Here is a 115343-nt window from a genome sequence, read left to right as displayed (position 1 = left end):
TCTTGGCTCAAGTCACCCCACTGCACCATGCTTGATCCTCACTGGATCGATCCATGGAGTCGAGCGTATTGGTAGCCAAATCATCTTGGCGTTCATTAGAAGCCTGCTAAAACGTCGACAATGGGACAGCCAGTTGAATGATACACTCAATAAAATTCGTATCCTCACCGTGCCCGTAGTGAATCCCTGGGGCGTCGCACTAAAAACGCGCTCCAATCATCGTGGTGTGGATCTAATGCGCAATGCTCCTATCAATGCCAGTAACCCTCGCTACCAACTGTATGCAGGTCAAAGCATTAGCCCAAAGCTGCCTTGGTATCGAGGGAACAGTGCCAAAATGGAGCAAGAGCTAATCGCCGTTTCAAGCAGCATTCTAAAGACCACACAGTCCGCGTCATCAACTATAGTGCTCGATTTACATAGTGGCTTTGGAACCCGAGATCGATTGTGGTTTCCATTTGCCCACCACAACCGTCCGCCAGAAACACTGCATCAGTTCTATTTAATTTACTCACAGTTTCGCAAAAGCTTCCCGCATTACGAGCTGTATCAGTTTGAACCTCAATGGCACCAATACACTACGCATGGCGACTTTTGGGACTGGATGTACTTACGCCACTATCAACAATCGACTTCGCCGTTCGTCCCACTCACATTAGAGCTGGGGTCTTGGCTCTGGGTTAAAAAGAACCCAATGCAATTGCTGAGCTTTAGCCAATTATTTCATCCCACTAAGCCACACCGAATTAAGCGCGTACAAAGAAGACACAGCACACTTCTAAGCTATTTAATGCAAGTTTTGTATAATGAGTTGTTAACACAGGTAAATGACAATGACCGTCTGATGCTGACGAAAAAGGCAAAAAAATTATGGTACCCATCGTATTAGTGAGAGGTTTACTACGTGAAGCAGGCCACTGGCATTTAATGGTGGATGCATTAAAGCGCCTTGACGACGAGCTACTCATCGTAACGCCTAATGTACCGGGAAATGGCTGTTTACATCAACAGACAAGCCCAATGAAAATAGAGCAGATGCTTGACCCTTTGCTTGAGCAACTACCCAAACAGTTCGAACGCTATCACGTTGTCGCCATATCCATGGGATCCATGTTGGCTTCTCATTGGGCGCATTTAGATAGCGATAAGGTTGCCAGTTTAACACTCATCAATCCAAGCTTTGCCCGATACAGTCCAATCCATGAACGCTTTAATCTCCGAGCTATTCCAAAACTGTTGAGCGCAAGGCTTCGCGGTCGAGATACCTTTGAAAAAGCGATTCTAGATGTCACCTTTCCTGATCATGTCACAAACCCAAGTATTTTGGCCTACCACCTCGCTCTAAACAGCAAGCACCCGGTTCGTTTTAGCAATGCTCTGCGTCAGTTGATAGCGGCAGCTAAGTTTGTCGGTCCTAATCAACCTCCATCCTGTCCTACTCAGGTTATTACCAGTAAGCATGATAAGTTAGTGCGTAGCCGAGCCGGGCAAGCTGTTGCCAGTAATTGGAATGTCCACCATCGTTCATTTTATAGTGATGCTCATGATCTACCGGCCGATTCACCCAACGAACTTGCCGACTATTTGTATCAATGGCTAAAAAAATTGAAACTCTAATGGAACTTGTGGCGCAAAAAGGCAACTAAATTCTCATTGAATCGCTACTATGCATTAAATGTTGAACGACTACCGGATCACGATGATTAAAACCCCAGTTACTTTCGCTCTAGCTGCAAGTTTACTTTTAACTTTGTCTGGCTGCGCCACTCATAACGAGTTCGCTTCGGAAGCAGATCTTCACTACCACAACCAGCAAGCGCGTGATTTTTGCAAACAGCTTAATGACGGAGCGGAGTATTATCAGTGCTTTGATCGATACATATTAAAAGCATCGTCAGTCACCGTACACAAATTGAATACCACCCAGCGCTCACTGCAACGAGCGATAGAAACCCGTTCGAGTTAATACTTAGAGCCACGTTAGACCACAGGCTCCTCCATCAGCAGTTTCACGCCCAGTCCAATCAAGACAACGCCGGTAGTCGCCTCCATCCATTGCGTAAATTTCGAACTCTTTAGCAGAGATTTAGCCGAATTTAACATCCCAGACAACCCGCACTGCCAAAGCATAGCAATAACAAAATGGATCGTCGCCATTAACATCGATTGTGCGAATGGAGAAAATTCTGGGTTAATAAATTGTGGGAGAAAGGCGAGATAAAACACGGCGGTTTTAGGGTTTAGCACATTAGATAGGAAACCTTCACGGAGAGAACGTTTACCAGAGACTTTGTTCACTACCGATTGTTCGACGGCCATAGACGTTCCGTGTCTAAATGAACGCAAACTAGAAAGCCCTAGCCAAATCAGGTAGGCCGCACCGATTGCTTTAACCACTGAAAACAGCTCTGCAGATTGAGTTAAAACAACCGAAATGCCGAGTGCAGAAAACGTCGCATGGACAAACAGTCCTAGGCAAATCCCTAAGCTCGTAACGGCGCCATCTTGGAAACCACCACGTGTTGTGTTTCGAATCACTAACGCAGTGTCTAGTCCTGGAGTCAATGTGAGGATAGTGATAGCGACAATAAACGCTTCGAAGTTTTGAATGTGCATAGTTAATAACTGTGTTCTAGGACAATTACCTGATTCTGCTTCAACTCGCCGCAAAAAGCGAATGTCTTTTAAGCATTATATAGCATTAACCTTTTCGCAACTCATTGTTAATGTTAACGTATAGCCCTCGTTCATACGATAGGTCACAGACATGGAATACTACAATAAACTGGTTGAACACTATAAAACGATTGCTAATTTTGGCCACCTTTCGGCTATTTGTGGTTGGGATGCCGCGGCGATGATGCCCTCTGGTGGTAACCAAGCTCGTTCGGAAGCGATGGCTCAGCTGTCGTTGCACATCCACCAGCTATCCACTGCTCCACAGCTTGGCGAATGGTTTGATAGAGTTGAATCCGACTCCCTTGATGCAATGCAAAAGGCCAGCCTTTCTGAAATGAAACGACAGTGGCGTTTAACGACAGTAGTCCCTGAAGATCTTGTCAAAGCTAAATCACTAGCGGGCTCTAAGTGTGAGCATGCGTGGCGCACTCAGCGCGGCGAGAATGACTGGAGCGGCTTTTGTTCAAACTTCGAAGAGGTTGTGAACCTGTCTCAACAAGAAGCGCAAATTCGCGCTGAACAAGCCGGCCTAACACCTTATGATGCAATGCTCGACATCTATGAGCCTGGAGTGAACTCTGCTCAGCTCGATGCATTATTTGGCGACCTCATCTCATGGTTGCCAGATCTGACCCAACAAGTCATTGAAAAGCAAAAGTCTGAGTCAGTTTATACCACACAAGAAAGTTACTCGACCGCTCAGCAGAACGCACTCGGCTTAGAGATAATGAAGCTGCTGAACTTTGATTTTGAGCACGGCCGCCTTGATATCAGTTCACACCCATTCTGCGGCGGGGTACCGCAAGACGTGCGCATAACTACCAGATATGATGAGTCTGATTTTGTTCAATCTTTAATGGGTATTGTCCACGAAACAGGTCATGCTCGATATGAACAAGGCCTACCAACCGCCTACGCAGGCTTACCCGTTGGTGAAGCGCGCTCAATGGGTATTCATGAATCCCAATCGCTGTTTTTTGAAATGCAGTTAGGTCGTAGCGACGGTTTTATTCACCATCTATCGCCTTTGGCACAGAAGCATTTCGCTTCCAATGACGCTAAGGTGTTTGAACCAAGTAACCTGCAAAAAATCTACACTCGAGTTCAACCGGGCTACATCCGCGTCGACGCCGATGAGCTAACCTACCCTGCTCACGTTATCCTACGCTATGAGATTGAACGTGATCTTATGAACGGTAAGATATCATACAAAGATATCCCAGAACTGTGGGATCAAAAAATGCAGCAGTACCTTAGTTTATCGACCAAAGGCAACTTCAAAGATGGCTGCATGCAAGACATTCACTGGACAGATGGCGCCTTCGGTTACTTCCCGTCCTACACGCTTGGCGCTATGTATGCGGCTCAGTTTATGGCAGCAATGAAGCAAACCGTTAATGTCGATGAAGCGATTAAGAGCGGTGACCTAAACCCAATTTTCACTTGGTTAAGTGACAATATTTGGTCAAAAGGTAGTTCACTATCAACAGAAGAGCTCGTGAAGCAAGCAACAGGTGAAACGCTGAATGCAGCGCACTTCCAATCACATTTGAGAAGCCGTTATCTGTAATGCCACATACAACAAAGGCGACATTACTGTCGCCTTTGTACACCTTAACCACGTTTAGTAACGCTTAGAAAATATGAAGCGTTGCGTTGATGGTGAAGCTGTCTAGATCTTTATCGTTTGAGAACGACGTTTTAATGCCGTTGAAACGCTGCCAGCTTGCGCCCACAGAAAGCATATCTGTTACGAAGTATTCTGCACCTACACCGTACATGAAGTCTGTACCGCTATCACTGCCATTAAGGTTGCCTTTGTAATCCGCGTTGTAGTAGTGGAAACCACCTTTTGCGTATAGCTGGATTGGGCCGATATCAATACTCGGCTTAAGTGCCGCATACCATGAGCCAAGCTCAGCATAGCCTGAGCTACCGTTGCTTGCAGTCATGTCGTAGTTACCGTGCTTCCAGTAACCACCTTCAACACCGATGATAGGTAGGATACCAGTACCCACATGGAAACCCATTGGCGTGTCGCTGTTTCCATTGTAGTCTGCACGACCTGCAGAAACACCACCATACAACCAAGCATCTGCAAACGCAGACGTTGAGGCACCAACAAGCGCAAGCGCTAAAAGTGTCTTTTTCATTTGTAACCTTCTTGTTTAATAGAATGCGGCGAATCCAATCAAAGCCACCGCGGAGCTTTATATATCACACACTATATCTCTTGAGAAACTCATCCGTTTTAATTTTTGGTAAAACCTGACGGTTTCTCAGAGACATAGATCAAAATTCTTGAAGCTAACCCAGTAAATATCGGTCAACAGGCGTCAATAGCGTTCAACACCCGTTTATCCGACACTGGGTATGGCGTACCAAGTTGCTGAGCGAAATAACTGACACGCAGCTCTTCGAGCATCCAACGGATCTCTTTGACGTTTTCCGGTATTTTCATGCCTTTCGGGATCTTGTTAAGCAGCTCTTTGTAATCCTGTGTTACTGATTCCACTTTTAGCATGTGCATGCGGTCTCGGTTTGGATCGATCGGTAGCTTTTCCATGCGTTTTTCAATGGCTTTAAGGTAGCGAAGAATATCTGGCAGACGTTTCCAGCCACACTCCGTTGCAAAGCCTTTGAAGATCAAACCCTCAACCTGAGCTTTAATGTCGGAAAGTGCGAAGGCCATTGTCAAGTCAACGCGGCCCTTAAGCTTTTTGTTGATAGTAAACGCCGTGGTAAGAATGGTTTCAACCTGCTTGGCAATATCAACTACCGTGTCACCTAATTCGCCTCTTACGTGCTCTTTTAACTGCTCGAACTTGTCAGCATCCCAGACAAGACCACCCTGTCCTTCAATGAGCTTGTCTATACCGCACGCTATACAGTCATCAATTAAGTCTAACACTTTACCGTAAGGGTTAAAATACAAACCCAGCTTAGATTTGTTCGGTAAGTTGGTGTGCAAGTATTTAATCGGAGAAGGTACGTTAAGCAGCAGAAGTCGACGCTGACCTTCTATCATGACCTGCTCTTGTTCTACCTCGGTCTCAAACAGCTTAATCTCAACGCTGTCTTTGTTATCCACCAGCGCTGGGTATGCTTTGACATCAAAACCACCACGTTTCTGAGAATACACTTTTGGTAGTTCACCAAAACTCCACGTGTGCAGGCCTTGCTGCTCAATATCATCATCAGCCACTTTAGACAGTGTGGCTTGGACTTTATCTTTCAAGCTTTCTTTCAGCTCATAAAGATTCCGATTCTCTTTCAGCTTACGATTGCGATGATCCACTGCGCGGAATGTAATGCGCAGGTGTTCAGGTAACTGGTCAAGTTTCCAATCATCACGAAGCACTTCAACACCCGTCATTCGACGTAGCTCTTTTTCCAGCGAATCGAGTAGCGGAGCTTCCATCGGCGTAGCGCGTGCTAGGAAGGCATCGGCATAGTTTGGTGCCGGTACAAAGTTCTTACGCAGCGTTTTTGGTAGCGCTTTGATAAGACTTACTATCAATTCATGACGCAAACCTGGGATCTGCCAATCAAAACCATCTTGGTCAATCTGGTTCAAAATTGGAAGTGGGATATGTACGGTCACACCATCGTTATCTTCGCCCGGCTCAAACTGATAGCTTAACTTCAGTTTGAAACCACCTTGGTGCCAGAAGTTCGGATAATCTAAGTCCGTAACGTGGCTAGCATCGCCCTTAAACAGCATCTCTTTTTCAAAATTAAGGAGCTCTTTGTTTTGCTGACTTGCTTTCTTCCACCAAGTATCAAAGTGTTTACCGGACACGACCTCCGTTCCAACACGCTGATCGTAGAATTCAAACAGTTCATCATCATCGACCAAGATGTCGCGGCGACGTGATTTGTGCTCTAATTCTTCGACTTCTTGGAGCAGTTTTCGATTTTGCTTAAAGAATGCGTGCTTGGTTTCCCAATCGCCTTCTACTAAGGCACTGCGAACAAACAACTCACGACTAATTACTGGATCGATGGCACCGTAGCTGACTAAGCGTTTAGGAACAATCGGTACCCCATAAAGCATCACTTTTTCGTGTGCCATGACCGCAGCACGTTTTTTCGACCAATGTGGCTCACTGTAACTACGCTTGATTAGATGCTTAGCGACCGGCTCAATCCATTCTGGTTGGATCTTGGCAATAATACGACCCCAAAGCTTGGACGTTTCCACCAGCTCTGCCGACATGATCCATTTCGGTTGCTTCTTAAACAAACCAGAAGCAGGGAAAATATGGAAACGAGCGTTACGTGCACCTTGATACTCGTTTTTCTCTTGGTCTTTGACACCAATATGCGATAACAATCCAACAAGAAGTGCACTGTGAACAGCTTGGTAGTTGCCTGGCTCTTGATTGAGCTTGGCATCCATTTCACGCATTGCTTGATGAATTTGGAAATAAACGTCCTGCCATTCACGAACGCGCAAGTAGTTCAGAAAATCCTGTTTACATTGCTTGCGGAACTGGTTTCCAGACAGCGTTTTTTGCTGCTTTTGGATGTAATCCCATACATTCACAAACGTTAAGAAGTCAGACTCCTTGTCGAAAAAACGGCGATGCTTGTCATCAGAAGATTGCTGTTTATCGCTTGGACGTTCGCGTGGGTCTTGAATAGATAGCGCCGATGCAATCACCATCACTTCTTTCAAACAACCAAGACGCGGTGCTTCAATCACCATACGAGCAAGTCGTGGGTCAATGGGTAGGCGCGCTAGCTGACGACCAATTGCTGTCAGGCGTTTTTTGGGATCTTTGGCTTTATCGTTAATAGCACCTAGCTCTTCAAGAAGACGCACACCGTCTTGGATGTTGCGTTTATCTGGTGCTTCAACGAATGGGAACGCTTCAATATCGCCAAGACCTAACGCCGTCATTTGAAGGATAACCGATGCCAAGTTGGTTCGTAGGATTTCTGGATCAGTAAACTCTGGACGCGATTCAAAGTCTTCCTCAGAGTACAAACGAATACAGATGCCTTCTTCAACACGACCACAACGACCTTTACGCTGGTTCGCACTCGCTTGCGACACTGGCTCAATCGGTAGACGCTGAACCTTAGTACGATAGCTATAGCGACTGATACGCGCAGTACCCGGGTCAATAACGTATTTGATGCCAGGTACGGTCAATGACGTTTCAGCGACGTTAGTGGCGAGAACAATACGACGACCCGCATGAGGCTGGAAGATTTTATTTTGCTCACCGGCCGATAGGCGCGCATACAAAGGCACGATTTCGGTATCACGAAGATTACGTTTACTCAGCGCATCCGCAGTATCACGAATTTCACGTTCACCGTTCATGAAGATTAGGATATCACCCAGCCCTTCATCACACAGTTCATCAACCGCTTCAAAAATACCCTCTAGCTGATCACGATCGGTATCGTCATCGCCACGCAATGGACGGTAGCGGGTATCCACTGGATAGGTTCGACCCGACACTTCGATAATTGGTGCGTTGTTAAAGTGCTTTGAAAAGCGCTCTGGGTCGATGGTCGCAGAAGTGATGATTACCTTCAGATCGGGACGCTTTGGCAGTAATTCACGCAAGTAACCAAGAATAAAATCAATGTTTAGACTGCGCTCGTGCGCTTCATCGATAATGATGGTGTCGTATTGATTTAAGAAACGGTCGTGCTGGATCTCAGCCAGTAAGATACCGTCTGTCATCAACTTAATTTGGGTGTTGTCAGAAATCTGATCGTTGAATCGTACTTTATAACCAACAAACTCACCCAAAGAGGTTTCCATCTCTTCGGCTATACGGTTCGCTACCGAGCGTGCAGCAAGGCGCCTTGGCTGCGTATGGCCAATTAGGCCAAATTTGCCGCGCCCAAGCTCTGAGCAGATTTTTGGCAGCTGAGTTGTCTTACCTGACCCCGTTTCACCAGCAACGATAACCACTTGGTTTTCTTCAATTGCTTTGGCAATGTCGTCTTTCTTTTGACTGACCGGAAGTAACTCGGGGTACTCGATGTGTTTTGATTGATTGGCGCGCTGCTCACCTTCCATCATCGATTTTGCGATATCTACGGCGATTTCATCGAATACGGCGGCTTGAGCCTCAGGCTTCTTAATTTTTGCTGCGCCAGCAATACGTTTACTCAGGCGAAAACGGTCGCGGATCATGCAGTCTTTTAATGCTTTTTTCAGTGACTGAGCGTTGTTCGCTTGAGCCTTGGCTGGCTGATTTGATTGTTGTGAGGAAGTCAAAACATTCCCTGCTATTTTTCTTATTTAAAACTGGCGCGATTGTAGCACAGCTACCAACCTTGGGTTAACTGACGCGCCAACAAAAAAGCTCCGCTTTCGCGGAGCTTTAGTAACAGTTTTTGATTTAGTATCAAGGTTCAGTTTAGCAACAATATTCAGCTTAGAAGTGATATTGCAGGTAAACCGTGCTGTAGTTACTACCGCCTTTGATACGACCAAACTGAGAAGACGCTTCAAAGATAGCACTGCGGTGGTGTAGAGAATAACCTAACCACAAATCTTCAAGCTCTGGCTTACGAATTAAAGAACCAATGCTGAGATCGTAAGAGATATCGATGTAGTTCATTAAATGACTCGCACGCTTCTCTTTCTTATCCATCTCTTGCTGCTCGATATAAGTAATGTTGTCGATGTACGACAGACCGTTACCCACACCTAAGCGCATTTTAATTGGCCACTCAATCGTGTAGTACGCCTTAATCAGAGTGACAAACTCTGTTGCACCGTTCTGCACTTCTGAGCTCCAGTGATGTGCGATACCTGGGCTTAGATAAATGTCCAGTGGTAAACCAAACAACTCGTCTGTCAAAGGATGACCATAGAACACCGATGATACTTGGTTGTTATAAGGGTCACGCTTGCCATTAAAGGTCAGGATGTCACCCATGTCTGATGGCGACGCCCAACCATGAGCAACTCGAACATAAGGCTTAGTGCTGATGTCGCGGCTTACTTGTTTCGCTTTAGAGGTACTCTTTTTCTTCTCATTGAAGAAGCCAACACCTACGAACACTTCACCTTCAAAGCGCTCTTTGATGACTGATGAGTGATACGCTTGGTTGTCCAACATACGAATGTTAGTAGAGCCCAACAAGTACAAGTTTGATGTAACGTGATAACGAGCATCCACACCCATAGCGTAATCCACGCCACCGCCTAGGTTATCAACCGTGTCGCGGTAAGTACCGTAGTATTGCGTATTAAAATCCGCATCTTTAAAACGCAGTGTTACGTTAGGACGAACTTCTAAGTCGCCATAATCTAACAAACCTTGAAGTCTAAAGTTGGCGTGAAAGCGATCTTCTCCATCCGTCATCAACTCAGCATCATAGTGCCAAACTGGATCAAAGTTATAACGCATTTGCAAACCGTAGTCTGCTGTGTCACCACCCACTGCGTTTTGTTCATCTGCGGGTATGTCGATATGTCGCATACGTGTGATCGCATTGAACTCTAATTGTTTATCATCCGTTTTATAGAGGTGGGCACCTGCCATGGTACCGTCAAGAAAGACATAGTCGTTCTTAAAGAACATCATCGGAATAAAGGTGCTAACAGTGGTGTCGCCTCCTTTTGTATCAAAAGGAACGTTGGCTGTACGCCACATTGCTGCAATACCCCACTCCGCTTCTTGCGCTTGCGATTCGGCTTGAACAACAGGGGATGTGATCAATGCTGCCGTAATCGCTAACGCGAGATTTTTCTTAATCATGTCTTGCAGTTTCTCCAACTGGAATAGTTATCAATCAGTAAATCGAATTCAGGGTACGTATATTGGCTAACTAATCACTCAGTATGTCTGGCTACGTTGTAAAGTCTATGCCAGTTTTTTTACTACTGGGCCTACCAACGCTATCTCTAAAGTGAAGAGTTGTTATATTATGTTGTTATTACACTTAATGTGTCACTAAACTGTGATTATTGAATATAGACCAATAAATAACCAACAGTTATCAAAGGCATAGTTTCCACTATTTAGACCTATCGTGAAAGTAGAAAAATTAAAAAAAATCCTCAATGATTTGCCAAAAGACCAAAATATTCAAATTGTCACCGGAGAGAAGTGGCTTCCTGAGCAATTGGTCAGTACTGAGCTCGATAACAATCTGTTATTTCTAGAGTTTGATAACGCCCCTGATGAAGGGGAACAAGCGATTGAAGCGCGTGGGTTTGTTGAGCACGAAGTGGAATTGCTTCGCCAGCGTCTCGGTCAAATCGTTGAACAAAGTGACGACCCGTCTCAATTATTAGACGCACTCACAGGATTTTTTGTTGTCGGGCACGAAGCGACAAGCGCGGAGTTCATTGAAATGCTAGAGCAGATGGAACCGAATGACGAAACCCTCGCTCATAGCGCCTGATGACATTATTGAAAAGGTGATTAGATCTGTATGACGACACTGCCCTCTCTATTAGCCGGTCCGGTTCTACGCCGCACTAACCGAAAAGAATTTACACTATGGTTTGCAACCTCGGTCGAACCAAGTTCACTTAGGCTTAATCTATGGGCGGAACAATGTCGTTCATATCCGTTTCCTAAATCGCAATGTGTACGGCTCAGTCCGAAACTATGGTTGGTCAACTTTACTATCCAGCACCTACTGCCAACCCAAGACCATATCGGCTACGATATTGTAGAAGCTGAAACCGGGATTTCTGTTCTACCAGAAGATATTCGCTACGCGGAACATCCTCATATCAAGGTACAGCTCACCGATACTGCTGACCATATCTTGCATGGCTCGTGTCGAAACCCGCACCATCCAAGCGCTGATAGCTTAGTGATGCTCGACGATCGAGTTAGCTGCGCCATCGCAAAAAAACAAGACACGGACACACCGGATTTACTGCTACTCACTGGTGATCAAATATACGCTGACCATATTGCAGGCCCCACCCTAGCAAGTATTCAGAAAGTCATAGAGCTATTAGCACTCCCTAACGAGCTATTCGAGCAAAGTTCGCTTGCGGATAGCAGTGCGCTTCACAGTGGCGAAATTGGGCTGTATGACCGCGATAGACTGCTTCCACGCTACCAAGATTCAACAAGCCGCCTTAAAAAATTCCTAAATCAGCAGCAGGCCGCTATCTTCAGCTCGCGTGATTGCGAAAACCACCTGATCAGTTTTTCAGAGTTCATTGCGATGTATCTTCTCAATTGGTCTCCCGAACTGTGGAAAGCGATAGACTTTGACACTCTAGAGCCTGAAGTTATCGCCGATGAACACATGGAGACATGGACGAAGGAGAAAGAAACCCTTCGAGATTTTGTGCAAGGCTTACCTAAAGTACGACGATTGCTCGCGCACATTCCGACCTACATGATTTTTGACGATCATGATGTGACAGATGACTGGAACTTGACGGTGGGATGGGAAAAAGCGGCTTATGAACACCCGTTTTCCAAGCAAATCATAGGTAACGCGCTGTTTAGTTACCTACTCTGTCAGGCATGGGGAAATAATCCAAAACAGATGGAAGCGGACTGGAGCGGTGAACTCGACGCTTTTTTCTCTGAAGCGACAAGCGGCAACTCGAATACATCGTGTCTTAACCAAGTTCAGCACAAAGAGCTTATTACCACACTGCTGCGCTATGAAAAGTGGCACTACACGTTGGATTCTCACCCAAAAGTTGTGGTACTTGATACCAGAACCCGCCGCTGGCGCTCAGAATCGAAAATGAATAAGCCATCCGGTCTAATGGACTGGGAGGCAATGGTGGAGTTTCAGCAAGAGCTACTAGGACTGGACTCCGTTGTCGTGGTGTCCCCTGCACCTATGTTTGGGGTTAAGTTCATAGAAACATTGCAAGCCGTGGCGACGAAGCTCGGTAACCCACTTATCATCGATGCAGAGAACTGGATGGCGCACCCAGGAAGCGCTAATACATTGCTATCAATTTTTACTCACAGCAAAACACCTGAGAACTTCGTCATTCTCTCCGGCGATGTTCACTACTCGTTCGTCTATGACGTGAAGCTGCGATTCAAACAGAGTGATTCGCATATCTATCAAATCACCTGCAGTGGCATAAAAAACGAGTTTCCAGAGCCTTTGCTCACTGTATGCGATTGGCTCGATAAGTGGCTGTACACACCTCGCTCACCACTCAACTGGTTTACCAAACGTAAACGCCTTAAAGTGTTTAAGCGAAAACCACAACCGAGCGAGCACAATCGATTAGTCAATCGAAGTGGTATCGGCCTGGTTAAACTCGACCCTTTTGGCAAGCCCGCTCACATTTCCGTGCTCCACGGTGACGGCAGTCAAACAGAGTTTCCTGAAACTTATTCTGAGGACTAAACTCTAAATACTTATCACTTTGCTTATGATCCAACTTGTGATCCATAGTTGCGGTCACCATGTAGTTACTGAAGTGACTACACTCATTTAGTGAATTGAAGTCATTATCGTCATTCAGCCAATAATTAGGTACGCCTATGTTTAATGCCATCACCTCTCTTTTCAAACAGCTTATCGAAGGAGACGATCTGTCTAAAACGCACGGTGTCAGCCCAAACTTAGCCATTGCATCACTGCTTTGTGAAGTGTCAAAAGCAGATTACCAAGTCGATGAAGAGGAAGAAGCCGCTAAACGTCAGCTAGTGGTTCGTTTACTTGGAATAGAAGACAGCGAAGCTGAGGGGCTTCTCACACAAGCGACCGAGCAGACACAAAACTCGGCGTCGCTTTATGATTTTACGTCTAGCTTGCGCGAACTTGGCCAGGAAAAACGCTTCGAGCTTATCAAAGCGATGTGGGAAGTGGCCAACGCCGATGGGGTTATCGACCCGTTAGAAGATGCCGTAATCCGAAAGGTCGCTGAGCTTCTCTATGTTGACCACAGTGAGTTCATTAGAGCCAAAATACAAGTGGTCGACAAGTAACCAATAAAACTGAAACCCACAACAAAAAGCCCCAAGATGAAGCATCTTTGGGGCTAAAAATCTGGGATCTATAGGTTAGACTTTACAGCAGCTTACAGCATAGTGAGAGCAAGTTTCGCCAAGTTGTATGCATCAACAAAACCTGAGTGCTGTCGCCCTTCCCACTCAATCCCCTTCTGCTCTTGTGCAGCTTTGTGGCCGATACGTTTGTCCTTCAAGCGATTTTGAATACGGTACAACGTGGCTAGATTGACGAACTCATTAAAAGGCATGTCTATACCTTTAGACTCACATTCAAGCCTCAAGATTTCGTCATCACGCCCCCAAGAAGCGTAAATCTTATTGGTTCCACCGAAGTTCTTCACCATCGATTTGATCACGGATTCCAACGGTCGACCTTGTTTCTCTACTTTGCGCGGTGTAATACCCGTCAGTTCAGTACAAAATAGTGAAACTTCATCCTGCTCTGGCTTTACATAATACTGAGCTCGCTTAACGACCTCTTGTTTGACCAGATCGATCTCCGCTAAACCCACTTCAATGATTTCACCGGTTGTGCCAACGCCATCGACGTTCCAGCAGCACATTTCAAGATCAAAGCAAACGACTCGGTTGTAATTCATAGCGACACAGTAAACAGTTATTAACACGGCGAAATTGTAGCGTATTCAAATCAAAAGCTCGACCATCGATCTACTGATTGCTCTTTATTCAAGCAACATTCGCTCTATTTCGTCCGTTGGCCTTACTAATGTACAACTGCTCATCCGCACGATTGATAAGCTGCTCTATTGTCTCACCACGATATACTGCCGCGCCTACACTCAGCGAACATCTGAAATTGGAGTCAATAGCATCCCAACTCAAGGTTGCGATTTCCGTACACATTCGAGTCAGATAGTGATGCAGTGTCCCGTAGTCAATACATCGACTTATTAGGGCAAACTCATCCCCACCAAGACGGAAAAGCATGTCATCAGGGTACATCTGCTCTTTAATGTAAACCGCCACCTGCATTAAGATTTCATCACCGACCACATGGCCATATTGATCGTTGATACGTTTGAAATTATCGACATCAATAATCACCAGGGAAAAAGGCTTGTGACAAGATATATGATATTCAGTCAATCGGTTAAATGCCCGGCGATTGTAGACTTCGGTAAGCGGATCTCGCTCAACTAAATATTGTAGATCTTTCGTTCGACGATTCACGATAATGGTGAGCCTACGCTGTTCACGGAGCATAAGGTATACGACATACGAAAGGAGAACTGAAATGAGCAGCCCGCCAGTGCCAACGAAGAACAAAATTAGCTTGTCGGTTTTCGAAATCGCAGCGTCGTGTTTAAATTGAATTTTCCACTGTCTGTCGTAAAGATCGATAACAATGTCTTTTGTTGGAGTATCCAGTAAACGCCACTGCTCGTTCTGATACAAGATTGGGTCATCTTCTGCATCAAAACCTAGGTCAACCACGCGCACGCCAATATCTTTGCCAATAGAGGTTCTAGCCACGATCTGCTTGAAATAAGCAGTAATACGGATAACCCCAATGACAACACCTCGAAGCGAATCTGTGCCAGCTTCAAATACCGGTACGTAAACCAGCATGCCTTGTTTTGGAATCGAACGATCAAAGCCATCTTGCAACAAGCGAATTTTATCTGAGAGGCTTGGCTCGCCAGTCACCCGAGTATTGCGAATCACTCTTCGAACTCTTTCACGAGATGAGTAGTAGCCCAAAGCTCGTAAATTACCTTCGTTCACTGGATAAATATCACTCGCGACGAACATCGGCTCATCATCAGTGAGGATGTAGCCCTCAACGCGAGGTTTATCTTTAGGTACCGTGTAAATTTGATAGCTCGGAAAGCGCTCTCTTACTCGCGCAGTATGAGTATCATATTGCTCGGGATAGACTTTTTTCATCCACTGCATAGCAATCAAGCTTTGCGAACCATCGACCAAAGGTGCGGCAAAACTAGCAAAGTTATCCCATGCCGAAGGCTGGGTCGCGTGATAAAAACTCGCCCCCGCGCCGATAAAACTAATATCAAGCATCACCAGTTCTTTGATGTTTTCCGCTTGATTATCAGTTAAGAACTCAAAGTTTGACTCGGCAAGCTGTTGTTGCCCTCGATACACGATGTGAGTGATAAATATTGTAAGAATTAACCCTATTATTAAAACCAGTGCCGCATAGCGTTTAACGCCACGGTCTTCTTTCTTTAAGCCTGCAACCATTTTTTGTCCTGACTGACTAATTATTGTCAGTTTTCTCATTTATGATACTTATATCCAACTGACGTATCATATGTATTGCTACTTTATTATTTTAGTGATAGCCCAAACGATTCTACACACCCATCGATTTCCAAGAAGTTGATGCGTTGATTTATAAAACACAGATCACTATATTTCAGAAAAACATCATTATCTGCTGATTTAACGTCCAAAAAACTCACTTTGTAATGACAAATCTGTGAAAGCGTCGCGCTAAGAGCCTTGATTATGCTAGACTTCGCCCCAAAATTAATGACTAACGACTGACACATAGAGAACCCCCTATGAACTTCGATCTAAATGCTATTCCACAGACCTTCGATATGCTGCACGCAGGCCTCGCTGCCTCAAGCGTTTTACTACTCGCGATCGCCGTTTCTCGTAAGAGCAAAGTTGTCGAGAAAGTAGTAGAAAAACCAGTTGAGAAGATTGTCGAAGTTGAAAAGCCAGTAGAAAAAATCGTAGAAGTTGAAAAAGTAGTTGAAGTAGAAAAAGTAGTTGAGAAGGTTGTAGAAGTTGAGTCGAAGCTAGCAACAGCCTCTACCGATTCTGCAATGCAATTGCTATCACTCATGCAGCAAGAAGCGCGCATGGTCGACTTCCTACAAGAAGATCTCACATCATTCTCAGACGAAGAAGTTGGCGCTGCTGCACGTGTTGTTCACTCAGGCGGTAAAAAAGTCATCACTGAATACTTTGAGCTTTCTCCTATCCGTAACGAAGAAGAAGAGACCCGTATTTCAATTGAAGAAGGCTTTGACTCACAAGCTGTTCGCCTAACAGGTAATGTAACTGGCAACGCGCCATTTAACGGTACTCTTGTTCATAAAGGCTGGAAAGCAGATAAAGTGACCCTTCCAAAACTGTCTGAGAACTACAACGCATCAATCATCGCACCGGCAGAGGTAGAGCTATAATGGAGCCTTCAGTGCACACTCACGATCAACAGCAAACTCAAGATCAACAGATTGCTAAATACAGTGTGGGTATCGACCTTGGTACCACCCACTGTGTTATGTCGTTTATCGACACTCAAAATGAAGACGCGCAAGTTGAAGTCGTGTCTATTCCACAATTGACGGCACCAGGTACCGTAGAGTCATACAAACAACTTGGCTCTTTTTTGTATCAGCCACACGAACATGAAATGGGCCAAGGCTCTCGCACTCTTCCTTGGACGAGTGAACCGAAAGCGCTAGTTGGTGCTGTGGCTCGTAACCTAGGCTCAAAGACACCCATTCGCCTAGTGGCAAGTGCTAAGTCTTGGCTATGCCACGGCGGCGTTAACCGTCGTGACAGCTTCCTACCACAAGGCAGCCCAGAAGAGGTCAGCAAAGTCTCCCCGCTTCGCGCAACTGAACTGTACCTTGAGCACTTAAAAGATGCTTGGAACCACATGCACCCAGAGCATAGCCTGGAGCAACAGGATGTGACCATCACGGTACCGGCCTCTTTTGACCCAGCTGCACGCGACCTTACTGCAGAAGCAGCACGCAACGTCGGTCTTGCCCATCTGACTCTATTGGAAGAGCCGCAGGCAGCACTTTACAGCTGGATTGACAACAGTGATGACAAATGGCGCGACGAAGTTAACGTCGGTGACGTTGTTCTAGTGGTCGATGTGGGCGGTGGTACGACCGACCTTTCATTGGTTGCAGTAACAGAACAAGATGGCAATCTTAATCTTGAGCGTGTAGCTGTTGGTGAGCATATTCTGCTTGGCGGCGATAACATGGATCTTGCCCTTGCCTACCGTTTAAAGATGAAACTCGCTCAAGATGGCAAAGAGCTTCAGCCTTGGCAAGTTCAGGCGATGACTCACGCTTGTCGTGACGCCAAAGAAGCGCTACTTAACGATGCTGGGCTTCAATCGGTGCCAATCGTCGTTCCAAGCCGTGGTTCAAAACTGCTGGGAGCAACGCTAAAAACTGAACTCACCCAGCAAGAAGTTCAACAAACATTGGTTGACGGCTTCTTCCCACAAGTGGCGGTCAATGAGCACCCAGTCCAACGTGCTCGCGGCGCTCTAACTCAAATGGGTCTGCCTTACGCGCAAGACGCTGCAATTACACGTCACATCGCCGCGTTTTTGAGCCGTCAAAGCAGCGCAGCAGACAACGCATTTGCTGGCATGCCGGGTATGGAAGTACCTGCCGAGTTTATTAAGCCGACAGCACTACTATTTAACGGTGGTGTACTCAAATCGAAGCTACTTTCTGATCGACTGTTCAACACAATCAATGCTTGGTTAGAAACAGCGAACGCTGACAAAGCAAAAATGCTTTCTGGCCTTGACCTTGATCTTGCTGTTGCCAGCGGCGCTGCTTATTACGGCAGTGTACGTCGCGGTCAAGGTGTACGTATTCGAGGCGGCATCGCCTCTAGCTACTACATCGGAATTGAAAGTGCGATGCCAGCTATTCCAGGCATGGCGCCACCAATGGAAGCACTATGTGTTGCTCCATTTGGTATGGAAGAAGGCAGCAGTGTTCAGGTTCCAAGCCAAGAGTTTGGTCTCGTTATCGGTCAGCCAGTGCACTTCCAATTCTTTGGTTCGACTACGCGCCGTGAAGACGAAGCAGGTGTTCACCTAGATTACTGGAAACCGGAAGAGCTAGAAGAGCTTCCAGAAATTCAAGTAACACTGCCAGTTTCTGAAGGCCGTAGCATCGGAGACGTTGTGCCAGTTACCCTATCATCACGCGTCACAGAACTTGGTACACTTTACCTAGAGGCTATTGCTTCTGACAACGGTCAAAAGTGGCATGTAGAGTTCGACGTTCGCGAAGACGTGTAATCGCAAAACTAAACGGCACCTCTGGTGCCGTTTTTTATCTCCAGTATCTGCGCTATTAGCTTTATAAGTATTCTAAATGGAGCGTGTTATGGCATCCGCACAATATTTGGTCGGCATTGATTTAGGTACAACCAACACGGTTGTCGCATTCTGTGAAATTCAGGACGACCTCTCAAACTCCCCTGTTGAACTGTTCGAAATTGACCAATTAGTTGGCCCTGGCGAAGTGGTTCGTAAACCTCTTCTACCCTCTTTTCGCTATCATCCAGCCAAGCAGCAAGTTTCTGAGGCTGACTTAACCCTCCCGTGGGAGCATCAACCTGTTGTAGGCGATATCCGTAACATTATCGTTGGTGAGTGGGCTCGTGAGCTCGGCGCTAAAGTCGAAGGCCGGCAAGTCTCCAGTGCAAAAAGTTGGCTATCACACACAGCCGTAGACCGAGAAGATGACATTCTTCCTTGGGCTGGAGCTCAAGATGTAGAAAAAGTGTCGCCAGTCATTGCCAGCGCAAGCTATCTCAATCATATCCGTCAAGCTTGGAACCACAGACACCATTACAACAAGTTAGAAGACCAAGATGTTGTCATTACAGTTCCCGCTTCTTTTGATGAAACAGCTCGTAAACTGACGCTGCAAGCGGCGAAGCTTGCTGGTTTACCAAAGGTTCATCTACTCGAAGAGCCACAAGCCGTATGTTACGACTGGTACGCACGCCATAAAGAAAGTGCATCGCAAGAGCTTGCTCAAGTGCCTCTTATACTCGTATGTGATGTGGGTGGTGGTACCACTGACCTTAGCCTTATTGAAGCTAAACACCATGACGATGAGTTAGAGCTTAACCGAATTGGTGTTGGTGAACATCTAATGCTGGGCGGCGACAACTTGGATTTAGCACTCGCCCACATGGCTGAACAGCGGTTCAATGAGTCGAAAAAACTCAATGCAGCAAGCCTCACTAAACTGATTCAACAGACTCGCAAAGCCAAAGAGGCATTGCTTTCTTCTAATGCACCCGCAGAAATGAAGATCACCATGCTCGGCAGTGGCTCGCGTCTAATTGGCGGAACCAAGAGCGTGGCACTCAGTCAACAAGAGGTTCATCAGATCGCTCTTGAGGGCTTTTTCCCTAAAACAGATTTTGGTACGCGACCAGACAAGAAACGCAGCGCCGTGGTTGAGTTTGGCCTACCGTATGTAGCCGACCCTGCTGTTAGTAAGCATGTTTCTGAGTTTCTTCACCTTCACCAAGAAGTGGCGAAAGAGGCGCTTGGAACCGATGCAGAACCCGCAATCCCGGTCGGTTTGCTGCTGAACGGTGGTGTTTTCAACAGTAACTTAGTCACTCGCCGACTCGTTGATATTGTCGAAAACTGGAAAGGTGCGCCAATATCACTACTTTCCAACCCTCACCCGGATTGGTCTGTCGCACTAGGTGCTGTAGCGTTCGCTAAGGCGAGACGCGGCGCGCAACTTAAAATTGGTGGTGGTAGTGCCCGCTCCTATTTCTTGCACCTCCAAGAAAAAAATAAGCTTGGTCAAGCGCTGTGTCTATTGGCGAAAGGAACCGATGAAGGACAAGAGATCCGTCTAACAGGTCGACGTTTTGCGCTTACGCTTGGCGAGCCAGTAAGGTTCAATTTACTAACCTCTACGCATGATGTGTTCGGTGAGCAGCAGAAAGTACAGAATGGTCTGATGGTCAATATCGATCCGGATCAATTTACACCGTTGCCGCCCTACATCAATACGTTACAGGGTAGCGAATCAGAACTCCAGGCGAATCAAAAAGAGCGTGTTGAAGTGCAGTTAGCGTGTCAGCTCACTGAAGTCGGTACATTAAAAGTCGAATGTGTCAGCTCAGAAGATGAACAGCAGCGATGGGAACTTGAATTTGAAGTGCGTAATCAGCAAGGTGCTCAGGAGACGGTTAAGGCTCACCCTGGATTAGATTCGAGTAAAGAATTGGTGTCTCGCTTATACAGTGGCAACAAAAACAGTGCAGACAGCAAAGAAATAAAACTCTTGTCTAAAACGCTGGAGAAAAACCTAGGTAAGAAAGACGAATGGGACTTTCATACCCTTCGCTCTTTGGTCGACAGCTTCTCTCTTGGTAGAAAACGTCGCCGTCGCTCTGAACAACACGAGAAAAACTGGTTGCGTCTGACTGGTTTTTGTATGCGTCCGGGCTTTGGAGATGCAACAGACTCTTGGCGTATGGAACAGATTTGGGGTTTGTACCAACAAGGTATTCAATTTCAGAACGCACAAGGCTGGAGTGATTGGTGGACATTTTGGCGACGTGTCTCAGGTGGCCTGAATGAAGAGCAGCAAGAAGTGATTCTAGGTGACATTGCCAAATACCTGCATCCTAGCGCAATGAAAAATGCAAAGACCTTCCAAGGTGCAAAAGACAAGGGCTACGAAGCCATGGTAAGGCTTTCCGCCAGTCTGGAAAACCTGTATGTCGACGATAAGGTGCTCCTAGCGAACTGGTACCTGAGTAAAGCTATCAACCAATCTCAATTCGAGCAAGCTCACTGGTGGGCATTGGGTCGCCTTGCTTCTCGCACGCCCCTGTACGGCAGCCAGCACAATGTGATTCCTCGCGAGCAAATCGAACAATGGCTACCTAAGTTACTAGAGCAAAACTGGCTCAAAGAGCCGATGGTTGCCTTTGCTTGTGTACTTATGTGTCGAAAAACCGGCGATCGCTCGTTGGATATATCTGATGACTACCGAGAGCAAGTGTCAAACAAGCTGAAATCTTCCAAGGCGCCATCTAGCTGGCTTGAGTTAGTTTCAGAGGTCAAAGCATTATCTGAAGCAGACTCTAAAAAGCTGTTTGGTGATGCGCTACCTGCTGGACTTCATTTACTTAAAGAGTAGCGAAATATGTATTTCGGCTTTTGCTTTAGGAATAACTGATATTCCAAGTAAAATACGAGACTTGGGTGTACATTGCCCGCCGAAAACATTTATAAAACAGGCGGGCTAATAATGAAAAAAATCGTCGTTGAGTTTCAACCTTTAGGGATTGGCGATTGGGTACAAGTGAAAGTCACCGCGGAAGTGGCTAGAGTGCTTGCCAAAGAGTACACCGAATACGGTTGGCCCGTGAGGGTTTATAGCTACCTCTACAGTGGAAACAATAACGGGCTCAAATGAGCTCGTTTTTTTATTTTTTACAACACCTTACGTATTTTATTAGTCTATCCTTTAGGTGATAAGCGTTGTTAGCCACACCAACGTTCACGCTTCATTTGTACAAGGATAGGCAATGAAACCACCTGCAATCACCACTTTTCTGCTCACTTCACTGATTTCGTCAGCTACCGTTGCGGACAGCTTTGGCGCAAATAAAAAAAGTAAAAGCGACGATGAATGGCAGTTCTTGCTTGTATTCCCCATGATTTGGACGCCGAGTATCTCTGGTACAGTGGGTGATACAGATGGTCGCACTAATATCGATATTCCGTTCTCTAATATTGTCAGTAACCTAAACTTTGGCATCATGGGCGATTTCTACGCACAAAAAAACCGATGGCTTTTTGGGTTTCGTACCAACTACCTCCATATCAAAAGTGACACTAGCGCCACTTACACGCCCAAATTGCCAATCTTTCCAGAGATAAATGCCAACGTTGACGTGGATGCCACAATGTCACTCAATGACTTCTTTGGTGGCTATGAGGTAACGAATGGATTAGTACTGCTCACTGGAGTTCGCCATACTTACAGTAGTTTTAATGTTGGAATCAACATCAACGGCTCCCCTATTACACCTATTGAATCTGCAGAGCATCAGTTTGATTGGCTGGTTGGGCTCAAGTACGCGCATTATTTCAATCAAGACTGGGGATTAAGCCTGACCGTAGATACCAATATCGCCGGTGACAATGACGTAAATCGAGGTCTGAATTTAGCTGGGATTTACCGGCTTAGCGAACTTAATAATATTTGGTTTGGTTACCGGTATTTAAACCTTAAAACTGAATCTGGCCCCACTACGGTCGATGTAACGCAGCAAGGGCCAATGTTAGGCTGGGCATTTAGCTTTTAAGCGTCCTCAGTTTCATCTGCAAACTTGTCGCTAGATCAACATGAAGCCACAGCTCTTGTATGTCTTGAACACGGAAATAAACAATCATAGGGCTCCTAAGTGTTATCTTATGACGACGATGTCACAAGCCAAACTATCATTCTTGGAGCTCTATGATTTACCTATCTGTGCCACCGAATCAAAAGACGTGTATGTTTCCAATTAAAACTGATATTTAAGGCCTGTTGATTCGAGCAAGTTGTAGATCTCTCTCTGACTTTCTGACGTTCTACCTTTAGTCCCTCCGGCTTCACGAAGTTTATTCCTCATCGAAATCCATTCTTCACTCCCCCAAAGTAATGAGTCCTGCTTAAGTAGTTCAAACTGTTGATTTAAGTCTGCAATGATCTCCTCCCCAGATAGGAAAAAACCGACTTCGTTGTTGTAGAGCAAGGAGCGGAAATCAAGATTAGTTGTGCCAACAAAAGCGTTGTCGTCAATGATGAGAAACTTCGCATGCAACTTACCGTAGAACTGGTCGCCACCCAGCAACACTGAGTCTGGCTTACCCAATTGATAGAACTTGATTCGTGGATGATTGATGGTTTTCTTCCACGCTTTAGAGTTTAAATACGCGCGGTTTAGCTCATTTTTTTCGAGGTCATCATCCAACCATTTCTGTTTCAAAGCATCATCAGTCATTATCATCGATGGCACAGTATGCATGTCGATTACAGCCTGCGTGAAGAAGTTATCACTGGTTAGCACTGAGTTAGTAATGATTTCAATCTTGCGCTCCGGGTCTTGTTCCAACCATGTAAGAGTAGTGTTGAGATCTTTATCCAAGACTCCTTCGTCTTTTAATAGATCAGATTGAAGGAAAAGATAAGGAGAGACGACACGAATGGTCTTGAGGTTACTGTTGCTGTATGCGGTTTTCGCCAGAATGCCGCTAATCGAGTTAGCGTTGGCGCTTTTGTTTGTGCTGTAACGGGATACGACATCTTCAGCGTTGAGGTTATCAAGCTCGTGCGCAAACTTTGTATCGGTATCTCGATAGCCTTGATTCACATAGCTATTAATATCTGCGTACACATGGCTAAATTCCGAATTGGCTTTAAGTTGCTCCAGTGCGCTAAGCAGCAATCCGCGATCACGATTATAACTCGCCCACGTATTGAGTTTTTTGTTTCCCGGCTTGGTAAACAGCACTGTAAAGTAATACTCACTGAGCAGAGTCGGAGATTGCTCTGGGTTCGCATCGAGTTTTGGTCTGACTAAGATTTCAATATCCCGAAATGCACTGAAGTCTTTTTCACCATCACTATCGATGCCGTAGTAATGAAGTGACATATTACGGCCACCCGTTATCAAGTAAGCATGCTCATTGTAGAATCCATCGACGATAAACAGTTTATCGTGTGAACGTCGATTCCAACGGGACTCCCCGTCTGTCAATGCGTTGAAGACCACTGCTTGCACACGCGCTTTTTGTGTTGTCGCTTCGCCCTGTCTATCTTTGACGTACCCAGCACTCTCCTCACACTGCATTAGCCCTTTCAAGTTGCCATTGTTTGGGCTGTATGAACCGAGACTATCCACCATAATACGAATATCAACCCCACGCTCTACCGCTCGACACAATGCTCCTAGCGTTGCTTTACCAGCCAAATCATCGGCAAAGATGTAGTACGTCATATCTATGGTGTGTTTGGCATTTTCGATGAGAAATATCTTTGCTGCTAAACTCGTGATCGCATCTTGCTGTTCCGTTCCTATTACTTTCACATTGGCCTTTTGAACTGGAAGCAGCGTTTCTGAGGCAAGTTTGAGGTAATCTTTATCGAGCTCATCCGCCCCTCGCCAGCGTCGAGACTCCATAAAATCAGACGTCCATTCATCATTCGAGGTAACAGGAGAGTGAGCGTTGGATGCACAGCCCCCCAGTAAAATTAGAGAAGCTAAAACTGAGATCCCTTTCCACATATTGGTTCCTAACTACGTAACGACTTAATTAAAGAGCGGCCTAGCGCAAAGCTATCTTCCGCACAGAACTAAATTCTGCACAGAGCTGTAATCAGCACAAATCGATAGTCATCATTGAGCTATAGAATGTGCTTGCCGCCAAATACGATTCGATATCAAAGGTGACGCCTATTTACTTCGACGCCATCATTTGCCCTTCAAACTTAAGAACTTTCCATTGACGAGTCTCGATAAAAAACGCCGCCACAACCATGTACACCGCCACCAATGCAAGCAGCCCTAGACGTATCCACATCTTTTCATCTATCACACCTGAGCTCATCAATGTGGTGCCAATTAGCACCAACGCAGTATTGAGTGCAGTGGCGTAGATAGGTGCCTTGGCTGATTCAGTGTACATTTTCTGCCCCATAAAAATCGCCAACAAAGCAATGAATAACGTGTAAAAGCCAATGTTTGGTACCAAGGCAAGAAAGCCAAACACAATGATGGCTATTACCCCACCAATGGCATTGCTAATCAAAAGAAACATACTTAACTTCAGCGACTTTTCGCCAGTAATCATCAGCGACAACAAGGCGATAAATATCATTGACAGCAAGGCTTCGGAAATCTGGAATACAAAAAAGACGCATACCACGGGAAAGGCAATAATCAGGGCGCGCACCGCCGAAAACCAACGAAACGAATCTGACAATTCAATCGCGTTATGGCTTTGATACGCCTCTTCGCACTCAGGGAGGTAGACATGCATAAGTGCAAAAATACCGACTGATATCGCACCAGATAAGCTCAGGCCTACGGCCAAGAAGATGGTTGTTCCAGTGCTTTGAATAGCCATAAATGGCAACATTAACGTCGACATCAGTAAAATGGTCGCAAACAAGTTCCATTTCGGATTAAGGAACAGGTAGTAACCCACCAGCATCAAAGCAGCGACACTGAGCAACATCGGGATTGGATACTGTGCAAACCCAACACTCAGCGCCACACCGATGGCTACTGTAACGATCATGGCTAGCAGAAGCTCATAGACAATATCAATATGCAGCACACGTTTTTCAAACAAAAATTTTGCCGTGAAAATCGGCGCAACAAAGGCTAGAGGCCAATCTATCCACGCTGCCAAAAACGTCGCTAAAGCGACGCCAATTGTGAAGCGCAAGATACGATTTTGAGTAGCATCAGAGAGCCCAGAAGTGACACCGCTATGAGCCTCATTAATCGAACTATCTGACATAAGACATCCAACTTACTAGACGGATCCAAGCTTTACCTAATAGATTAAAGATCCCGTTGTCACTGGTATACACGACTACATCGGCTTGCCCACCGATTCTTAACAAACCCGTTGTATCTGTGGTATCAAACTCGATACTCACTGGCAGCATTTGAGTTTGTCTCAACCAGCCGGTCTGATTGTTGGCTTGTGCCAATTTACCTGCTTGATTGCTTTGCCCCCAATCAACACCCCAATCGACGCTGGAAACACGTCCCTTCACTACCTTACCCGGCGCAAAATCCAAGGCGATTTCCACCTCGTTCCCTGGTTGGATATTACCTAGGCTGTTCTCTCGAAAGTACGCTTCAATCCAGATACTATCAGTAGAAACAAACGTCATGATAGGTTGACCCGCACTGGCATAAAAACCCTCAGAAAGGCTAAAGTTTGATACCCCGCCATTGGTCGGTGCGCGTACGACAGTGCGCTCTAGATCGAGCTGCGCTTTTTCTAACGCTAATAGCGCGGCTTTGATTTGGCTATTTTCTTCACCTTCAGCGCCGAGTTGGCGATTAGCACGCTCTAAATCAGCTTGAGCATTCGCGACGTTAGCTCTCGCAGTCGCGAGATTTGCACGTGCTTTATCCGCTTCAGAATCTGACACCACACCTTTCTCTGCTAGCCCCAACACTCGCCTAGTTTGCAACTCAACATTATCACGTTCAACGACTGCACTGGTGAGCCTCGCCTGAGCCGAGGCAATACTCGCGGTCTGTGCACCGACATTCTGCCCTGCAATTTCCAGATCTTGCTCAGCTTTCTTAACCGCAATCTCATAATCCACTGGATTAAGAGACACCAAGATATCGCCCTCAGAGACCAATTGATTTGGTCTTACTTGAATATCAATAACTTGACCTGACACTTGGGGTTTTACTGGCACGACATAACCTTGAACTCGGGCGTTGTCGGTTGAAGGGACAATTCTGTCAGAAATGATACTCACACCAAGGCTAACCGCTATAGCGATGATGAGGCCATTAGTCACCTTTTTGACTTTGTTTTGTTTAGCGTTCGCTTGCTGACTATCCAACTCTTTTTGCTCAGCATTATCCGTGGATGAGATAGCCGGTTCGCTTTTATCACTCATTATGTCGCCCTTGTTACAATTCTTCGACTTTAGTTTATTTAGGTATAGACTAAGTAAGCGGGGATTGAAAATTAATTACGTTATAAATTAGTACATTAGAGTCATCAATCATGCATTCAGCTTTCATTCTCAATCATTGATAATGTTAACGGGCACGATATCTAAAAGTTGCCATTTCACGCCAAGTGGCTAAGCTAAAAACAACGCTTTTCAAGAGTCAGAATCATGCCTACACCCCAAGAGCCCGCCAATCGACTGATCAAATCAAGTTATGCTCGTATTTTGGTCGAATTATTTCGTGAATACGGTGAAGATCCACACCAAGCGATCCGCGACTCAGGACTGCCACCCGATCTGTTTGATTTAGACCAAGAGTTTTTGCCCCAAGAGCCTGTAAAAAGGCTGTTATATTTACTCGGCAATCAACTTGGAATGACCAATTTTGGTGACCTAGTAAGAACCGCCATCAAGCAAAAGTCACTACCAAAGCTGTTAGGGCAATTCTCTGAGTGCAGTACAGTGAGAGACGCCTTGGAGCTCTCACGCGATGTATTTGCTTATGACGCCACCAACGTTAGCGTTGGACTTGAAACCGTGCACGGAAGAACCTGGTATTGGTGTAAGCGGGAGAATGATGGCAGTGACCCGTTTATTTGGTCTGAAGTCTGGGCTGTGTTGTATGCGATTGAGCTCGTGCGAGCGCTAACCAAGAGTCAATGGACGCCAAAACAGCTTAAAATCCAGATTGATGAAATCGAGCTTTACCAAGCGATCATTGGCAAATCGACTCAATACATCGTCAGTAATGATCGTATCGAGTGGCTAATCGAAGAGGAGATTTTAAATCAGCAGCCTAACATCACGGCCAAAGATACCGAAACCCAAGCGCCACTTGTCACCTGGCATGCCAACTTTACAGACCAAGTTTTTACCGCACTATTACCCTATGTACGTGAACATAACTTAACACTCGAAAACGCGTCCAAGCTCCTTAAGCTGTCCCCACGAACATTGCAAAGGCGCCTCAAAGAAGAGCGCACCAACTTTCGTCATATCAAAGATAACTTAGTTTTCACCGTTGCCGTCGACATGATGGGTGAGGAGCTGTCTCTTACTCATATTGCCAGTCAACTGGGATTCTCTGATATTTCCCATTTCTCGCGCTCGTTTAAACGCATTAGTGGACTAACGCCCAAGCTTTACCAGAAAACAATACTGAACCTAAACCACAATCATCGGGCTCAGTAGGCAAATAAGGCAATCCATTACCAACTGTTACACAACACGAATAAAAACTATAATTTGTACATGTACATAGTCGACTTATGCTGGTAGCGTGTCGGCGATATTGAGTAATGAGTTTTAGAGGTTGTCACTGTGCGTATACTTGCTTGGTTTTTCGCTATTGTTTCCGTGAGTGCTTATGCCAATGATTGGAGCTGGCAAGACCTAGCTCAGGAGATTGACGCACCAAGCTACAGTAATCATTTTAAAGACTACGACATCAGAGCACGCTACGATTTGATGATGATTGTTGACTATCAAAATAGTCATGATGATGAAAAGCTAGCGCGCGAAAATGATTATCGCCAAGCCCTGCTTCGCTTTGCTGAGAAAGACGTCAACATCCTTGAGCTGATTGAGGAACAAAAGCAAATAGACGAGGATCATTCAGACTGGAACATGAAAGTAAACAATGATCTGATTGGCAAACAAGGACGACTCCCAGGCTTTATCGTTCCACTGGAATTCGACAACTTAACAGTCACTGAATTTATCCTGGTTCCCACTGCCGGAGCCTGTATCCACACCCCGCCCCCACCAGCGAATCAAATGGTCGTAGTTAGCTTTCCGCAAGGCGTACAATTCAGAGGTTTATATACCCCAGTTTGGGTGGAAGGAACGCTGGCTCAACAAACTAACTCGTCTAATATTGAGCTGTCAGACGGCGCCACGGATGTGACCACCGCCTATACAATGGAAGCTCAGTCAGTAGAAGTGTACGAGTAGAAACCTAAGCGAACTTATTCGCTCTCTGTTTCAACCGTTCTTGGACGCTGACCAAGACGATAAATCTTTTCAGCGCGAGTACCGAAAAACCAAAAGCTTGCTGCGAGTACGGCAAAAAACAATGCTTTATGCGTGCCTTCCCAAAAGTACTCAACGAATCGTGTATACAGGTTAATAAACACGAAAATTAAACCAAAGCCGCGATTTAGCTCATCGTCAAACTTGATACCGTGATAAAGCGCCGCAAGCGAAGCGATGAGCAACAACACCGACCAATGGATGAGCGAAAACTGGCTCACATCCCCCCACTCTGCGAAATCGGCGTAATTGCCAAAAATGGAGACAACCCATAGCGACAGGAAGAACAAAAACAATCCATACGCACGAGTCGTAAAGGAAAAGTCTTCAAACTGTGGCCACTTACGCTGAGTTGCCATTCCCAGCGCAACCAAAATTGCACTAAACAATACAAACCGCAAAGGCAGTGTCATACCAAGAAAATAACCAGACTCATCCCACTGGTAGGTTTCAATGCCAAACCAAATGCTCAAACTGAGCAAGGCACACGCCCACACCAACAACGATGGTATCCAAAATCCAAGTAGCCCATAAACAATGGATGCAAGTAAGATCAGTTTCGTTAAGCTATTGGTTTCGATGACTTGACCAATAAAATAGATAGAAATAGCGGTGCTGATGATACCCAATACGAATAGTGCTTCATTACTGAATGTTTTATCTGGAGCGCTCGACTTTCTTCTTACACCGTAGAGATAAAAACCCGCAGCCACGACGGCAAAAAATCCACTTTTCGCGATATCCGGCGCGCTAAAGATTTGTTCGATAAATTCAATTAACCACTTGTCGAGCAGTACTGACAAAACTGAGAGTACGATACATAAAATGGCGACCCAGAATGAGTACTTAGCAATCATTGACCAGTCAATACTCGCCACTTCGTAACTGCCTTTGAGTTTGCTGCGATCTTCGTCAGTGATCACACCCTCTTCGTACCATTGGTCAATCGCACTGCTTACCACGCGACTTTCTCTTTTTGACAGCTTCATCGCTCTATTCTTCCGTTCAGTTGCTTGAGGTTAACCCTCAAAAATTTGTCGCCACACTATACAAATAGCTCAGACTTCGCAAACAAAACAGCGTCCCCGGATATCAGGACTTTGTCAGTTTTTAGTAACCCATAGAGAACGCCCGTCCGCGCTGAGGCTTGCAGCGCAGTCAAACTTGTCTTGTTTAGCCTTTCGCCCCAATAAGGCATGAGACCAGCGTGAATCGATCCTGTCACCGGATCTTCGTCCCCTCCATTTGCTGGCCAAAAATATCGGGAAACAAAATCATAGTGATCATCATCACTTAGCGCTGTTGCGACCACATCGAAAGGCGCCAAGCGCTTTAACTGTTCATTATCTGTTTCCAAATCGAGCACATCACTGGCTTGGTCGTACACAGCAAAATAGGCTTGCTCACTTCGTAAAATATGTTTGGGTTTTATAGAAAGACCGTCTAGGAGAGGCGTTGGAATTTCTGCTACCGGGTATGGAGCGTAATTGGGAAAAGTCATTTCGATTTTTCCCTGCTCACCTTTTGATACGACTAAGTCACCGACCTTTTCCGTAGAAAACGTGATTTTGCCTGTTAGTTTGAATTGCTCAAACAGCACATATGCCGATGCCAACGTCGCGTGACCACAAAAATCGATTTCCATCATGGGGGAAAACCAGCGGATGAAGTAGTGGTTGGTACCAAGGTGTTTTAAGAAGGCTGTTTCGGACAAGTTATTCTCGATTGCGACGTTTTGCATCCAAGTTTCATTCTGGTAATCATCAACGACGATGACAGCGGCACTATTGCCTTTAAATGGAACTTGGGTAAACGCATCAACAATCCATTGCTCAGTCATTGGTATCCTTCCCTTACTTTGCTGATCCCCGCTCAACTAGCTCGATTGGTGTAGGCAATCCGCTTGCGGTAGATTCGATAAACTAGAGCAAGTAGTATACAAACAATAGCAGGTACAACAAGCGCCAAAAATTCCAAGCTCTTGAAAAGTAAAGCACCAACAATGCCGCCAAGGATAAAGCCAAGCAAAATTGTCACAAACAGCTTCGCTTTACGCTTATCGAATGTCTCTCCTCGCAACGTAGAGCCAATCATAATCCCAAGATCAGTGACAATCCCAGTCACGTGCGTTGTACGAACAACCGCACCGCTAAATGTCGTTGCGAGCGCATTCTGCAGGCCACACGCCGCCGATGCAAAATAGCTACCGGTTTGCGAGCCACTAAGCAAAAAGTATGTCGCAGTGAATAAAAATAGGCTCTCGATACAAAGTAGCCATTCGTACTGTCGACCAAGCTTAAGTGATACGTTCGAAATGAATAGCCCAGAAATGGCCGACCCAACAAGAAAACTCACAACAATGGCCGACAAGTGCCCTGCCGCTGACCAATCATTGATTAGCTGAGTTCCAAGTAGCGTTGCCGTCCCTGATAGGTGTGAAATAGCTTGGTGTTGAAATCCCAGTAGACCGATAGCGTTTACGGTTCCCGCAAGCAACGCTAGAACAAAAGCTCCAGATTCAATCCAACGTGGTAGTTTAGAGATCACCTGAGTACCTCACGACAACAAAATAGGTTAACGACAAAATAGACTAGCGACGATTAAATCGAAGCGTGCATCATAGTCCTATCGAGCGGGTTTTCTTTGATTTGAAGCACATAATATGTTGCGGACCGGCTTCTCCCCCTAAATAGAGGTCTCCAGTGTCATCAAAACCGACTTTTTGATACAACTGGTAAGCGGCGGTGTTTTTGCAATTGACGGTCAGATACAAATCACAGGGCGCGATGTTAAGCCAAGAATGAAATTGTCCGGTAATGAGGTTCAGAGAAGCTTTGGCAAGCCCAAGTCCTTGATAGCGTTTATCGATAAAGTAGGCTCTTAGCCCTATCGCGCCGCTAGGTGCATCGCTCATAGTGCTTGCATAGCCTTGATCGAGTAAAAAGAATCCTACCGCTATGTCATTGGAATAAATGACCCATTGGGTCTCTAATGGCTTAGTGAGACTTTTATGAACAATTTCCGACGTGATACCCACAAATGGGAGTTGGCTGTCTTCTACCGAAAGAGTGACTAACTCCTCGGTAACTGGAACGTCTATTTTTCTAATCGTTAACGTCATAAAACCAATCCATGTTCATTCCAATCAAACTCCATTTGTTTCGCCGTTTTTAACGCCACCTCTCGGCCCTTTAGCTTTTCAACCAACCTTAGGCTCATATCGATGCCCGCAGATATCCCCCCAGAGGTCACTATGCTGCCAACATCCACCCAAAGTACTCCAGACTTAACCGTCAAATTCGGAAACTTCGCTTTTAAATCATCTTGGTCTTCCCAATGAGTAGTGACCGCTTGATTGGTAATAACCCCAGCTTTGGCTAACAAAAAAGCACCGGTACACACCGAAGCGACGAAATCCGCCTGTTGCGAAACTTTGGCAATCCAGTCCATAGATTTGTCATTATTCATCTCTGGTTCGTGAATACCGCCGGGAATAATGACAACGTCAAGTTTTGGATGACTTAGAATCGAGTGATCAGACTGAACGTTAAATCCGCCGCGCGCACTTACCGTACCGTGGTTATGTGATAGCAAACTGACGCTCCACTTGTCTTCATCAGACAAAAAGCGGTTTGCCGTAGAAAACACCTCAAACGGACCTGCGAAATCCAATACCTCGACGTCCCTATAGATATAAATCCCAATGTTCATGGCACCCGCCCTTTGTTAATACTCTGTTACCCACATTATTCAGATCTAACAAAAATATCAACTTCTGCGCGCACACTATTGTTTGCTGAACAAAGTGTTTGCTGAACAAAGTGTTAACTAGAGTTGAAGTCACGCTTTACGACAAACGCTTATACATCACATAACTATCAACATAACCAAGGCGACCATGGTTATAAGCTCTAGGTATCGTACCTATGATCTCGAAACCTAACCTCTTCCAAAGCTCTACCGCAATCTTATTGGACGATACAACACTGTTAAACTGCATCGCTTCAAACCCTAGCTCAATTGCAACTTGCTGAGAGTGCTCACACATTTGCCTTGCTATACCTTTACCTCGAGCATTTTCTGAAACCATGTAACCACAGTTGCAAATATGACGACTTGGTCCAGCAGCATTTGGCTTGATATAGTAGGAGCCCAATATCTCACCTTCAACAACATAGACAAAGGTCTTTAAAGGTACCTCGCACCATATTTCACGTGACTGCTCTAGCGTCATATGTGGTTCGAACGCGTAGGTTTCTTGAGCGGCGATGATTTGTGAAAAGGTAGGCCAAAATGCGTCAAAATCCTCTTTCGTCATTTCACGTAACATAGACTCTTCCTTGTCTCTAATATAAATCGGTTCAAACGCGCTCGAGATGATTCAACGGCGACCAACCCATTGCATCTTTGTCGCTGGACTTTGCACACCAAATCCAACCGTTGAGTTCAAATTCAGCAACAAGTAATTCACCCACAGATAAGCGATGCTCAATAGCCTGGTAGTCTTTCTGAACGGTTGCAATATCACTCTCTATGATGAGAATTTGCTTAGGAACCCAGCCCTTTTTGTCTTCGCCACGACAAAATATCCAATTCGGCCAATCACCGTGAGCGTCAGACTCTTCGATTACCTTGAGCTGCTCTCCTTTTGTGATGATGATTGGTTTCTCAGGGGTGTCTGTGTAGTCTTTAACGACCTTGTATTGCATATTGCATCCTTTCTTTTTCATGCGCGACCTAGATACCCTAAGAAACAAGATAAGCCAGCAAGTCTACTACTTGTTTCGGTGTCGTCGCCCATGCTTGCGCCGCACCATCGACCTCTTTCAGAGCGTGCACCAAGCTGTCGTCGTGTAATGTAATGTAAGGTTTGCCAAGTGCTGCGCAGTAACCTGCATCAAAAGCGGCGTTCCACTGTTTGTACTTATCGCCAAACCGGATAATCGCAACGTCACACGCTTTGATAGCTGTTTGAATGCGTATTGCGTTTACTTTGGCAGACTTATGATCGCGCCAAAACTGCTGAGACTCGACACCTAAGCCGTCGCCTGCAGCATCACTTGATTCATGATGGGTATTGGCAGAGGTGAAGCTGATATCAAGGCTCTTCGCTTTGCATCCCTCAATGATCTGCTCTCGCCAGTCGGTATGAATTTCACCTGATAGATAGACTTTCAACACGTACTCCATTAACACATTGATTTTTAAGTCAGTCTACCCTCAACACACGGGCTGAGCAATGATGTTATTACTTACAGAAAGTATCGATGTAGAGCGCTTCTACCTTTTCTCTCGCCCACGGAGTTCGGCGCAAAAACTTTAATGAAGATTTAATTGAAGGGTTGTTGTAAAAGCAGTTGATCTGAATTTCCGCATCCAAACCTTTCCAGCCGTAATGCTCTTGAAGACGGACTAATATTTTTTCTAACGTTAGACCATGTAATGGATTGTTGGGCTGCTCTTGACTCATGTTTTGTACCTGAAATTAGTTAACGGGCGGCAGTGTAACAGATTGTGCTTTCACAAGCCGCAGATTCATCACCGGAGTTACAAGCAACTACTTTAGTGAGTAGTTCGCATAGCCTGAACAGCTTCTTTGATAGAATTGAATCCAATTTTGATAACACATACTTGAGCCAGTGCAAATTCATGGGCTTGTACCAACGATGTCACCTCTTCAAGTGTCAGAGTTTTATACTGAGCTTTGAACGAGATGTTATGACTGGAGTCCAATTCTACCTTGAAAACCTCTCCGCTAGAGTCGATCAATATGTCTTCGTCACTGGCAATGAGTGACTCCAACTCATTAACTAAGTCAGCTTCCAATGCAAGGAATAGCAATTCATCATCACCTTCGAGTTTAAATAGACATGGCCATTGGATCATAATTGTGTTCGTTAATAACTAAAGGTATTTATGCGCATTATTGTACGCTTCAATCTCTATCGGCGATTCTTGATAACCAAATATCTTTAACTGCAAGAAGTATTCACGAGTGATGCCCTCTAGGCTTAGCTCCTCAGCTTGACGCACATGGATTAATTCATGAGACAGCAGCAGTTTATCACCTTTTGCGGCATGCTTAATGTAAATGCCATAGCCATAAGTCATCCCTACTAAGTATGGCGAATCTAGCCCCAACCGCTCCATTTGAAACTTAAGAGAGTCATTCTTGGGCATAGGTAATTCATCAACATACAATACCCTAACCCTCTCGGGATGCTTTATACCGACGCGCTGAGCAATGTCCATATACTGCGGCAATAATGGGACACCATTTTCTAGCGCGCGCCTTTCATTATTCTTAACAAACTCAAGCGCTAACGGCATATAAGGGTCAATTTGATCCGTGATGTATTGCGGTGGGTTTTGGTACAACTCGTGATTGTCTTTACAACCGACTATGCCACTTAAAAGTACTGGGATAAAGAGTAACGTTGTATACTTAAGCAATGAAAACCTACCTTAACTGATTGATAAGAAGCCATATTCAAATCAAACAACGCTACCATAAGTATTTGAATAATCGGAAAGGTTGGTGTGTTTCTATACTGTCTCTCGCAATTTTGGCACAAAAAAACGCGCTAGCTTAACTAGCGCGTTTTTCATCAAAATTCAATTACGCTTGAGCTGGGCGTAACATAAACCAGTAAGGGAAGTTTTCACTCTTAGAAAGGACGTCAAAACCACGTCGTTCAAACGTCTTCACGACCTTTTCACTTGAAGCAACAACATACGTTGGCTTGCCTGCCGCATCGGCTTGATCAGTGACCGTTTTAATAAGTGCACTTGCTAAACCTTTGCCACCTGCTTTCGGAGATACTCCCAAGCCCCATAGCCAGTAGCAGTCTTGCATTGGAGGTACGGCAAGCATTTGTTCGCATACTTCTTTGGCAATCTCGATTCGGTTAGAACCCATCATGCGAGTAACGATAGATAACACTTCCATTTTCTGCATGACATCGGGTTGATGAGTGCCTGGCGGGCGCATGATAACGCAGCCATCTCTTTCAGGTGTTGTATAAACTTCTCCACCAGCAAGTCCCCATTCGCCAATTGCCCAGCGCCAGTAACAATCATGGGCAAAATCTGCCACTTCATCTTGACGCAATGCGGCTTGCATTGCTTCATTATCTGCGTATGCATCTAAGAACATGGCACACAGATCAGACACGGCAGTGTAGTCGGCTTTAATAATTTGTAATTCAGACATGCTACTTCCTCTTGGCTAATATGGGTTAGCAAGTTCAACTTTCCGCTTGCTAGTCTTGAATTGTCACCCGCTTAGGTTACTTACGTGCAAAACACATTGTCAATCACTCGACGAAGCATTTGACCACTCGCTAACCAAATCACAACAGTCTTTCAATATTAGCCAATGCTCTACCTTTTGTTACTAAATGTATCATCATGACTTATAGAGATTCATTTGCAACAATAAGCAGCTATTCCACTTCTAACAAACCGCCTATATATCTGTACCTAAGAGCGCTTGATGAAAATAGCCACGACAGCCGCAATGGCGAGGGCAAAACAATAGTAAGAGTTCGCGATGACATCCAATGGCGACAAGTTAAATACCGAACCCAGTAATAGTACCTGAGCGCCATACGGCAGCAGCCCTTGGATCACACAAGAGTAGATATCTAGTAGACTTGCCGAACGTTTTGGCGCGACTTGATACTCATCGGCCAACTCTTTAGCCACACTGCCCGACACAATAATCGCCACGGTATTATTTGCAGTGCACAGGTTAACCATCGAAACTAAACCAGCGATACCAAACTCACTTGCTCGTCGGCTTGAGGTTTTATCATGTGTCGAGCCAAAAATGCGGATAGCTCGACTCACTAGCTTAGTTAAAAATGCCAATCCACCTTGCTGGCGCATCAGCTCACTCAAACCACCAATTAACATCGATAACAGGAAGATTTCCTGCATATTGCCAAAGCCAGTGTAAATATCCTGGCCGAGTGTCGTTAGACTGTAGTCATCAACAGATAGCAAACTCACTCCACCAGCAAGTAAAATACCGACAGTCAATACAACGAACACATTCAAACCAGATACTGCTAAAAAAAGAATGGCCAAATAAGGCATTACTTTAAACCACTCAATTTCGCCAGTTTCAGGTAAAGTCGTCGCCGAACTATTGAACGCGAAAAAAAGCATTGCAGCTAACGCAGCGGGAATTGCTATTTTAACATTCTCTTTAAACTTATCTCTCATGTGACACCCTTGAGAGCGAGTCGCTGCAATAGTGGTATCCGAGATAATCGACAAGTTATCGCCAAACATTGCGCCACTTAGCACCACACCAGCCGTCAACGGAATACTCATTCCCGCTGATTGAGCAATTCCTAGCGCGACCGGTGCAACCGCTGCGATTGTTCCCATCGACGTCCCCATTGCCGTCGCAATGAAAGCGGAAATAAGAAAAATGCCAGGCAAAATCATACTGGTTGGGATTGCAGAAAGGCCAAGGTTTACCGTTGCATCAACACCACCCGAGGCTTTAGCGACCGCAGCAAAAGCACCAGCCAATAAATAGATCATGCACATTGCAACGATGTCTTGATGGCCAACGCCACGCAAGAACTGCTCAATCGCACGGTTAAGCTTCTCTTTACTCAGCAAGACTGCCAATACCACTGCAGGGAGCGCTGCAATCGGTGCTGGTAGCTGATAGAAAGCAAATTCAACCCCTTTCCAAGATAGGTAACTACCTACTCCAATAAAAAGAGTTAAAAACAGAGCAAGAGGTAACAGAGCCACGCCAGAAGCTTTAACTGATTGAGAAGTTTGATGTTGTGTAGACATACTAAAAGTCGCGTCGATGATAGAAAGGCGAGCAGACTAATCTCAACCAATAGACTTGTCAACGTCTAGACGTCCAAATGGCCAATAATTAATTCCGATAACTACATGAGTTGCGTATGAGGAATTAAAGCGCCGTAGAGTAGTGGTCATAGTGCTCAAGCCAAGCGATCGCCTCATTCATTGGCATCGCTTTAGCATAGTAGAAACCTTGCGCAACTTTAATTCCGTACTCTCTCGCGAAAGCCTGTTGCTGTACCGTTTCTACTCCTTCAATGACGACATCAAACGACAGCTCCTTTGAAAGTAAGGTTATCGCTTTAATAATCGCTCTAGTTTCTGGCTTGTTGGCTGCTTCTTTAGTGAAAGAGCAATCAATTTTAACGGTGGAAAATGGGAAGTTTTTCAACAAGTCTAGCGAGGCATTACCAGTGCCAAAATCGTCCAACTGCAATGCAAAGCCCATTTGCTTGAGCCTGTCTAGAGAAAGCAGTGTTTCTTGCTTGTTTCGAAATATCGCGGTTTCCGTGAGTTCGAGCGGAAAACGGCTCGCACTCAGTCCTGTTTCAAGCACTCTTCGCTTCAAAAACGGAATAAAGTGCTCATGGTCGAGCTGCACGGCAGAGATATTTATCGACACAGTATGATTGAAACCGTTGCTCTCCAATATACGTTGAAACTCAATGCATTTTTCAAACACAAACTCGCCAACCCTTATAATGTCGACTGTTCTTTCGAGCATTGGAACAAAGACAGCTGGGCTCACGTAACTTCCATTATCCTGTTTCCAACGTAACAGTGCCTCAAACCCCGTCACATTCAAAGTGCCCACTTCTACTTGAGGCTGAAACCAGACCTCAAAACTGCCCTGTTCAACTGCTCTGCGAAGTTTATGATACAAACTGAATTTACGTCGACTCGCCTCCCCAATATCTACCGTGAAACGCTGAATACCTGACGTACTCACAGGATTGCGCTTCGAAAAATACATTGCCGTATCCGCGCAGAAAAGTAGAGACTTGATCTCTACACCATCATCTGGATAACGTGCTATCCCAATAGAGCAATCAATTCGGAGTTGAGTAGATTCAAAAGTCACAGGAAGACGGACGAGCGCCTGTAACTCACGAGCAAACAACAACGCTTCTTGTTCACTATCTGCGAAATGTAGAATGGCGAATTCGTCTCCGCCCAAACGAGCGATACTGTCCCGCTCATCAGAGAGCTGTAAAATAGCCGCGCTCACCGTTTTCAACAGTGTATCACCGGCTAAATGGCCTAAGTTGTCATTCACAGACTTAAAGTTATCGATATCAAGGAAAAACAAGAATGCGCTTCGGTTATTTTCAAGAAGGACTTTAAAGCGCTCAAAAAAACTCAATCGGTTAGGAAGACCAGTAAGAAAATCGGTGCGAGCGAGAGACACTGCGTTTCCTTCTGCCTCTTTACGCATTTCGACTTCCGCAACAAGCGCTTTTTTACTCACGGTTGTGACTTGCAACTCCCGGTACATCTCCTCTAGACTTTGAAACAGTTCATGCCATTCTCGAATGCGGGAATTTTTCGACTGGTTCGAGTCATAATGAGCATAGTCTTGGCCAATTTTCTTCATTTCATGTCGCACGGTTTTAAGCGGCACAATCAACGCAGTATATAGCACAACCAAAACTACGAGTGCGAGAAACGTGGTACTGCCCACCGCCACAGTTTGATACCAAGATAGTCTTGATAACTCGAGCGTCGCAAGCTGCCTCGCCTCCTCACTCAAGTTATGCAGTTGAGTAATCAAATTCTGACTGTAAGTGTTCAGATTGATGGTAATCCACTGAATGTCCTTATCTATCGTTGCTTCGCTCAATCTCTCAAACTGCATTCTTATCCGAGCAATATCGGTAGACAGGCGCTTGGCCAACATCTTCTCTTCCAAGTGAGTGATGTTGAGTAGTTGACCCGCTTGCTCCTCGATCTTGTCTAGGGTATTCGACCACAGGGTTAGAGAGTCAGAACGACGATACAGATTATAATCAGCGACGATTACGTTTAAACGCGATGCTTGTTGACTGATTGCAAAAGCCTGCTCATCCAAAGACAGTACTTCATCTCGCACCGCATTTTGCTTTTGGGATAGGTAAGCCGTGGTTAACATGAAAGCGGCAACCAAAGTTACAAACAGGGTTAGAATTTGCTTAATACTGGTTTTCATAATCTAAAATCGTCTGTCTAAGCGGCGCAGCATCACGAAGCGGTTTTGGTCTTAATAGGCTTTTTGTGTCGGTCATTGAGTCAGTTGACAGCCCATGTGACTGCAACCAAACAAACTCACGATCAAACAACGCGATGAGTGGCTGGTAAAGCGACACCGATAATACGCTGTCTGCGAGAAGCTTTTGCACTTGTTTGGCATCAGCATTAAAGCTGTCCATCAGCACTTGCTTGGCATAATCAGGCTGATCTTCTAGGACGGATTCTGCGTCAATCATTGCAAGCAGCAATCGCGATACGTCTTCATCGGAAAGGCGTCGATGCGCCAGCATCAATTCATATTGAAGGAACGTTCCGGGAAAATACTTCACAAAGCCGGTCTGGTTTGTTTGAGAAATAAGCTCTGAAACAAAGGGCTCTCGAATCGTTATATAGTCGCATTCACCTTCAATGAGGTGACGATTAAGCTTAGAGACGGGCACAAATTTAAAGATGACATTTTGCGCGCCACTTCGCTCAGCCAAAGCTTGTCCAAAAAAGTGCAGCGCTGATACATATTGTGTACAGAGCACCTTATTTTCCAGATCCGCAAGGCTCGAAAATGGTTGCAGGCTTGCAATAGCATTGGAGTTATCTGAATCAAAGACCGTCGCGACTACACGATAATCCGGTAGTAAATCTTGACGTGCGAGATAGGCAATATCCGCGGCGAATATGACGTCGGCATCGATTTCACCATCAATCACTGAACGCAGCGCTAATGTTCCACTGGGTCTGGGTTCGATTGTCAGGTTCAGATTTTGCTTTTCAAACCTTTCCGCGGCATGGGCGAGATACAACAAACTGGCACCGGGCTGAAGACCCGTTACCACCGTGACATCTTTAGGTCGAGATTGCGTCGTTTCCTTCTCGCCACAGCCCAAAAGCAGTGTGGCGCACAACATCATAATCGGCACACGTCCCATGTAATGTACCTCGCCTTTTTTCTTTTAATATAGTAAACAATTTGCCGTATTGTATATTTCCTTTAAAAGTACAGAGGAATGAACAATTAGACAGCAACAACATCTGAAAAATAGATTGTTGATTGCCATGTTTTGGCAGCGGTGGTCTAATATGGACTCAACGGAAAGCCCTGATTGTAAAGGCTCTCTCTCAGAACAAAGGAAGCATGCCCCATGTCTCAGCACCAACCCACTTTTTTCTTCTTCGATTACGAAACTTGGGGGGTGAGCCCGGCGAAAGACAGACCTTGTCAGTTCGCTGGGGTAAGAACGGATGCAGACTTTAATATCATTGGCGACCCTTTGGTCATTTATTGCCAGCCACCCGCCGATTACCTTCCTTCACCAGAAGCTGCGCTCATTACCGGTATTACCCCTCAGCTATGCCAAGAAAAAGGGCTCTCGGAGCCTGAGTTCATCGCCAAAATTCATGAACAATTAGCGACGCCAAATACGACTAGTCTTGGCTATAACAGCATCCGCTTTGACGATGAAGTGACTCGATACACTTGCTACCGCAATTTCATCGATCCTTATGCTTGGAGCTGGCAAAACGGGAACTCTCGTTGGGATCTACTCGATGTCATGAGAGCGTGTCACGCACTGCGCCCAGATGGTATTGAGTGGCCAGAAAATGAAGAAGGATTTACCAGTTTCAAATTGGAGCACCTTTCCGTTGCCAACGGTATTGAGCATGAAAATGCTCACGATGCGATGGCCGATGTAATCGCTACTATTGAGCTAGCAAAAAAAGTCAAAGCAGCTCAACCGAAGCTGTTTGATTATTTCTATTCAATGCGGCAAAAGCGTAAGCTGAACGAGTTGGTTGATATCGTCAATATGACGCCACTGATGCACGTATCAGGAATGCTTGGGAAGGAGTGCCAGTATACCAGCTGGGTAGTCCCTATTGCTTGGCATCCTACCAATCAAAACGCAGTTATTGTGGCGGATTTAGCGAAAGATCCTCAGCCTTTGCTTGACCTTGATGTTGAAGCTCTGCACCAAAGACTCTACACCAAGCGAGATGAACTCGGCCAAGATGAACTTCCGGTGCCACTCAAGCTTATTCACTTAAACAAGTGTCCAATTCTTGCACCGGCCAAAACACTAACCGCCGAAAATGCAGCGAACATTGGTATTGACCGCGAACAATGTTTAAAAAACCTTGCGCTTATTAAGCAGCACCCAGAAGTTCGTGAAAAGTTGATTGGCCTTTACAGCATTGAACGTGAATACGCCGAAGACAATGATGTTGATACTCAACTCTACAATGGATTTTTCACTCCAGCGGATAAAAGCGCGATGGATATTATTCGCGAAACGGATCCTAACAACCTGTCTGCATTAGACATTAGTTTTAGTGACTCTAGAATTGAGCCTCTGCTATTCCGTTATCGTGCGCGACATTTCGCTTGGACGCTTGATGAGTCGGAGCAAGCAAGATGGGCAAATCATTGTCGTGAATTTTTCGAAAGTCGTATTGAAGACTACATGCTAAATATGGAAAACTTAGTTCACGAACATGAGTCTGACGAGAAAAAGCTCGCCATACTAAAATCCGTCTACCGCTACGTGGAACGTCTCGTTTCTTAACACCTTCATCCTCGTAGTCGAAGGTAGCCTAATGAATCTATGTTTAGGCTGCCCACTGTATGTACACACTATTTTTTACTAAGAGGAAGCCATGCTAAAAACCGTGCTTCGCTATATAGCCTCTTTTGCCATTATTTTTGTTTCACTTTGGTTAGGTAACGCCCTTCAAAGCTTACTCGACGTTTCCATTCCCGGAAGTGTGTTTGGAATGTTGCTTCTATTTGCAGGCCTAGCCAGCGGCGTGATTCCGGTTCGCTTAGTGCAACCCGGAGCTCATGTGTTTATTCGCTATATGATTTTACTATTTGTGCCGATAAGTGTCGGCCTGATGAATCACTTCGATATGCTAGTAAGCAACGCGCTCCCTATTCTCGCTAGCGCAGTGGGCGGCTCGTTAATCGTGATGATTGCGCTTTCGGTCTTCCTTGATCGCTTTTTAAAGAAGGGAGACAAATAATATGTGGCTTCCTGTCACCGTTATCGTGTTTTTTATTGCGCGCTTTATCGCCATAAAAGCGAAGAATCCTATTTTCAATCCGCTTTTGCTCAGCATCGCAATGCTGATCCCTCTGCTATTGGTACTAAATGTACCATTTGATACCTATTACGCAGACAACGAGTGGATCAGCTATTTGCTTCAACCTGCAGTTGTTGCCCTAGCATACCCTCTGTATGAGCAACTTCCTCAGATACGCCAAAACTGGCGCATCATTGCCCTCGCCTGCGGTGTGGGAAGCATCGCGTCAATGTTTACAGCATCGATAATCGCCGTATCGCTAGGTGCAGACATGGAGCTTATTGCTAGCTTACTCGGTAAGTCCGTTACTACTCCTATAGCGATGGAGGTTTCTAGTCATCTCGGTGGCGAGCCTGCGATCGCAGCCATCCTTGTGTTACTTGTTGGTCTATTCGGTGCCATAATGGCCTATCCAATTTACCAACTATTAGGCGTCACCCATCCGATTGCGAAAGGCCTCACGATGGGAACGGTATCTCACGCTCTAGGCACAGCTACGAGCGCTGAAAAAGATCCTCGCGATGCCGCGTTTAGCTCTCTAGCACTGGTAATATGCGGTGTTATTACCTCCGTACTAGCCCCCTCTATGTTCGCCTTTTCAATTTGGTTAAGCCATTGGCTTGGCTAATACCTATTGCGGGTTGTCGATTCTAACAATCCGCAATTTTGTGTGACCTCACTCTTATATTGCAACATTTACAATCGTTGCACTCATACATGTGATCGGCATCACCTTTAGTTCCTTGAAACTTGCTTAGAATGTAAAAAAACACTTAATCACATAGGAAACCGCATGACTGATCGTTTTGATTCTGCGTTGGCCGACACTCCAGAGCATATTGCCACCTTTTTAAAGCCTATTTTAACGGCTCCAGATTTCGATGCGACTTTATCTAAAGAGCAGTTTGAAAAGCTCCAGGCATTGTCTGGTCTTGACGATAGCGAGTTGCGTGTCGCCCTTTTACCTTTTGCAGCAGCGTATTCCTATGCGCCCATTTCAGAGTTTTTTGTCGGCGCAATCGTTCGTGGGTTATCCGGACGCCTTTATTTTGGTGCCAACATGGAAATCATCGGCGCTCAGCTTGGTCAAACCGTCCATGCCGAGCAGTCCGCTATCAGCCACGCTTGGATGAAAGGTGAAACTGGTCTGAAAGACATCACTATCAACTACAGTCCTTGCGGTCACTGTCGTCAGTTCATGAACGAACTCACTACCGCAGATTCTTTGGTTGTGCAATTACCACAACGTGATGAAATGACGTTACAAGAGTACCTACCAGAATCCTTTGGCCCTAAAGATTTGGGTATTTCTGACGCGCTAATGAGTCCTAAACAACACGGGCTAACAACCGATGAGACAGACACATTGGTTCTAGCTGCTGTCGACGCGCTTAATCAAAGCCACTCGCCATATACTAAGAACCTTAGCGGCGTTGCTATTAACACTAAAGACGGCAATACCTACAACGGTGCTTATGCGGAAAACGCCGCATTCAACCCTAGTCTGCCACCGCTTCAAGTTGCTTTCATGCAGCTGTTACTCGCAGGGCAATCGTTCGAAGATATTAAACTCGTGGCTCTTGCAGAAATGGCCTCTGGCAAAATCAGCCACCTTGCTGATACACAAGCGACGCTTGAAGCGATCGACCCAGATATTCCGTTGGAATATATCGCTTTATAGTCATCGGTTTTATTGAACAAAATCATAGCCTCGCCCTATTGCGAGGCTATTTTTTTAGCGATTCTACTAACTCAATTAATTTTCGACGCAAACGTTTGCTTTTTGAGGATAATCCAGTATGATCCTCGGCAATTCTTCCTCATGAACGTCAAGGATTTTATATGTTTGGTACAGCAACTCGTGAAAACGCTACACGTGTATTACTGTTGGGCTCTGGTGAACTAGGTAAAGAAGTCGCCATCGAATGTCAGCGACTTGGTTTAGAAGTCATCGCCTGCGATCGCTACGAAGACGCACCAGCAATGCAAGTCGCTCACCGTAGCTATGTACTTGATATGTTGGATGGGGAAGCACTAGAAGCCATCATCGAGAAAGAGAAACCAAGCTATGTGGTTCCGGAAATTGAAGCCATCGCAACGGACAAGTTAGTCGAGCTTGAAAACAAAGGACTCAATGTCGTCCCTACTGCGAATGCGACCAAGCTCACTATGAACCGTGAAGGGATTCGACGCTTAGCAGCAGAAGAACTCGGGTTGAACACCTCCCCTTACCAGTTTGCAGACAACTATGACGATTTTAAAGCAGCCGTTGAACACGTTGGTGTTCCTTGCGTCGTTAAACCAGTAATGAGTTCGTCAGGCAAAGGTCAGAGCGTTATCAAAACCGAAGCGGACATCGAAAAAGCGTGGACATATGCTCAGGAAGGCGGCCGCACTGGTGCTGGTCGCGTAATTGTAGAAGGTTTCATCGACTTTGATTACGAGATTACATTGCTGACAGTACGTGCGGTTGACGGCGTTCACTTCTGCGCACCTATTGGCCACCGCCAGGAAGATGGCGACTACCGCGAATCTTGGCAGCCACAAGTAATGACTGAAAATGCACGCAAAGCAGCGGAGTACACAGCAGAGCAAGTGGTTAACGCACTTGGCGGCTACGGTATTTTTGGCGTAGAACTGTTCGTAAAAGGTGATAAAGTGATTTTCAATGAAGTATCACCACGTCCCCACGATACGGGCCTAGTCACACTGATTTCTCAAGAAATGTCTGAGTTTGCACTTCACGTACGTGCATTCACCGGTATGCCAGTCAATAGCATTGCTCAATATGGCCCTGCGGCTTCAGCGGTGATTCTTGGTCAAGGCACCTCTAATAACATTCGTTTTGAGGGTCTAGATGAAGCATTGGCACTGCCACAGACTCAGGTGCGCCTATTCGGTAAGCCAGATATCGATGGTCGTCGCCGTTTAGGTGTGATTTTGACTAAACGCAAATCGCTTGAAACAGCGGTAGATGAGGCAGTAAGCTGCGCGAAGAAAGTGAAAGTCATTTACTAAACACACACGTTCTATCAATGCCAGAAAGCAGGCTCTGGAATGATTCAGTGCCTGCTTTTTATTCTCTTTCCTTTACTCCGCGTTTAACGTGACGCAGACCAAACGGCGAACTCGTTGCCACTGGGTTCAGTAAAATGGAAGCGGCAACCACCGGGAAAATCAAAGATTTCACGAATAATCACGCCTTGGTTGGCTTCGACCTTTTTGTATGTTGCCTCTATGTCGGCGCTGTAGAAGACTAGCAATGCACCGCCATTCTCAGCCGTTGAACATAGCTCTGCACGATAGAAGCCGCCATTTAAGCCTTGATTTTCAAACGCTGTATAGTCATCACCATAATCCTGAAAAGACCAGTCAAATACAGCCGTAAAGAAACGCTTTGTTTTTTCTAAATCACCGGCCGCGAATTCAACGTAGTCCAGTTTTACTTGCTCACTCATTTCAGCTCCATTGTTTGAGTCATCAATTACCGTTCATAGTAAAAGATCTATCCCTTTAGGTTTGTGAGAAGATAGGCATTTATCTCATACCTCCTACTGATCAGCTATACACTAAGATTACGTAACAGGTAATTGAGACAAAGAAAATGTTCACTCGAACCATAGGGAATCAGGTCTAGCGTGCGCACTAAAAAGATTTCGCATTTAAATAAACTTTTCGCCAAGTCACCATTACTGCTTTTTATTGCAATGATGACAGGTTGTTTTGGCGATACACCGAATGCGCGCTTTCTTGATTACCAGAAACGCATTGCCAACATTCAGCAAAGTGAACTAATCCCTGCCCCAGTTCTTGAGCTGGTCGAGCTTCCCGCAAAGCGTCAGCTTACCAAAGAAATACCACGGACGACTCTAGGTCTAGTGGACAGCTATCAGCTAAGAAAATGCAATCTATTTGGCTTAATTGCAGAGCGCAACTCAGTGCTTGGTAAAGTTCAGGATCAGTTTAGAAACTTCGACTACCAGTTGCAGCTTATTGATGGGCTTGAGCGCTGCTTAACCTCAAATCAAATTGAGCCAGAGCTTAAAGAAAGTCTACAGAAAATATTGGATGTGAAGTACCAGTACTTACCTGACTACTTTTTTAATCTTGTTTACACCAGTGATGCCATGCGGCTGCAACTAAGTGGTTCGGATTGGATTGTGAAGCGCGATGCCAGCCATGCATTACAAATAAGGGAGCCATTGGAGGCGTTCAATACTGTTGCCAAATTCATTGCTACCAGCGAACGAGGAACACTTGAGCGCCCTCCACTACTGACTGACTATCAAGAAACACTTGAAAAACAGAACGTGATTGGGCGTTTGGCCTTTTCTTTGGAAGCGAGTGAGCGATGGTTAAAAACGGTCACAGCTCAACTGCATCAATATGACGATAGCATTCCTTGTGGTAAAAACCGCGACATGTCACGCTTTAATTATCTGGTCAACGTCTTTAACAATGTCTTTGTCAAAGAGCTGCAACCCTACCTCTCTTTCCTAGATTCTGAATATCAGGCATTGTCGGCTCAAACCCTGTTTGTATCTGCGCTGCTTCAGACCAAGGATGACAGCGGTTACAGTCTAGAGGCGAAGCATCTCGCCTTCAAGCAAGCAAACCGTGCACATGTCGAGTACTGGAAACGTCTTTTTAAACGCTGTGGTCGCGACTTGTCCTCAGTGGTGAATCGATAAAAGCCAAATCTTTGTTACTCCGTCTCTCGTATACGATGGTATCGCGCAAAGCGCGGTATGCCGTTTTCAGTCCACCCATTGTGCTTAAACGTGACCGTCTTTCCTATTGCTGGAGGATTGGCTCTCTCTTCGTCGGTAAAACCCGTACCGATATAAAGTCGAACACCATCGTTTATCTCCACCAATATTGCCCCCATCATACCGTCGTACTTTCCTTTGCCCGGTTTATATCCAACGACAATTCCTTCTGTATCTTGGACCGTTTTTACTTTAATTAAGCTATTGTTTCGTCCAGGGTGATAAATTTCATGACGCTTTTTCAGCATTAAGCCTTCAGCTTCATCGTGGGTTACTTGCGTAAGTAAAGCTTGTAGATCTTTGTGCGTCTCTACTACCTTTTGCTCAACACACTGAATATGCGTATACGGCAGCGACTCACAATAGTTTTTAAGGTAACCATATCGCTGTTCAAATGAACCCAAGTGACCTGGCACATCAAACAGCATAAAAGTAATTGCTTGCCACTGTGATGAATCAGGTACTTTATCAAGTACCGTTTTTTGTACTTGTCCAAAGCCACCTCTTCCTGCCCACAGCTCCCCTTCAATCGTTATCTCAGGTAAGTCCTTAATGAACCATTTGGGCGCATTTAAAATACGACCGGATCGCGTGACCAACTCCTTCCCTGTCCAAATAGCTCGAATTCCATCGAGTTTTTCGCTGACATAATAGCTTTCAAGGTCGATATCTTGATGGTATTCCAAAGCGTTGGTGACGTTGGGAGCTTGATCGAGAAATTGGATACCGTGAGCGTCCACTTTTGCCACTAGTGCAGCAAAAACAACGAGTGTAGATACTTTTTCCATCGGCTTATACACGTTAACTGCCTCTCCACTCTTTCCACTTAAAATGGCGTTGAATTAGATGTTAACGACAGTCTAGAAGTTTAAAGTAAGCAAGCCACGTACGGCGATGGAAATTACGAGTTAGGTGTGAAGAAGATTCGCAGAGAGACGTATCAATTGCATTAAGATTTGATGCAGCCCGAAATTGCGAGCAAGACGCTTCCTTTTACTTGTTGTTACTCAAAGTAAAAGGAAGCGAATTGAAGACTACTGGATACCCAGCTCAGTTTTCAGGGTGGCAATATGGTTAAGATCCATATTGTGAACTTTAAGCATCTGTTCAATCTGGCTCAGTGATGCAGTCGCAGAATCATATCGTTCACACGAGTCTGATTTCGCATCCCATGATGTACCTTCAAGATACAAATCACAGTCTTGTTTCAACCTTTGCAGGTTCGGAGTAATTTGAGCACGTTCTTGCTCAAGCTTAGCGACTTCAGCTTTGAGCTCAGCCTCGCGCTTAAATAGCTCTTGAGACTGTTCAAACATCGAGCTTTGAATATCATTCTTGCGCACTAGCTGGGTGTTTTCGTTCTCTTGTTTTACTAATTGCTGCTTTTTGCTCGACAACTGATTTTGCAAATCGGTTTTGTCTTGTTCGAGCTTAGAAATTGTCTCCTCAAGAGCGGCGACTTGTTCTTGGTGTACCGCAACCTTCTCCTCTACGGCTTTCCGAAGTTTAAGCTGTGCTTGCGACTCTGCCATTGATAGCTGCTCAGTCAACGTTTGCTCATGATCTTCGGTTTGAGTTACGGTTTGTTGATAGCGAGATTCCAGTTCAGCGTAACGCTGCTGCCAATCATTTTGAGTCACAGAGGCGCCAATCAGACCACCAGTTGCAATACCAAGCACCGCAGCTATCCCTATATAGAGCCTAGCTCGATTGTCTTTTTGCTCGATGACAACAACGTCATCATTCTCGGCTTGTTGGTTTTGTTGTTGCTTATCCACACCTACTCCTGGGAGTGACCATTACTATCGTATTAATTCTGAAATCACCAGCGTCGTCACGTAGATCGCAAACGCTGATAAGGCAGTGACTATGACCACTTTCTGGACTTTTTCATTGGTCCGATAGCGAAACAGCATAAAGGCAAGCACGACAAGAAAAGCGATCGCTAACAGTCGAGTCATATACATCTCCTTGTATTAGGGGAAGTCCCGAAAGCCAGATAAAACACCCTTTATGCTCACTGCACAAAGCGCCACTCTACCCCACTTCAACGAGTTTTACGTCAGAAACATTTCAAATATACCAAATGGTTGACTTTGCTACCCTATTTGCTCAAATAAAATTGTAAATTTATTCATGACATCGCTATTTAAATACGCTACGATTGCGCTCACAGATTATCTAGTATCTAGATATTTGTTCCGATGAAGACTGCAGGAGAGTGGTAATTAACCAAAATTTAACGTTTGGTTAAAACTACCCGCCGAAGAAGTAAATCTTTCAGGTGCTTTATTCTGAGAAATCAGAGCTTATCAATTGATAAGGATAAAGTGAGGACTGTAGTTGGAGGAACCTCTGGAGAGAACCGTTAGATCGGTCGCCGAAGGAGCAAGCTCATTTCAATGATGAGTGAAACTCTCAGGTACAAAGGACAGAGGAGAGAATAGCAACATTGAAACACTCAATTCAGTAACTGGCGCTATGCCAGTGTTTAGCGATACGAGTAGTCCTCTTCGATCATGCCATGCTTGATTGAGCGTACTGCCCTTTCTCTCTTCTCCTTAAGTTTTGTTTTATTAAGGGGAAATCATGAACAATCTTCAATCTACATTGCAAACTATTGACTCATTCGTTTGGGGTCCACCACTGCTTATTTTGTTGGTCGGTACCGGCGTTTACTTCACATTTAAATTGGGTCTTTTACAGTTTCGCCACCTTCCGACTGCATTAAAGCTTATATTCATCAAAGACAAATCCGGCCAAGGTGATGTGTCTAGCTTCGCAGCACTGTGTACCGCACTCTCTGCCACAATTGGTACGGGTAATATCGTCGGTGTTGCAACGGCCATTAAACTTGGTGGTCCCGGCGCACTATTTTGGATGTGGCTAGCAGCGCTTTTTGGTATGGCGACCAAATACGCTGAATGTTTGCTAGCGGTTAAATACCGTAAAGTCGATGACAAAGGCCAAATGCTTGGTGGTCCTATGTACTACCTTCGAGATGGTGTGGGCTCCAAGTTTCTCGCCACCATGTTCGCAATATTTGCTCTAGGTGTAGCATGCTTTGGTATTGGTACTTTTCCGCAAGTTAATGCCATCCTAGATGCCAGCGAGATCTCCTTTGGCGTATCACGTGAGCTTTCAGCAGCAGTACTCACGCTGTTAGTCGCGTTCGTAACCCTGGGAGGCATTCAGTCAATTGCCAAGGTGGCTGGTAAAGTCGTACCAACCATGGCGGTATTCTATGTGTTGGCATGTCTTAGCGTCATCATCATGAACGCAGATAAACTTGTGGATGCGGTGCAACTTGTCGTTGTTTCAGCGTTTAGCAGTACGGCTGCAACTGGTGGCTTTGTCGGCGCGAGCATCATGCTGGCGATCCAATCAGGTATCGCTCGTGGCGTATTCTCCAATGAAAGTGGTCTTGGTAGTGCACCAATGGCAGCAGCGGCAGCGAAAACTGACAGCTGCGTACGCCAAGGGCTTATCTCGATGACAGGTACCTTTATCGATACCATCATCATTTGTACCATGACGGGTCTTGCATTGATTCTCACTGGCGCATGGCAAAGTGACTTTGCTGGCGCCGCAATGACCACACACGCGTTCGCGACCGGTCTTAACGCTGAGTACTTTGGTCCAATGCTGGTATCGATTGGTTTGATGTTCTTTGCCTTCACAACGATTCTGGGCTGGAACTATTACGGTGAGCGCTGCGTGGTATTCCTGATGGGCACGAAAGCAGTACTGCCCTACAAAATCATCTTCGTAGGTTTGGTAGCCTCTGGCGCATTCCTACATCTCGATATGATCTGGATTATCGCCGACATCGTTAATGGTCTGATGGCAATACCTAACCTGATTGGTTTAGTGCTTCTTCGTGGTGTCGTCATTGAAGAAACTAAGCTCTACTTTGCCGCGCAATCTCGCACAAACAAAGTCGCTGCAACGGCATAATTTCGTTAGATTGAACAAAAAAGGTCTGAATAATCAGACCTTTTTTTACATAAACATAATGTCGGCTATGCCATCTAACGTAGCATCAACTGCGCCGTTTAACTGTACTGCTACGCTAGACATAAACGCCGAACAAGCTGCAATCAAAGCGATAATCATAAAAACCTCCTCGCTAAGTCAGTCTTTATTTTATCTCTAGATTTCTATCGGTAGTTACCCTTTTACGCCACGACCTTGATGATCTTGGTTTCTAAACAGCACCATAACTAAAGCCGGAACCAGAATGAGTACGGGCGTAACGAATACTTGAAGCAACAACGAACCTATCCCACTGTGAGATACCACGTTTTCCAACTGAAAATACCCAAGGAGCACAATAAGGATAAGAACCAGCGATAACAGCAACTCTTTTAAACACATGGTAGATCGCGGCAGTCGAACTCGACTTGCCAGTGTAAACAGTAGCATACCCAAACAAAGTCCAAGCCAGCTTAAAAATGTTGGGAATGGCCAAACATAGCAGAGCGTCGCTGCCACTGTCGTAAGCACCAACCAGACTCGAGTTCGGGTGAATGTATACACTTCACTTACGGCCAAACTCAGCGAATGGCGTACAAAGTGCCAGCCCACTAGCGCACCCAACAAGGCGCCAGCCAACATATCAGAAAGGAATGCTCCACCACTGATAAACTGATAGAACACCAACACGACACTAACAGTTATAAACGCAGACAGGAACAAGGTTCGAAATCTCGTGTGGATCTGACTCATCACGATAGTGGAAATCGATACCCAGTTTGCAATAAGTAAATCCGGAAAACTGTACCCACTTCGATCAGTGTAATTGATAGAAGGTAAATAAGCATGGGGAACCGCAAAACCAAAACCCTGTTTAGCTACCAAAATAAACAAAGAGGTGGCAGTCACTGCGAACATCAACTGACCGGTAAAGTGACGCCCCCATAGCCAAATAAACAGAGGTAAGAACGCCATTAAAAACAGAGGCTGAACGAGAACATATAAAATTCTTCCCCCCCACACTACCATCTCTCGAATATGTAAAGGCGCTTGCATTAAGATCTCTTGAGCGCTCTCTAACCAACCTAGTTCGATCTGGTGAATCGTCGGTGCTGATTCAATGAGGTTATCGATGAACTGGATCGGTTGGTTACCAGCCGTCTCGTACATCGTTTTTACCAAAGGCCACTGTTTTGGGTAACGGTAGTCTTTTGGTGCAACAGACTTGGGCTGTATCAATGTTGCACTGCGAACTTCTACACCAAAGTGAGGAGCGAAATAGATAGGTAACTCAATCCCTTTTGAGAACTTTGTCGCTTCATAAGCAATAATTGCCGACTCAACATGACATTCAAAAAATACGGCTTGGCGGGTACGTCCAAGTTCTCTACCAACATCAACAACCAACCCTGCTTCTTCCCATGTTTCTCGTTGAGCAGTCAGGCGTGGATCTTCGTTATTTTCTATCGTTCCGCCAGGCAGCGACAACTTACCCGTGATGATCTCATCCACGAGCAACAACCGATCTTTACTTCTGACGATACACAAAGACCCGCGAATAGAAGGTGCAAGTGGTGCTAGCGGCAATGGGTTTTGACTGGCTTTAGGTACGGCTTGCCCTATCGCTCCCTTAGTAGATAGCTCGGGAGATGATACTGAAGATGCAGCGAAACTCAGATTTGCAGTAAAAAGCGCAAGCAAGCACAAAAAAAACCAATGGCTCAACAATTGAGTCACGAATAATCCTAATTTATATTTTTTTTCTAAGACAATGAATATGAGGGAAAAATCCCTGCTTTTTATAGAGATTCAACGCTGACTGATTGAAATCCCACACTTCAACCATAAGCTGCGTTGCACCGAGCTGTTCTAGGCGTATTTGCGCCTCGATAAGTAACGCCTCAGCGATACCGTGTTGTCTCCACGATGGCGTCACAAACAGCTCATCGATATTGCCGACGAAACACGGCTTGCTAATGGGTGAAGTCAGTTCACAAAATTGAGCGGTAACGAAGCCGACAATCTTTGGGTCGTCACTTTTAGTTATAGAGGATGCAGCAACAATATTTTTTGCGGTTGCAACCAACACCAAGCAATCGGGTGAATCCAAATAGCGAGCGATACTTTTTTCTTGTTGTACTTCATCCGCAGATTTGAAGTCTGTCGGTACCGCACTATGGTGGTGATTATGTAATTCAAACATTAAATCATTAAGAATATCGAGATCTTGAATAGTCGCAGAACGAAGTGAGATGCGAGGTGAAGTCATCGGTATACGCTCGATTTAGTGGTTAAACAAACAGGTCACAAATGTGCGCATAGTGTGAGGGTTTTGTCAGGGATGTGCAAATAAAAAAACCTAACAATTGGGCGCGCCCGTCAAGCTTAGGGAAATTCTCACTATACTTGGGTATATATGTAAAATTAAAAGGATTGGTTATGACACTTTCTCGTTTTTGGTTACTTGCCGCTATGCTTCCCACCGCAACCCTGAGCGCTGAACTACCGTTAAAATGCCATTTAGACACATCGGCTGATCAGTTTTGGTTCTACCAAGACCAGCTCGTCTTCAAGAGTAACCAATTTATTATTTTTCAGAACTTCAAAGGCCGTGTAGTCACTCAAGTCGACGTTAAAACTGGAAAGTTCAGCCGTACCACCCACATTGGCGAACCTTTTGTTCCAAAGTATCAAATGTTATTTGGCACATGCGAAGAACCGAACCATGTCCTAAAAATGTGGCACATGAGTTCGGTTCAAATGGACGAGAGGTAGTTTCCTAGCTCTCTAATTTACTGATTAACTCGGATGAAGCGCTTTTTCAATCTCAGATAGGCTCGAAGGATCATCTATCGTTGAAGGTACCGTGTAGGTTTCACCATCAGCGATTTGCCTAATAACGCGACGTAAGATCTTACCTGAGCGTGTTTTTGGCAGTCTGTCGACAACCAGTGCATGTTTAAAGCACGCTACAGCACCGATTTCGGAACGCACTTTACCAACAAGCTCATTTTCAAGCGCCCCACTGTCCACTTTCACGCCGTCTTTAAGCACCACAAGACCCAGTGGTAGCTGACCTTTTAAGTCATCATGGACACCCACTACGGCACATTCGGCAATCGCAGGATGACCACCAACAATCTCTTCCATTTCGCCGGTTGAGAGGCGATGCCCCGCCACATTAATCACATCATCTACCCTACCCATGATAAACAAGTAACCATCTTCATCGAGATAGCCGCCGTCACCCGAGACGTAGTAGCCTTCAAATTGACTTAGGTAACCAGAATCAAATCTATCGTGATTGCGCCATACCGTGGTTAGACAGCTTGGTGGAAGTGGGCGTTTTAGTGACACAAAACCTTGCTGATTGGCACCAACAGGCTCTCCTAACTCATTCAAGATTTCGACTTTAAAACCAGGACTTGGCATGGTTGAAGAGCCTGCTTTAATTGGCATGGACTCGAGCCCCACAGGATTCGATGAGATTGCCCATCCTGTTTCTGTCTGCCACCAGTGGTCAATCACAGGTTTGTTGGTGTGGCTTTGTACCCACTCTAAGGTTGGAGGGTCGAGTCGCTCGCCAGCCATAAAGATGCTGTCTAAGGTGCTTAAATCATACTTATTTAGCTCTAGGCCTTCAGAGTCTTCTTTTTTAATCGCTCGAAACGCAGTCGGAGCAGAAAACAGCACCTTCACCTGATACTCTTCACAAACGCGCCAAAACGCACCCGGATCTGGTGTTCGTACCGGTTTGCCTTCAAACAAGATCGACGTACAGCCATGAATCAGCGGCGCATAAACAATGTAAGAGTGCCCCACTACCCAACCAACATCGGATGCTGCCCAAAACACCCCATCAGTTGGCATGTTGTAGATGGCATTCATGGAGTATTTCATCGCCACAGCATGACCGCCATTATCGCGTACCACTCCTTTCGGTTTACCCGTTGTGCCAGAGGTATACAGTATATAAAGGGGATCGGTAGCTAATACAGGGACACAAGCATGAGGTAGAGCGCGTTCATATTGCTCTGCCCAATCAAGATCGCGCTCTTGGTTTAGCTCAGCTAAGCACTGCGGTCGTTGTAGCACCAGTACCTTATCTGGTTTCCAGCGGCTATCCATTATGGCCTGATCCACCAGCGGTTTGTATGGCAAAACCTTGTTGATCTCGATGCCACAAGACGCGGTCATAATGACCTTAGGCTCGGCATCTTCAATTCGAACTGCCAGTTCGTTGGGAGCAAAACCGCCAAATACCACAGAGTGAATTGCACCAAGACGGGCACACGCTAGCATTGCCATCGCCGCCTCTGGGATCATCGGCATATAGATAATGACCCTATCGCCTTTCATCACGCCTTGCGATGCAAGCATTCCTGCAATCTTCTCCACCTTGTCACGCATTACATTGTAGCTATAACGCTCTTTAACCCCAGTGACAGGTGAGTCGTAAATCAGCGCCGTATTATCGCCTCGACCTTGTTCACAATGATAATCTAAGGCTAACCATGCGGTATTCATGACGCCATCAGGAAACCAGCGTTCGATGCCGTTGTCGTCTTTCGCTAAGATGGTTTTCGGCGCTTCAAACCAATCAATCTTTTCCGCTTGATGCTGCCAGAAGGATTCCGGTTGTTGCTCTGCCCATTGGTACTCTTTTTGATATGCAGACATAATGCGTCCTCCAATATGTCTTAAGTAGTTTGAAACGTCGTTAATTCGCTATTTCGTCATTAAGCAAGTTTCGTCATAAAGTAAAGCATCCGACGGTACCCGAACCCAGCCTTCCATAAGGATCCGTGCACTTCGACTCATAATGGCTCTTTCGACCGTCCAGCCTTGCTCAGACTGAGAAGCCACAGCACCCACCTTGAGCGTTCCCGACGGGTGCCCAAAGGTCACTCCTTCACGAGCGCCACCGCCCGCGGCCATATTGACCACCGTACCTTCTACGCTCACAGCGCATGCGATAGCAACGGCTGCCGTTCCCATCATGGCGTGATGAAGCTTACCCATCGACATTGCTCTCACTAGTAGATCGACATCTGCCGCCTCGATGGTTTTGTCGCTTGAAGAGCGATAAGGTTTAGGTTTAGAAACAAAGGCAACTTTGGGGGTGTGCTGGCGCGTTGCCGCTTGCTCAATATCGTCAATTAATCCCATTTTTAATGCCCCATGAGCACGAATGGTTTCGAACTTTTCAAGCCAGTCAGCATCACTATTGATGTCTTCTTGCAGCTCAGTACCTTCCAGACCAAGTTCGGCAGCATCGATAAAGATCGTTGGAATGCCCGCGTTGATCATCGTGGCATTGAACACGCCAACGTCTGGCACATGAAGGTCATCGACCAGGTTCCCCGTTGGAAACATCGAGCCTCCACTACTGCTTGGGTCAACAAACTCCACTGCAATTTCAGCCGCAGGAAATGTAACGCCGTCGAGAAGGAAATCGCCCAGCTCTTGGACTTCTCCATCCACCATCGGCACTTTAGCAACAATGGTTTTCTCTATGTTGGCTTGCCAGATCTTAATCTCTGCTATGCCATTTTCAGGGAGCACGCTTGGATCGATTAAGCCACTATGAATGGCAAACGGCGCCACTGCAGCTGATAAGTTTCCACAGTTGCCGCTCCAATCGACAAACGCCTTATCAATGGCCACTTGACCGAATAAGTAATCGATGTGATGGTCAGGGCGGCTGCTTTTCGACACAATCACCGTTTTACTGGTGCTCGATGTTGCCCCTCCCATACCATCAATCTGCTTGGCATAAGGATCAGGGCTGCCGATGACACGCATCAACAGTTGGTCTCGAACAACGCCAGGCTGCTTTGCTACTACAGGTAAATCTTCGAGGCTAAAGAACACACCTTTACTCGTCCCTCCGCGCATGTACGTGGCAGGCACTTTTATTTGTTTGCTCATGCTACGTCCCCTATTTAGCGAGAAAGTCTTGTGCGAATCGCTGCAATACACCGCCAGATGAATAAACGGCAACCTCGTCTTCCGTGTCTAGTCGACAAGTCACGGCAATATCGAGCTTGTCGCCATTGGCGCGCGTGACCACTAGAGCTAAATCGCAGCCAGGAGTAATATCGCCAATGACATCGTAGGTTTCTGTGCCATCAAGGCCTAAGGTTTCTCTATCAGTACCCGCTTTGAACTGAAGCGGTAATACGCCCATACCGACGAGGTTCGTCCTGTGGATTCGCTCAAATCCCTCAGCAACGATTGCCTCGACGCCGGCTAGGCGAACCCCCTTCGCTGCCCAATCTCGTGAAGAGCCTTGTCCATAATCCGCACCGGCGACAATGATCAAAGGCTGCTGACGCTGCATGTAGATTTCAATTGCTTCCCACATGCGCGTGACCTTGCCCTCTGGTTCAATTCGAGCCAATGAACCTTGAACAACGTCGCCGTTTTCAGTAACCATTTCATTGAACAATTTCGGGTTGGCAAAGGTTGCTCGCTGAGCGGTTAAGTGATCCCCGCGATGGGTCGCATAGGAGTTGTAATCTTCCTCTGGTACGCCCATGCTGGTGAGATATTCCCCCGCAGCACTGGACGCTAAGATAGCGTTGGATGGCGACAAATGGTCAGTGGTTATATTATCTCCAAGGATAGCTAGCGGTCTCATGCCACTTAGTGTGCGAGGCTTAGCAAGTGCCCCTTCCCAATAAGGAGGTCTGCGGATATAGGTACTCATCTCCCGCCAATCGTAGAGTGGACTGGAGCTTGCCGCTTCATCATTTAGCTTGAACATTTGTAGATAGACTTGATTGAACTGTTCAGGCTTAACATGCGCATTGACGACCGCATCGATTTCGTCATCGCTCGGCCAAATATCATTGAGATAGATAGGCTTGCCTTTGTCATCGACACCCAGCGAATCTCGCTCGATATCAAAACGGATCGTTCCTGCAATCGCATAAGCAACGACGAGAGGCGGCGATGCTAGAAATGCTTGCTTCGCATAAGGGTGAATACGTCCGTCAAAGTTACGGTTGCCTGATAACACTGCGGTTGTGTACAAGTCGTTGTCGATGATTTCTTTTTGGATCTCAGGGTCAAGCGCACCACTCATGCCGTTACAGGTCGTGCACGCGTACGCAACAATGCCAAAGCCAAGCTTCTCGAGTTCTGGCAGCAATCCCGACTCTTGCAAGTAGAGCTTGGCAACCTTAGAACCCGGCGCAAACGAGGATTTCACCCAAGGCTTGCGCACTAAGCCTAACTCGTTGGCTTTTTTGGCAATCAATCCAGCAGCGACCACGTTGCGAGGGTTACTGGTATTGGTACAGGATGTGATAGCGGCAATGATTACCGCGCCATCTGGCATGGTGTCAGATTTCTGCTCCCACGTGCCTGCAATACCCTGCTCGCTCAGTTGCGCGGTGGGCAATCGGCGATGAGGGTTAGACGGCCCTGCCAAGGTGCGCTCAACGCTTGATAAATCAAACTCCAGCACGCGTTCGTATTCTGCGTTAACCAACTCATCAGCCCAAAGCCCGGTTTGTTTGGCGTATTGTTCCACCAATCTAACTTGTACATCCTCGCGGCCAGTGAGTTTTAGGTAGTTGATGGTCTGCTCGTCGATGTAAAACATACCCGCCGATGCGCCGTATTCAGGCGTCATGTTCGAGATTGTTGCACGGTCACCAATGGTTAGCTGTTTGGTGCCCTCGCCAAAAAATTCCAGATAACTAGACACCACTTTTTGACTACGCAAAAACTCCGTTAATGCGAGCACAATATCGGTCGCGGTAATACCCGGTTGACGCTCTCCTGTGAGCTTAACACCGACAATATCCGGTAAGCGCATCATTGAGGGTCTACCCAGCATGACCGTTTCTGCCTCAAGACCACCGACACCAATGGCTATCACGCCTAGCGCATCTACATGAGGCGTATGGCTGTCCGTGCCGACACAGGTATCAGGAAAAGCGACGCCGTTTTTCACTTGTACCACTGGCGATAATTTCTCAAGGTTTATCTGGTGCATAATGCCGTTGCCAGCCGGCACCACACTGACATTCTCGAACGCGGTTTTGCACCACTCAATAAAGTGGAAACGGTCTTCATTGCGGCGCTCTTCCACAGCGCGATTTTTTTCAAAAGCATCCGGGTCAAAGCCGGCATGCTCAACAGCGAGGGAGTGATCAACAATTAGCTGAGTCTCTACCACTGGGTTTACCGCAGCCGGATCGCCCCCTTGCAGTGCGATAGCATCACGTAGACCCGCTAAGTCTACCAATGCGGTCTGTCCCAAAATATCGTGGCATACCACGCGCGCTGGGTACCAAGGGAAATCTTTATCACGTTTTCGATAAATCAGCTGAGACAAGCACGCTTCTAGCTCAGACGGCTCGCAGCGGTGCACTAAGTTCTCAGCCAGTACTTTCGCCGTGTAAGGCAAGCGCTCAAAAGCGCCTGGCTCAATATCATTAACGGCCGCTTGCGCATCAAAGTAATCAAGCTGAGTGCCAAGAAGCGGTTTGCGATATTGATAATTCATAGTGTTATTCGACATATTCACATCCTTCCCTAGCACTAATCACGCGCTTCGATCGGCGTCCACTCTCTAGCCTCAGGACCATCATAATCAGCACTAGGGCGAATGATGCGGTTATTAGCACGCTGCTCATAAACGTGTGCAGCCCAGCCTGTTAAACGGCTCATTACAAAAATTGGGGTAAATAGCTTAGTTGGGATATCCATGAAGTGATAAGCAGAAGCATGGAAGAAATCCGCGTTGCAAAATAGTCCCTTCTCTCGCTTCATTACCGATTCCACACGTACTGACACACCATAGAGATAAGTATCACCGACTGCCTCTGATAGCTCTTTTGACCAGCGTTTAATTAGCGCGTTACGCGGATCGCTTTCCCTATAGATGGCATGACCAAAGCCCATGATTTTGTCTTTATTCGCAAGCATCTGCATGATGTTCGCCTCTGCTTCATCGGCAGTTCTCCAATCTTGGATCATGTCCATTGCTGCTTCGTTAGCACCACCGTGAAGTGGTCCTCGAAGCGTACCGATAGCGGCAGTGATACACGAATGAATGTCGGATAGTGTGGAAGCGCAGACTCGCGCTGCAAAGGTAGAGGCATTAAACTCATGCTCGGCGTAAAGAATGAGTGAGCAATGCATGACTTGCTTGTGAAGTGCAGATGGTGCTTTATCGGTAAGCATTTTCAAAAAGTAGCCACCGATGCAATCTTCACTTTGATCTTCGGTATCGATGCGCACGCCATCATGACTAAATCGATACCAATAACAGATGATCGCCGGAAACAACGCAAGCATTCGCTCTGTCGCTTGTTGTTGCTGGGAAAAGTCCAGCTCTTGTTCAAGATTACCCAATACCGAACAGCCAGTTCGCATCACATCCATTGGATGCGCATCGGCTGGGATTAACTCAAGCGCTTGTTTCAGTGCCTCAGGCAGACCGCGAAGCCCGACAAGGATTGTTTTGTAATCATCCAACTCCTTTTGATTGGGTAGATGTCCACGCAGCAGCAAATGCGCGACTTCTTCGAACTGGGCATTGTTTGCAAGATCGGTAATGTCATAACCTCGATAGGTTAACCCGGTTCCAGATTGACCTACAGTACATAGCGATGTGGTACCTGCACTTTGGCCTCGTAGACCTGCTCCACCAATGGCTGAATTTGGCATATTGAACTCCTTTTCCCGCATGTCGCCCTTTCTGGGTCTTTTATAGCGGCGTTTCGTTATTGGATTAAATGTGTCTTTCTAATTTTTGGCGTTTCGATTTTTAACGGACAAATCAAGATTTGTTGTCAGCAAACAGCTGATCCAATTTGTCTTCGTAACTGTGATAATTCAGGTGATCATAGAGCTCTGCGCGAGTTTGCATTTGCGATGTCAACGCTTCTTGATTGCCCTCGGTGAGCAAGTGCTGGTAAACGTTCTCTGCAGCTTTGTTCATCGCTCTAAAGGCTGACAATGGGTAGAGAACCATATCCACACCGACACTGGCGAGTTCTTCGCAACCAAATAATGGCGTCTGCCCAAACTCAGTGATGTTGGCAAGAATAGGTACATCTTTACCCGTCGCGCTTGAAAGTGCTGATTTGAATTGTTTGTAGTGATCGAGTGAAGTCATCGCTTCAGGGAAGATCATATCTGCGCCCGCTTCCACACACGTAATAGCTCGCTCAATGGCTTTATCCATTCCCTCTACGGCAAGTGCATCCGTACGCGCCATGATGACAAAGCTTGGGTCGGTTTTGGCATCTACCGCGGCTTTTACGCGATCAACCATCTCTTGTTGCGTAACAATCGCCTTGTTAGGTCTATGGCCACAGCGCTTTTGTGCCACTTGGTCTTCAATATGAACGGCGGCTGCTCCGGCTTTTTCCATTGCTTTGATAGTGCGAGCAATGTTGAAGGCGCCGCCAAAGCCTGTGTCAATGTCCACCAGCAGTGGCAAATCACAAGCATTGGTAATCCTCTCTACATCGACTAACACATCGTTGAGCGTCGTAATGCCAAGGTCTGGCAAGCCGTAAGAAGCGTTAGCAATACCGCCACCAGAGAGATAAATAGCTTGATGACCAACATTTTTCGCCATCATCGCGCAGTACGGGTTTACTGTACCGACAACTTGAAGCGGGTTGCCTTTAGTGACGGCGTCACGAAATCTTTGTCCCGGGGATAATCGTTGACCTAGTGAAGATGACATACGTGTCTCCTTGTCCTTTTGTTTTTATGTGCTCATGGCTTTCTATCTAAGTCAGGCACATCGATATTCACGTTATTTGATTTAGATTTTGTTCTATTAAAGCTTTGCTTCTGGAGATGTGTCTTCTCATCAATAGCTCGGCCAGTTCTTGGTCACGGTTTTTAATCGCATCCAAGATAAATAAGTGCTCTTTCAATGCCGCCTCTGGTCTTGATTGGGTTCGTGGCGACTGATAACGGTACATTCGAAGCAAGTGGTATAGCTCATTGCAAAGCAAATGAACCAGTTGGCTATTTTGACTCGCCTTAATGATTCGATAATGAAAGTCAAAATCACCGTGCTGATGAAAGTAAGAGGCGCCAGCGACTTCATCAATATGCTCGGAGTGGCGAGCCAATAAGCCTTCTAGCTCCGCTACTTCTTCATCACTAATATGTGCAGCTGCTAGGCGAGCCGCCATACCTTCCAACGCTTCTCGAACCGAATACAGCTCAACGAGTTTTTGCTGACTCAGTGTGATAACTCGCGCTCCTACATGAGGGATTCGCTCAATCAGCCCCAACCCTTCGAGTCTCATGATCGCTTCTCTAAGCGGGCCTCGGCTGACCTCAAATCGCTTAGCAAGCTCTGGCTCAGAGATCTTACTGCCAGACTCAATTCGCCCTTCGACGATTTCCTCTATTAGTTGCTCTGTTAAATTTTCGGATTTCGTTGCCTCTTTAGAAGCGGCCACATCACCGATCGCAAACTCTGCACTCATCTCTACACTTACCCACTCGCTCAACAATATTGTTGACAATAAATAGTAACTGATGACTATTTAAGCAACTCGGCGTCTAAATATCAATCATATTGTCGACAATGTAGACTAATGTCTAACGTTAACGTCAAGCTGTGAACTTTATGAACAAAATTGAGCTAATGCACTTTATCCTCAATATCGACGCTTTATTGAAGAGTCATTAACAATTACGTAACCTTTCGACTAACCCAAAGAGGTCACGCCAGATCCCTCCAAGCTGGCAGACAATAAAGTCAACATAAGGAACGTGAACATGTTTAACGTATTGAAACCTACCCTCGCGGCGTCTATCGTCGCTGCTACTCTCTCTTTTGGCAGCTATGCTGCGGATCTGGATAAGATTCACTTCTTGATCCCTGGCGGCGCTGGTGGTGGTTGGGATATGACCGCACGTGGCACGGGTGATGTGTTAGTGAAAGCAGAGATTGTCGACAATGTCTCTTTCCAAAACTTATCCGGTGGTGGTGGCGGCAAAGCCATTGCTCACTTAATTGAAACTGCAGAGCGTCAAGAAGATACCTTGATGGTTAATTCCACCCCGATTGTGGTTCGCTCACTCACTGGTGTATTCCCACAGTCTTTCCGCGATCTAACACCTGTTGCTGCGACTATTGCTGACTACGGTGCGATTGTCGCGCATGCGGATTCTCCCTATAACACGTGGGAAGATGTGGTCGCTGACTTCAAAGAAAACCCACGTAAAGTCAAAATCGCTGGTGGCTCGGCACGAGGTAGTATGGATCACTTAGTTGTCGCTGCTGCGTTTAAAGGCGAAGGTTTTGATGCTAAGAAAGTTCGTTACATCGCTTATGATGCAGGCGGTAAAGCCATGGCTGCGCTACTTTCTGGCGAAACACAGTTGTTGTCTACCGGTCTTGGTGAAGTGCTTGAGATGTCTAAGTCTGGACAAGTAAAGGTACTTGCCGTTACTGCTCCCAAACGCCTTGAAGCAGCTCCAGACATTCCAACGCTAACGGAATATGGTAACGAAACCGTATTTGCTAACTGGCGTGGTTTCTTCGCCGCACCTGGCGCAAGTGAAGAAAAAGTCAAAGAGTGGAACGCTGCGCTGACCAAAATGTACAGCACCGATGAATGGGCAATAGTACGTGACCGCAATGGTTGGATTGATAACTACAAACCTGATCAAGACTTCTACAAATTCCTAGAAGACCAAGAGAAGCAAATGGGTGCGCTCATGACTGAGCTTGGTTTCCTTAATAACTAACAGTAACGGAGGGGTTCGCCCCTCCTCGATTCAAATACGTTACGTATATTCAACGTACACCAATTTTCGCCGTATATAAGCGACAATCTCGACTCCTTCAATTCTGGATTGTTCACGTTAGTAGTACTGACCCCTTAATCTCCTGGGGAAAGATTTATTCGGGTAAACGCTCTTTGTCCTGAGGCAATTTGCCCACTTGGTCGCCGCTCATCGACCCTTATATACGGTCTTTTCTTTATTCACTATTTGGAGTGAGTTATGTCCAATTTCACCTCTAAGCTGTTCACGAAAGAGAACTTGCTGTCTCGTGATCGTGTAGGTGCGATGATATTTTTGATCCTGTGTTTGTGCTACGGCTACCAAACATCGCTGATCCCAATGTTTCCAGGTGACGAATACGAACCCTTCACCGCACGTACCTTGCCTACTATCTTAACGTTTGTCGGCGTTGGCCTCTCTATTTTACTGCTGATTACCGGCCAGCCAGACAAAAAAAATGCTGACGAGCAACGCTTCAACTGGAAACTACTCATTGGCTTTTTAGTCTTGATGGCTGGATACGGGTTGGGATTAACCTATCTGGGATTTGTACTCGCGACAAGCTTCTTCCTTTTGGCAGGGTTCTATCTGTTGGGCGAGCGTCGCAAAGCAGTATTGTTTGGCGCTTCATTCCCTTTTGTTATCGCATTTTATCTATTACTCACTCAAGGTTTGGAAATCTACCTTGAGCCCGGGCTCATCTTTACGATCTGGTAGGACACCATTATGTTAGACGGAATTTTACAAGGCCTTTCCACGGCCGTGATGCCAATGAACATCATGATGGTGATCGTTGGCTGTTTTGTCGGTACCTTTATCGGCATGCTCCCAGGACTCGGCCCGATTTCAGCTATCGCGCTGATGATCCCTATCACATACGGACTTGACCCTTCATCGGGACTCATTCTCATGGCAGGCGTGTATTATGGCGCCGTTTTTGGCGGTTCAACCTCCTCCATTTTGATTAATGCCCCTGGCTGTTCGTCGACAGTGGTCACTGCTTTCGATGGCTATCCTATGGCGCAAAAAGGTCAAGCGGGTAAAGCATTGGCGCTTGCTGCTTACTCCTCATTCACGGGTGGTACATTATCCGCCATTATGTTGCTGTTTGCTGCTCCAGCATTGGCAAAAGTCTCTCTGAGTTTTCAGTCTTCCGACTATTTTGCACTGATGCTGCTTGGTCTATCTGCCGTTGCAGCGTTCGCTGGCAAAGGCCAAGTGCTGAAAGCTTGGATGATGGTGGTACTCGGACTGATGCTGTCTACAGTGGGGATCGACAAAGGCGTTGGCGTTGAGCGTTTTACCTTTGGTCTGACTGATCTTATGGATGGTTTTAGCTTCCTGTTGCTCGCAATGGCGACATTTGCGCTTGGCGAAACCTTGATGGGTATCCTAAAGCCAGAACAAGATACACGCCAAGATGAACAGAATAAGCTCAGTGACATCGGTAGCATGAAAATTACCAAAGAAGAGGTCAAAGAAGTCGCGCCTGTTTCTATTCGCTCATCTATTCTTGGCTTCTTTACAGGCGTCCTTCCGGGTGCTGGTGCAACAATCGCTGCGTTTCTCTCATACGGTATGGAGCGTAACCTTGCGCCAAAAGAGAAACGTGAAGAGTTTGGTAAAGGCAGTATTCGCGGCTTAGTCGCTCCCGAATCGGCCAACAATGCGGCATCAAGTGGCTCGTTTGTACCGCTGCTGACACTTGGTATTCCTGGGTCAGGCACTACCGCAATTATGCTGGGTGCACTGATCGCTTATGGTATTCAACCTGGCCCACGATTGTTTGTAGAACACCCCGATGTCTTCTGGTCAGTCATCATTTCGATGTACTTTGGTAACATTGTGCTAGTGATTTTGAATCTACCTTTGATTCCTTATATCTCTAAGCTGTTAGCGGTTCCAAGAACCGTGCTGCTTCCAATGATTTTGTTCTTCTCTATCACTGGTGTTTATCTCGTTTCATTCAACACTATGGATGTCTTTATCATGCTGTTGATTGCAATGGGTGCAATAGCACTAAGACTGGCTAACTTCCCGCTTGCCCCGCTACTGCTCGGCTTTATCCTTGGTGGCTTGATGGAAGAGAACCTTCGACGTGCGCTTATGATTAGTGATGGTGAGCTTGGCTTCTTATGGGAACGTCCTATTACGATGACGTTTACGGTGTTAGCTGTGCTGGTGTTAATCGGGCCGTCCATTTTCTCGTTGATGAAGAAGTGGTTCTATCAACCGAAGAAGGTTGAGTCTTAATGGGGCTGTTTCTCTCTTCTTTAAGCGATGCGAAGCGAGCCTTTAGCTCCTCCCCTTAATAAGGGGAGGCTGGGAGGGGTGCTCTTTTGCTCAGTAGTTTTTCTTAGTGACAAAACAAAGTGCCTAAGAGCACCCCCTCTAACTCCCCCGGCTACGCGCCCCGTTATTAAGGGGGAGAACCAAAAAACGCACAAACCGGGCACATCGTTTACAAAATTAACCAAGAACATCCTTTACGAGCGATGTACAACCCACCAAAACTAACAATGCCTCCGATAACAACGCTCCGGCCGCCCCACCGACCCATAGCTCACATCCGCTTCAAGCTCTCCAGTACCAACTAAAAACTCCAAATACCGCCTTGCAGTCGTTCGACTCGCACCAATGCTATCTCCCGCCTCATCCGCAGTAAATCGGCTATCTTGTCTAAACAGGGCGCGGATTTTTTCCAAGGTGACACCATCAATCCCTTTCGGTAAACGTACCTCAGAATTAGTTTCGGCGCTGTTGTTCTGCTGCATCATTTCATCAACGAGGGATTGATTAAGATCGTCAGCATGATGAAGCTGCTCTGTTCGTTTTTGATACTTTTTAAGCGCCGCCTCCAACCTTGGGAACATGACCGGCTTTAGTAGATAGTCGATCACACCACCGCGCATCGCATGCTGCAAGGTCTCGACATCTCGCGCAGCGGTAATCAAAATCACATCGCACTCTTGGTTAAGACTGCGAATATGACCAAGTATTTCAATCCCGGTGCCATCTGGTAAATATACATCCAGCATCACCAAGTCAGGTTCCAATACTTCAAGCTGCATCTCTGCTTCTAGTTTTGAGGTAGCAATACCTACGACCTCAAAACCGCCAATCTGCTCTAAATAGCGACGATGTAGCTCTGCGATCTTGAGATCGTCTTCTATTATCATGACTCGAGTAAAGTCATTCATACTAGTCCATCCTTCGGAATGTATACGGTAACACGGGTTCCCATGGTGTTGTTGTCTACCATCTCTAACTGCCCTTGATAACGCGCCGTCAGCTGTTTGACCAAAAACAAACCCACACCTCGATTTTGGGCTGATTTACTTGAAACGCCGCGGGTGGTTAAGGCATCAACATCAAGGTGCTGTGGCAGCCCACAGCCACTATCGGTAACCTCTAGGATGACTTCGTTACCAAAATCACTGACCGATACGTCGACTTTTGAGCGCTCTGCTCGCTGATTCGGGGTTTGCTTGATAACAGATAAGCTTGCCTCAAACGCGTTGTCGATCAAGTTACCCAATATGGTCACCAGGTCGTCAGCATTGATGCTGTCAGCCAAAGGTTCCAATCGAGATTCTTCATCAACAGTCAACGTCAAACCTAACTCACGAGCTCGCTCGGTTTTGCCCAATAACATTCCTGCTATCAGAGGGTCTTTGACTGTCTCTCTTAAAAATTCTATTAGGGATTGGTAGTGCGCAGTTTCTTGTCCAATTAGGTTTTGTACTGCATCCACTTCACCCATTTGCACCAAACCACTAATCGTATTGAGTTTGTTGCGATGTTCATGAGTTTGTGAGCGCAGCATCTCTGCATAAGCTTTGGTTTGCGACAGTTGGTCAGTCAGCTCACTAATTTCATCCCTGCGACGGAAACTTGAAACGGCGCCAACCACCTTATTCTCAACAACAATTGGGCTTCTATTTGCAACGATACGCTGTTGATTGAGATAGAGTTCTATGTCGTGATCCGCCTCTTGACTATCAATCAACGACTGGAGATCGGAATTAGGTAGCGCTTTACTCAGCGGTTGGTTAAGCACCTTCCCTTTATCCAACCCTAAGATGTCACAAGCACTGGTATTGATGGAACGCAGCACCCCGTTAGTATCGATACTGATGACCCCTTCTTTAATGGTACTCATGGTCACATCGAGCTCACCATACAAGCGGCCTATCTCTTCCGGTTCAAAGCCGAGAATAGCTTTTTGAAAACGTCTGGAAATGAAGTACGAAACAATCGCATTGGCTATGAGCACTAATACCGCCATTCCTAATAAGAACAGCAAGTAAGGCTCAATGCGATCTTGCAGTCTATCTAACAAATAACCGACAGAAACCACACCAATGATGTTACCGTCTTGATCAAATACAGCCGCTTTGCCGCGAACGGATTTACCTAGCGAGCCTTCTGCAAAGGACACATACGACTGACCGTGAACCAGAGCCTGGTCGTTGTCGCCCCCTTTCATAGGCAGGCCAATACGCTCATCCACTGGGTGTATTAAACGGATGCCTTGCTTGTCACCAATCACAATAAACGCCGCGCCGATCATCTCAGTGAGGCCACGATAGCGAGCTTGCATAAGCGAAGCCGTGTCGTACTCAATCATGTGGATAACAGCAGAAGACTGAGCAAGAAATGTCGCCACGCCTTTGGCCTTTAAGCCCACTTCCTGCTCTTGAGATTGTTTGATATAGCTAAAGCCTGCGAGCGTTAAGACAAGCAACTGCAACAATCCCGACACTGTCATGATGATCAGCATTCGGTATCGAAAACTTATCTGGTTCCATTTCATTTACACACTCCCCCAAACGCCAATGTAACAGTATTGCAACATGCCAGCATCCATACCGAGAGCGAACTGTGAACTGCTCAACTGTTTTGACATGGTTATCATTGTGTTGTCTATTTTTACATCAGTTTACAGACTCGTGATGTTGCAATCGTGTTCATTCTGTAACCTGACTAAGATCACACCGTTTTTAGGTTAAATTTAGAACTCTTGACTACCTCTTTCGTATAGTATGAAAGGTGCCCCAGTACAAAGCAGAAGAACAAGCATGTATTTATGCCCAAGACTCTAATCATACTGGTTGGCGCAACAACAAAAACAATAAGCAATGAAGCAGTAGTACCCGTAACTAATAGCAATATTAGGTATCTGATAAGGGAATTATTATGGAACGTGACTGTTTTGGAATTTGCCTTGATAAGGCTTTGCTGTCGCAACACCGACGAGCCACCTTTACTCACGTAAGGGCTTATCAAACTGCCACCTCTTTGGAAGACGATTTGGAGCAAGACGTTGTCGTCTCGTTCTCATCGCCTCAAATGTCAGGCAACGAAGTACTTAAGGTGCTGAAACAATCAAAACACTTGTTGTGGCGAGCGGGCTATCTTTGCCCTTCTCATGACTAGTGTCGTGACGAGCATCTAAAGGTCAACTAACAACAATAGCTAGGTAAAAAGCAACATCTCCCCAGATGTTGCTTTTTTTTCGTCACTTCAAGACACATCAATAAATTCGGAAAAACAAATACATACACACGTAATTTTCAATAAAGCATCTATAGTTAAGTTATTGCACACCATTTTATTAGAGCATATACTCTAGAAGTATTTTATAAACACCTGTTTGGAGCATTCATGAAGATCAAGTCCCTGCCATTGGCCATGGGCGTTTTATTAGGTTCGCTTTCATTTAGCACCGTAGCCGCAGAGGTCTCTTTTGATGAAGCATGGCAATTGCTTCAACAGAACAACAACTCCCTAGCGGCTCAACGTGCTAATGTAGAGCGATATGGCCATTTAAAAGACGCTTCAAGTAGTCTCAACCTCCCCAAAGTAACGGTGGGGGCAAACTATACGCGCCTTGACCAAGACGTCACATTGAGCGGCCAACAGTTCGCGGATAGTTTAAGTGGTGTACCTAATATCCCCATCCCAGGTTTGGGGCAAGCTCTTGGTAACTTACTTGGTGGTGTGACTTCCACCCTAGAGCACAAAGACATTTTCAGCTCCTCTATTCGTGCTGTCTGGCCTATCTTCACCGGTGGTCGTATTACGGCAGCGCAAACCGCGGCTGAAGGTAAACAAGAAGAAGCACAAAGCCAACTCGCGATGGAAGTCCAAGCGCGTTACGAAGATTTGAGTAAGTACTATTTCAGTGTCATTTTGGCCAAAAACGTTGTAGATACACGTTTAGCGGTTGAAAAAGGGCTGACTAAACATCGCGACTTTGCCCTCAAGATGGAAGAACAAGGACAGATCGCCCGAGTTGAGCGCCTTCAAGCAGAAGCGTCACTGGATAAAGCGGTCGTTGAGCGTAAAAAAGCCGAACATAGCCTAAACATTGCTCAAGCTGCGTTAACTCAAGTACTTGGCCAAATCGAGAAAGTCGAACCACGTGATGAACTTTTCATTAACCGAACTTTGCCACCGCTGGATGCTTTTATCGACCAAACCCTTGATACCTACCCTGGCCTTGCGATTCTCGATGCCAAAGAGAAGCAAGCCAGCAGCTTAATCAAAGCTGAAAAAGGTAAATACTACCCAGAAGTCTATGCGTACGGTGACTACAGTCTTTATCATGGTGACTCTTTAACTAGTCAGCTTAAACCTGATTGGCTGGTTGGCATTGGCGTCAGCGTGCCACTACTGGAAAACTCTGGCCGTAGCGAACAAATGAAAGCAGCCGGTAGCGCCGTCTCTCAAGTTCAGTTTTTGCGTAAGCAAGCTCGCCAAGATTTGAGCGTGTTGGTTGAAAAAACCTATCTTGAAGCACAGCAAGCACTTGATGAAGTTCAGGGACTAAATTCCAGTATCAAACTGGCGCAAGAGAATCTAAAACTGCGTCAGAAAGCCTTCTCTCAAGGGCTAGGCCGCTCTCTCGATGTGGTTGACGCTGAGCTCTACCTTGCGAGTATCAAAACTCAACAAGACGCAGCGAGTTTTCAATATCTGCTGTCTTTAAACAAACTGCTCGCGCTTTCTAGCGAGATGAACAATTTCTCCAGCTACAAATACAACGCTATCACCCCTGCCCAATTACGATCTGAGGATGCATCATGAACAAGGTAAAACCCACTTTAGTTACACTAGGCGCCGTTGCCGTTATTGGTTGGGTTGGCTATAAGTTTTTCGATGCTTACCAAGCCCCGGCAATGCATATTCAAGGCCAAATAGAGTCACAGCAATACAGCATTTCGTCAAAAGTACCTGGTCGTATCGATGACGTACTCGTCCGAAAAGGTGACAACGTCACTGAGGGTCAGCTCATCTTCACTATCCACAGCCCGGAAATTGAAGCCAAGCTGGAACAAGCGGTTGCAGGTGAAAAAGCCGCTGGCGCGCTCGCGAAAGAAGCTGAAATTGGCGCGAGACAACAACAAATTAAAGCCGCTGAAGACCAATGGCGCAAAGCGAAAGCCGCTGCTTCGCTAATGGAAAAGACCTACCTTCGTGTTAACAACCTCTATAAAGATGGCGTTGTGGCCGAGCAAAGACGTGATGAAGTGCTAACCCAATGGCAAGCAGCGAAATACACTGAAAGCGCAGCGTTTCAAATGTTCCAGATGACCAAAGAAGGCGCCCGTGACGAAACCAAACTTGCTGCGGCAGAAAAAGCACGTATGGCGGCTGGTGCGGTTGCGGAAGTTGAAGCGTATGCTGCCGATACTCAAATCCACTCTTGGTTTGATGGTGAAGTCTCTCAAGTGCTCCTTCATAGTGGTGAGCTTGCCCCGCAAGGTTTCCCTGTAGTGACCGTTATCGATACCAAAGATACTTGGGCTGTGCTCAATGTTCGTGAAGATGCGCTAAGTCAATTTGAAAAAGGCAGCGAATTTGACGCTTACGTCCCTGCTCTAGACGATACGATCACCTTTAAAGTCACTCACGTGGCGGTGATGGGTGACTTTGCAACATGGCGTTCTACCGATGCCACGCAAGGGTTTGATCTTCGCACTTTTGAAGTAGAGGCTCGCCCAGTGGATGAGGCTCCGCTTCGAATGGGTATGAGCTTGGTTGTGGAACTATAGGAACGACTATGCCACAAGAATCATCCCATACTTCAGCTAAAACCCTAGAGCAGACTCATGCTCTAGGGAAGATAACCACAAGGCGAAAGTTGGTGAAAAGCCACTTTCGGAGTCAGTGGCATCTACTTAGGCACGACAAATGGTTATTGTCGTGCCTCACTTGGCTGCCCATCGTTTTGTGTTTATCCATCTACTGGATATTCTCTCAAGGGATAGCACATAGCCTTCCTATTGGCGTTGTCGACCTTAGCCAAAGTACATTGTCACAAAGACTTGTCCGTAATTATGACGCGACGTCTATGTTAAGCGTCGATCATCAATACAGCGACATAGGCCAAGCCAAGACAGCAATGATAGACGGCGATATCTACGCCATTTTGTACATTCCCCATGGCTTTGATAAGTCGGTAATGAAATCTATGCCGCCGCAAGTAACGCTGTTTTATAACAGTCAATATATCTTGGTTGGTCGGCTAATTAATTCTGCCGCACTGCAGGCGCAAGGGACATTCAACGCACAGGTCGAAGTGGTTAAAGCGCTTGCCAAAGGCAATACCACTAGCGCCGCTGCAGTGGGTAAAGCCGTTTCAGTAAGAACGCAAATCACGCCGCTGTTCAATAAAGGCACGAACTACGCTCAGTTCTTAGTGACGGCAATTGTGCCAGCCATTTGGCAAATCGCTATAGTCTCCTTTACGGTATTAGTGCTCAGTGCCAACTATCGAGTCGCCGGAATTAAACCTTGGCTTGGCGAAACCAAACTGGTTCGTCACCTTGCAGCGACACTGATGCCCTACTTTGTTTGGTTCTCTACACTCGGGTTTGCCTTCTTGATTTGGTTCTATGACATCATTGGCTGGCCGATGGAAGGAAGCTGGATAGTGCTCATCATCGCGCAATTGGTCACAACGGTTGCTTGCATGATCATGGGCGCGCTGTTCTTTTTCCTTACCTGTGATGCGGCTCGTGCGATGAGCTTTGCGGGTGCGTTTACCGCCCCGAGTTTTGCTTTTATGGGTATCACTTTTCCTGCCACCAATATGAGTCCACTGGCGCTGTTCTGGCGGGAGCTTCTCCCAATCAGTCACTATATTGAGGTTCAAGTAAGCCAAGCAAGTTACGGCGTACACGCGGCTCAATCACTGGTGCATTTGGCTCCAATGTTGGGGTATGCACTACCCCTTGCGCTTACCGTGTTACTGATCAAAAAGCATCTCAGTAAGGAGTTGTCAGCATGACATTACTGGAGCACATCAAACTCGAGCTTCGCGCTATTTTAACCAATCCAGTCGTGGTGTTGACTGTGTTCGGCGGCGTGATTTTTTACTCGTTCCTATACCCGCTTCCTTACAGCCACCAAACGCCGCGTGAGCAGCCTATCTCAGTGGTCAACCTCGATCAAAGCCAAACCAGCTTCCAACTTGAGAGAATGGTAGACGCTACTCCGAACGTCCATGTCGTCCAGCGTGACTACACAATAGAAGCCGCTAAACAGGCCTTTCTAAAAGGTGAAATTACTGGCTTTTTGGTGATCCCCGAGCACTTTTATAAAAATTTGATGCTCGGTAAAAGCCCTGTGCTGGCCTACGCTGGTGACGCGTCACTCTTCCTAGTTTACGGGACGGTTGTTGAAGGTTTGGCACAAGCCGGCGGTACGTTGGCCGCCAAAGCTAAGGTCTCTAAATTACTTATTGATGGTGTGCCGCTCGAACTGGCTAGTGAGCAATATTCGGCAACTAAGCTGAATTCTAAGCCCACGTTCAACCCTCGGATGGGATATGTCGATTACGTCGTGCCTGCGGTATTTGTCCTAATTCTTCAACAAACACTGGCTATGGCATCGGGTTTGGTTGGCGGTACACAGCGCCAAGGTAAAGGATATTGGAGCCTACGCCCTGTATTGAGCGTCGTCTTAGTGCGAACTTTAGTGCTCACCGCTATCTATTACTTGCTTGGTATGTTTTATTTCGGTGCCAGCTTCGATATGTACGGGATCAGTAAGCTCGCCAACCCGTTTGAAATGCTGACGTTGATGCTACCGTTCTTTTTGACGTCTTGCTTTATCGGCATATTTCTTGGTGCCATCACGCCAAGGCGAGAGCTGGTTACCGTGCTGGTACTCATCAGCTCGATGCCTCTTATCTTCTCTGCGGGCTTTATATGGCCAGTAGAAATGTTACCTGTACCGATGCAGTGGTTTGCAGCGTTATTCCCTACTCAGGCTGCTATCAGTGGCTTTTTGAAGCTAAATCAAATGGGTGCCGAATGGTACCAGATTCGAGAGCATTGGAATCATCTGTGGCTGCTTACGGCCGTTTGGGGGGCACTCGCTACTTATTGCTTTAGCAAGTATCGTAGCCAACCTGCTGGGTAAGCTAGGACACTACAAAAAACAAAAGGGGTTAGCGCATTAAGCACTGACCCCTTTTTGATTATTATAGCTTATTGATTTAGAAGCTTAGCTACGCGCCAACTCCACTTTTTCTTCTTTCTCACCTGCAGCTGGGTCATTGAATTTCTCAAGATCCAATGCACCTTCTGACTTAGCAACAATACAAGTTACTGCACTGTCACCAGTGATATTTACAGCAGTACGAATCATATCAAGTAGACGGTCAACACCCATGATTAGTGCAATACCTTCAAGCGGCAGACCGACTTGGTTAAGTACCATAGCTAGCATGATAAGACCTACGCCAGGGACACCTGCAGTACCGATTGATGCTAGCGTTGCCGTTAGAATCACTGTCAGGTAATCACCCATAGTTAGATCGATGTTGAATGCCTGAGCAATAAATGCAGTCGCAACACCTTGCATGATAGCCGTACCATCCATGTTGATGGTCGCGCCAAGAGGAATGGTGAAAGACGATACTTTATTGTCTACACCCAAACGGTTTTGCGCAGTTTCCATCGTCACAGGGATGGTTGCGTTTGATGATGCGGTCGAGAACGCAAACATCACCGCATCTTCCATCTTCTTAAGGAAGGTGATTGGGCTTAGTCCAGTGAAAGACTTAAGCATCACGCTGTAGGTAACTAGGCCGTGTAGCAATAGCGTCGCTGTAAGCACTAGGAAGTACTCAGCTAGGTTTAAGATGGCACCCAAGCCAAGACCTGTGAACAGTTTTGCCATCAGGAAGAACACACCGTATGGGGCGATATTCATCAATAGCGCAACAAGCTTCATGATAACGTCATTCAGATCGCGGAATGTCGCAGCAATGCGCTCACCTGGCTCACCAGCTGCACTGATCGCGATACCGAATAGCACGGCAAACACGATAACTTGAAGGGTCTTACCTTCAGCCATTGCGCTGATTGGGTTCGTTGGGAACATATCGATGATGACTTGACCCAGCGATGGCGCTTCTGTCGCTGCAAATGAACTTGCTGCAGTTAGGTCAGCACCTGCACCTGGCTGGAATACTGTGCCCATAGTCAGTGCCAGTGTAATGGCAACTGCTGTGGTAGCGACGTAGAATAGAACTGTCTTTCCACCTAAACGGCCTAGAGTGGTGACATCTTTAAGAGAGCTGGTGCCGCATACAAGCGATACGAAAACCAGTGGAACAACGAGCATTTTCAAGCTGGCGATAAAGACTTGACCACCAACCTCAAAAAGGCCGTTTACAATGTAAGCGTCTACAAATCCGTTCTCAGCAAATAGACCTCGAATAGCGAAGCCCGTCAAAATACCTGCAACCATACCGATAATCACGCGACTCGTCAGTGACATTGGTTTCTTGGCATTAGTCATAATTACTCCTTTTTTTATATTGCTTGTTGATGGAGACATCAAAAGCCGGAGCAGATTAGCAGTACCCTTTAGGCGATTAGAATCACAAATTTGTTTTCCGATCACACGACGTGACACAGATCACCAAACTTGTTATAGAACGCAAGCCATAACCAACATAAAACCCACAAAATGGTCACACAATAAGTTAAAATACAACTTTTGATAACTTATTGAGCATTATATTCTTTTCATCTTCAGATAAGTTTTATTTATAACTAAAGATTATGTCAAAATTGAATGTCAGCCGAAACGAAAAGGCCAGCATTAAATGCTGGCCTTGTTAGCTACATAGACGTTTATACTATTGTGCCTTTATCGACTCTAACTTGATATCAAAGATAACCGCAGTTTCCGCTGGAACCGTCGGGTGAGCGTCTTCTTGGTACGCAAGATGCGCGGGTACGTAAAGGCGCCAAGTCGCTCCAAATGGCATTTCTTTGAGTGCGACAATCCACGCAACAGGCGCTTGATGCAGCATGACACTCATCGGCTCAGGAAGATGAGCTGACCCATCCACCTGCTGACCATTCAAAAGCCACGTTTTATGACGAATCAGGAACTGGCTGCTAGGATCAGATTCGTGTCGCTCTCCACCCTCATCAATGATCTCAATTTGGATGCCAGAGCTGTGCGTCGCCACTTGTTCACGGGCGGCGTTACGCTCAAAAAACGTTGCTTCAAACTGTTGTTTTTTCTCAAGATGCTCAGCTTGTGCACGTTTGCGTTGCTCTTCCATTTCCTTTTTCAGTACTTCCGCTTCACTAGGATCGAAAGGCCATGGCTTTTGCATAAACGATTCCATGATCGCTTCTTGAATGATCTTGATGTTCATTTTTGGAAATGATTTTTGAGCAAGCTCTTTAGCAATTTCTCGGCCGTAGATATAGCTTACTTTTTGTTCTAGTGTTTCGATTTCCATAACAACCTCTTGGATTCTGGTTATGGGGTTATGATACGTATCAACCCAGAAAAGAAAAGTATGTTACGGATACTCGACCTCATCAGAAAAGCTAAGGGCCACAATGGACCCTTAATGATTTACGCTGTTTGAGATTCAGACGCACCTGACTCGGTTTGCTCATTCACATCAATGGACTCGATGATTGGCAGGGTTTGAGCAACGTATTCACCTGGTGCCGCGCCCAGAACTGGATAGTCTTCATTGCCTACTGGGAATGGGTCAACTTGTTCTTCTGGAATGTATTGAGCAAGCCACTCATTCCAGTGTAACCACCAAGACCCTTTGTGATGATCGGCATTATTAATCCACTCTTCCGCTGACTCATCCAGCGTTGAGTTTGTCCAAAAGCCATACTTCTCTTTTTTGGGATGGTTAACGATACCGGCGATATGCCCTGACTCACCAAGCACAAAGGTCTTGTTGCCACCCATTTTCAAAGCACCGCGATACGTGCCTTGCCACAGAGCAATATGGTCTTCTTTTGTAGAGATGAAATAGCTTGGAATACGAATCTTATCTAGGTCAATCCAAACACCGCCAATTTTAACCCCTTTGTCTGCAATCAACTTGTTCTCTAAGTACAGTTGACGTAATAAGAAGTTATGCGTCGCTGCGGCAACGTTCGTACTATCACTGTTCCAGTACAACAAATCAAAATCGACCGGGCTATTTCCCTTGAGGTAGTTATCAACGTAGTAATTCCAATACAAACTGTTCTCACGCAGTAGACTGAAGGTCACACTCAATGAGCGGCCGTCCATGTAACCCAGAGAATTATTCTGAAGTTCTATCGCACGAATAATAGTATCGTTGATGTAGGCACCGACTTCACCAGGCTGGCTGAAGTCTAGTAACGTCGTAAAGAAAGACGCTGATACAATGCGCTTCTTCATACGTTTAGCGGCATAGTAAGCCACGGTAGACGCCAACACCGTGCCACCAATACAGTAGCCCGCAGCATTGATCTGATCTTTACCTGTAATCGACTCAATCGCCGCTACCGCTTTGACAACCCCTTCCGTCACATAGTCGCCAAATTCTACTTTAGCTTGTGATGGACCAGGGTTTCGCCAAGACATCATAAACACCGAATGACCTTGCTCTAGAAGCCATTTCACCATCGAGTTTTTCTCACGAAGATCGAGGATGTAATACTTATTAATGAACGGCGGAACGATCAGTAGCGGTGTTGCATTCACCTTTTCAGTCAGCGGGCGGTATTGAATAAGCTCAAACAACTCATTTTTAAATACCACATCTCCAGACGTGTTCGCGACATGCTCACCAACCTGGAACGCTTCTGTATTCGTCATGCGAATTTTCAGTACATCCGCGCTCGCTTCCATGTCTTCCTGAAACTGCTGTAAACCTGCAAGCAAGTTTTCACCGTTTTGCTCAAGCGTAAGCTTTAGAAGCTCTGGGTTGGTTGCGATAAAGTTGGTTGGCGATAGTGCGTTTAAAGTTTGACGGGAGAAGAACGTGAGACGCTCTTTGATTTTCTCGTCCACACCTTCAACGGAGTTGATAGTGTCGAGGTACGTTTTACTGAATAAAACGTAAGACTGTTTGATGAAGTTGTAAAACGCTTCTTCTTTCCACGCGTCGTCTTGGAATCGACGATCGCCTTTTTCAACGTCAACAACTTGTTCTTTACTGGATTGCAGCGCGACACGCTGCCATATTTCGAGTTGCTGCATCCACCACTTGGTTTGCATATCCAACATAGCGGCGGGTTGCTTGGATGCCTTGTCCATAAACTCTGCAGTGTCCTCAGCATTGAGTTCCTGCATCGCTTTTGTCAGAGGGCTATTTACGGCTGCCTTGCCTTGCTCGAAGTCTTTCCACCATTGCTGGTTGCTCTCCTGCAGTTTCACAAGGTAGTCCGAAAAGAAGTTTTGGAACATAGCTAAAACCCTTTTCTTGGAAACAAAAAAAGGTTGCGGGAACGAGTGCCCCCGCAACCCTCTATCTATATAGGTACTGAATCTACCTAAAACTGATATTAAGCAGGTGTGCTCGCTTTAACAGCGTCAGTAGTGATAGTTTCTAGGTCTTCTTTGAACTCTTTTGCTACTTGCTGAAGCTTGTTGCTGTCATCCATCATTTGTTGTGACAGACGAGACATCGTGCTCAGTTGCTGGCTGTTGAAAACCGCTAGAGATGAAACATCTTTAATTTCTGTTGCAGCTTTCATTTGGCTAACACCCAACTCGCTGTATGCGCGCATAGCATTCAATTGAAGTTCAGTGAGTGTTTCAACATTTTTCGTCATGAGCTTGTTGAACTTCACGTAAGGTTCAAACGTTTTTTCAGACTGCTCGTTGATTACTTTGAAAATATCCGTGTACATAATCATTTCTCCTAAGAAATATACATTCCAGTTTCTAAATCAAATCTATCCCAGTAAATTGGGCTTCCGACAACACAATTAACAGCGCTTAACAACGACTGCAGTTCCCATGCCACCACCAATACATAAAGAGGCGACACCTAGATCTTTGTTTTCTCTTAGCATCTCGTGAATCAAAGTCACGATGATGCGGTTACCTGAAGCACCCAGAGGATGCCCTAACGCAATCGCGCCCCCATTCGGGTTTGCACGTTGCAAAATTGACTCAGCAGATACGCCATGTTCAGAGGCTAAATTACGAATAACACCAAGGGCTTGCGCCGCAAATGCTTCGTTTAGCTCAAACACATTCACATCAGAAATCGTTAGCTCTGCTTTGGCTAATGCACTGGTCACAGCTTGCACCGGACCTAAGCCCATCACTTGAGGATCCAGCCCCGTTTGGGCACTTGCCACCAGCTCGCAAAGTGGTGTCAAACCCAAACGATTTACCGCAGATTCTGACGCTACAACCAGAGCACTTGCACCATCATTGATCCCAGATGCATTGCCAGCGGTCACTGACCCTTCACGGTCAAATGCAGGTCTTAGCTTGGCAAGACCTTCCATTGTTGCATCCAATTTTGGATACTCATCCGTAGCAAACTCAACCACATTACGACGGACTTTGACTTCTACAGGGACAATCTCTTGTTCAAACTTACCCGCTTCGATAGCTGCGACTGCTTTTTGCTGACTGCTTAGCGCATAAGCGTCTTGATCATCGCGTGATATATCGACTTGCTTTGCGATGTTCTCTGCCGTCACACCCATGTGATAAGCATTGAAAACATCCGTCAAACCATCCGAGACCAACAGGTCTTTTGCAGTCATGTCACCCATTTTGTGACCACTGCGCGCTGTCGGCGGCATCGCAAAAGGTATTTGTGACATCACTTCAACACCCGCCGCAACAACCACATCGGCTTCACCAGTTTTAATATGAGAAGCAGCATCCATTAAGGTTTTCATTCCACTGCCGCACACCATATTTAACGTATAAGCTGGAACTTGTGCCGGAATACCTGCTTTAATTGAAGCTTGACGACCAATGCCCATTCCTTGATTTGCACTGACCACATTACCAACAATAACTTCATCAATGTCTTCGACTGATATCGCGGTTGACTCCAGCGCGCCTTTTATTGCCGCCGCCGCTAAGTCACCTGCTGATATATTTTTAAGGGTACCGCCAAAACTACCAATTGCAGTTCGTTTTGCTGCAACTATAAATACTTTTTCCATTGTTATCCCTTATTAGCCTTACGCCATGTATAAGCCGCCATTAATAGCGATTGTTTCACCCGTAATATAACCCGCTTCTTCACTTGCCAAATAAGCAACTGATGCGGCAATTTCTTCTGGTTTAGCTAAACGCTTTAATGGAATAGTACTCTTAATTGAATCCAATACTTCTTCACGCATAGCTTCAACCATAGGAGTACCTGTATAACCAGGAGCCACAACATTCGCGGTCACACCAGAACGAGCACCTTCTGCAGCCAAAGCTTTAGTAAAACCAATCATGCCCGCTTTTGCTGCGGCATAGTTGGTCTGACCAAACTGACCTTTTTGTCCGTTGACAGATGAAATGTTAATGACACGACCATTACCTTTTTCGCACATGGCCGCAAAGAGAGGTTGGGTAACGTTAAACACGCTATTTAGGTTGGTATTGATGACATCAAACCAGCTGTCTGAGGTCATTTTTTTGAACTGGCCATCGCGAGTAATACCGGCATTGTTTACAACAAGGTCAAAAGTACCTTCTTCTTGTTGCAGCAATCCTAGCTTTTCCTTGCACTCCTCGGTATTCGTCACATCGAGTTCGAACAAACGAACCTGATCTTCTGTAAAGCCTTTTTCATCAAACCAGCGCTTAGCACACTCATAGTTCCCTGTGCTGTACGTTGCAATGAGACGATAATCTTGTTGAACAAGTTTCGAAGAGATAGCAGAACCAATTCCGCCTTTTGATCCCGTAATTATTGCGAGTTTTTTCATTGGTGACTCCATTCCTAGCAACTAGCTTTATTAGCTATTTTTTAAAATTATAAATAAGACGACTTAGTACGCTTTTTTACTTAGCTGACTTTTATTATTGAAATTACACAGCTTTTATTACGATTTAAGTTTTAAATATAAACTTAAAGGAATCTTAATATTTCACCATCGAATATTTAAGTAACACGCCATAAAGTTGATCGCTATCACAAATAATAATGTAACTGACAACAAACAATGTAAACAAACATTAAAATCATCCACAACAACACAACCCACTGATTTGGCGCATTAATTTATTTAATTGACACTTCTATAAATAAATTCTAACAATCAAATGCGCACTAAAAAAGTGCACTCACTTGTGAATTAAGTATCAACATAATAGCGTATTTTTGAATGCTAACTATCAGGCAATTTTATTAACCCCCTGAAATGCCACAGTATTAAAATAGAGCCAATAATTTAATACATCACACAATCGCAACATTGATTAACATAAAAATAACACCCGCCCCATAACAAGTCGCAATACGTCTCATTGTGGTGCTTTGCAAAATAACGTGAGCAAATTCACCCACAAAAGGCAAGGTCAATCAGAGAGGAAACTTTAGAGGATAGTCGCAATTACAAATATGTACAGAGATTGGCCATCTACACGTCAAGGTAGATAACCAATTCTTTTGGAGAACCACAGATAGTAGTTGTGACCGATGGTCACTAAATGTCCAACAAACGCATTTGAGCTTGATTGAGTCATAGTGCTGTATGCGGTAGCAACCATTTCTTTTGATCTTGCTGTTGAATGCCGTCACGTGAGACATAAAGGCCGTGTAGCACCCGTCTTCTAGTACCGACATGGTTTATGGTGCCTCCATGCCAAGTATGAGCATTGAAAATCATGATGCTCCCAGCTGGACACTCCAAGTAAACCTCTTGCGGGTGTAGTGGTTTAATGATTCCGGACACCAAATTAGGTGGTAAAGTCTCCACCATAAATGAGGTGTTCAATGACAAAACGACAACGACGTACATTTTCTCCTGAGTTCAAGGTAGATGCCGCAAGCTTAGTTCTTGATCAAGGTTACTCAATTTCTGAGGCGGCACGCTCCTTAGATATCGGTGATCGGCCTTACGACGCTGGGTCGATCAACTAAAGATTGAGCGTGGCGGAGAAACGCCAACGGCTAAAGCTCTGACACCAGAACAGCAGAAGATCCAAGAGCTAGAAGCTAGGATTAATCGCTTAGAAAGAGAAAAATCCATACTAAAAAAAGCTACAGCTCTCTTAATGTCGGTCGAACTCGAACGTTCTCGCTAATTGACCAGTTGAGGGAGCATGAACCGGTCAAAGTTCTTTGTGAGCTGTTCGATGTCGCGTCTTCCTGCTACTACGAGTTTAAACAACGAAAGCCGGATGCCAATCGCATTCGGTTAGCCAGCCGAGTTAAGCAGCTCTTTAACATGACTCGTGGCACTGCTGGTAGTCGGACTCTTGCTTCTATGCTGCAGTCTGAGGGCTTCGATGTCGGACGCTTCAAAGTACGCAAGCTTATGCAAGAAGCCGAGCTGATAAGCAAACAACCAGGCTCGCATCGCTATAAGCAGGCTAAGCTAGAGCGACCAGATATCCCCAATAGGTTGAAGCGTGAGTTCTCCGTTTCCACTCCAAATGAAGTTTGGTGTGGCGATATTACTTACATCTGGTCCGGTTCAAAGTGGAGCTATCTGGCTGTTGTACTCGACTTATTTAGCCGCCGAGTAGTGGGTTGGGCGCTATCAGACAAACCCAATGCAGAGTTGACTTGCAAAGCTTTGGATATGGCTTGGGAACAACGAGGACGACCTAGCAACGTGATGTTCCACTCAGACCAAGGAAGCCAATACAGTAGCCTAAAGTACCGTCAAAGGCTTTGGCGATATCGCATAACTCAGAGCATGAGTCGTCGAGGTAACTGCTGGGATAATGCTCCTATGGAGAGGCTATTTAGAAGCCTGAAAACCGAATGGATACCAGCTACTGGGTACTTGACCCAAACTCAGGCAAAGAAGGATATCAGCTATTACTTGATGGATTACTACAATAGGCAACGGCCTCATCAAGCAAATGATGGGCTGTCACCAGTTACTGCCGAAAATCGGCTTAAGTTAGTGTCCGGAATTTGTTGACCACTACACCCCTTTATAAGGGGAGGCCGGGAGGGGTGCTATTTTTCTCTTAACCCACTAATAAAAAAGAGCATAAGAGCCCCCCCTCTAGCTCCCCCGGCTACGCGCCCCGTTATAAAGGGGGAGAACTACTTGGCTCGCTACGCATCGCCCTATGTTTCAATTAAACGTCCCAATACGTCCTTTCTAAACCCTAAACTACCCCACCACTCCACTCCATTCCAAGCTCTGACAACGTTGTTCCATACCAAATCAAAATGTTTCCGTGTTATTGATAGTCTAACCACTCTATGGTTATACAAAGCAGCTTTTCTTTACACGAACAGAAGTTTTAATCGGGGGTTATATGAAGGCGCCGGAAGCCATGGTGATTTGTTTACCGCGTCGATAGGGAGGGGTGAGAAGGATGTTGAATATTGAGCCCTCAATCGAGCGACGCGCAGCGAGCCCTTTAACTCCTCCCCTTTATAAGGGGAGGCTGGGAGGGGTGCTCTTCTTCTCTTAAACCACTAATACAAAAAGAAAAAAGAGCCTAAGAGCACCCCCTCTAACTCCCCCGGCTACGCGCCCCGTTATAAAGGGGGAGAACACTACGAGCTCGCTACGCATCCTTTCTAAACCCTAAACTGCCCCACCACATCATCCAAACTCTGGCAACGCTGCTCGAGGCCAACACAAGACGCTTCCGCACGCTTAATAATCTCTGCCATTTTGTGGCTATCTTCAGCGATTTTCTGAATACTCGCGTTTAGCTCACCACTTACCGAAGTTTGTTGCGATGCCGCCGTGGCAATGTGCGTGTTCATCTCGTTGATAATGCCTACTGAGCTTGAGATCTCGCTTAGAGCAGTCGACGCGCTTTGTACCAATGAAATTGTTTTCTCGCTCGTTGAACGGCTGGATTCCATGGCATGAACCACAACGCTGGTACCTTCTTGAAGCCGCTCAATCATAGTTTGAATATCACCGGTGCTTTCTTGAGTTTTACTCGCCAAAGAGCGAACTTCGTCAGCTACTACCGCAAACCCACGTCCCTGTTCACCTGCACGTGCAGCTTCGATTGCAGCGTTAAGCGCAAGCAAGTTGGTTTGTTCGGCAATACCACGGATAACATCAAGCACAGAGACAATATTGGTCACATCTTGATTCAGTCGTTGAACACTTTCTTCAGCAGCAGAAATTTCTGTTGCTAGCCCTTGAATAGAAGTTACCGTATCACCTATACCCTGATTCGCCACAGCGGCTTCTTCAGAGCTTCTGTCCGTCGCCTGTGCGGCTTCTTGAGCATTTTGACTGACGTTCTCACTGGTCACACGCATTTCGTCAATGGCAGTCGCCACCATGTCACTTTCTTGCTGCTGAGATTGAGAAGATTCGGTGATTTCAGACGCTAGCTTAATTAAATCTTGAGTTTGTTGTCTGACTTGCGAGGTAGACTCAATGACCTCCGTCACGGTAGTTTGAATTTTGCCTACAAACAGGTTAAATGACTGACCCAATCGGCCGATTTCATCAAAGGAAGTCACATCAACACGACGTGTCAGGTCGCCTTCGCCTGAGGCTATATCAGCCATTGATTGCTCAAGACGCTGGATTGGGCTCACGATCAAACGCGTCACCCAAGCGGCCAGTGCCAGTGCAATCACAATCGCCACTAGTGTACCCACTTCAATAGCAAATTCAGCTTCTTTGACCGCTTTATCGCTATCAACGCGAGCTTGATCTTGGAGCCTCTCCATTTCATCAAGAATGACTTTCAAGTCACTTCGCATAGTCGTGAACAAGTCTACCAATCGACCTTTATCTTGAGAGAAAGCTGCCATAGACTGCTCATGATCAGCAAACATCGCTTCATAGCCGGCAACAAACTGCCTAGTGTTGCTCAGCAGCGTGTCCAAGTACGGCTGGAAACGTGAATCAAGAATACCTTGATCGATAAGCTGCTGAACAATTTCAACCCTTGGCACTGCGTTGTAAGCATTATCTTCAAATTCGAACTTTTGCTTATCAAACTCAACAGGGTCGCCATTAGCTACTAGCATCGCATAACTTGCGCCCACAACTTGGTAGTAGTCACGATAAGCATCTTCTAACGAGTTCATGACTGGGGTGATCTGGTCGTTGAGCTGATCATTTATTGCGGCTTGCTTGTTAAACAACAACACGTTGTAAACTGCGAGACCACTGAATATCACCGCCATTAACAGCACGGGCAACAACATTTTTAGCCTTAGGCTGGTATTATCAAACCATTGCATACATTACTCCAATTATTAGACTTAACTTTATTTTTCTTTCTCTGTTATCGCCTAAAAATCGACACCCTTTAGAACATAGCGTGCCCTATGTTAGATTAGTCGCACTTATTTATGAAAACATAAGGATAGTCCGACAACTAACCGTCTGATTTATAAATAGCTCTCATTGAATGTTTCATTTTCGTTACACCCTACAATGCGCTAAACTGAAACCTGTTTGCGGTTATTACAAGGATGTTGGGTTATGCCAGACCGTCGTTCAGACACCTCTCAATCCCTACGAAAGATTCTAATATCAGGTGGTTGCGCCATTATGGTGCTGCTCGCAATTTTCTTCTACATCGAACGCTCATTTGATCAAACCAAACAGCAACTCATCGAGCTCCAAAAAGATGTACTAAAAGCGGCAAACTCAATGCTTATGATGCGCCGTCATGAGAAGGACTTTATTGCGCGAGTTGAAAATCAATATGTCGAAAAAATGGAGTCTGAGTACCAAAGCATTCTGTCCCAAATTGGACAAATCAATACAGGAGTGATGGAATCTGGCATCAACATTGATTACAACGGACAACAAGCACTCGCCAATGTAGACGCGTATACCCAACGATTTTTCAAACTCGGAGAGTTAGTGGTAGTCATTCATGGCGCAGACCAAGGACAAGGTCTGATTACGCATTTTAAAGATAAGGTTCTTGCGCTCGAACACGCGCTCATTCGCGCCAATTCAAATAACGTCGACCAGATAGCACTTGTCACTAAAGACCTTATGTATCAGTTCTTCAGCGATCTTGACCCTAGCATTTTACCGCGCATCGATCGCAATCTCGCACAGCTTCAGCAAGCGATTACTCAAGAACAGCTAGGCTTTGAAACCTTCAGCCAATTTCAAGAATTCAAACTCGCATTTTACGCGTTGCAAAGTGCCTATGAAGAGTTTGGCTACACACATCAGCAAGGCGAGCTTGGTGAATTAAGAGCCACCATCCACCAGTTGGAGCAATCACTCGATAGCTTGTTTAATGATTTACCGCCATTAATTACGGCCAAGCTCAGCGACTATGAATCCTATCGCATCTTGTCGGCGATTGCTTTGGTCGCCGCTATTATCCTAGTCCTTCTCAGTGTTACCCAACGAGTGACCACACTTGAGAAGCAACTCATCCAAGCACGTAAGGACGAAGCGCAAGCTAGCAAGGCGAAGAGCGCCTTTCTTGCCAATATGTCCCATGAAATTCGCACTCCGCTTAACGGCATATTGGGAATGACAGAGATACTTTCTGATACTAAGTTATCCGCTAGCCAAAAGGACTACCTAGAGACCATTAACGCGTCTTCACAAACTCTGTTGATGTTGATTAATGACATTCTCGATCTATCCAAAATTGAATCTGGGCACCTTGAGATTTGCCCTCACACCACAGCCATTAAAGAAACTATTTATGATACTGCCGCTCTTATCGCTCCCAAAGCGCAGCAAAAGTCACTGGATATCATTATCGACATAGACCCAAACGTGCCTGATTACGTTCAAGCGGATGAGCAAAAGGTGCGTCAGACCCTGATGAATCTTGCATCCAACGCAATCAAGTTTACCGATACTGGGAGCATCTCCTTTGCGTTAAAAGCCATTCAATCCAGTGACACTGAGGTCTCTATCGGTTTTAGCGTCAAGGACACTGGCATTGGTATTGACCTAGAAAAGCAGCGCCACGTATTCGAAGAGTTCAAGCAAGAAGATGCAGATACGTCTAAGCACTATGGTGGAACCGGTCTGGGTCTCGCCATCTGTGCAAAAATAGTTGAGATGATGGGCGGCGAGATTGAGCTTCAATCTAAGAAAGGTTCTGGTAGCCAGTTTAATTTCACATTAACTTTCAAGCGTGATGACCATGAAGTTAAAAACGAAGATAGCTTGAGCATCGCCTATGTTTCTCAAAAGCCGAGCTCCTTACTTACTAACGAGTTACAACGCTTTGGTTGTAACTTAATTCAACTCTCCGATGTAGGCGACGAACTCTTCCATCTCAGCACAACAACCATCATTATTTCAGATGACGCACAACATATTGCTGGGTTACAAAAAGCAGGTGCCCCTTGTCGTTTAGTATTGCTGCGTGATAATAAGCAAGGGCAAGAAAACTCAGATATCAACGTCGATGGCTACCTGACCGCCCCACTTTTCGGTAAAAGGATGATGAACACGCTTCAACAGATTGCCGCCAATTCCAGGGAAAACGTTAGTTCTAACATATCTACCAGCGACAACGCTTATGATGGTAGTACAGCCGTTGTTACTTCCGCCGCCGAGAGTGATAACACTTCAGCGGCTGACACATCAACAGAAAACAATGAAGAGCTAAACAGACGCCACTTCAAAATTTTGGTGGTTGAAGATAATAAGGTGAATCAGCAAATTGTCAGCCTTAATTTGAAAAAGCTCTCTATTGACTTTGTCATTGCTAATAATGGACAAGAAGCCGTCGATATTTATCAGCATCAACACGACTCTATTGGCCTTATCCTTATGGATTGCATGATGCCTGTACTGGACGGTTTTGAAGCAACGAAAGCCATTCGAGATTATGAAAAGAGTGAGGGAATTAAACAGACTCACATCATCGCACTTACCGCATCCGTACTCGACGATGACATTAAACGATGTTACGACAGTGGTATGGATGACTATCTGCCTAAACCATTTAAGCGCGATATCCTTATGGAAAAGCTCGATGCTCGTATTCAAGCCTCTTAAAACTTAATTAAGATGCTTGAATACCTAAAGTAGGCACAATCGTTAAAACTAAAAAGGGAGGCGATCATCGCCTCCCTTGCCGTTTACTAGTAGGTCACTAGGCACCAATCACGCCACCATCTTTACGTGTAATCATCACCACCGATGAACGCGGCACTGCATTCCCACCTTCAGGGAAATGCGAAGGTGCTAGATCTTCACCTGGGTGCTGAACGCCAACAAACATGGTTTTGTAGTCGGGCGAGAAGGTCAAGCCAGTGATCTCACACGCAATAGGCCCGGTTAAGAAACGGCGGATTTCGCCCGTCGCTGGATCGCTACACAACATTTGGTTGTTACCCATACCTGCAAAGTCACCTTTGTTTGAGTACTTACCATCTGTTTGTATCCACAAACGACCTGATTTATCAAAACCAATGCCGTCTGGGCTGTTAAACATGTTGTCTTTGTTGATGTTGTCCGTGCCTGCCATCAAGCCAGACTTGTGGACTTCTGGATTACCCGCAATCACGTAAATGTCCCACTCAAAGGTATCTGACGTATGATTCCCTGCTGTAGGGTTCCAGCGGACAATATGCCCATAAGGATTTTTTTCACGCGGGTTAACCGCATTGATCGGCTGCGACTCTTTAACACCACGATATTTGTTGTTGGTAAGTGTACAGAACACTGACTGATTGTCAGGGTGGACGGTTACCCACTCTGGGCGATCCATTGTCGTCGCACCAACTTGCGTTGCAGCCATACGAGCGAAAATCATCACCGACGCCGCATCTGGAAAGCCATTCTCTGGTGTTAAGCCATTCTTGCCCCAAGTCAGCTCAAGCCACTGACCTTTGCCTTTGAGTTCACCTTGCGTGCCTTCAAACTTAGCAACATACAATGTGCCTTCTTCCAATAGGTCACGATTCGATTCTGCACCTTCAACATACTTATTCTTAGAAACGAACTTGTATAGGTGCTCGCCGCGTTCATCATCACCTAGATAAACCACAACATGGCCATCATCGTTGACCGTTAGCGCCGCATTTTCATGCTTAAATCGACCTAGTGCACTGCGTTTTTTCGGTGTCGAGTTAGGGTTCATCGGATCAATTTCAACAACCCAACCGTGACGGTGAGGTTCATTTGGCTCTTTACCCATGTCAAAACGAGCATCGTGCTTGTACCAATCGTAGCCACGATCTTTCTTGTTTAGCCCATAACGTGCATAGCTTTCACCAAGCTCTGTACCTTTAGTATCGGCAAAGTAACCATTGAAGTTTTCTTCACATGTAAGGTATGTGCCCCAAGGCGTTTGGCCATTGGCACAGTTGTTAAATGTACCTAGAATCTTCTTGCCTGATTTGTCTGCGCTTGTCTTTAGTAAGTCATGACCCGCGGCAACGCCTGTCATTTCCATCTCGGTATACGCGGTCACGCGTCGGTTAAGGCGCCCGTCTAGGTTTACTTGCCACTGACCAAAGTTCTTTTTAAGTTCAATGACAGATACGCCGTGTGCTGCTTGCGCTTTGCGAGCATCATCGGCAGTAATACTTTTACCTTGGTGAGGATACAAATATTCGTTATTGGTGTACTCGTTATTGACCACCAACACTGCGCGATCATTGTCAATTAAGAAAAATGTCATGCCATCATTGTTGTCACCAAACTGCATTTCTTGTGCTTTGGAGTCATTGTTCTGACTGAAGGCAGGCGCGCCATTTTTAATCGCATCGCCCCATGAAATAAGCACGTTCGCTTGGTAACCTTCTGGAACCGTGACAGCGTCTGAAGTCGAAATCGGAATAGCATCAAAACCTATCAAAGCAGACGACGCTGGTTTTACACTTGCTACCGCTTGACTTAAAGGCGTAGCAGCAAAAAAACCAACGGTGGCAGCCGCTCCAGTCCCTTTTAGAAAACCTCGGCGCGACATCGCTGCATCGACAAACTTATTAAATTCTGGTTCTTGATCGAGTGGACGCTGATCATCGTCGTAATTAAATTGGCTCACGTTGACTTCCTTTTATACTAAACTTCGTAACTGGTAAGTTACTGTAATAATTTACGCACAATAATGATCCAGAGTCATGACAAACGCGTTACATTTCGTTGGCAAATAGATGTCAGTAACGTATTTTTATACCTTAAGCATTCAGTCAAAATTCCACATTTATAAGGATAGTGTATGGCGCATCAGCTAAAGCAGCTTGTCCCCCTTGTGACTTTATTCACCTCCCTCTCGGCCTTCGCAAATTCTCAAGCCACAGATGCATTTGCTCCAGAAATCGCCACTGGTTTAGACAAGAAATCACTCGTCGTCAGTCAAGATTGGATGGTGACAGCCGCGAACCCCACAGCAACTAATGCAGGTGCTAAGGTGCTTGAACAAGGTGGCAACGCCATTGATGCGATGGTCGCCATTCAACTTATGCTCGGTCTTGTTGAGCCTCAATCGAGCGGCATTGGTGGCGGGTCTTTTTTGGTGTATTGGGATAGCAAACAATCAAAGTTAACTACTTATGATGGCCGAGAAACGGCGCCAGCTGCCGTCGATGGCGATCTATTTATTGGCGAAGATGCCAAACCGAAGGGCTTTTTTGACGCCGTCGTTGGTGGTCGCTCGGTGGGCACGCCTGGCACTGTAAAACTACTCTGGGACGTACATCAGAAATACGGTAAGTTGGATTGGAAACAAATCATCGAACCTATTGCAGAGCAAGCAGAACAAGGCTTCGTGATTAGTGCCCGACTCGCCAAACTGATAGCAAATGATGTTACCTTTCTTGGCAAGCATCCTGATACTGCTCGCTATTTCTTGCAAAGTGACGGCTCACCGAAAATGGAAGGCACGCTACTCAAGAACCCACAATATGCAGAAACTCTGCGACTCATGGCGGCTAAAGGTAGTGATGGCTTCTACAAAGGCGCCGTGGCCGAATCTATGGTCAATGCCGTTAAAAGTCAGTCGAAAACCAACCCTGGGCTGTTAACGCTCGACGATCTAACTCGTTATCAAGTTGCTGAGCGCAGCGCAGTCTGTGCACCTTATAGGCAGTTCGATATTTGTGGAATGGGTCCACCAAGTAGCGGCGCACTGACACTCGGGCAAATTATGATGCTCACCGAACCACATAAGCTCGATAAACTCGGCAGTGACAACCCGGTGAGTTGGCAGATTTTAGCCGACGCTTCAAGGCTCGCCTTTGCTGACCGTGGTTTATTTATGGCGGACAGTGATTTTGTTGATGTGCCTGTAGCGGGCTTACTTGATTCCAACTATATGCGCTTACGCAGCGAACTCATTACACCAAACCGTGCGTTGGGATCAGTGGCAGCCGGTACTCCACCTTCTGTTAATACAAGCAGCCTTTCGGCCGATCAAAGTCTTGAGCTACCTTCAACGACTCACTTTAATGTGGTCGATAGCGAAGGCAATGTAGTATCGATGACATCTTCCATCGAGAATGTGTTTGGTTCACGAGTCATGGCTAGCGGTTTTCTGCTCAACAATGAACTTACCGATTTTTCATTCGTGGCCGAAAGCAACGGCAAACCCGTTGCCAATCGCGTAGAGCCTAACAAACGACCTCGCTCATCAATGGCACCCACTATTGTTATGGAGCAAGGAAAGCCCTACATGGCCATTGGGTCACCGGGCGGAAGCCGCATCATAGGCTATGTCGCTCAAACTCTGATAGCGCATTTAGATTGGGGGATGACTATTCAAGAAGCGATAGACCAACCGAGAATGATCAATCGATTTGGTGAAATGGATATTGAAGTCAATACACCGCTGGCAGAGTACGCACAGCAGTTTGAGAAGATGGGCTTTAAAGTGAAAGCTCGTGAACTCAACTCAGGTTTGCACGCAATTAGGATTACTTCTGAGGGACTTGAAGGAGCGGCCGATCCGCGAAGAGAAGGTATCGCTGTCGGGAAATGATGTATGAGCGTCATGTTAAGACGTTAGCAAGCATTCGAACTGAGCTAGATGCAATGTCCCACTATTGACTCGCGCTGGCTCAGTTCGTTCCGATACCTTATTGAAACCTGACTTTTCTAAGACTCGTATCGACGCAGGATTATTAGTCGCGGCTTTCGCATAGACAAGCTGCACACCGTAATCTTTATGAAGAAGTTGCAGCACTCTAGCAACCGCAAAAGAAGCGACGCCTTGCTGTTGGTAGTCTTCCGCTACTCGATAGCCTAACTCACATTCTCTAGAAGCGCACGCTCTATGAGTGGACTCCCCTGCAGTCAGTTGGGTCGCATTTATCCGCGCAACAATTTTGTCCGAGTCAACAACAACAAAAAATAGACTGGTTTCCTGCTCATGTTCGTCAAGTAGTGCTTGCTGAGCCTGACAGAACGAAACGAAATTAGAGTAGCTAGCAGGCCTTGCTGGAACAAACTGTTCAAACCAGGCTTTGTTCTCTTGTTCAAAATCGAACAACGCATCGAAATGCTGTGTATTGAGTCGCTCTACATCCATTTCTGCTACTCCACATCCCAATAAGCGCTAATAGCACCTTGGCTTCGTTTTTTTAGCTGGCTTTTTTAACGAACTTAGCGGTGATCATCATTTCACCCGCACCGTCAACTTTGCAATCCAGCTGATGGTCTTTGCCCTCAACGATACGCCTTACCACCGCTTTGGTGCCGATTTTTAACACCAGCGAGCTACCTTTGACTTTCAAATCTTTGGCTAACGTGACACGGTCACCTTCTTCAAGCTTTGTGCCGTTCGCATCTTTGATGTTCAGTTCACTGTCCTCTGCAAGCTCTACAGGATTCCACTCATGAGCACATTCAGGACAAATCAATTGGTTTTGGTCTTGATAGACATATTCAGACTGGCAATTTGGACAAGGAGGCAACGACATAACTTCATCAATTCTTTAGCAAATAATGCGGGGTATTCTGCCTTATTAACCACATCATGTCGACCTGCCACACTAGGTGTTCAAGTGTTGAATCACTTTCCTAGCAACTTGAGCTGGAGTGAGTTCCGTATTGTCGATTAGTAAGTGAGAAAACTGCAACACATCCTTTTCATTGCTGTTCATTCGATGTTTCTCATTCGCGCGAAGTAACCGTGACTCAGACTGCACAATATTTCGTTTCGATGGCTTCTCTTGAAGGCGCTCTTCAGTTGTATTGCGATATAGTCTCTGTTCTAAAGATGCTGTTAATTCCACCAGCAGTACAGATGCTCCCGCATCTTTAAATTGATTACAGGTTTTCTCGACAAACTGATGATCATGAGCACTGTCCAAATCCCATACATAAGTAAAAATAAGTCCATCAAGTTTACTCACTATGGTCTCTTCAAAAATCATTTGTCTGTAAGTAGAAACAAAACGTCGAAATGACGAACTGCCGTGTTCGAAGAACTGTAAAGCAGGTTCGATAGACATATGATTGTGGAACAGTGGAATACCAAGCTGCTTACTGAGTGTTCGACCGACAGACATTTTACCTACCGCAGGCGGTCCAAAAAGTATAATAAAATTCATTAAGTTAACCGTTCAATACGTAATATTGATCTAACCTTAACTAATTAGCTGACACAATCTTACTGTTTTCGATAAGAACCAGATCGGCTTCACAATTATCAAGTACCAAGACTAAGACTACGAACTATCCTGGATTCAGTTTCGTACATTAAACACTCCCTGCGGGGAACTATCGTTAGAACAAACAACAAGGAACCACGTTATGATTCAACAAGGTCAATCATTACCCGCCTCGACGCTCAGTGAACTCACTTCTGATGGCATGGTTAACCATGAAGTAGAAACCCTATTTAAAGATAAGAAAGTCGTTTTATTTGCCGTTCCGGGTGCGTTTACACCAACCTGTTCGGAAGCGCATTTACCAGGATTTATTGTTCTAGCTGATAAATTAAAAGAGAAAGGCGTGGATTTAATTTGCTGCGTTTCAGTTAATGACGCGTTTGTGATGAAGGCATGGGGCGACTCCCAAAATGCCAGTGAACTGATGATGCTCGCTGATGGCGATGGCGCATTCACCAAAGCCATTGGCCTAGATATGGATACCGCTTCGTTTGGTGGAGTCCGCTCTCAACGCTACGCAATGATTGTAGATGACGGCGTGGTAACCCAACTCAATGTCGAAGCACCGAGCCAGTTTGAAGTCAGTACCGCTGAGGCCATTCTAAAAGCGCTTTAATCCTTACATGCAGATGATGGTGAGCCTCTACCAATCGGACTTTCTACCAAGGGATGCTCACCATCATGGCAATTAAGACGCCCGCCGAAAAGCTCTTCCAATGAAATCGATTATCTTGGGCTTTGTAGTACTCTCGGTGAACTTCTTCTTGAAACGTTTTTATCGCAAGTGTTTTGTCGTAGTTGTTTTGCATAGTCTGCCCTCTTTAGTTTTCCCTAAATACAGGCTAAGCGTAAAACCTCAAGTTACATTGAGGTCAACAACTAATTTTCATTCATTTTGCTTGTGATCACCTGAAGCTGCGGCCAATGCGTCAGCCATCGCTTTTCTTCAACTCGTTGCAGAAAAATGCGTCTGTCTCTTTTGGGATTGTGAGTAATCTGGCCAGAGAGAAGCGTTTCAAAACCAAATGCAGCGATACATTCAAACTCATTCTCAGCAAGCTTTCTTATGCCTACTGCCGTCTCTTTTTCCGGCCAGAAACTCATCGCATGTAATGTGCTTGTGTAAGAGCCATCACCGTTTCTTTGGTGCATTAAAGCTTGGTTGCGAACTTGCCATTCAAGTAGCGGCATCGCTGTAGAAAGCTGATGCTGATAATCAAGGTAAGCGTTGAGGTTGGACTCACGTTCGTCAAAATAGATAACGTCGATATCATTGAGAGGCGTTGCAACAGGCTTATTATGTAAATGATCCCAAACTAGATTTCTTAAAAATCCAGCGGCGACATAACACTGAGGCAAATCTAGCCTACGGACTTGCTCTAATACCGACAGTCTTATCGGATCTTGCTTAATAAGATCAAGTATTTGCTGCATTGAGTAGTCCTAGCGTGTGACGGAGCGCGCTATTGTTTCACCACAAGCAAAACACCGCAAGAAGCGAAAACCCCACTGGAGAGTTTGCTTAACCAGCGACTTGAGAGCCTGTCTTTCAGTTGATCACGCATTGCGGTCGCAAAGCCAGCATAAAATGTCAGCACGCCACCCACGGCGAACATCGAAAGCATATAGATAGTGGCACTATCAACGATTGTTAGCGAACTAAGATCAACGAATGCAGGAAGAAAGCCCATGTAAAACAAAATGGCTTTGGGGTTGGAAAGCGTCATCACTAAGCCTGTCAACACACTGGAACCTGACCCCTCTACAACACTTTGCTCAGTATTAGGATTCGAATGCCACATCTTCCATGCCATCCATACTAGATAAGATGCTCCAATATACTTCAATATTGCAGCGAACTCGCCTAAGAGTGAAGCTAATGTCGTTAGCCCAAGTAGCGCCAAACTAATCAAGACTATGTCCGCGATAATCACACCGACTACCACCAGCACCCCTTGTGCCATGCCACTCGACAAACTCCTAGAGACGACAGCTAAAACACTTGGGCCTGGAATGGCGGCGGAAAGTGCCAAAGCAAAGAATAGAGCGAATGATGAAGCGAGGGTCATAATACCGTCTCCCGAACAATCATCGGCAAATCAGTACAACCAAAATCTACGCCTATTTGACTCAATAAACAGGTAAGTTGGCCTCTATGATGAGTTTGATGATTAAAGATATGCTGACAAAACTGAGCGACTGTTCGCTCCATCAGTATGCCTTCTGTCGTAGTGTAGCGAACAAGTCGTTGGCAAGATTCATGTGTAAGCTGACGAGTGACACCGATATAAATGTCATCGACAGTGCTTCTTAGAGATTTTAAATGTTCGATATCTTTTACAAAGGTATCGTGGATCGATTTGGATGTAGGGAGATTGGCTAGCTTATCCTCCCCGACATCAACACACTGGTTGGCGACCAAGCGTTGTAACATGATCAAATCACCAAACAATATGTGGTTCCAATGCGCCATAATCGACGTAAAAAATGCACCGCGATCTTGGTGAAGCTCTTCATTACTCAGAGTTTCGCATACTTTTATCAGTTGCTGATTCATTCGCTGGTTGTACAGCGCCAACACTCTAAAGTTAGCTGCAATATCCATAGAGCCTCCTTGCTCTTACATAATTCACTGTTGGGTAAGCTCTTGCCCCTGGTAGTACTTTACATCGGCAAGCTCCAGCATAGGCAGATCCTCTGGAGTATCGCCATAGACGTAAATTTTGCCAAACTGACTGATATTGAGTGAAGATTTTAGAAACGTCACCTTACGCTCTTCGCTGCAATCCCCTTGAACATAACGCCCAGTATAGCGAGCCCCCCTCACCTCTAATTGACTACAGATGAGTTTAACACCCTGTTGTTCACACCAAATCCGAAGATAAGGGTCTAGCGATGCAGAGACGACAATGACCTCATCACCTTGCTGCTGATGCCAACGGATCCTCTCGACCATTTCAGGTCTTACTACCTTGTTTAAGTACTCATGATTAAAGTGGCGAGCACAGGCAATCACATCGCTTTCTTTTCGGTGCCAATAGGCAACCTTCGATAAAATGGGGCGCGTTTTGCTCGCGGGCAACCAACCTATTTTGTAAAGAGCGATCACCGGCCACACTATACTAAGCCCAATGACAATTCGTGACTTGGAAGATGCGTAAAACAAAAAAGCAGTAAACGTATCCTCAGTGGTAATGGTGCCGTCAAAATCAAATAGTGCTAGATTCACTTTTCAACCAATCAATCTTCAACTTCAAAAATTGAATCAATAATAATAGGTAAGTTAGCTCTTAGCGACTGCGCACCAAAGACCGAACGAGCATGAACCCCCTTATCTCCGAATATTTGTGCCATCAAGTCCGAACAGCCATCTAGGACTTTAGGGTGTTGTTCAAACGTCTCTGTGGCATTAACAAAGCCTTGAAGCTTGACCACTCTAGCAACTTTATCAAGGCTGCCCAATTCAAGTTTCACAGCAGCCAATATGTCTAGTCCTGTCACCTTAGCAAACTCATATCCTTGCTCAGTCGTATATTCTCGACCGAGTTTACCTTTAGGGACATCATTTAGACCTGCTACGGGGCCTTTTCCAGACACATACAAAAGATTTCCGGTACGGACACAGTTGCAATAGCTACCCTGAGGATCACTCGCTGTAGGGAGAACGAGTTCGAGTTCAGCCATTCTACTTTCGATAGACATAAATTTTCCTTTAGTGCACAAGCTACTCTTGTTTTAATCCAGCTCGTTCTACAATCTCGGATTCAAAACCATCAATACTTTGCTGATTTTTCTTTCGCCAATAATTCTCGATACCCTCAGAACCAAGTCTATCCGCCCACTTATCCAAGTCATCTCGATCGCCTTCATATTGATAGTACGGGACTGACATACCACAAGATGCCTGAACGAGATCTATATCAAGAATGAAGATTTGCCTGTTGGAATGACTATGAGGAAATAGAGGCGCGTAATCGTTCCAACGCTCATCATTAATATGAAGCGCTTCTGCTTGCCCGTAAGTTCTCAAAATCAGAGGGGCACCTTCGAATGCACAAAACATCAGCGTCATACGGCTATTAAGAAGAACATGAGCGGCAGATTCATTGCCACTCCCTGTTAAATTCAGCCAAGCGATCTGTTTGTTGTTAATGACTCGAAGTGAGTCTCCCCCCTTCGGTGACAAATTTACTGTGCCACTCTCAGCCGCCGTTGCCACAAAATAGATTTTCTGCGACTCAATAAACTCAACGTGCTTTTGTGTTAACTCACTAAATTTCTTTCCCATAGATCTTAATTCCCTGTGCCAAACGGATTGTTATTTTTCCCAACCAAACTAATGTCACTATCATCGAGATTAGCTTGAGTTTCTATATCCAAGTATTCAACCAGTTGAATCAATAAATGTAACCTTTAACAAGACTATTTTTTGAACTGCCTCGGGAAGTTAACAGAAGATTTAACATGTAATCGAAAACACTACACGTCGAGATTAAACGGGGGGCGATACTCTTCGCGTGGGGAAACTAGTTTCATGTACAATCCTTTTTATTCGCTATACAAACTACAGTGCGAGTATCATTAAAGAATTCTAATTTGCTCCAATCTGAATAGATCTCTACTAATTCAAGACCTGCCATAGTCAGACAATTACGAATTTCTTCAATAGAGCGATATCTTAACTCGATGGTGGTTTTGCGAGTATCGCTATGCTCATAATCACGTTGAATATCATAAATAACGGTATTCTTAATACTTTCATGTACTCTTTGAACGCCCCTCACCTGAACCTGTTCCCCCCCGGACGTTAAATAACTGTCGCTATAGGTAGAAGAATCGGCTCGACTTAGCCCACGAAGGCGCGTATCAAACACAAATAAACTCTCATCTTTCATATGGCAACGAATACTTTTCAGCATCGCAAGACAGTCTTCGTCAGTGAGAAACGCTTGAAAGGCATTTCCAGTCATAACGACTAAGTCAAAGTCAACGTCCAAAGCAAAATCAGTTGCATCGGCGTGTATAAATTTAACATTCGAGTGAGCCGACTTCAGCCTAGCGTGATCCAGCATAGGTTCGGATATATCTATACCCACCACACAATCAATCCAATTGGACATCTCTATCGTCAAAAGTCCTGTCCCACAGCAAACATCTAGAGATGTTTTAAAGTTGAATCGCTCTACTAACGACTTCAAAAATGCCAGCTCTTCATCGTACAATTCACTATATTGGTCATCGTACTCAGCGCCAGACCAGAACTCACTTTGACTTTGTTTCATTCACCGCTCCAGAAACCACTTCGGCATTTTTAACTCCTATCTTGCTATGCCTTACCCAACGCACTATCGCAACAACCACAAACGCGAGTAAAAAGATCCAATACAACATTCCAAGCATACTCTTGGTTACGGTAAACATTGAGGCAGTCTCGGCCATCAACGGAGTCACATCCTCATAGCTCGATAGCATCAACCAAATACTGATGTTTTCTAGATAGTCGGCAACTGCAGAGAGCACGGGCAACATTGCCAACCATTGCCATACGCCGTTGATGATTCCGCATTTCGCTAGAAGCCAGACAAACAAAAGGTAATAAGTCATCGCAAACATTGCCGGATAGATCATATCCAGTGCTAGCTGAGTTAAATAGAATGCACGCCCTTCACCGCCAAGTGCGGCCAACAAGGTCATAGCTTGATCGTAACTGTAACCCATTGGTGACATATCAAATATTGGCAACCCAGAGGAGTACTCCATTAATGTGGGTATGGTATAGCCCAGCATTAATGCATAGATCAAATTAGTTACGATTAATAGAGCGATTATCTGCCTTCCTGATGGCAGCTTTGGTAAATAACGTATCATGGTTCTTCCTTGTTCACCGTGTATCTTGACCCCATTTCGAGGTATCTCATGCGATGCGGATATTCAATCAGTTGACAAGCAAGTTGTAACTACACTAAGTGAGGATTTTTGAAGTGACTCTAGAATAGAGCAAAGATATGCCGTACTCGCTATCAGAACTTGGACAATACAGACTTTAGTTGGAAAGATTAAAACTTCGAGGATTATACGAATCTTGTTTATGACGGAGGCGGCAAGTGGTATCGCCACCTCAAAGAGATCTATCGTTATTTCTATAGCGACTATTGAAGTTCTGTCGCTTGATTTTCTACTTTTTTGTTTCCGCAAAAGGTACACGTAAGTACCAGCTCTTGCTCATCCAGTTTTTTAAGTGCCATATCTGTGTTTTCACCTATTAGCAGAGTCTCAACGACGTACTTCTTTACCCCACCCCAGAATGTATTAGGATAGTTATCTTTTGCCTCTTGAAGATGCTGTTTATGTTGAGTAACTTGACTGCACTTTTTACAATAGCTTTCCATATAGTCCGCCTTTGGTTAATTATCTCGCCAAGACTAACCAAACACAGAAGTTGTGAAAACACTCAATAATAAATTTTACGCAAAAATGTAACCACAATGTGAAGTACGTAGTCAACACTCCAGCCATTAACAAATTTGATAGTTATATATGACCGGAGAATTGACTGCTACTTGCTATTTTCTATTTTCTATTTGCTTCGGTGATAGCCAGGAGTAATAAAAGGCCCCAACAACATGTTAAGCTTTTTGAAAAAACCTTGATGTTCATCTTTGAAGATCGTTTCTGCTTCTTTGGCGCTATCTGCACTAATGATCAAAGACTGTTCAATAAACCCCTGTTCAATCAACTGACTTGCCTCTTGCTTGTAGGTCTCAGAACTTGTCTCTAAGTAGGTATATCCGCCATCTTTCGTAAAGAACTTAAACTCCATGAATCCCCCCAAATAGTGTCAATTCAGTACTGACGCTAACAGATAGATTTAAGGATAGGATATTAATTTTCCCACGATACGAGTCATCACACATCCGCGACTAAAGTCTTTGCAATAATATTTTCATTCTCTTTCAAATAGGCAATATCTGAAAGGTAGGCAAGATGATGACCGTCGTTGATATTCTCAAGAAAAGCCTGATTACCTTGATTTGCTTGTGTATGCATGAAATCTACTAACGCCTGAATTCGATTCACCATTACCTCGACTAAACACAGCCTCAACTCAACACCTAAGCTGTAGGCATCACAAAACAACTTTGCTCTCTGCATCTGAATCTGTAAATCACCGAATGCATCATCGCTGTGAGTTTTGAAAGGTGCCCAAGTATAAACGGCGTAGGCGATGTCCCAAATCCTAGAGCCTGGGTGCGCGGTATCAAAATCAAATACCCCGACTACCGAGGGTCCATTCAAGGCAACGTTGTATGGCGCAAAGTCTCCATGACAAATAACCTCTATCGGTTCTATCGTAGGTAGCATCCAACGCATAGTACTCACGTCTGCGGTCTCAACTAAACTGCTTGATGCATCATGATACGCTCGCAACAGTTGTGCCGCTGAAGCGAGTGCATCAGATAAGGCAATATCACCCTCAAGAGGGAAGTTCGTCGTTTCGCCTGGCACAAACGACAAAATTTCATTACCGTTTTCGTCAAAACCAAAAGACTTGGGTGCGGCTGAAAACCCGACGCGTTCTAGATGATTCAGTAATGTATGAACCGCTGGCGACCAAGGGCCAGCCGGCCTCAGGACTTTATCTTCCTTTCGATAGATGGCAGCACCTCTGCCACCGGATAATTCCTCTATCAAGTTCAACGCTCCCTACATAAATCTGATAGTTAACTAAATATCTACTGCTGCTACTCTGGACAGTACTTGTTAAACATCACGCAGCAGGTTAGGACAAAAGCTAAAAATAAACTCACGCCCCAAAGACCATCGCTATAAAACGACATCTCGCCTTCGGACCATACCCTAAGACCAATGTTAAACAACTCGCCATTAATACCAAGCACCAATACTGATGCCGCGAAATATCGAACAAACTCGATTGTGAGCCGTTTCGTCGTTTCTAGATGCTTAGCCAATGTCTATTCCTTATAGTGGCTATTCGAGGATGACAAACCGTAAACTGGGGGTTAATGTTCTTTGGCGTAATGGTTACTTTGCCACAAAGGCATGTCGCTGATTGGCTCATATCAACCTCCTTGTTATTTTATCGGATTTCGCTTTTTGACATACTTAAAGGCGCGAAACTCGTTATTTGGAGTAGGTGTACTTACGTGATTTTCACATTGCCGAATTTTTCATGAAAATGGTGGCTGTGTGACTAATTACTGATTACCTTCGAATGGCTTTAAGTCTATGCCTTCTAATTCACAGACCGCCTTTATCGTTGGGTTGGCACACAACCGTTTCAAGTAAGCCGCCAAATACTCAAAACTAAGCGGAGAATTCTCAATAGGTAACGACCACTCAGCCAACATAAAAAGAAAGTAGTCACATGCCGTTAACTGGTCGCCAATCAGGTACTTATTATGCTCCAGCTGCCCGTTAATAATTGATAATGCTTCCGCTATTCTCTCATCCTGCGCAGCAACTATATTCGGAATCGCCTTTTCATCATTTGTATGACGATGAGGGTAATATCGAACCATCAGCTCGGCCTGCAATGTATTGTTCAAAAATGCTAGCCACTGCAAGAACAATGGTCGCTTAGGGCTACCTATCACAGGCATTAGGCCAGAGTCCGGATGCAATTCACAGATGTGAATGCAAATCGCCGGGCTTTCAAAAATAGGCTGTTGATTGACAACAAGTGTCGGTATCCTCCCCGCAGGGTTGAGCTTCAGGTAGTCTGCCGATTTTTGTGAATTCGATTCTTTATCTACCAAAAGCAGCTCGTAATCTGCTCTCACGTGATGTAGCAGAAAATGGGGCGCTAAACTCGCATTATTTGGATAGTAATATAGTTTGAACAACACTCACTCCTTGTATAGCTGTTACCGATACTTCTCAATAGTCGAATTACGCTTTACTGTTAAACAACACGCAAAGTCATCGGCACAAATCGTATCCCATTAAATTCTGACTCAGACCCTGTTGCAACAAAGCCATGCTTCTCATAGAAACTCATCGCGTTGACTGAGGAACGTAGACTGACTTCTGCCACATCTGTGCTGCCTAACAAGTGTGACAAAATAAAATCTCCAACCCCCATTCCCTGTGATTGTTTTGAGACAAATAGATGTGTTAGATAATTTCCATCACGAATAGCACCATATCCGACTATCTCCCCTTCAACCAAAGCTTTAACGCTGTAGTAAGAGGATGTATCAAAGGTCGACTCTATGTCACCCAGAACACGCGTTATAAATTCATTCTGTCCTTGCGTATTGAGGAGAGGTAATACATCAATGGTCGCCACCTCCTTGACCAATGCATGTACGCTACTCAAATCATTTTTTGAAACAATATGTACTTCCATACTTCCCGATGCTCCCCATTTTCATGACATCGTGAAAGCCATTATTTTATGGACCGAATCTGAAGTCACGCCAATTTCAACCCACCCCATGGCCTGATAGAACTCTGGAATATCTGTGTATGCCAAAGTTTGAGACTGTCCCAACGCCATCACTTTTTGCGTAGCGAGCTCCAGCAGTTGTGTCGCGACACCTTTTTTACGAAATTTGGGTAAGACATAAAGTGCATTTATCCATATCACCGACTTACGAGTCAAAGGGTGTGGATAATGCGTAAAAGTAATGCCTGCGACAAGCTTGTTATCGGCTACGACAGCTATCGGCTGTGGTAACTGAACATTATAGTTATCGAAAGAAAAATCCGGCCACTGCACCTTAAATAGCCCTTCGACTTCAAAGAAATATTCAGAGTCTGGCTCACACTGGACTATGTTCATACCGCCTCTCTTCTTTGTGCACCTGATTAATCAAAGCTCATCCTACGTACTTGAGATCAAAGCAGAGTCTAGATAAGCCCTTACCTTTATCAGCCTTCCATGACCAAATTCACATACCCAACAATACCGGTTGTTAAAAGGTCGACCGGACTTGGTATATGAATCGGCCACGAGCTTCACAGCAGCGCTCGAACCATATAGACTTCTTACTCTTTGTCTAGAGGTCTAGTTACGCATATACACAAAGTGCTCATCTTGGTTGACAACCGTAAAGCCAAATCTCTCATACAAGCTATGTACTTGATTACCTTTAAGGTAACAAAGATGGATAGTTTTCGAGCGAGATCGCGCAATACAAGCTTTCATGACAGCGCTTCCAATACCCATACCTTGATAGTCGGGCAACAAGAAGAAACGGCCGAAGTAGTAACCATCAGGTTGTACTTCGAATAGATAACTACCTATCCTTTTCCCATCAAGTTCGATTATTGTTGGCTTAGCTTCGTTCCACTCTTGTTCGTGTAATTGGCGCTGAGTTGTTTCATCCCAACCAAAGACTCTAACCACCGCGTCATACTCAGCGGCTTTCTTGAGTTCAAAAAGAAACTCAAAGTCATCATGAGAGGCCGCTCTCTCTTTGTACTTCATGCGCCAGATGATTCCCTTGTTTTCATTTTAAACAACTCTACACGCTACCTTCAATTGCGATTGCTACCCTCACATTACCCAACGAAAGTACGGCCTCTGTCCGTCCAAACGTTCCACCTCCGCTCCGAGTCTTTTATAGAACACATGGGCTTTGTTATTGTGGGGACTAGCAGTCCACGAGATGTGGGAAACAGATGATGATATTGCTTGCGTTTTTAAGGCCAACATTAGCTTGTGGCCGTGACCTTTTGATCTTTGATTTTCTGCCACTAAGAGGTCATCAAGCCAGATGGAAGGCTCTCCACTAAAAGAAGAATATCGGTAGTGGAATAAGGCAAAACCTAAAACGTCGTCGTCCTGCTCCAATAATAAAGCGTGCGCAAATGGATAATCACCAAACAAAGTGCGTTCAATCTTCTCAACCGTCGTAGAGATTTCACCATTAAAGCCCTTCATAGCACGGTCAAACTCCGCTTTTTGCTCAATAAGGCTCAACAGCGTAATTGCGTCACTCTTAATCGCACTCCTTACGATCACAATCATCTCCCTACCTAGAACCAATTGGTCAATATCAATCCATTTGTTAAGTGTTAATTAGGCGCTAGCCTCAAGCTTCCAAGGTGGGTTTAACCGATTTTCTCCCGCCCAATACAGCTTAATTTTGTTGCCTGATGGGTCTGTTAACGCGGCTTCTTCCCAAAGGTAAGTTTGCATAGTGATATCTTGCGTGAACTCGATGTCAGCTGCCTTTAGATCAGCGACCAATTGATGCAGGTTTTCATGCTCAAAGTAAACGACTCCACGGCAATCTAGGCCTTGTTTTTCTGTGTCTAAATAAACAGAAAACGTAGCGTCGCCATCAGGAAACGAAAAGCGAGCATAATGATCGTTACCAACAATTTGAGTCAACCCCAGTTTCTTATAAAACTCGACCGCCAACTTTATATCGTGAACGGCTAATGTAACCTGGTTTAGATTCATGTACTTTCCTTGTTTTATTTTTCACCGCTAACACCTAACTCAGCAAATTTAGCATCCGGGTCTTTCATTACATCTTCCAATAGTTGTTTTCTGCGATCAAATTCTAAGAAAAGCCGCGCTATACAACAAACGCTACCAAACTAAATCGCCTAAAGCAGTAGTAGATTTTTCGCACTAATGATTAGACCATCTCCAACACACGCATATCGAGGTAAGCAATGATTTTATGGGAAGAAGAGTCACTTAAAGATCGTGAAAACATCTTTGAGTTTCTCTATGACTTCAACCCTGATGCGGCAGAGAAAACTGACAACCTCATCGAAGCAAAAGTAGAAAATTCGCTAGAGCAGCCACTTATGAGTGTGCAGGGAGACGGTATTCGTGGGCGACTACATATAATTGCTGAGATTTTGATGGTCGTCTCCTATTGGATCGAAGGAGACATTATCCGAATTATGCGCGTGCTCCACCAGAAACAAAAATTTCCCATGGATTGATTGCTTCCCCTGGGGAACTAACGCATTGTTAAGTAGCAGCTAACCACCACCGAACCCAAGCAAAGCCACCGTAATCACTAAAATCAATTCAAGCCAAAAGTGCCAACTGTTAGCTGTCTGGCTGAACAATTTGTTGCATGCCTTTTTATCGCATATACTTTATGCGCACTATCGATGCGCAGAGGAGAAAACCATGCGACATACTTACAGCACACAAGCACCAAAGAAGGCAACAAACCTTAGCTTAAACAGTGAATTACTAAGTGAAGCAAAACGCCTAAACATAAACCTGTCAGCCACGATGGAAAAAGCACTAGAACAAGAAGTCAGGAAGCGATTGAAAGCTGAGTGGCTAGAGCAAAATGCTGAAGCCATTGACGCATGCAATGAACTAACTGAAAAGCATGGACTATTTTCTGATTCGCACCGAGTATTCTGATGTCGCAATTTACGCTCTACAAAAACAACGATAAAAGCACCGCAACTGCATACCCTTACTTTGTCGATGTCCAAAGCGAGTTATTAGATACACTTAATACTCGCTTGGTTATTCCATTGACTCCACTTGAGTTAATTGAAAAAAAGACCCCTACTCATTTATGTCCAACTATCCACATCGAAGAAGATGACTTCGCAATTCTTACCCATCAGATGGCGAGTGTACCAGTGCAAATCCTGACTGACCCAGTTAATGAACTGACTGCATTCAGAAATGAAATAATCGCTGCAATAGACTTCTTAGTGACTGGCATATAACGCCCAACTAAGTAATGAGTAACGCAGTGACCAAGCCACCGCATACCACTTACAACACGAAAACCAACGCATAGTAAATTCGCCGAGCGTTACGAATCTGCTTGAATTGTTTGTTAGGCATTTTTGTCGTGAGAGAAACATTGCCTTGTTACTGTTCCCCATTTATGGTCTTCATATACGTCTTCAACATAATTTCCAGACGTGTAATCCCCGACCACATCACGCCAGAAACTGATAGCATATTCAGCACCCGCTACCTGTTTGATTTCCCATGAGCCTCCAAGCTGTTTAAACAAAATGGAAATAAAGCGTTTCCCTACTTTGTTTTTGCGAAAGCAAGGCAGGACATAAAAATCACAGATTTCAAATCCTTTTGGTGACTTCTCGTCTATTGCTGTCAAAGCAGCCGGAAGTCCATCTAAGTAGAGCAAGTAACCTGTCACTGTTCCATTTAGCTGAGGATAAACCTCGAACAGACCATTTTCATCAGGCTTATCATCGATGATTCTCGAAAATTCAGCGCCATACGCTTGGTAGAGGTTGGCATAAACATGAGCATTTGTATTGTCTACTTTCACTATATTCATCATGTATCCCCATGATTATCGAGCTATATTCACTATACTACCGTGACTTTGTTTTTCAGAGAACAACCAGATTCAAAAGTGAGAACCAATTTGATGCCTAACGCCTTGCTAAGTTGCAGCTAACAACCGCTGCTCTCAAACAAAACCACCGTAATCACTTAACTCAACCAAACCAAAATCGCCGACTGTTAGCTGTCTTCTTGAATTGTTTTGTTAGCATTACAGTTCCCACCCAGACTTATATGTTCTAGCACTCAATAAACTACAGAGCTCATCCATTACTTTCATAGATTTTTCAAGTCTGGGTAGCCTTTCATCCGAAAGGGTATCATTGACCCAGTGACGACTATGAACATACAAGTTGTAAGGGTTGATAATACACTTGAAATCAATGCTTAGTGACGTCGAGAGCGCAGAATCAGCCATGTAGCTATGAGGTAGCCCCGCTGAGGTTACAAACGTCACCACTTTATCGAAGAGTGCGCCAGTTAAGCTACCATCAGGAGGTGTAGACCCAACATATTCAATGTATTTCTTTAACTCAGAACAACATCCCCAGTTATAAATTGGGCTGCATAAAACAATACCACTCGCCTCAGACGTTAACTTATGTAACACCTTATATTGTTCCGTATTATATATTTTGTCGTTATCAAAATTTGGCACATTAAGTTCCGCCAAATCAACAAACTTAACTTGTCTATCCAACGATTGTAGTTCGTCAATACACAGCTTAGCGATTTGACGACTTCGACTATTTGGATCCAAGCTCGAACTTACTACCAAAATGTACATGTTATCTCCTGTCGAATGCTAACGCCTTGCTAAGGTGTGAGCAACGCAATACCTTAGACTCCGCATAATACCTTAAACACATAAACCGACGCATAGTAAAAATGCCACGCGTTGCGAATCACTCTTAAGCAACTTGTTATACCGCTTTGTTGAGGCTAAAATGACCAACATAAAGACCACTTAAGAGACCGATTATATGACCACTAGAATTTTAGCCGATGTTGCTGCAAGCATTACCGAGTTGAAAGCTAACCCTATGAAAGTTGCAACTAGTGCTTATGGCGAGCCTGTTGCTGTATTAAACCGAAATGAGCCAGCATTTTATTGCGTACCTGCCGAAGCGTACGAAATGATGATGGACAGACTCGAAGATCTTGAACTACTAGCTATCGCTAAAGAGCGAGAATCTGAAGAGAGCATTTCGGTAAATATTGATGACCTATAAACTCGACTTTAAAAAGAGCGCACTCAAAGAGTGGAAAAAGCTTGGCTCTACTCTGCAACAACAATTTAAGAAAAAGCTAATCGAGCGCTTAGATAACCCACATGTTCCAGCTTCAAAACTTTCTGGAGCCGACAACATGTATAAAATTAAGTTGCGTCAATCGGGCTACCGTCTCGTCTACAAAGTTGAAGACGATGTCATCATTGTAACCGTCTTAGCAGTCGGGAAACGAGAACGTAGCGATGTTTACCGTAAAGCCATGAAAAGGTTAGATGATTGATTACGGTATAACGAATGACATGGATTCCCCCTCCCGAGGATCTGCCACACTCTTGTGGTACTTGTTAGAACCGGAGGCACCATGTCTGATTATTCGTATTCTGGCGGTATCGACTTAGCTAAGAACCACTTCAGTCTTCATGTCGTTGACCAAAAAGGCAAAGTTATTCTACATAAGTCGGTTACACGCTCTAAGTTGCTGACTACCATATCAAACCTTCCGCATATGCGTATAGGCTTGGAAGCGTGCGGTGGTGCACATTACTGGGCAAGAACACTCAACAAACTTGGCCACGATACGCGCATCATGGCGGCTAAATATGTCGCTCCATACAGAACTAAAGGAAAGAACGACCTCAATGATGCCGTCGCGATATGTGACGCTGTTCAACGTCCTGCGACTCGTTTTGTTCCAACAAAGTCACCTGAGCAGCAAGCTATCTTGTCGGTACACCGTATGCGTGAGCATTGGGTTCGCGAGCGAACTGCTATCATGAACCGCATTCGAGCTTTGCTTTCTGAGTTTGGGCTTGTTATGCCCGTCGGGCGCTCGTCATTAATGAAACAAGTTCCACTCATTCTCGAAGGTGCAGAAAACGAACTTCCTCAACTTGCTAGAGTCGTCCTCCATGACGCATACCAACACCTTGATGCTCTCAACCAACGCATTGCGGATACCGAACAGACATTCGAGTCCTTCGCTAAGATCAGTGATAACGTTCAACGCATTATGAAAGTTCGAGGGATCGGCCCTCAAACCGCGACCGCCATATTAGCCTCGATAGGTAATGGAGCTCAGTTTGATAAGAGCCGAGACTTCTCTGCCTGGCTCGGCCTAGTTCCCAAGCAATATTCTACGGGCGGTAAACCCAAACTAGGGAGAATTAACAAACATGGGGACAAGTACCTTCGTACACTGCTCGTTCACGGAGCAAGAACCGTCATAGCCAACCTCGGCGATAAGTAAGACAGGCTGAGTCAGTGGTGTCGGAATGTATTGGAACGACGAGGCATGAACAGAGCGGTTGTCGCTTTAGCGGCTAAGAACGCCCGAATTATCTGGTCACTGTTACACAATCAAACGGAGTATGAAAACTACGCTGCTTAAGCTCTGACGAGCCCAAGCAGCGAGAGTATTACACCCACCGGGTCATAGCAGACGCAATGGATGGAGATAGGTTAAGACCACGTGCGGAGAGCCTGTTAATGCGGCGGACATTAAAATGTCATCTAACGAATAAGGCACCGCAGTCGCGCAAAGTCATCAGGGTCACGATGTTGCGAATCATTGATAAGTAGACCGAATGTAGAGCGGCAGTCCAAAACCCATCACTTGAAGTTTAGCGGATGTTTGACAGCCGGGGGAATCCATGTAGCCTTGTTAAGTAGCAGCTAACGAACACAACACTTAAGCAAAGCCACGTAATCACTGAACTCAACCAAACCAAAATCGCCGACTATTAGCTGTCTGCTTGAACAATTTGTTATGTGAATTTTCGACTGAAACGCCGAACCTTTGTACGCATGTTCTTCATTGGTGAAGACGTATTAAATTGAATCATCCTACCAAGCGTCCACTTCTCATACCAATCAACACCATACAGCTCATCATCACTTAAGGTCGAAATTAACAAAAGAACCTTATCGGTCGTCGACTCCAGCTCAATAAGCAATTCTTCGTAGCTCAAGTGTTGATATTTGCGATGAAAGCTCTCAGCCAACAAGCCTAATTCGTTCCACTTGTAGCCAGTTTCGGGAAAGTCTACTTGTTTACCTTGTGACTTAAGGGTATGCCACTTTAAAACAAGTTGCCCCCAACCAATCAGGTAAGCTACCGTGTCACAAACACTGATTTGCGTACCTTTAACATTCCCTTCAACACCGATTTCACGAGAGAGTTCTTCAGGTATTTGGCGATAATCTGCCAACAACTTGGGGAATATCGAGTTTATCGCCAGCACTAGTTCGTTCTTATTTTTTGGTACAGAAGACATTGTTATCTCCATTCACATAACGCCAAATTAAGTAGTGAGCAACGCTACCACCTACCTAAACCATTGTGCCGTAAAGACTAAAGCCGATTTCAAACCGAAAGTGCCAAGCGTTGCGAATCTGCTTAAATTTATTGTTAGTTTTATTTCTGGCGACTCAGTAACAAGCTTGCTCCAGACATAGCCAAAAAAATTGCACAACCTCTATTGAAGCGCTTTGCCATTTTCGGCTTCGTGAACCACTGCCTTAAGTACATTCCAAATATCGCATAAATTGATATTGCACCCATTTCTAAAATCAGGAACGTAGCCCCTAAAGCGAAGAACTGTTCATTTACACTTGCTGAAACATCGACGAACTGTGGTAGAAAGGCGGTAAAGATTAAGATCGCCTTTGGATTACCGGCGGCTAGAAAAAATTCTTGTTTAGCTAAACCTAATCGGTTGCGAGTATTTTCTAGTTCAGAAACAGGACTTGCTTCCGAGCGCCAAAGATTAAAGGCAATCCACAACAAATAAGCCGCGCCCACAATTTTAATCGTTAGAAATAGGGTCTCAGAAGCATAAAGAACGACTGCTAAACCAGAAGCAGCCAAGACAATCATTACAGCGAATGCAGCAATACGACCAAGTCCTGCAATAAAAGCGGATTTGAAACCGTAACAACGAGCATTGTTCATTGACAATAGATTGTTTGGACCAGGAGTCATATTGAGCGCAAAACACGCAGGTATAAAGAACAATAACTTCCAGATTTCCACAATATTTCCTCCATAAAACTAACGCCTTGTTAAGGTGTGAGGCACGCAATACCTGAGCTTCCGCATAACACCTTAACCACCAAACGCAACGCATAGTAAAAATGCCACGCGTGCCGAATCACTCTTAAACAATTTGTTATAAGCACCTGCCAGTGGATAGGAAATGAACCCAGTCATTTCTGCCTCGCTTTTGGGCTTCACTTACAGCACTTTCAACATCATACGTTACCTTATGAAAAACTACGTCCCACTTGCCGTCTGTGTTTTGCTGTAATGTTGCGTATGATGCTCTTGAAGAATAGTTTTGCATTGAGTGAACACTTGGTTCGTCATCCATATATGCCTGTAAACCAACACTACCAGGGTTTATTATTAATTGCCCTGTAGATAACTCAACACACCTTGGTGTATGCGTATGACCACATATAATAACCGGAGAGGATATACCATTTAGTCTTTCAATGATTTCCTGCTCAGTCCGAACTATTGGTTTTCCAGTACTAATGTCTTCTAACAAATATACAAGGTCATCAGTCGGTGTTCCATGACATGCATAAATGTCATTTGTGATTTGTAAGTCAAACGGTAGTCGCTTCATCCAATTTAATGGCTCCTGCCCTAACTCACTTAGAATAAATTGCATTGTAGGGTTTGATTCTATTTCAGCGTCCGTGGCCTCGTATATCTGACGGTCTTGATTACCCGATATAGTTATCGCCCCCAATGATTGCAAGTAATCGTATGTCTGCCTCGGTGCTATTGGGCCGTATAAAATATCACCTAGATTAATGAAAGCCGTAAAACCTTTTGCTCTAGCATCATTAACCACTGCCTCAAGCGCAAAAATGTTACTATGGATATCTGACAATATTGCGAATTTTTCCACTATGCACTCCTTGTGCTTATAACGCCTTGTTAAGTAGCAGCTAACTACCACTGCACCCAAACAAAGCCACCGTAATCACTAAACTCAACCAAACCAAAATCGCCAAACGTTAGCTGTCTGCTTGAACAATTTGTTATGTGTTACTCATACTCTTGGCATTGGCGCAGCTCTGAGTCTGGGTTGTACCAATTAGCTTTTTGGGAAACCCAAATATGCGCCTGTTCTGGCGACGAAATGTCGCTATCAAGCGAACCGAGCCTCAGTATAATATGTTCAGTATCTTCACGTTTGGCATAGACTTGAGTACCGCAATTTGAGCAAAAGTAACGATGCTTCCCTTTTGATGACTCAAAGAATTTAAGCTTATCAGAGCCGAACACTGAGAAATCCCCATCCTTGACAGCAGCGACACTCGAGAATGCGGCTCCATGCGCTTTCCTACAGGTTTTGCAGTGGCAATGCACTATGTCACCAATTTTACCGGTAATCTCGTACTTAACTGAGCCACACAAACAACTCCCTTTGACCATAATTTCCTCAATACTCGAATGACACATAACGCCGCGTTAAGTAGTGAGCAACGCTACCACGAAACCTAACCATACCACCGTAAACACAAGACCCAACGATGGAATGAAAAATGCCATGCGTTGGGAATCTGTCTTAAACGTTTTGTTAGGTGCGGACCTACAGATTACCTTTACGCATTGAGACTTGCCAACCTCTGTTGATGTAACCTTTACTCTCAGCCTTTATAATTTTGTGAGTCTCTTCTTTAGTAGGAAAGCTAATAACTATAGAGTCGTGATGCTCAGTTACTTTTGCTTTGTAATGATTACTAGCAAATCGCCCTAAAACCTTGTCCTCAGTGTTTAGCTTAACTCCCTTGTTCATGGCAGTAGCCAAAATTAGCAAGTCATTTACCGTGTTCTTAATATTGTCTTTTACTTGTATATTTTTCATAAATTCAGATAGCAATGTCATACCAGATTCACAATCTTCCGAATTTAGAGCGTGACATATCACGTTGTTATCAAGTAAAAACTCCATTTTTTTCTTTAGCATTTTTTGCTTATTCTTGTCTAAATGAGCGATGCTCATTTGAAAAAAATGCATAGATTTATTGTTGATAATTTCAGTTATCGCCTCGTTACCGAACATTCGATAAGAATCAAAATCTTGTTTTAAGTCGATTATTACGCTGTCTGTCCGTTTAGAACCCATTTTCGCCCATTTTGCATTTGTAATATCACCATGAGACTGAGCAAATTGCGGAGGCATATGCTTCCCACCAAACTGAATCGGGTTAAGGACATAATAGTCAGCTTTACTGTTTTCTCTAGTATGAAACAGAAGGAACTCGCTTGCTGTTACCGACGATATTTCAGCACCTTGCGCTTTAGTTTGCTCCCAGTGTCCCGAATGACAATAGGATATTATTTGAGTATCAAAGATCATATTTATACCATTTAAGCACCTAACGCTTTGTTAAGTAGCAGCTAACTACCACTGTACTCAAACAAGACCACCGGAATCACTAAACTCAACCAAACCAAAATCGCCGACTGTTAGCTGTCTGCTTGAACAATTTGTTAGGCTTTTAACTCCATGAGGTGCTCTGAACCTTCATGGCCTATAGTCTCGAATCCCAAGCGTTCATAAAGCGCTTTCGCTGGATTTGAGTCAATTACACTTAACCCTACTTTAGCGTCAGACTTTGCTGCGGTATCGATGAGTTCAGTGATTAGCTTGCTACCAATGCCCAAACCTTGAAAGGCAGGTAATATTTGAATTTGTATAATCTGCCAATGGTTGGTTTCGTGTTGATAAACCGCTTTAAACAAACCTACTGATTGATTGTCGACTTCCACTATCTGAGCCGACTGAAACTCAAATTGAATACGTGCTTGATATGAATCGTATGAAACCGGCATATCTGCTTGTTCAAGGTAGCTACGCATAGTTTGGTCTCTTAGCAAGTGAAGAAAATCCATATCCTTAGCAGTCGCCGATCTTAGACATATTTCCATGTTACCCTCTGAAAGCCTAACGCCTTGCTAAGTTGCAGCTAACGAACACAGCACCTAAGCAAAGCCACGTAATCACTGAACTCAACCAAACCG

The 115343-nt window shown here is 45.3% G+C and carries 114 protein-coding genes, 2 pseudogenes and 1 riboswitch (1 of these 117 running past the window's edge); of the genes and pseudogenes, 40 read left to right on the top strand and 76 right to left on the bottom strand.

Going from position 1 to position 115343, the window contains the following annotated elements:
* From ACVA6Q_RS18465 to ACVA6Q_RS18455, 3 genes are all read left to right on the top strand, one after another.
* Positions 1–889 carry the 3' portion of a DUF2817 domain-containing protein gene (locus tag ACVA6Q_RS18465; protein ID WP_446648496.1) on the top strand. Its footprint begins 128 nt before the window's first position, so the window shows 889 of its 1017 coding nt (coding positions 129–1017); its start codon lies off the left edge, out of view; it ends in the stop codon at positions 887–889.
* Positions 871–1617 (top strand): alpha/beta fold hydrolase, encoded by a 747-nt coding sequence (locus ACVA6Q_RS18460; RefSeq protein ID WP_446648495.1) that lies wholly within the window; start codon positions 871–873, stop codon positions 1615–1617. Before ACVA6Q_RS18465 ends, ACVA6Q_RS18460 begins: the two co-directional genes overlap by 19 nt.
* Positions 1618–1699: 82 nt before the next feature.
* A complete protein-coding gene (locus ACVA6Q_RS18455) occupies positions 1700–1966 on the top strand; it encodes a hypothetical protein (protein WP_429759563.1) in 267 nt (88 codons plus the stop codon).
* 14 nt (positions 1967–1980) lie between these two features.
* Here ACVA6Q_RS18455 and ACVA6Q_RS18450 read toward each other — a convergent pair whose 3' ends face one another.
* Positions 1981–2616 (bottom strand): LysE family translocator, encoded by a 636-nt coding sequence (locus tag ACVA6Q_RS18450; protein WP_446648494.1) that lies wholly within the window; start codon positions 2614–2616, stop codon positions 1981–1983.
* A gap of 151 nt (positions 2617–2767) precedes the next feature.
* On the opposite strand from ACVA6Q_RS18450, the gene ACVA6Q_RS18445 reads away from it, so the two are divergent.
* Positions 2768–4249 (top strand): carboxypeptidase M32, encoded by a 1482-nt coding sequence (locus ACVA6Q_RS18445; protein WP_446648493.1) that lies wholly within the window; start codon positions 2768–2770, stop codon positions 4247–4249.
* A 64-nt stretch (positions 4250–4313) separates the two neighbouring features.
* Here the strand turns inward: ACVA6Q_RS18445 and ACVA6Q_RS18440 are convergent, their stop codons facing one another.
* From ACVA6Q_RS18440 to ACVA6Q_RS18430, 3 genes are all read right to left on the bottom strand, one after another.
* Positions 4314–4832: a porin family protein gene (locus ACVA6Q_RS18440; protein WP_418642211.1), complete on the bottom strand. Its 519-nt coding sequence runs from the start codon at positions 4830–4832 to the stop codon at positions 4314–4316.
* A gap of 173 nt (positions 4833–5005) precedes the next feature.
* Positions 5006–8926, bottom strand: coding sequence for an ATP-dependent RNA helicase HrpA (gene hrpA / locus ACVA6Q_RS18435; RefSeq protein WP_446648492.1), 3921 nt, complete (start codon positions 8924–8926; stop codon positions 5006–5008).
* A gap of 160 nt (positions 8927–9086) precedes the next feature.
* The gene (locus tag ACVA6Q_RS18430; protein WP_446648491.1) at positions 9087–10418 is read right to left on the bottom strand and encodes a MipA/OmpV family protein; all 1332 of its coding nucleotides are present in this window, start codon (positions 10416–10418) and stop codon (positions 9087–9089) included.
* A 274-nt stretch (positions 10419–10692) separates the two neighbouring features.
* Here ACVA6Q_RS18430 and ACVA6Q_RS18425 point away from each other — a divergent pair, with 274 nt between their 5' ends.
* The 3 genes from ACVA6Q_RS18425 to ACVA6Q_RS18415 all read left to right on the top strand — a co-directional run bounded on the left by ACVA6Q_RS18425 (position 10693) and on the right by ACVA6Q_RS18415 (position 13595).
* Entirely contained in the window at positions 10693–11067 is a 375-nt protein-coding gene (locus tag ACVA6Q_RS18425; RefSeq protein ID WP_446648490.1) for a hypothetical protein, read from the top strand.
* A gap of 30 nt (positions 11068–11097) precedes the next feature.
* Positions 11098–13011, top strand: a complete 1914-nt coding sequence (locus ACVA6Q_RS18420; protein ID WP_446648489.1) for an alkaline phosphatase D family protein — start codon at positions 11098–11100, stop codon at positions 13009–13011.
* Between the two features lie 137 nt (positions 13012–13148).
* Positions 13149–13595: a tellurite resistance TerB family protein gene (locus ACVA6Q_RS18415; RefSeq protein ID WP_446648488.1), complete on the top strand. Its 447-nt coding sequence runs from the start codon at positions 13149–13151 to the stop codon at positions 13593–13595.
* Between the two features lie 92 nt (positions 13596–13687).
* Here ACVA6Q_RS18415 and ACVA6Q_RS18410 read toward each other — a convergent pair whose 3' ends face one another.
* Together ACVA6Q_RS18410 and ACVA6Q_RS18405 are read right to left on the bottom strand one after the other, a co-directional pair.
* Positions 13688–14218, bottom strand: a complete 531-nt coding sequence (locus tag ACVA6Q_RS18410) for a 3'-5' exonuclease (protein WP_353496225.1) — start codon at positions 14216–14218, stop codon at positions 13688–13690.
* A gap of 88 nt (positions 14219–14306) precedes the next feature.
* Positions 14307–15881 (bottom strand): sensor domain-containing diguanylate cyclase, encoded by a 1575-nt coding sequence (locus ACVA6Q_RS18405; protein ID WP_446648487.1) that lies wholly within the window; start codon positions 15879–15881, stop codon positions 14307–14309.
* 284 nt (positions 15882–16165) lie between these two features.
* Between ACVA6Q_RS18405 and ACVA6Q_RS18400 the strand changes: the two genes are divergently transcribed.
* The 5 genes from ACVA6Q_RS18400 to ACVA6Q_RS18380 all read left to right on the top strand — a co-directional run bounded on the left by ACVA6Q_RS18400 (position 16166) and on the right by ACVA6Q_RS18380 (position 22739).
* The gene (locus ACVA6Q_RS18400) at positions 16166–16798 is read left to right on the top strand and encodes a DUF2760 domain-containing protein (protein WP_446648486.1); all 633 of its coding nucleotides are present in this window, start codon (positions 16166–16168) and stop codon (positions 16796–16798) included.
* Entirely contained in the window at positions 16798–18678 is a 1881-nt protein-coding gene (locus ACVA6Q_RS18395) for an Hsp70 family protein (RefSeq protein WP_446648485.1), read from the top strand. The genes ACVA6Q_RS18400 and ACVA6Q_RS18395 overlap by 1 nt, the downstream gene beginning before the upstream one ends.
* An 88-nt stretch (positions 18679–18766) precedes the next feature.
* Positions 18767–21565, top strand: a complete 2799-nt coding sequence (locus ACVA6Q_RS18390) for an Hsp70 family protein (protein WP_446648484.1) — start codon at positions 18767–18769, stop codon at positions 21563–21565.
* 111 nt (positions 21566–21676) lie between these two features.
* Entirely contained in the window at positions 21677–21844 is a 168-nt protein-coding gene (locus tag ACVA6Q_RS18385; protein ID WP_446648483.1) for a hypothetical protein, read from the top strand.
* A 112-nt stretch (positions 21845–21956) separates the two neighbouring features.
* Positions 21957–22739, top strand: coding sequence for a hypothetical protein (locus tag ACVA6Q_RS18380; RefSeq protein ID WP_446648482.1), 783 nt, complete (start codon positions 21957–21959; stop codon positions 22737–22739).
* 201 nt (positions 22740–22940) lie between these two features.
* Here the strand turns inward: ACVA6Q_RS18380 and ACVA6Q_RS18375 are convergent, their stop codons facing one another.
* From ACVA6Q_RS18375 to ACVA6Q_RS18365, 3 genes are all read right to left on the bottom strand, one after another.
* Positions 22941–24704, bottom strand: coding sequence for a phospholipase D-like domain-containing protein (locus tag ACVA6Q_RS18375; RefSeq protein WP_446648481.1), 1764 nt, complete (start codon positions 24702–24704; stop codon positions 22941–22943).
* Positions 24705–24876: 172 nt separating this feature from the next.
* Positions 24877–25944, bottom strand: coding sequence for a DUF2955 domain-containing protein (locus ACVA6Q_RS18370; RefSeq protein WP_446648480.1), 1068 nt, complete (start codon positions 25942–25944; stop codon positions 24877–24879).
* Positions 25934–27076 (bottom strand): HlyD family secretion protein, encoded by a 1143-nt coding sequence (locus tag ACVA6Q_RS18365; RefSeq protein WP_446648479.1) that lies wholly within the window; start codon positions 27074–27076, stop codon positions 25934–25936. Before ACVA6Q_RS18365 ends, ACVA6Q_RS18370 begins: the two co-directional genes overlap by 11 nt.
* Before the next feature lie 225 nt (positions 27077–27301).
* Between ACVA6Q_RS18365 and ACVA6Q_RS18360 the strand changes: the two genes are divergently transcribed.
* Both ACVA6Q_RS18360 and ACVA6Q_RS18355 read left to right on the top strand, forming a co-directional pair.
* The gene (locus ACVA6Q_RS18360) at positions 27302–28324 is read left to right on the top strand and encodes a helix-turn-helix domain-containing protein (RefSeq protein WP_446648478.1); all 1023 of its coding nucleotides are present in this window, start codon (positions 27302–27304) and stop codon (positions 28322–28324) included.
* Positions 28325–28453: 129 nt separating this feature from the next.
* Complete coding sequence (locus ACVA6Q_RS18355) at positions 28454–29086, top strand: DUF3299 domain-containing protein (RefSeq protein WP_446648477.1); 633 nt, start codon at positions 28454–28456, stop codon at positions 29084–29086.
* A gap of 14 nt (positions 29087–29100) precedes the next feature.
* Here ACVA6Q_RS18355 and ACVA6Q_RS18350 read toward each other — a convergent pair whose 3' ends face one another.
* The 15 genes from ACVA6Q_RS18350 to ACVA6Q_RS18280 form a co-directional block, all read right to left on the bottom strand.
* Complete coding sequence (locus ACVA6Q_RS18350; protein ID WP_446648476.1) at positions 29101–30153, bottom strand: hypothetical protein; 1053 nt, start codon at positions 30151–30153, stop codon at positions 29101–29103.
* A 56-nt stretch (positions 30154–30209) separates the two neighbouring features.
* Positions 30210–31004, bottom strand: coding sequence for a PhzF family phenazine biosynthesis protein (locus ACVA6Q_RS18345; RefSeq protein ID WP_446648475.1), 795 nt, complete (start codon positions 31002–31004; stop codon positions 30210–30212).
* 32 nt (positions 31005–31036) lie between these two features.
* Entirely contained in the window at positions 31037–31711 is a 675-nt protein-coding gene (locus tag ACVA6Q_RS18340; protein ID WP_418642199.1) for a YoaK family protein, read from the bottom strand.
* 70 nt (positions 31712–31781) lie between these two features.
* A complete protein-coding gene (locus ACVA6Q_RS18335) occupies positions 31782–32285 on the bottom strand; it encodes a GNAT family N-acetyltransferase (protein ID WP_446648474.1) in 504 nt (167 codons plus the stop codon).
* The gene (locus ACVA6Q_RS18330) at positions 32282–32875 is read right to left on the bottom strand and encodes a DJ-1/PfpI family protein (protein WP_446648473.1); all 594 of its coding nucleotides are present in this window, start codon (positions 32873–32875) and stop codon (positions 32282–32284) included. The genes ACVA6Q_RS18335 and ACVA6Q_RS18330 overlap by 4 nt, the downstream gene beginning before the upstream one ends.
* A gap of 136 nt (positions 32876–33011) precedes the next feature.
* Positions 33012–33494: a GNAT family N-acetyltransferase gene (locus ACVA6Q_RS18325; protein WP_353496242.1), complete on the bottom strand. Its 483-nt coding sequence runs from the start codon at positions 33492–33494 to the stop codon at positions 33012–33014.
* Positions 33495–33525: 31 nt separating this feature from the next.
* Entirely contained in the window at positions 33526–33873 is a 348-nt protein-coding gene (locus tag ACVA6Q_RS18320) for an SH3 domain-containing protein (RefSeq protein WP_353496243.1), read from the bottom strand.
* 37 nt (positions 33874–33910) lie between these two features.
* The gene (locus ACVA6Q_RS18315) at positions 33911–34354 is read right to left on the bottom strand and encodes a YtoQ family protein (RefSeq protein ID WP_446648472.1); all 444 of its coding nucleotides are present in this window, start codon (positions 34352–34354) and stop codon (positions 33911–33913) included.
* A 58-nt stretch (positions 34355–34412) separates the two neighbouring features.
* The gene (locus ACVA6Q_RS18310; protein ID WP_353496244.1) at positions 34413–34634 is read right to left on the bottom strand and encodes a VF530 family protein; all 222 of its coding nucleotides are present in this window, start codon (positions 34632–34634) and stop codon (positions 34413–34415) included.
* Between the two features lie 92 nt (positions 34635–34726).
* Positions 34727–35050 carry a DUF4144 family protein gene (locus ACVA6Q_RS18305; protein ID WP_353496245.1) on the bottom strand — a complete coding sequence of 108 codons (324 nt, stop codon included), beginning with the start codon at positions 35048–35050 and terminating at the stop codon, positions 34727–34729.
* 18 nt (positions 35051–35068) lie between these two features.
* On the bottom strand, positions 35069–35617 hold the full coding sequence (locus ACVA6Q_RS18300) for a hypothetical protein (protein ID WP_446648471.1): 549 nt from the start codon (positions 35615–35617) through the stop codon (positions 35069–35071).
* A gap of 166 nt (positions 35618–35783) precedes the next feature.
* Positions 35784–36377: a GNAT family N-acetyltransferase gene (locus ACVA6Q_RS18295; RefSeq protein WP_446648470.1), complete on the bottom strand. Its 594-nt coding sequence runs from the start codon at positions 36375–36377 to the stop codon at positions 35784–35786.
* Between the two features lie 269 nt (positions 36378–36646).
* Positions 36647–37984 (bottom strand): Na+/H+ antiporter NhaC family protein, encoded by a 1338-nt coding sequence (locus ACVA6Q_RS18290; RefSeq protein WP_446648469.1) that lies wholly within the window; start codon positions 37982–37984, stop codon positions 36647–36649.
* 124 nt (positions 37985–38108) lie between these two features.
* Positions 38109–40184 (bottom strand): putative bifunctional diguanylate cyclase/phosphodiesterase, encoded by a 2076-nt coding sequence (locus ACVA6Q_RS18285; protein ID WP_446648468.1) that lies wholly within the window; start codon positions 40182–40184, stop codon positions 38109–38111.
* On the bottom strand, positions 40168–41148 hold the full coding sequence (locus tag ACVA6Q_RS18280; protein WP_429759515.1) for an ABC transporter substrate-binding protein: 981 nt from the start codon (positions 41146–41148) through the stop codon (positions 40168–40170). Before ACVA6Q_RS18280 ends, ACVA6Q_RS18285 begins: the two co-directional genes overlap by 17 nt.
* A 213-nt stretch (positions 41149–41361) precedes the next feature.
* Here ACVA6Q_RS18280 and sbcB point away from each other — a divergent pair, with 213 nt between their 5' ends.
* The 5 genes from sbcB to purT all read left to right on the top strand — a co-directional run bounded on the left by sbcB (position 41362) and on the right by purT (position 46318).
* The gene (sbcB, locus tag ACVA6Q_RS18275) at positions 41362–42783 is read left to right on the top strand and encodes an exodeoxyribonuclease I (RefSeq protein ID WP_446648467.1); all 1422 of its coding nucleotides are present in this window, start codon (positions 41362–41364) and stop codon (positions 42781–42783) included.
* 91 nt (positions 42784–42874) lie between these two features.
* Positions 42875–43240 carry a CidA/LrgA family protein gene (locus ACVA6Q_RS18270; protein WP_446648466.1) on the top strand — a complete coding sequence of 122 codons (366 nt, stop codon included), beginning with the start codon at positions 42875–42877 and terminating at the stop codon, positions 43238–43240.
* 1 nt (position 43241) lies between these two features.
* Positions 43242–43928, top strand: a complete 687-nt coding sequence (locus tag ACVA6Q_RS18265) for an LrgB family protein (RefSeq protein ID WP_446648465.1) — start codon at positions 43242–43244, stop codon at positions 43926–43928.
* A gap of 165 nt (positions 43929–44093) precedes the next feature.
* Entirely contained in the window at positions 44094–44981 is an 888-nt protein-coding gene (gene cdd, locus ACVA6Q_RS18260; RefSeq protein ID WP_446648464.1) for a cytidine deaminase, read from the top strand.
* Between the two features lie 161 nt (positions 44982–45142).
* Positions 45143–46318, top strand: coding sequence for a formate-dependent phosphoribosylglycinamide formyltransferase (gene purT, locus ACVA6Q_RS18255; protein WP_446648463.1), 1176 nt, complete (start codon positions 45143–45145; stop codon positions 46316–46318).
* An 83-nt stretch (positions 46319–46401) separates the two neighbouring features.
* Here the strand turns inward: purT and ACVA6Q_RS18250 are convergent, their stop codons facing one another.
* Positions 46402–46758 carry a VOC family protein gene (locus ACVA6Q_RS18250; RefSeq protein ID WP_353496256.1) on the bottom strand — a complete coding sequence of 119 codons (357 nt, stop codon included), beginning with the start codon at positions 46756–46758 and terminating at the stop codon, positions 46402–46404.
* Positions 46759–46938: 180 nt separating this feature from the next.
* On the opposite strand from ACVA6Q_RS18250, the gene ACVA6Q_RS18245 reads away from it, so the two are divergent.
* Complete coding sequence (locus ACVA6Q_RS18245; protein WP_446648462.1) at positions 46939–47991, top strand: DUF3080 family protein; 1053 nt, start codon at positions 46939–46941, stop codon at positions 47989–47991.
* A gap of 14 nt (positions 47992–48005) precedes the next feature.
* Here the strand turns inward: ACVA6Q_RS18245 and ACVA6Q_RS18240 are convergent, their stop codons facing one another.
* The 3 genes from ACVA6Q_RS18240 to ACVA6Q_RS18230 form a co-directional block, all read right to left on the bottom strand.
* On the bottom strand, positions 48006–48857 hold the full coding sequence (locus ACVA6Q_RS18240) for a DNA ligase (RefSeq protein WP_446648461.1): 852 nt from the start codon (positions 48855–48857) through the stop codon (positions 48006–48008).
* Positions 48858–49103: 246 nt separating this feature from the next.
* The gene (locus ACVA6Q_RS18235; RefSeq protein WP_446648460.1) at positions 49104–49847 is read right to left on the bottom strand and encodes a chromosome partitioning protein ParA; all 744 of its coding nucleotides are present in this window, start codon (positions 49845–49847) and stop codon (positions 49104–49106) included.
* A gap of 24 nt (positions 49848–49871) precedes the next feature.
* On the bottom strand, positions 49872–50030 hold the full coding sequence (locus ACVA6Q_RS18230; protein WP_042501352.1) for a hypothetical protein: 159 nt from the start codon (positions 50028–50030) through the stop codon (positions 49872–49874).
* A 384-nt stretch (positions 50031–50414) separates the two neighbouring features.
* A riboswitch (glycine riboswitch) is annotated at positions 50415–50514 on the top strand.
* Positions 50515–50658: 144 nt separating this feature from the next.
* Between ACVA6Q_RS18230 and ACVA6Q_RS18225 the strand changes: the two genes are divergently transcribed.
* The gene (locus ACVA6Q_RS18225; protein WP_446648459.1) at positions 50659–52026 is read left to right on the top strand and encodes an alanine/glycine:cation symporter family protein; all 1368 of its coding nucleotides are present in this window, start codon (positions 50659–50661) and stop codon (positions 52024–52026) included.
* A 213-nt stretch (positions 52027–52239) separates the two neighbouring features.
* Here ACVA6Q_RS18225 and ACVA6Q_RS18220 read toward each other — a convergent pair whose 3' ends face one another.
* On the bottom strand, positions 52240–53781 hold the full coding sequence (locus tag ACVA6Q_RS18220) for a bifunctional NUDIX hydrolase/phosphatase PAP2 family protein (protein ID WP_446648458.1): 1542 nt from the start codon (positions 53779–53781) through the stop codon (positions 52240–52242).
* 13 nt (positions 53782–53794) lie between these two features.
* Positions 53795–54313 (bottom strand): GNAT family N-acetyltransferase, encoded by a 519-nt coding sequence (locus ACVA6Q_RS18215; RefSeq protein WP_418642195.1) that lies wholly within the window; start codon positions 54311–54313, stop codon positions 53795–53797.
* Between the two features lie 170 nt (positions 54314–54483).
* On the opposite strand from ACVA6Q_RS18215, the gene ACVA6Q_RS18210 reads away from it, so the two are divergent.
* On the top strand, positions 54484–54819 hold the full coding sequence (locus ACVA6Q_RS18210; protein ID WP_353496262.1) for a hypothetical protein: 336 nt from the start codon (positions 54484–54486) through the stop codon (positions 54817–54819).
* 24 nt (positions 54820–54843) lie between these two features.
* Here the strand turns inward: ACVA6Q_RS18210 and ACVA6Q_RS18205 are convergent, their stop codons facing one another.
* The 6 genes from ACVA6Q_RS18205 to ACVA6Q_RS18180 form a co-directional block, all read right to left on the bottom strand.
* Positions 54844–56724 carry a propionyl-CoA synthetase gene (locus ACVA6Q_RS18205; protein WP_446648457.1) on the bottom strand — a complete coding sequence of 627 codons (1881 nt, stop codon included), beginning with the start codon at positions 56722–56724 and terminating at the stop codon, positions 54844–54846.
* A 48-nt stretch (positions 56725–56772) separates the two neighbouring features.
* Positions 56773–57975, bottom strand: a complete 1203-nt coding sequence (gene prpF / locus ACVA6Q_RS18200; protein ID WP_446648456.1) for a 2-methylaconitate cis-trans isomerase PrpF — start codon at positions 57973–57975, stop codon at positions 56773–56775.
* A 10-nt stretch (positions 57976–57985) separates the two neighbouring features.
* Complete coding sequence (gene acnD, locus ACVA6Q_RS18195; protein WP_446648455.1) at positions 57986–60580, bottom strand: Fe/S-dependent 2-methylisocitrate dehydratase AcnD; 2595 nt, start codon at positions 60578–60580, stop codon at positions 57986–57988.
* Between the two features lie 20 nt (positions 60581–60600).
* A complete protein-coding gene (gene prpC, locus ACVA6Q_RS18190) occupies positions 60601–61731 on the bottom strand; it encodes a bifunctional 2-methylcitrate synthase/citrate synthase (RefSeq protein WP_446648454.1) in 1131 nt (376 codons plus the stop codon).
* A 112-nt stretch (positions 61732–61843) separates the two neighbouring features.
* A complete protein-coding gene (gene prpB / locus ACVA6Q_RS18185; RefSeq protein ID WP_446648453.1) occupies positions 61844–62761 on the bottom strand; it encodes a methylisocitrate lyase in 918 nt (305 codons plus the stop codon).
* Between the two features lie 67 nt (positions 62762–62828).
* Positions 62829–63521: a GntR family transcriptional regulator gene (locus tag ACVA6Q_RS18180; RefSeq protein WP_446648452.1), complete on the bottom strand. Its 693-nt coding sequence runs from the start codon at positions 63519–63521 to the stop codon at positions 62829–62831.
* A 295-nt stretch (positions 63522–63816) separates the two neighbouring features.
* Between ACVA6Q_RS18180 and ACVA6Q_RS18175 the strand changes: the two genes are divergently transcribed.
* From ACVA6Q_RS18175 to ACVA6Q_RS18165, 3 genes are all read left to right on the top strand, one after another.
* Positions 63817–64791: a tripartite tricarboxylate transporter substrate binding protein gene (locus ACVA6Q_RS18175; protein ID WP_446648451.1), complete on the top strand. Its 975-nt coding sequence runs from the start codon at positions 63817–63819 to the stop codon at positions 64789–64791.
* A 258-nt stretch (positions 64792–65049) separates the two neighbouring features.
* On the top strand, positions 65050–65547 hold the full coding sequence (locus ACVA6Q_RS18170; protein WP_353496270.1) for a tripartite tricarboxylate transporter TctB family protein: 498 nt from the start codon (positions 65050–65052) through the stop codon (positions 65545–65547).
* 9 nt (positions 65548–65556) lie between these two features.
* Entirely contained in the window at positions 65557–67083 is a 1527-nt protein-coding gene (locus ACVA6Q_RS18165) for a tripartite tricarboxylate transporter permease (protein ID WP_446648450.1), read from the top strand.
* Between the two features lie 260 nt (positions 67084–67343).
* Here the strand turns inward: ACVA6Q_RS18165 and ACVA6Q_RS18160 are convergent, their stop codons facing one another.
* On the bottom strand, positions 67344–68030 hold the full coding sequence (locus ACVA6Q_RS18160; RefSeq protein ID WP_446648449.1) for a response regulator: 687 nt from the start codon (positions 68028–68030) through the stop codon (positions 67344–67346).
* Positions 68027–69646 carry an ATP-binding protein gene (locus tag ACVA6Q_RS18155; RefSeq protein WP_446648448.1) on the bottom strand — a complete coding sequence of 540 codons (1620 nt, stop codon included), beginning with the start codon at positions 69644–69646 and terminating at the stop codon, positions 68027–68029. The genes ACVA6Q_RS18160 and ACVA6Q_RS18155 overlap by 4 nt, the downstream gene beginning before the upstream one ends.
* A gap of 383 nt (positions 69647–70029) precedes the next feature.
* Here ACVA6Q_RS18155 and ACVA6Q_RS18150 point away from each other — a divergent pair, with 383 nt between their 5' ends.
* The 5 genes from ACVA6Q_RS18150 (at position 70030) to ACVA6Q_RS18130 (ending at position 75264) form a co-directional block, all read left to right on the top strand.
* Complete coding sequence (locus ACVA6Q_RS18150; RefSeq protein ID WP_353496274.1) at positions 70030–70269, top strand: cation transporter; 240 nt, start codon at positions 70030–70032, stop codon at positions 70267–70269.
* Positions 70270–70524: 255 nt separating this feature from the next.
* Positions 70525–71922, top strand: a complete 1398-nt coding sequence (locus tag ACVA6Q_RS18145; protein ID WP_446648533.1) for a TolC family protein — start codon at positions 70525–70527, stop codon at positions 71920–71922.
* The gene (locus ACVA6Q_RS18140) at positions 71919–72890 is read left to right on the top strand and encodes an HlyD family secretion protein (RefSeq protein WP_446648447.1); all 972 of its coding nucleotides are present in this window, start codon (positions 71919–71921) and stop codon (positions 72888–72890) included. The genes ACVA6Q_RS18145 and ACVA6Q_RS18140 overlap by 4 nt, the downstream gene beginning before the upstream one ends.
* 92 nt (positions 72891–72982) lie before the next feature.
* On the top strand, positions 72983–74128 hold the full coding sequence (locus ACVA6Q_RS18135; RefSeq protein WP_446648532.1) for an ABC transporter permease: 1146 nt from the start codon (positions 72983–72985) through the stop codon (positions 74126–74128).
* On the top strand, positions 74125–75264 hold the full coding sequence (locus tag ACVA6Q_RS18130) for an ABC transporter permease (protein ID WP_446648446.1): 1140 nt from the start codon (positions 74125–74127) through the stop codon (positions 75262–75264). Before ACVA6Q_RS18135 ends, ACVA6Q_RS18130 begins: the two co-directional genes overlap by 4 nt.
* A gap of 84 nt (positions 75265–75348) precedes the next feature.
* On the opposite strand, the gene ACVA6Q_RS18125 is transcribed toward ACVA6Q_RS18130, so the two are convergent.
* The 6 genes from ACVA6Q_RS18125 to ACVA6Q_RS18100 all read right to left on the bottom strand — a co-directional run bounded on the left by ACVA6Q_RS18125 (position 75349) and on the right by ACVA6Q_RS18100 (position 82046).
* Positions 75349–76650 carry a dicarboxylate/amino acid:cation symporter gene (locus ACVA6Q_RS18125; RefSeq protein WP_042499845.1) on the bottom strand — a complete coding sequence of 434 codons (1302 nt, stop codon included), beginning with the start codon at positions 76648–76650 and terminating at the stop codon, positions 75349–75351.
* A gap of 343 nt (positions 76651–76993) precedes the next feature.
* Positions 76994–77611, bottom strand: a complete 618-nt coding sequence (locus ACVA6Q_RS18120) for an FKBP-type peptidyl-prolyl cis-trans isomerase N-terminal domain-containing protein (protein ID WP_446648445.1) — start codon at positions 77609–77611, stop codon at positions 76994–76996.
* A 119-nt stretch (positions 77612–77730) separates the two neighbouring features.
* Positions 77731–79557, bottom strand: coding sequence for a class I poly(R)-hydroxyalkanoic acid synthase (gene phaC, locus ACVA6Q_RS18115; RefSeq protein ID WP_446648444.1), 1827 nt, complete (start codon positions 79555–79557; stop codon positions 77731–77733).
* A gap of 98 nt (positions 79558–79655) precedes the next feature.
* The gene (locus ACVA6Q_RS18110) at positions 79656–80003 is read right to left on the bottom strand and encodes a phasin family protein (protein ID WP_446648443.1); all 348 of its coding nucleotides are present in this window, start codon (positions 80001–80003) and stop codon (positions 79656–79658) included.
* A gap of 78 nt (positions 80004–80081) precedes the next feature.
* Positions 80082–81287, bottom strand: coding sequence for an acetyl-CoA C-acetyltransferase (locus ACVA6Q_RS18105; protein ID WP_446648442.1), 1206 nt, complete (start codon positions 81285–81287; stop codon positions 80082–80084).
* Between the two features lie 18 nt (positions 81288–81305).
* Positions 81306–82046, bottom strand: coding sequence for an SDR family oxidoreductase (locus tag ACVA6Q_RS18100; RefSeq protein WP_112460850.1), 741 nt, complete (start codon positions 82044–82046; stop codon positions 81306–81308).
* A 1010-nt stretch (positions 82047–83056) separates the two neighbouring features.
* Between ACVA6Q_RS18100 and ACVA6Q_RS18095 the strand changes: the two are divergent.
* Positions 83057–84215: pseudogene (locus tag ACVA6Q_RS18095) on the top strand (IS3 family transposase).
* Between the two features lie 614 nt (positions 84216–84829).
* On the opposite strand, the gene ACVA6Q_RS18090 reads toward ACVA6Q_RS18095, so the two are convergent.
* Positions 84830–86473 (bottom strand): methyl-accepting chemotaxis protein, encoded by a 1644-nt coding sequence (locus ACVA6Q_RS18090; RefSeq protein WP_446648441.1) that lies wholly within the window; start codon positions 86471–86473, stop codon positions 84830–84832.
* Between the two features lie 244 nt (positions 86474–86717).
* On the opposite strand from ACVA6Q_RS18090, the gene ACVA6Q_RS18085 reads away from it, so the two are divergent.
* Positions 86718–89228 carry an ATP-binding protein gene (locus ACVA6Q_RS18085; RefSeq protein ID WP_446648440.1) on the top strand — a complete coding sequence of 837 codons (2511 nt, stop codon included), beginning with the start codon at positions 86718–86720 and terminating at the stop codon, positions 89226–89228.
* A 97-nt stretch (positions 89229–89325) separates the two neighbouring features.
* Here the strand turns inward: ACVA6Q_RS18085 and ACVA6Q_RS18080 are convergent, their stop codons facing one another.
* On the bottom strand, positions 89326–91146 hold the full coding sequence (locus tag ACVA6Q_RS18080; protein WP_446648531.1) for a PhoX family protein: 1821 nt from the start codon (positions 91144–91146) through the stop codon (positions 89326–89328).
* A gap of 252 nt (positions 91147–91398) precedes the next feature.
* On the opposite strand from ACVA6Q_RS18080, the gene ggt reads away from it, so the two are divergent.
* Positions 91399–93156, top strand: a complete 1758-nt coding sequence (ggt, locus tag ACVA6Q_RS18075; protein WP_446648439.1) for a gamma-glutamyltransferase — start codon at positions 91399–91401, stop codon at positions 93154–93156.
* 15 nt (positions 93157–93171) lie between these two features.
* On the opposite strand, the gene ACVA6Q_RS18070 is transcribed toward ggt, so the two are convergent.
* The 3 genes from ACVA6Q_RS18070 to ACVA6Q_RS18060 all read right to left on the bottom strand — a co-directional run bounded on the left by ACVA6Q_RS18070 (position 93172) and on the right by ACVA6Q_RS18060 (position 94729).
* Complete coding sequence (locus ACVA6Q_RS18070; protein WP_446648438.1) at positions 93172–93705, bottom strand: GNAT family N-acetyltransferase; 534 nt, start codon at positions 93703–93705, stop codon at positions 93172–93174.
* A gap of 52 nt (positions 93706–93757) precedes the next feature.
* Positions 93758–94096 carry a zinc ribbon domain-containing protein YjdM gene (locus ACVA6Q_RS18065; protein ID WP_112460837.1) on the bottom strand — a complete coding sequence of 113 codons (339 nt, stop codon included), beginning with the start codon at positions 94094–94096 and terminating at the stop codon, positions 93758–93760.
* Positions 94097–94168: 72 nt separating this feature from the next.
* The gene (locus ACVA6Q_RS18060) at positions 94169–94729 is read right to left on the bottom strand and encodes an AAA family ATPase (protein ID WP_446648437.1); all 561 of its coding nucleotides are present in this window, start codon (positions 94727–94729) and stop codon (positions 94169–94171) included.
* A 202-nt stretch (positions 94730–94931) separates the two neighbouring features.
* Here ACVA6Q_RS18060 and ACVA6Q_RS18055 point away from each other — a divergent pair, with 202 nt between their 5' ends.
* Positions 94932–95405, top strand: coding sequence for a redoxin family protein (locus ACVA6Q_RS18055; protein WP_446648436.1), 474 nt, complete (start codon positions 94932–94934; stop codon positions 95403–95405).
* Positions 95406–95448: 43 nt separating this feature from the next.
* Here the strand turns inward: ACVA6Q_RS18055 and ACVA6Q_RS18050 are convergent, their stop codons facing one another.
* From ACVA6Q_RS18050 to ACVA6Q_RS17960, 19 genes are all read right to left on the bottom strand, one after another.
* Positions 95449–95598 carry a hypothetical protein gene (locus ACVA6Q_RS18050; protein WP_446648435.1) on the bottom strand — a complete coding sequence of 50 codons (150 nt, stop codon included), beginning with the start codon at positions 95596–95598 and terminating at the stop codon, positions 95449–95451.
* A gap of 70 nt (positions 95599–95668) precedes the next feature.
* Positions 95669–96223, bottom strand: coding sequence for a nucleotidyltransferase family protein (locus ACVA6Q_RS18045; RefSeq protein ID WP_446648434.1), 555 nt, complete (start codon positions 96221–96223; stop codon positions 95669–95671).
* 29 nt (positions 96224–96252) lie between these two features.
* On the bottom strand, positions 96253–96858 hold the full coding sequence (locus ACVA6Q_RS18040) for a LysE family translocator (protein WP_446648433.1): 606 nt from the start codon (positions 96856–96858) through the stop codon (positions 96253–96255).
* On the bottom strand, positions 96855–97394 hold the full coding sequence (locus tag ACVA6Q_RS18035) for a DinB family protein (RefSeq protein ID WP_446648432.1): 540 nt from the start codon (positions 97392–97394) through the stop codon (positions 96855–96857). The genes ACVA6Q_RS18040 and ACVA6Q_RS18035 overlap by 4 nt, the downstream gene beginning before the upstream one ends.
* Before the next feature lie 24 nt (positions 97395–97418).
* Complete coding sequence (locus tag ACVA6Q_RS18030) at positions 97419–98018, bottom strand: HAD family hydrolase (protein ID WP_446648431.1); 600 nt, start codon at positions 98016–98018, stop codon at positions 97419–97421.
* A gap of 11 nt (positions 98019–98029) precedes the next feature.
* Positions 98030–98491 (bottom strand): RidA family protein, encoded by a 462-nt coding sequence (locus ACVA6Q_RS18025; protein ID WP_446648430.1) that lies wholly within the window; start codon positions 98489–98491, stop codon positions 98030–98032.
* A 22-nt stretch (positions 98492–98513) separates the two neighbouring features.
* A complete protein-coding gene (locus ACVA6Q_RS18020; protein WP_446648429.1) occupies positions 98514–99077 on the bottom strand; it encodes a pyridoxamine 5'-phosphate oxidase family protein in 564 nt (187 codons plus the stop codon).
* A 244-nt stretch (positions 99078–99321) separates the two neighbouring features.
* Positions 99322–100071: a class I SAM-dependent DNA methyltransferase gene (locus ACVA6Q_RS18015; RefSeq protein ID WP_446648428.1), complete on the bottom strand. Its 750-nt coding sequence runs from the start codon at positions 100069–100071 to the stop codon at positions 99322–99324.
* Complete coding sequence (locus ACVA6Q_RS18010) at positions 100052–100657, bottom strand: hypothetical protein (protein ID WP_446648427.1); 606 nt, start codon at positions 100655–100657, stop codon at positions 100052–100054. The genes ACVA6Q_RS18015 and ACVA6Q_RS18010 overlap by 20 nt, the downstream gene beginning before the upstream one ends.
* Positions 100658–100938: 281 nt before the next feature.
* Positions 100939–101178 (bottom strand): hypothetical protein, encoded by a 240-nt coding sequence (locus ACVA6Q_RS18005; protein ID WP_042499796.1) that lies wholly within the window; start codon positions 101176–101178, stop codon positions 100939–100941.
* A gap of 188 nt (positions 101179–101366) precedes the next feature.
* Positions 101367–101609 carry a hypothetical protein gene (locus tag ACVA6Q_RS18000; protein ID WP_446648426.1) on the bottom strand — a complete coding sequence of 81 codons (243 nt, stop codon included), beginning with the start codon at positions 101607–101609 and terminating at the stop codon, positions 101367–101369.
* Between the two features lie 86 nt (positions 101610–101695).
* Positions 101696–102478, bottom strand: coding sequence for an aminoglycoside phosphotransferase family protein (locus ACVA6Q_RS17995; protein ID WP_429759583.1), 783 nt, complete (start codon positions 102476–102478; stop codon positions 101696–101698).
* A 53-nt stretch (positions 102479–102531) separates the two neighbouring features.
* The gene (locus tag ACVA6Q_RS17990) at positions 102532–102759 is read right to left on the bottom strand and encodes a hypothetical protein (protein ID WP_418642184.1); all 228 of its coding nucleotides are present in this window, start codon (positions 102757–102759) and stop codon (positions 102532–102534) included.
* A gap of 246 nt (positions 102760–103005) precedes the next feature.
* Positions 103006–103653 (bottom strand): glutathione S-transferase family protein, encoded by a 648-nt coding sequence (locus tag ACVA6Q_RS17985; protein WP_446648425.1) that lies wholly within the window; start codon positions 103651–103653, stop codon positions 103006–103008.
* A gap of 59 nt (positions 103654–103712) precedes the next feature.
* Positions 103713–104159 carry a GNAT family N-acetyltransferase gene (locus tag ACVA6Q_RS17980; RefSeq protein WP_446648424.1) on the bottom strand — a complete coding sequence of 149 codons (447 nt, stop codon included), beginning with the start codon at positions 104157–104159 and terminating at the stop codon, positions 103713–103715.
* 21 nt (positions 104160–104180) lie between these two features.
* On the bottom strand, positions 104181–104594 hold the full coding sequence (locus ACVA6Q_RS17975) for a GNAT family N-acetyltransferase (protein ID WP_446648423.1): 414 nt from the start codon (positions 104592–104594) through the stop codon (positions 104181–104183).
* A 225-nt stretch (positions 104595–104819) separates the two neighbouring features.
* Positions 104820–105242, bottom strand: coding sequence for a GNAT family N-acetyltransferase (locus ACVA6Q_RS17970; RefSeq protein ID WP_353496302.1), 423 nt, complete (start codon positions 105240–105242; stop codon positions 104820–104822).
* 69 nt (positions 105243–105311) lie between these two features.
* The gene (locus ACVA6Q_RS17965; protein WP_446648422.1) at positions 105312–105785 is read right to left on the bottom strand and encodes an N-acetyltransferase family protein; all 474 of its coding nucleotides are present in this window, start codon (positions 105783–105785) and stop codon (positions 105312–105314) included.
* 51 nt (positions 105786–105836) lie between these two features.
* Complete coding sequence (locus tag ACVA6Q_RS17960) at positions 105837–106223, bottom strand: VOC family protein (RefSeq protein WP_446648421.1); 387 nt, start codon at positions 106221–106223, stop codon at positions 105837–105839.
* 218 nt (positions 106224–106441) lie between these two features.
* On the opposite strand from ACVA6Q_RS17960, the gene ACVA6Q_RS17955 reads away from it, so the two are divergent.
* The 3 genes from ACVA6Q_RS17955 to ACVA6Q_RS17945 all read left to right on the top strand — a co-directional run bounded on the left by ACVA6Q_RS17955 (position 106442) and on the right by ACVA6Q_RS17945 (position 107476).
* A complete protein-coding gene (locus ACVA6Q_RS17955; protein WP_446648420.1) occupies positions 106442–106720 on the top strand; it encodes a type II toxin-antitoxin system RelE/ParE family toxin in 279 nt (92 codons plus the stop codon).
* Positions 106721–106913: 193 nt separating this feature from the next.
* A complete protein-coding gene (locus tag ACVA6Q_RS17950; protein WP_446648419.1) occupies positions 106914–107159 on the top strand; it encodes a type II toxin-antitoxin system CcdA family antitoxin in 246 nt (81 codons plus the stop codon).
* Positions 107159–107476: a CcdB family protein gene (locus ACVA6Q_RS17945; RefSeq protein WP_446648418.1), complete on the top strand. Its 318-nt coding sequence runs from the start codon at positions 107159–107161 to the stop codon at positions 107474–107476. The genes ACVA6Q_RS17950 and ACVA6Q_RS17945 overlap by 1 nt, the downstream gene beginning before the upstream one ends.
* Positions 107477–107589: 113 nt before the next feature.
* Here ACVA6Q_RS17945 and ACVA6Q_RS17940 read toward each other — a convergent pair whose 3' ends face one another.
* Together ACVA6Q_RS17940 and ACVA6Q_RS17935 are read right to left on the bottom strand one after the other, a co-directional pair.
* A complete protein-coding gene (locus ACVA6Q_RS17940; protein ID WP_446648530.1) occupies positions 107590–108063 on the bottom strand; it encodes a GNAT family N-acetyltransferase in 474 nt (157 codons plus the stop codon).
* Between the two features lie 219 nt (positions 108064–108282).
* On the bottom strand, positions 108283–108858 hold the full coding sequence (locus ACVA6Q_RS17935; protein WP_446648417.1) for an NADPH-dependent FMN reductase: 576 nt from the start codon (positions 108856–108858) through the stop codon (positions 108283–108285).
* Between the two features lie 196 nt (positions 108859–109054).
* Here ACVA6Q_RS17935 and ACVA6Q_RS17930 point away from each other — a divergent pair, with 196 nt between their 5' ends.
* From ACVA6Q_RS17930 to ACVA6Q_RS17920, 3 genes and pseudogenes are all read left to right on the top strand, one after another.
* A complete protein-coding gene (locus tag ACVA6Q_RS17930) occupies positions 109055–109303 on the top strand; it encodes a type II toxin-antitoxin system Phd/YefM family antitoxin (RefSeq protein ID WP_005377003.1) in 249 nt (82 codons plus the stop codon).
* A complete protein-coding gene (locus tag ACVA6Q_RS17925) occupies positions 109293–109583 on the top strand; it encodes a type II toxin-antitoxin system RelE family toxin (RefSeq protein WP_005377002.1) in 291 nt (96 codons plus the stop codon). The genes ACVA6Q_RS17930 and ACVA6Q_RS17925 overlap by 11 nt, the downstream gene beginning before the upstream one ends.
* Positions 109584–109664: 81 nt before the next feature.
* Positions 109665–110690, top strand: a pseudogene (locus ACVA6Q_RS17920) (IS110 family transposase).
* A 376-nt stretch (positions 110691–111066) separates the two neighbouring features.
* On the opposite strand, the gene ACVA6Q_RS17915 reads toward ACVA6Q_RS17920, so the two are convergent.
* From ACVA6Q_RS17915 to ACVA6Q_RS17890, 6 genes are all read right to left on the bottom strand, one after another.
* Complete coding sequence (locus ACVA6Q_RS17915) at positions 111067–111576, bottom strand: ClbS/DfsB family four-helix bundle protein (protein WP_446648416.1); 510 nt, start codon at positions 111574–111576, stop codon at positions 111067–111069.
* Between the two features lie 140 nt (positions 111577–111716).
* On the bottom strand, positions 111717–112334 hold the full coding sequence (locus ACVA6Q_RS17910; protein WP_446648415.1) for a LysE family translocator: 618 nt from the start codon (positions 112332–112334) through the stop codon (positions 111717–111719).
* Positions 112335–112470: 136 nt separating this feature from the next.
* Positions 112471–113220 carry a metallophosphoesterase family protein gene (locus ACVA6Q_RS17905; RefSeq protein ID WP_446648414.1) on the bottom strand — a complete coding sequence of 250 codons (750 nt, stop codon included), beginning with the start codon at positions 113218–113220 and terminating at the stop codon, positions 112471–112473.
* A gap of 140 nt (positions 113221–113360) precedes the next feature.
* Entirely contained in the window at positions 113361–113750 is a 390-nt protein-coding gene (locus tag ACVA6Q_RS17900; protein WP_446648413.1) for a GFA family protein, read from the bottom strand.
* A gap of 157 nt (positions 113751–113907) precedes the next feature.
* Entirely contained in the window at positions 113908–114678 is a 771-nt protein-coding gene (locus ACVA6Q_RS17895; RefSeq protein WP_446648412.1) for a hypothetical protein, read from the bottom strand.
* Positions 114679–114812: 134 nt separating this feature from the next.
* Positions 114813–115181, bottom strand: coding sequence for a GNAT family N-acetyltransferase (locus tag ACVA6Q_RS17890; RefSeq protein ID WP_446648411.1), 369 nt, complete (start codon positions 115179–115181; stop codon positions 114813–114815).
* Positions 115182–115343: the final 162 nt, after the last annotated feature.

This window comes from Vibrio sp. DNB22_10_4 (assembly GCF_052879755.1).
The sequence above is the reverse complement of the archived record's forward strand: the minus strand, read 5'-3'. Positions and strand labels throughout refer to the sequence as shown.

Excerpts from the sequence above, each read along its gene's own strand:
- ACVA6Q_RS18205 (WP_446648457.1), bottom strand. The coding sequence starts at position 56,724 with ATGTCTGCATATCAAAAAGAGTACCAATGGGCAGAGCAACAACCGGAA.
- ACVA6Q_RS18090 (WP_446648441.1), bottom strand. The coding sequence starts at position 86,473 with ATGCAATGGTTTGATAATACCAGCCTAAGGCTAAAAATGTTGTTGCCC.
- ACVA6Q_RS17980 (WP_446648424.1), bottom strand. The coding sequence starts at position 104,159 with ATGGAAGTACATATTGTTTCAAAAAATGATTTGAGTAGCGTACATGCA.
- ACVA6Q_RS18250 (WP_353496256.1), bottom strand. The coding sequence starts at position 46,758 with ATGAGTGAGCAAGTAAAACTGGACTACGTTGAATTCGCGGCCGGTGAT.
- prpF (WP_446648456.1), bottom strand. The coding sequence starts at position 57,975 with ATGAGCAAACAAATAAAAGTGCCTGCCACGTACATGCGCGGAGGGACG.
- ACVA6Q_RS17890 (WP_446648411.1), bottom strand. The coding sequence starts at position 115,181 with ATGCGTAGCTACCTTGAACAAGCAGATATGCCGGTTTCATACGATTCA.
- ACVA6Q_RS18375 (WP_446648481.1), bottom strand. The coding sequence starts at position 24,704 with ATGTGGAAAGGGATCTCAGTTTTAGCTTCTCTAATTTTACTGGGGGGC.
- ACVA6Q_RS17930 (WP_005377003.1), top strand. The coding sequence starts at position 109,055 with ATGACCACTAGAATTTTAGCCGATGTTGCTGCAAGCATTACCGAGTTG.
- ACVA6Q_RS18175 (WP_446648451.1), top strand. The coding sequence starts at position 63,817 with ATGTTTAACGTATTGAAACCTACCCTCGCGGCGTCTATCGTCGCTGCT.
- ACVA6Q_RS18155 (WP_446648448.1), bottom strand. The coding sequence starts at position 69,646 with ATGAAATGGAACCAGATAAGTTTTCGATACCGAATGCTGATCATCATG.
- ACVA6Q_RS18000 (WP_446648426.1), bottom strand. The coding sequence starts at position 101,609 with ATGGAGTTTAAGTTCTTTACGAAAGATGGCGGATATACCTACTTAGAG.
- purT (WP_446648463.1), top strand. The coding sequence starts at position 45,143 with ATGTTTGGTACAGCAACTCGTGAAAACGCTACACGTGTATTACTGTTG.
- ggt (WP_446648439.1), top strand. The coding sequence starts at position 91,399 with ATGGCGCATCAGCTAAAGCAGCTTGTCCCCCTTGTGACTTTATTCACC.
- ACVA6Q_RS18445 (WP_446648493.1), top strand. The coding sequence starts at position 2,768 with ATGGAATACTACAATAAACTGGTTGAACACTATAAAACGATTGCTAAT.
- ACVA6Q_RS18015 (WP_446648428.1), bottom strand. The coding sequence starts at position 100,071 with ATGAAACAAAGTCAAAGTGAGTTCTGGTCTGGCGCTGAGTACGATGAC.
- ACVA6Q_RS18365 (WP_446648479.1), bottom strand. The coding sequence starts at position 27,076 with ATGAGTGATAAAAGCGAACCGGCTATCTCATCCACGGATAATGCTGAG.
- ACVA6Q_RS17925 (WP_005377002.1), top strand. The coding sequence starts at position 109,293 with ATGACCTATAAACTCGACTTTAAAAAGAGCGCACTCAAAGAGTGGAAA.
- ACVA6Q_RS18345 (WP_446648475.1), bottom strand. The coding sequence starts at position 31,004 with ATGACTGAGCAATGGATTGTTGATGCGTTTACCCAAGTTCCATTTAAA.
- ACVA6Q_RS18105 (WP_446648442.1), bottom strand. The coding sequence starts at position 81,287 with ATGGAAAAAGTATTTATAGTTGCAGCAAAACGAACTGCAATTGGTAGT.
- ACVA6Q_RS18455 (WP_429759563.1), top strand. The coding sequence starts at position 1,700 with ATGATTAAAACCCCAGTTACTTTCGCTCTAGCTGCAAGTTTACTTTTA.
- ACVA6Q_RS18045 (WP_446648434.1), bottom strand. The coding sequence starts at position 96,223 with ATGCAGCAAATACTTGATCTTATTAAGCAAGATCCGATAAGACTGTCG.
- ACVA6Q_RS18040 (WP_446648433.1), bottom strand. The coding sequence starts at position 96,858 with ATGACCCTCGCTTCATCATTCGCTCTATTCTTTGCTTTGGCACTTTCC.
- ACVA6Q_RS17900 (WP_446648413.1), bottom strand. The coding sequence starts at position 113,750 with ATGGTCAAAGGGAGTTGTTTGTGTGGCTCAGTTAAGTACGAGATTACC.
- ACVA6Q_RS18080 (WP_446648531.1), bottom strand. The coding sequence starts at position 91,146 with ATGTCGCGCCGAGGTTTTCTAAAAGGGACTGGAGCGGCTGCCACCGTT.
- ACVA6Q_RS18010 (WP_446648427.1), bottom strand. The coding sequence starts at position 100,657 with ATGATACGTTATTTACCAAAGCTGCCATCAGGAAGGCAGATAATCGCT.
- ACVA6Q_RS17945 (WP_446648418.1), top strand. The coding sequence starts at position 107,159 with ATGTCGCAATTTACGCTCTACAAAAACAACGATAAAAGCACCGCAACT.
- ACVA6Q_RS17975 (WP_446648423.1), bottom strand. The coding sequence starts at position 104,594 with ATGAACATAGTCCAGTGTGAGCCAGACTCTGAATATTTCTTTGAAGTC.
- ACVA6Q_RS18230 (WP_042501352.1), bottom strand. The coding sequence starts at position 50,030 with ATGACTCGACTGTTAGCGATCGCTTTTCTTGTCGTGCTTGCCTTTATG.
- ACVA6Q_RS18325 (WP_353496242.1), bottom strand. The coding sequence starts at position 33,494 with ATGTTACGTGAAATGACGAAAGAGGATTTTGACGCATTTTGGCCTACC.
- ACVA6Q_RS18125 (WP_042499845.1), bottom strand. The coding sequence starts at position 76,650 with ATGACTAATGCCAAGAAACCAATGTCACTGACGAGTCGCGTGATTATC.
- ACVA6Q_RS18305 (WP_353496245.1), bottom strand. The coding sequence starts at position 35,050 with ATGATCCAATGGCCATGTCTATTTAAACTCGAAGGTGATGATGAATTG.
- sbcB (WP_446648467.1), top strand. The coding sequence starts at position 41,362 with ATGTCTCAGCACCAACCCACTTTTTTCTTCTTCGATTACGAAACTTGG.
- ACVA6Q_RS18315 (WP_446648472.1), bottom strand. The coding sequence starts at position 34,354 with ATGGAGTACGTGTTGAAAGTCTATCTATCAGGTGAAATTCATACCGAC.
- ACVA6Q_RS18395 (WP_446648485.1), top strand. The coding sequence starts at position 16,798 with ATGGAGCCTTCAGTGCACACTCACGATCAACAGCAAACTCAAGATCAA.
- ACVA6Q_RS18100 (WP_112460850.1), bottom strand. The coding sequence starts at position 82,046 with ATGAAAAAACTCGCAATAATTACGGGATCAAAAGGCGGAATTGGTTCT.
- ACVA6Q_RS18410 (WP_353496225.1), bottom strand. The coding sequence starts at position 14,218 with ATGAATTACAACCGAGTCGTTTGCTTTGATCTTGAAATGTGCTGCTGG.
- ACVA6Q_RS18225 (WP_446648459.1), top strand. The coding sequence starts at position 50,659 with ATGAACAATCTTCAATCTACATTGCAAACTATTGACTCATTCGTTTGG.
- ACVA6Q_RS17895 (WP_446648412.1), bottom strand. The coding sequence starts at position 114,678 with ATGATCTTTGATACTCAAATAATATCCTATTGTCATTCGGGACACTGG.
- ACVA6Q_RS18450 (WP_446648494.1), bottom strand. The coding sequence starts at position 2,616 with ATGCACATTCAAAACTTCGAAGCGTTTATTGTCGCTATCACTATCCTC.
- ACVA6Q_RS18370 (WP_446648480.1), bottom strand. The coding sequence starts at position 25,944 with ATGTCAGATAGTTCGATTAATGAGGCTCATAGCGGTGTCACTTCTGGG.
- ACVA6Q_RS18430 (WP_446648491.1), bottom strand. The coding sequence starts at position 10,418 with ATGATTAAGAAAAATCTCGCGTTAGCGATTACGGCAGCATTGATCACA.
- ACVA6Q_RS18070 (WP_446648438.1), bottom strand. The coding sequence starts at position 93,705 with ATGGATGTAGAGCGACTCAATACACAGCATTTCGATGCGTTGTTCGAT.
- ACVA6Q_RS18335 (WP_446648474.1), bottom strand. The coding sequence starts at position 32,285 with ATGACGTTAACGATTAGAAAAATAGACGTTCCAGTTACCGAGGAGTTA.
- ACVA6Q_RS18295 (WP_446648470.1), bottom strand. The coding sequence starts at position 36,377 with ATGTCTGAATTACAAATTATTAAAGCCGACTACACTGCCGTGTCTGAT.
- ACVA6Q_RS18065 (WP_112460837.1), bottom strand. The coding sequence starts at position 94,096 with ATGTCGTTGCCTCCTTGTCCAAATTGCCAGTCTGAATATGTCTATCAA.
- ACVA6Q_RS17935 (WP_446648417.1), bottom strand. The coding sequence starts at position 108,858 with ATGTACATTTTGGTAGTAAGTTCGAGCTTGGATCCAAATAGTCGAAGT.
- cdd (WP_446648464.1), top strand. The coding sequence starts at position 44,094 with ATGACTGATCGTTTTGATTCTGCGTTGGCCGACACTCCAGAGCATATT.
- ACVA6Q_RS18020 (WP_446648429.1), bottom strand. The coding sequence starts at position 99,077 with ATGGGAAAGAAATTTAGTGAGTTAACACAAAAGCACGTTGAGTTTATT.
- ACVA6Q_RS18110 (WP_446648443.1), bottom strand. The coding sequence starts at position 80,003 with ATGTACACGGATATTTTCAAAGTAATCAACGAGCAGTCTGAAAAAACG.
- ACVA6Q_RS18330 (WP_446648473.1), bottom strand. The coding sequence starts at position 32,875 with ATGAACATTGGGATTTATATCTATAGGGACGTCGAGGTATTGGATTTC.
- ACVA6Q_RS18210 (WP_353496262.1), top strand. The coding sequence starts at position 54,484 with ATGACACTTTCTCGTTTTTGGTTACTTGCCGCTATGCTTCCCACCGCA.
- ACVA6Q_RS18390 (WP_446648484.1), top strand. The coding sequence starts at position 18,767 with ATGGCATCCGCACAATATTTGGTCGGCATTGATTTAGGTACAACCAAC.
- ACVA6Q_RS18380 (WP_446648482.1), top strand. The coding sequence starts at position 21,957 with ATGAAACCACCTGCAATCACCACTTTTCTGCTCACTTCACTGATTTCG.
- ACVA6Q_RS17915 (WP_446648416.1), bottom strand. The coding sequence starts at position 111,576 with ATGTCTTCTGTACCAAAAAATAAGAACGAACTAGTGCTGGCGATAAAC.
- ACVA6Q_RS18050 (WP_446648435.1), bottom strand. The coding sequence starts at position 95,598 with ATGCAAAACAACTACGACAAAACACTTGCGATAAAAACGTTTCAAGAA.
- ACVA6Q_RS18420 (WP_446648489.1), top strand. The coding sequence starts at position 11,098 with ATGACGACACTGCCCTCTCTATTAGCCGGTCCGGTTCTACGCCGCACT.
- ACVA6Q_RS18170 (WP_353496270.1), top strand. The coding sequence starts at position 65,050 with ATGTCCAATTTCACCTCTAAGCTGTTCACGAAAGAGAACTTGCTGTCT.
- ACVA6Q_RS18310 (WP_353496244.1), bottom strand. The coding sequence starts at position 34,634 with ATGAGTCAAGAGCAGCCCAACAATCCATTACATGGTCTAACGTTAGAA.
- ACVA6Q_RS17960 (WP_446648421.1), bottom strand. The coding sequence starts at position 106,223 with ATGAATCTAAACCAGGTTACATTAGCCGTTCACGATATAAAGTTGGCG.
- ACVA6Q_RS18405 (WP_446648487.1), bottom strand. The coding sequence starts at position 15,881 with ATGAGAAAACTGACAATAATTAGTCAGTCAGGACAAAAAATGGTTGCA.
- ACVA6Q_RS18385 (WP_446648483.1), top strand. The coding sequence starts at position 21,677 with ATGAAAAAAATCGTCGTTGAGTTTCAACCTTTAGGGATTGGCGATTGG.
- ACVA6Q_RS18160 (WP_446648449.1), bottom strand. The coding sequence starts at position 68,030 with ATGAATGACTTTACTCGAGTCATGATAATAGAAGACGATCTCAAGATC.
- ACVA6Q_RS18415 (WP_446648488.1), top strand. The coding sequence starts at position 13,149 with ATGTTTAATGCCATCACCTCTCTTTTCAAACAGCTTATCGAAGGAGAC.
- ACVA6Q_RS18085 (WP_446648440.1), top strand. The coding sequence starts at position 86,718 with ATGCCAGACCGTCGTTCAGACACCTCTCAATCCCTACGAAAGATTCTA.
- ACVA6Q_RS18440 (WP_418642211.1), bottom strand. The coding sequence starts at position 4,832 with ATGAAAAAGACACTTTTAGCGCTTGCGCTTGTTGGTGCCTCAACGTCT.
- ACVA6Q_RS18320 (WP_353496243.1), bottom strand. The coding sequence starts at position 33,873 with ATGCAATACAAGGTCGTTAAAGACTACACAGACACCCCTGAGAAACCA.
- ACVA6Q_RS17940 (WP_446648530.1), bottom strand. The coding sequence starts at position 108,063 with ATGAATATAGTGAAAGTAGACAATACAAATGCTCATGTTTATGCCAAC.
- ACVA6Q_RS18130 (WP_446648446.1), top strand. The coding sequence starts at position 74,125 with ATGACATTACTGGAGCACATCAAACTCGAGCTTCGCGCTATTTTAACC.
- ACVA6Q_RS18180 (WP_446648452.1), bottom strand. The coding sequence starts at position 63,521 with ATGAGTGCAGAGTTTGCGATCGGTGATGTGGCCGCTTCTAAAGAGGCA.
- ACVA6Q_RS17950 (WP_446648419.1), top strand. The coding sequence starts at position 106,914 with ATGCGACATACTTACAGCACACAAGCACCAAAGAAGGCAACAAACCTT.
- ACVA6Q_RS18360 (WP_446648478.1), top strand. The coding sequence starts at position 27,302 with ATGCCTACACCCCAAGAGCCCGCCAATCGACTGATCAAATCAAGTTAT.
- phaC (WP_446648444.1), bottom strand. The coding sequence starts at position 79,557 with ATGTTCCAAAACTTCTTTTCGGACTACCTTGTGAAACTGCAGGAGAGC.
- ACVA6Q_RS18270 (WP_446648466.1), top strand. The coding sequence starts at position 42,875 with ATGCTAAAAACCGTGCTTCGCTATATAGCCTCTTTTGCCATTATTTTT.
- prpC (WP_446648454.1), bottom strand. The coding sequence starts at position 61,731 with ATGCCAAATTCAGCCATTGGTGGAGCAGGTCTACGAGGCCAAAGTGCA.
- prpB (WP_446648453.1), bottom strand. The coding sequence starts at position 62,761 with ATGTCATCTTCACTAGGTCAACGATTATCCCCGGGACAAAGATTTCGT.
- ACVA6Q_RS18055 (WP_446648436.1), top strand. The coding sequence starts at position 94,932 with ATGATTCAACAAGGTCAATCATTACCCGCCTCGACGCTCAGTGAACTC.
- ACVA6Q_RS18265 (WP_446648465.1), top strand. The coding sequence starts at position 43,242 with ATGTGGCTTCCTGTCACCGTTATCGTGTTTTTTATTGCGCGCTTTATC.
- ACVA6Q_RS18290 (WP_446648469.1), bottom strand. The coding sequence starts at position 37,984 with ATGTCTACACAACATCAAACTTCTCAATCAGTTAAAGCTTCTGGCGTG.
- acnD (WP_446648455.1), bottom strand. The coding sequence starts at position 60,580 with ATGTCGAATAACACTATGAATTATCAATATCGCAAACCGCTTCTTGGC.
- ACVA6Q_RS18460 (WP_446648495.1), top strand. The coding sequence starts at position 871 with ATGGTACCCATCGTATTAGTGAGAGGTTTACTACGTGAAGCAGGCCAC.
- ACVA6Q_RS18060 (WP_446648437.1), bottom strand. The coding sequence starts at position 94,729 with ATGAATTTTATTATACTTTTTGGACCGCCTGCGGTAGGTAAAATGTCT.
- ACVA6Q_RS18240 (WP_446648461.1), bottom strand. The coding sequence starts at position 48,857 with ATGGAAAAAGTATCTACACTCGTTGTTTTTGCTGCACTAGTGGCAAAA.
- ACVA6Q_RS18140 (WP_446648447.1), top strand. The coding sequence starts at position 71,919 with ATGAACAAGGTAAAACCCACTTTAGTTACACTAGGCGCCGTTGCCGTT.
- ACVA6Q_RS17955 (WP_446648420.1), top strand. The coding sequence starts at position 106,442 with ATGATTTTATGGGAAGAAGAGTCACTTAAAGATCGTGAAAACATCTTT.
- ACVA6Q_RS18120 (WP_446648445.1), bottom strand. The coding sequence starts at position 77,611 with ATGGAAATCGAAACACTAGAACAAAAAGTAAGCTATATCTACGGCCGA.
- ACVA6Q_RS18150 (WP_353496274.1), top strand. The coding sequence starts at position 70,030 with ATGGAACGTGACTGTTTTGGAATTTGCCTTGATAAGGCTTTGCTGTCG.
- ACVA6Q_RS18400 (WP_446648486.1), top strand. The coding sequence starts at position 16,166 with ATGAACTTCGATCTAAATGCTATTCCACAGACCTTCGATATGCTGCAC.
- ACVA6Q_RS18035 (WP_446648432.1), bottom strand. The coding sequence starts at position 97,394 with ATGGATATTGCAGCTAACTTTAGAGTGTTGGCGCTGTACAACCAGCGA.
- ACVA6Q_RS17970 (WP_353496302.1), bottom strand. The coding sequence starts at position 105,242 with ATGAAGTACAAAGAGAGAGCGGCCTCTCATGATGACTTTGAGTTTCTT.
- ACVA6Q_RS18350 (WP_446648476.1), bottom strand. The coding sequence starts at position 30,153 with ATGAAGCTGTCAAAAAGAGAAAGTCGCGTGGTAAGCAGTGCGATTGAC.
- ACVA6Q_RS17965 (WP_446648422.1), bottom strand. The coding sequence starts at position 105,785 with ATGATTGTGATCGTAAGGAGTGCGATTAAGAGTGACGCAATTACGCTG.
- ACVA6Q_RS18025 (WP_446648430.1), bottom strand. The coding sequence starts at position 98,491 with ATGTCTATCGAAAGTAGAATGGCTGAACTCGAACTCGTTCTCCCTACA.
- ACVA6Q_RS18165 (WP_446648450.1), top strand. The coding sequence starts at position 65,557 with ATGTTAGACGGAATTTTACAAGGCCTTTCCACGGCCGTGATGCCAATG.
- ACVA6Q_RS18005 (WP_042499796.1), bottom strand. The coding sequence starts at position 101,178 with ATGGAAAGCTATTGTAAAAAGTGCAGTCAAGTTACTCAACATAAACAG.
- ACVA6Q_RS18285 (WP_446648468.1), bottom strand. The coding sequence starts at position 40,184 with ATGAAAACCAGTATTAAGCAAATTCTAACCCTGTTTGTAACTTTGGTT.
- ACVA6Q_RS18280 (WP_429759515.1), bottom strand. The coding sequence starts at position 41,148 with ATGGGACGTGTGCCGATTATGATGTTGTGCGCCACACTGCTTTTGGGC.
- ACVA6Q_RS18215 (WP_418642195.1), bottom strand. The coding sequence starts at position 54,313 with ATGACTTCACCTCGCATCTCACTTCGTTCTGCGACTATTCAAGATCTC.
- ACVA6Q_RS18145 (WP_446648533.1), top strand. The coding sequence starts at position 70,525 with ATGGGCGTTTTATTAGGTTCGCTTTCATTTAGCACCGTAGCCGCAGAG.